The sequence below is a fragment of the Marichromatium gracile genome, from assembly GCF_004343155.1.
Lineage (GTDB): Bacteria > Pseudomonadota > Gammaproteobacteria > Chromatiales > Chromatiaceae > Marichromatium > Marichromatium gracile.
In genome coordinates, this window is sequence record NZ_SMDC01000005.1 from 1 (window position 1) to 112,629 (window position 112,629).

At 67.1% G+C, this 112,629-nt stretch carries 110 protein-coding genes, 2 pseudogenes and 1 CRISPR repeat array (1 of these 113 only partly in view); of the genes and pseudogenes, 73 read left to right on the plus strand and 39 right to left on the minus strand.

Features of this window, described 5'->3' with window-relative positions:
- The first annotated feature begins 150 nt into the window (after positions 1-150).
- The 12 genes and pseudogenes from flgB (at position 151) to flgL (ending at position 12,201) form a co-directional block, all read left to right on the plus strand.
- On the plus strand, positions 151-555 hold the full coding sequence (flgB, locus tag EDC29_RS08850) for a flagellar basal body rod protein FlgB (protein ID WP_123140783.1): 405 nt from the start codon (positions 151-153) through the stop codon (positions 553-555).
- Positions 556-558: 3 nt separating this feature from the next.
- Positions 559-978: a flagellar basal body rod protein FlgC gene (gene flgC / locus EDC29_RS08855; protein WP_123140782.1), complete on the plus strand. Its 420-nt coding sequence runs from the start codon at positions 559-561 to the stop codon at positions 976-978.
- Between the two features lie 10 nt (positions 979-988).
- Entirely contained in the window at positions 989-1,669 is a 681-nt protein-coding gene (locus EDC29_RS08860) for a flagellar hook assembly protein FlgD (protein ID WP_123140781.1), read from the plus strand.
- A 76-nt stretch (positions 1,670-1,745) separates the two neighbouring features.
- Positions 1,746-2,261: pseudogene (locus tag EDC29_RS17380) on the plus strand (flagellar hook-basal body complex protein); the annotation flags it as partial.
- A 579-nt stretch (positions 2,262-2,840) separates the two neighbouring features.
- Positions 2,841-3,605 (plus strand): annotated as a pseudogene (locus EDC29_RS17385) (flagellar hook protein FlgE); the annotation flags it as partial.
- Between the two features lie 23 nt (positions 3,606-3,628).
- On the plus strand, positions 3,629-4,369 hold the full coding sequence (locus tag EDC29_RS08870; protein WP_123140779.1) for a flagellar basal body rod protein FlgF: 741 nt from the start codon (positions 3,629-3,631) through the stop codon (positions 4,367-4,369).
- 30 nt (positions 4,370-4,399) lie between these two features.
- A complete protein-coding gene (flgG, locus tag EDC29_RS08875; protein WP_123140778.1) occupies positions 4,400-5,191 on the plus strand; it encodes a flagellar basal-body rod protein FlgG in 792 nt (263 codons plus the stop codon).
- A gap of 20 nt (positions 5,192-5,211) precedes the next feature.
- Complete coding sequence (gene flgH / locus EDC29_RS08880) at positions 5,212-5,904, plus strand: flagellar basal body L-ring protein FlgH (RefSeq protein WP_123141875.1); 693 nt, start codon at positions 5,212-5,214, stop codon at positions 5,902-5,904.
- Between the two features lie 22 nt (positions 5,905-5,926).
- On the plus strand, positions 5,927-7,069 hold the full coding sequence (locus EDC29_RS08885) for a flagellar basal body P-ring protein FlgI (protein WP_123140776.1): 1,143 nt from the start codon (positions 5,927-5,929) through the stop codon (positions 7,067-7,069).
- A gap of 2 nt (positions 7,070-7,071) precedes the next feature.
- The gene (gene flgJ / locus EDC29_RS08890; protein WP_123140775.1) at positions 7,072-8,127 is read left to right on the plus strand and encodes a flagellar assembly peptidoglycan hydrolase FlgJ; all 1,056 of its coding nucleotides are present in this window, start codon (positions 7,072-7,074) and stop codon (positions 8,125-8,127) included.
- A 98-nt stretch (positions 8,128-8,225) separates the two neighbouring features.
- Positions 8,226-10,928, plus strand: a complete 2,703-nt coding sequence (gene flgK, locus EDC29_RS08895; protein ID WP_132229505.1) for a flagellar hook-associated protein FlgK — start codon at positions 8,226-8,228, stop codon at positions 10,926-10,928.
- A gap of 22 nt (positions 10,929-10,950) precedes the next feature.
- Positions 10,951-12,201 carry a flagellar hook-associated protein FlgL gene (gene flgL / locus EDC29_RS08900; RefSeq protein WP_123140774.1) on the plus strand — a complete coding sequence of 417 codons (1,251 nt, stop codon included), beginning with the start codon at positions 10,951-10,953 and terminating at the stop codon, positions 12,199-12,201.
- On the opposite strand, the gene EDC29_RS08905 is transcribed toward flgL, so the two are convergent.
- On the minus strand, positions 12,198-12,593 hold the full coding sequence (locus EDC29_RS08905; protein ID WP_132229507.1) for a flagellar protein FliT: 396 nt from the start codon (positions 12,591-12,593) through the stop codon (positions 12,198-12,200). The genes flgL and EDC29_RS08905 overlap by 4 nt on opposite strands.
- 194 nt (positions 12,594-12,787) lie before the next feature.
- Here EDC29_RS08905 and EDC29_RS08910 point away from each other — a divergent pair, with 194 nt between their 5' ends.
- Complete coding sequence (locus tag EDC29_RS08910) at positions 12,788-13,987, plus strand: FkbM family methyltransferase (RefSeq protein WP_165913473.1); 1,200 nt, start codon at positions 12,788-12,790, stop codon at positions 13,985-13,987.
- Between the two features lie 22 nt (positions 13,988-14,009).
- Positions 14,010-14,699, plus strand: a complete 690-nt coding sequence (locus tag EDC29_RS08915; RefSeq protein ID WP_123140771.1) for a hypothetical protein — start codon at positions 14,010-14,012, stop codon at positions 14,697-14,699.
- Positions 14,700-14,702: 3 nt separating this feature from the next.
- Here EDC29_RS08915 and queG read toward each other — a convergent pair whose 3' ends face one another.
- Complete coding sequence (gene queG / locus EDC29_RS08920) at positions 14,703-15,788, minus strand: tRNA epoxyqueuosine(34) reductase QueG (protein WP_123140770.1); 1,086 nt, start codon at positions 15,786-15,788, stop codon at positions 14,703-14,705.
- 84 nt (positions 15,789-15,872) lie between these two features.
- Here queG and EDC29_RS08925 point away from each other — a divergent pair, with 84 nt between their 5' ends.
- From EDC29_RS08925 to EDC29_RS09065, 29 genes are all read left to right on the plus strand, one after another.
- On the plus strand, positions 15,873-17,378 hold the full coding sequence (locus EDC29_RS08925; RefSeq protein WP_132229511.1) for an NAD(P)H-hydrate dehydratase: 1,506 nt from the start codon (positions 15,873-15,875) through the stop codon (positions 17,376-17,378).
- The gene (gene tsaE, locus EDC29_RS08930) at positions 17,371-17,829 is read left to right on the plus strand and encodes a tRNA (adenosine(37)-N6)-threonylcarbamoyltransferase complex ATPase subunit type 1 TsaE (protein WP_123140768.1); all 459 of its coding nucleotides are present in this window, start codon (positions 17,371-17,373) and stop codon (positions 17,827-17,829) included. The genes EDC29_RS08925 and tsaE overlap by 8 nt, the downstream gene beginning before the upstream one ends.
- 224 nt (positions 17,830-18,053) lie before the next feature.
- Positions 18,054-19,376 (plus strand): N-acetylmuramoyl-L-alanine amidase, encoded by a 1,323-nt coding sequence (locus EDC29_RS08935; protein WP_123140767.1) that lies wholly within the window; start codon positions 18,054-18,056, stop codon positions 19,374-19,376.
- 393 nt (positions 19,377-19,769) lie between these two features.
- Positions 19,770-21,740, plus strand: coding sequence for a DNA mismatch repair endonuclease MutL (gene mutL, locus EDC29_RS08940; protein WP_132229513.1), 1,971 nt, complete (start codon positions 19,770-19,772; stop codon positions 21,738-21,740).
- A 28-nt stretch (positions 21,741-21,768) separates the two neighbouring features.
- The gene (miaA, locus tag EDC29_RS08945) at positions 21,769-22,737 is read left to right on the plus strand and encodes a tRNA (adenosine(37)-N6)-dimethylallyltransferase MiaA (protein ID WP_132229515.1); all 969 of its coding nucleotides are present in this window, start codon (positions 21,769-21,771) and stop codon (positions 22,735-22,737) included.
- Positions 22,738-22,996: 259 nt separating this feature from the next.
- Positions 22,997-23,257: an RNA chaperone Hfq gene (gene hfq, locus EDC29_RS08950; RefSeq protein ID WP_005223727.1), complete on the plus strand. Its 261-nt coding sequence runs from the start codon at positions 22,997-22,999 to the stop codon at positions 23,255-23,257.
- A 32-nt stretch (positions 23,258-23,289) separates the two neighbouring features.
- Positions 23,290-24,576, plus strand: a complete 1,287-nt coding sequence (gene hflX, locus EDC29_RS08955; RefSeq protein WP_123140763.1) for a ribosome rescue GTPase HflX — start codon at positions 23,290-23,292, stop codon at positions 24,574-24,576.
- 264 nt (positions 24,577-24,840) lie between these two features.
- The gene (gene hflK / locus EDC29_RS08960) at positions 24,841-26,004 is read left to right on the plus strand and encodes an FtsH protease activity modulator HflK (protein ID WP_123140762.1); all 1,164 of its coding nucleotides are present in this window, start codon (positions 24,841-24,843) and stop codon (positions 26,002-26,004) included.
- Positions 26,004-26,891 carry a protease modulator HflC gene (gene hflC / locus EDC29_RS08965; protein WP_123140761.1) on the plus strand — a complete coding sequence of 296 codons (888 nt, stop codon included), beginning with the start codon at positions 26,004-26,006 and terminating at the stop codon, positions 26,889-26,891. The genes hflK and hflC overlap by 1 nt, the downstream gene beginning before the upstream one ends.
- Before the next feature lie 297 nt (positions 26,892-27,188).
- On the plus strand, positions 27,189-27,371 hold the full coding sequence (locus EDC29_RS08970) for a DUF2065 domain-containing protein (RefSeq protein ID WP_062274437.1): 183 nt from the start codon (positions 27,189-27,191) through the stop codon (positions 27,369-27,371).
- 13 nt (positions 27,372-27,384) lie between these two features.
- Positions 27,385-28,578 carry an ATP phosphoribosyltransferase regulatory subunit gene (locus EDC29_RS08975; RefSeq protein WP_123140760.1) on the plus strand — a complete coding sequence of 398 codons (1,194 nt, stop codon included), beginning with the start codon at positions 27,385-27,387 and terminating at the stop codon, positions 28,576-28,578.
- A 12-nt stretch (positions 28,579-28,590) separates the two neighbouring features.
- Entirely contained in the window at positions 28,591-29,886 is a 1,296-nt protein-coding gene (locus EDC29_RS08980) for an adenylosuccinate synthase (protein WP_123140759.1), read from the plus strand.
- An 11-nt stretch (positions 29,887-29,897) separates the two neighbouring features.
- Entirely contained in the window at positions 29,898-30,161 is a 264-nt protein-coding gene (locus tag EDC29_RS08985) for an OadG family protein (RefSeq protein WP_207301260.1), read from the plus strand.
- 97 nt (positions 30,162-30,258) lie between these two features.
- The gene (oadA, locus tag EDC29_RS08990) at positions 30,259-32,064 is read left to right on the plus strand and encodes a sodium-extruding oxaloacetate decarboxylase subunit alpha (protein ID WP_123140758.1); all 1,806 of its coding nucleotides are present in this window, start codon (positions 30,259-30,261) and stop codon (positions 32,062-32,064) included.
- Between the two features lie 10 nt (positions 32,065-32,074).
- On the plus strand, positions 32,075-33,211 hold the full coding sequence (locus EDC29_RS08995; RefSeq protein WP_062274423.1) for a sodium ion-translocating decarboxylase subunit beta: 1,137 nt from the start codon (positions 32,075-32,077) through the stop codon (positions 33,209-33,211).
- Between the two features lie 49 nt (positions 33,212-33,260).
- On the plus strand, positions 33,261-33,830 hold the full coding sequence (locus EDC29_RS09000; protein ID WP_123140757.1) for a YceD family protein: 570 nt from the start codon (positions 33,261-33,263) through the stop codon (positions 33,828-33,830).
- 70 nt (positions 33,831-33,900) lie between these two features.
- The gene (gene rpmF / locus EDC29_RS09005; RefSeq protein ID WP_005223716.1) at positions 33,901-34,077 is read left to right on the plus strand and encodes a 50S ribosomal protein L32; all 177 of its coding nucleotides are present in this window, start codon (positions 33,901-33,903) and stop codon (positions 34,075-34,077) included.
- 50 nt (positions 34,078-34,127) lie between these two features.
- Positions 34,128-35,159 (plus strand): phosphate acyltransferase PlsX, encoded by a 1,032-nt coding sequence (plsX, locus tag EDC29_RS09010; RefSeq protein WP_123140756.1) that lies wholly within the window; start codon positions 34,128-34,130, stop codon positions 35,157-35,159.
- Entirely contained in the window at positions 35,159-36,115 is a 957-nt protein-coding gene (locus EDC29_RS09015) for a beta-ketoacyl-ACP synthase III (protein ID WP_123140755.1), read from the plus strand. Before plsX ends, EDC29_RS09015 begins: the two co-directional genes overlap by 1 nt.
- A 27-nt stretch (positions 36,116-36,142) precedes the next feature.
- Entirely contained in the window at positions 36,143-37,087 is a 945-nt protein-coding gene (gene fabD / locus EDC29_RS09020; protein WP_123140754.1) for an ACP S-malonyltransferase, read from the plus strand.
- Positions 37,080-37,820 (plus strand): 3-oxoacyl-ACP reductase FabG, encoded by a 741-nt coding sequence (fabG, locus tag EDC29_RS09025; RefSeq protein WP_123140753.1) that lies wholly within the window; start codon positions 37,080-37,082, stop codon positions 37,818-37,820. The genes fabD and fabG overlap by 8 nt, the downstream gene beginning before the upstream one ends.
- A 154-nt stretch (positions 37,821-37,974) precedes the next feature.
- On the plus strand, positions 37,975-38,211 hold the full coding sequence (gene acpP, locus EDC29_RS09030) for an acyl carrier protein (RefSeq protein WP_005223711.1): 237 nt from the start codon (positions 37,975-37,977) through the stop codon (positions 38,209-38,211).
- A 99-nt stretch (positions 38,212-38,310) separates the two neighbouring features.
- Positions 38,311-39,549, plus strand: a complete 1,239-nt coding sequence (gene fabF, locus EDC29_RS09035; RefSeq protein WP_123140752.1) for a beta-ketoacyl-ACP synthase II — start codon at positions 38,311-38,313, stop codon at positions 39,547-39,549.
- A 74-nt stretch (positions 39,550-39,623) separates the two neighbouring features.
- Positions 39,624-40,499: an aminodeoxychorismate lyase gene (gene pabC, locus EDC29_RS09040; RefSeq protein WP_369964107.1), complete on the plus strand. Its 876-nt coding sequence runs from the start codon at positions 39,624-39,626 to the stop codon at positions 40,497-40,499.
- Positions 40,500-40,510: 11 nt separating this feature from the next.
- The gene (mltG, locus tag EDC29_RS09045; protein ID WP_242465936.1) at positions 40,511-41,515 is read left to right on the plus strand and encodes an endolytic transglycosylase MltG; all 1,005 of its coding nucleotides are present in this window, start codon (positions 40,511-40,513) and stop codon (positions 41,513-41,515) included.
- Complete coding sequence (gene tmk, locus EDC29_RS09050) at positions 41,516-42,172, plus strand: dTMP kinase (RefSeq protein WP_132229519.1); 657 nt, start codon at positions 41,516-41,518, stop codon at positions 42,170-42,172.
- Positions 42,169-43,185, plus strand: coding sequence for a DNA polymerase III subunit delta' (gene holB / locus EDC29_RS09055; protein ID WP_123141857.1), 1,017 nt, complete (start codon positions 42,169-42,171; stop codon positions 43,183-43,185). Before tmk ends, holB begins: the two co-directional genes overlap by 4 nt.
- 44 nt (positions 43,186-43,229) lie before the next feature.
- A complete protein-coding gene (locus tag EDC29_RS09060; RefSeq protein WP_082806048.1) occupies positions 43,230-43,601 on the plus strand; it encodes a PilZ domain-containing protein in 372 nt (123 codons plus the stop codon).
- A 10-nt stretch (positions 43,602-43,611) separates the two neighbouring features.
- Entirely contained in the window at positions 43,612-44,388 is a 777-nt protein-coding gene (locus tag EDC29_RS09065) for a TatD family hydrolase (RefSeq protein ID WP_062274392.1), read from the plus strand.
- A gap of 4 nt (positions 44,389-44,392) precedes the next feature.
- On the opposite strand, the gene pap is transcribed toward EDC29_RS09065, so the two are convergent.
- Positions 44,393-45,973, minus strand: a complete 1,581-nt coding sequence (gene pap / locus EDC29_RS09070) for a polyphosphate:AMP phosphotransferase (RefSeq protein WP_123140747.1) — start codon at positions 45,971-45,973, stop codon at positions 44,393-44,395.
- 76 nt (positions 45,974-46,049) lie between these two features.
- Positions 46,050-46,532 (minus strand): acyl-CoA thioesterase, encoded by a 483-nt coding sequence (locus tag EDC29_RS09075; RefSeq protein ID WP_005223702.1) that lies wholly within the window; start codon positions 46,530-46,532, stop codon positions 46,050-46,052.
- A 143-nt stretch (positions 46,533-46,675) separates the two neighbouring features.
- Here EDC29_RS09075 and cas6 point away from each other — a divergent pair, with 143 nt between their 5' ends.
- From cas6 to cas2, 15 genes are all read left to right on the plus strand, one after another.
- The gene (gene cas6, locus EDC29_RS09080; RefSeq protein ID WP_165913474.1) at positions 46,676-47,650 is read left to right on the plus strand and encodes a CRISPR system precrRNA processing endoribonuclease RAMP protein Cas6; all 975 of its coding nucleotides are present in this window, start codon (positions 46,676-46,678) and stop codon (positions 47,648-47,650) included.
- 79 nt (positions 47,651-47,729) lie between these two features.
- Complete coding sequence (csm6, locus tag EDC29_RS09085; protein WP_062274384.1) at positions 47,730-48,830, plus strand: CRISPR-associated ring nuclease Csm6; 1,101 nt, start codon at positions 47,730-47,732, stop codon at positions 48,828-48,830.
- Positions 48,831-49,076: 246 nt separating this feature from the next.
- On the plus strand, positions 49,077-50,306 hold the full coding sequence (gene cmr1 / locus EDC29_RS09090; RefSeq protein ID WP_165913475.1) for a type III-B CRISPR module RAMP protein Cmr1: 1,230 nt from the start codon (positions 49,077-49,079) through the stop codon (positions 50,304-50,306).
- Positions 50,306-52,171, plus strand: coding sequence for a type III-B CRISPR-associated protein Cas10/Cmr2 (gene cas10, locus EDC29_RS09095; protein WP_132229678.1), 1,866 nt, complete (start codon positions 50,306-50,308; stop codon positions 52,169-52,171). The genes cmr1 and cas10 overlap by 1 nt, the downstream gene beginning before the upstream one ends.
- Positions 52,168-53,490: a type III-B CRISPR module-associated Cmr3 family protein gene (locus tag EDC29_RS09100; protein ID WP_132229525.1), complete on the plus strand. Its 1,323-nt coding sequence runs from the start codon at positions 52,168-52,170 to the stop codon at positions 53,488-53,490. Before cas10 ends, EDC29_RS09100 begins: the two co-directional genes overlap by 4 nt.
- Before the next feature lie 29 nt (positions 53,491-53,519).
- Complete coding sequence (gene cmr4, locus EDC29_RS09105; RefSeq protein ID WP_132229527.1) at positions 53,520-54,446, plus strand: type III-B CRISPR module RAMP protein Cmr4; 927 nt, start codon at positions 53,520-53,522, stop codon at positions 54,444-54,446.
- Complete coding sequence (gene cmr5, locus EDC29_RS09110; protein WP_242465938.1) at positions 54,443-54,871, plus strand: type III-B CRISPR module-associated protein Cmr5; 429 nt, start codon at positions 54,443-54,445, stop codon at positions 54,869-54,871. Before cmr4 ends, cmr5 begins: the two co-directional genes overlap by 4 nt.
- Positions 54,858-55,919, plus strand: coding sequence for a type III-B CRISPR module RAMP protein Cmr6 (gene cmr6 / locus EDC29_RS09115; protein WP_132229529.1), 1,062 nt, complete (start codon positions 54,858-54,860; stop codon positions 55,917-55,919). The genes cmr5 and cmr6 overlap by 14 nt, the downstream gene beginning before the upstream one ends.
- Entirely contained in the window at positions 55,916-56,224 is a 309-nt protein-coding gene (gene csx16, locus EDC29_RS09120; RefSeq protein WP_132229531.1) for a CRISPR-associated protein Csx16, read from the plus strand. The genes cmr6 and csx16 overlap by 4 nt, the downstream gene beginning before the upstream one ends.
- A 110-nt stretch (positions 56,225-56,334) precedes the next feature.
- Positions 56,335-57,120, plus strand: coding sequence for a hypothetical protein (locus tag EDC29_RS09125; RefSeq protein WP_132229533.1), 786 nt, complete (start codon positions 56,335-56,337; stop codon positions 57,118-57,120).
- A 20-nt stretch (positions 57,121-57,140) separates the two neighbouring features.
- Positions 57,141-58,298, plus strand: a complete 1,158-nt coding sequence (locus tag EDC29_RS09130; protein ID WP_132229535.1) for a Card1-like endonuclease domain-containing protein — start codon at positions 57,141-57,143, stop codon at positions 58,296-58,298.
- A 91-nt stretch (positions 58,299-58,389) separates the two neighbouring features.
- The gene (locus EDC29_RS09135) at positions 58,390-58,674 is read left to right on the plus strand and encodes a CRISPR-associated endonuclease Cas2 (RefSeq protein ID WP_132229537.1); all 285 of its coding nucleotides are present in this window, start codon (positions 58,390-58,392) and stop codon (positions 58,672-58,674) included.
- 6 nt (positions 58,675-58,680) lie between these two features.
- Complete coding sequence (gene cas1, locus EDC29_RS09140; RefSeq protein ID WP_132229539.1) at positions 58,681-59,682, plus strand: CRISPR-associated endonuclease Cas1; 1,002 nt, start codon at positions 58,681-58,683, stop codon at positions 59,680-59,682.
- Positions 59,672-60,511, plus strand: coding sequence for a CRISPR-associated endonuclease Cas1 (locus tag EDC29_RS09145; protein ID WP_165913476.1), 840 nt, complete (start codon positions 59,672-59,674; stop codon positions 60,509-60,511). Before cas1 ends, EDC29_RS09145 begins: the two co-directional genes overlap by 11 nt.
- A gap of 6 nt (positions 60,512-60,517) precedes the next feature.
- Complete coding sequence (cas2, locus tag EDC29_RS09150; RefSeq protein ID WP_062274344.1) at positions 60,518-60,850, plus strand: CRISPR-associated endonuclease Cas2; 333 nt, start codon at positions 60,518-60,520, stop codon at positions 60,848-60,850.
- Positions 60,851-60,981: 131 nt separating this feature from the next.
- Positions 60,982-61,450: a CRISPR direct-repeat array (repeat unit 37 nt; unit sequence GTCCGAATCAGAGACCCGATCTAAAGGGGATTAAGAC).
- A 183-nt stretch (positions 61,451-61,633) separates the two neighbouring features.
- Here cas2 and EDC29_RS09155 read toward each other — a convergent pair.
- The 4 genes from EDC29_RS09155 to putP form a co-directional block, all read right to left on the minus strand.
- A complete protein-coding gene (locus EDC29_RS09155; protein WP_132229543.1) occupies positions 61,634-61,933 on the minus strand; it encodes a hypothetical protein in 300 nt (99 codons plus the stop codon).
- A 577-nt stretch (positions 61,934-62,510) separates the two neighbouring features.
- Entirely contained in the window at positions 62,511-63,872 is a 1,362-nt protein-coding gene (phoR, locus tag EDC29_RS09160; RefSeq protein ID WP_132229545.1) for a phosphate regulon sensor histidine kinase PhoR, read from the minus strand.
- Between the two features lie 20 nt (positions 63,873-63,892).
- Entirely contained in the window at positions 63,893-64,579 is a 687-nt protein-coding gene (gene phoB / locus EDC29_RS09165; RefSeq protein WP_132229547.1) for a phosphate regulon transcriptional regulator PhoB, read from the minus strand.
- Positions 64,580-64,859: 280 nt separating this feature from the next.
- Positions 64,860-66,362 (minus strand): sodium/proline symporter PutP, encoded by a 1,503-nt coding sequence (putP, locus tag EDC29_RS09170; protein ID WP_123140744.1) that lies wholly within the window; start codon positions 66,360-66,362, stop codon positions 64,860-64,862.
- Between the two features lie 237 nt (positions 66,363-66,599).
- Here putP and EDC29_RS09175 point away from each other — a divergent pair, with 237 nt between their 5' ends.
- Complete coding sequence (locus tag EDC29_RS09175; protein WP_005223698.1) at positions 66,600-67,166, plus strand: NUDIX hydrolase; 567 nt, start codon at positions 66,600-66,602, stop codon at positions 67,164-67,166.
- Between the two features lie 22 nt (positions 67,167-67,188).
- Positions 67,189-67,899: a type 1 glutamine amidotransferase gene (locus EDC29_RS09180; protein ID WP_242465965.1), complete on the plus strand. Its 711-nt coding sequence runs from the start codon at positions 67,189-67,191 to the stop codon at positions 67,897-67,899.
- Between the two features lie 401 nt (positions 67,900-68,300).
- Here the strand turns inward: EDC29_RS09180 and EDC29_RS09185 are convergent, their stop codons facing one another.
- The 19 genes from EDC29_RS09185 to EDC29_RS09280 all read right to left on the minus strand — a co-directional run bounded on the left by EDC29_RS09185 (position 68,301) and on the right by EDC29_RS09280 (position 85,878).
- Positions 68,301-68,921 (minus strand): V-type ATP synthase subunit D, encoded by a 621-nt coding sequence (locus tag EDC29_RS09185; protein WP_123140742.1) that lies wholly within the window; start codon positions 68,919-68,921, stop codon positions 68,301-68,303.
- A gap of 20 nt (positions 68,922-68,941) precedes the next feature.
- On the minus strand, positions 68,942-69,229 hold the full coding sequence (locus tag EDC29_RS09190; protein ID WP_132229551.1) for a YkgJ family cysteine cluster protein: 288 nt from the start codon (positions 69,227-69,229) through the stop codon (positions 68,942-68,944).
- Positions 69,219-70,598 (minus strand): V-type ATP synthase subunit B, encoded by a 1,380-nt coding sequence (locus EDC29_RS09195; RefSeq protein ID WP_005223694.1) that lies wholly within the window; start codon positions 70,596-70,598, stop codon positions 69,219-69,221. Before EDC29_RS09195 ends, EDC29_RS09190 begins: the two co-directional genes overlap by 11 nt.
- Positions 70,567-70,872, minus strand: coding sequence for a hypothetical protein (locus EDC29_RS09200; RefSeq protein ID WP_132229553.1), 306 nt, complete (start codon positions 70,870-70,872; stop codon positions 70,567-70,569). Before EDC29_RS09200 ends, EDC29_RS09195 begins: the two co-directional genes overlap by 32 nt.
- Positions 70,873-70,917: 45 nt before the next feature.
- Positions 70,918-71,067, minus strand: coding sequence for a transposase (locus EDC29_RS09205; RefSeq protein WP_165913477.1), 150 nt, complete (start codon positions 71,065-71,067; stop codon positions 70,918-70,920).
- A gap of 203 nt (positions 71,068-71,270) precedes the next feature.
- Positions 71,271-72,149, minus strand: coding sequence for a DUF6414 family protein (locus EDC29_RS09215; protein WP_132229557.1), 879 nt, complete (start codon positions 72,147-72,149; stop codon positions 71,271-71,273).
- A 703-nt stretch (positions 72,150-72,852) separates the two neighbouring features.
- Complete coding sequence (locus EDC29_RS09220; RefSeq protein WP_207301302.1) at positions 72,853-74,670, minus strand: V-type ATP synthase subunit A; 1,818 nt, start codon at positions 74,668-74,670, stop codon at positions 72,853-72,855.
- On the minus strand, positions 74,663-75,304 hold the full coding sequence (locus tag EDC29_RS09225) for a V-type ATP synthase subunit E (RefSeq protein ID WP_132229559.1): 642 nt from the start codon (positions 75,302-75,304) through the stop codon (positions 74,663-74,665). The genes EDC29_RS09220 and EDC29_RS09225 overlap by 8 nt, the downstream gene beginning before the upstream one ends.
- Positions 75,288-75,665: a V-type ATP synthase subunit F gene (locus EDC29_RS09230; protein WP_082806062.1), complete on the minus strand. Its 378-nt coding sequence runs from the start codon at positions 75,663-75,665 to the stop codon at positions 75,288-75,290. Before EDC29_RS09230 ends, EDC29_RS09225 begins: the two co-directional genes overlap by 17 nt.
- 7 nt (positions 75,666-75,672) lie before the next feature.
- Positions 75,673-76,122: an ATP synthase subunit C gene (locus EDC29_RS09235; protein WP_005223689.1), complete on the minus strand. Its 450-nt coding sequence runs from the start codon at positions 76,120-76,122 to the stop codon at positions 75,673-75,675.
- A 33-nt stretch (positions 76,123-76,155) separates the two neighbouring features.
- Positions 76,156-78,042 carry a V-type ATP synthase subunit I gene (locus EDC29_RS09240; RefSeq protein WP_123141847.1) on the minus strand — a complete coding sequence of 629 codons (1,887 nt, stop codon included), beginning with the start codon at positions 78,040-78,042 and terminating at the stop codon, positions 76,156-76,158.
- Positions 78,042-79,115 carry a V0D/AC39 family V-type ATPase subunit gene (locus EDC29_RS09245; protein ID WP_123140184.1) on the minus strand — a complete coding sequence of 358 codons (1,074 nt, stop codon included), beginning with the start codon at positions 79,113-79,115 and terminating at the stop codon, positions 78,042-78,044. The genes EDC29_RS09240 and EDC29_RS09245 overlap by 1 nt, the downstream gene beginning before the upstream one ends.
- Positions 79,116-79,124: 9 nt before the next feature.
- A complete protein-coding gene (locus EDC29_RS09250) occupies positions 79,125-79,442 on the minus strand; it encodes an ATPase (protein WP_123140185.1) in 318 nt (105 codons plus the stop codon).
- A gap of 95 nt (positions 79,443-79,537) precedes the next feature.
- Positions 79,538-81,169, minus strand: a complete 1,632-nt coding sequence (locus EDC29_RS09255; RefSeq protein WP_132229561.1) for a methyl-accepting chemotaxis protein — start codon at positions 81,167-81,169, stop codon at positions 79,538-79,540.
- A gap of 10 nt (positions 81,170-81,179) precedes the next feature.
- A complete protein-coding gene (locus EDC29_RS09260; protein ID WP_123140187.1) occupies positions 81,180-82,760 on the minus strand; it encodes a methyl-accepting chemotaxis protein in 1,581 nt (526 codons plus the stop codon).
- 316 nt (positions 82,761-83,076) lie between these two features.
- On the minus strand, positions 83,077-84,081 hold the full coding sequence (locus tag EDC29_RS09265; protein WP_123140188.1) for a TIGR00341 family protein: 1,005 nt from the start codon (positions 84,079-84,081) through the stop codon (positions 83,077-83,079).
- Between the two features lie 17 nt (positions 84,082-84,098).
- Positions 84,099-84,512 carry a hypothetical protein gene (locus EDC29_RS09270; RefSeq protein ID WP_123141844.1) on the minus strand — a complete coding sequence of 138 codons (414 nt, stop codon included), beginning with the start codon at positions 84,510-84,512 and terminating at the stop codon, positions 84,099-84,101.
- A 7-nt stretch (positions 84,513-84,519) separates the two neighbouring features.
- Positions 84,520-84,714 carry a hypothetical protein gene (locus tag EDC29_RS09275; protein ID WP_123140190.1) on the minus strand — a complete coding sequence of 65 codons (195 nt, stop codon included), beginning with the start codon at positions 84,712-84,714 and terminating at the stop codon, positions 84,520-84,522.
- Between the two features lie 237 nt (positions 84,715-84,951).
- A complete protein-coding gene (locus EDC29_RS09280) occupies positions 84,952-85,878 on the minus strand; it encodes a LysR substrate-binding domain-containing protein (protein ID WP_123141843.1) in 927 nt (308 codons plus the stop codon).
- 144 nt (positions 85,879-86,022) lie between these two features.
- On the opposite strand from EDC29_RS09280, the gene clpB reads away from it, so the two are divergent.
- From clpB to EDC29_RS09300, 4 genes are all read left to right on the plus strand, one after another.
- Complete coding sequence (gene clpB / locus EDC29_RS09285) at positions 86,023-88,623, plus strand: ATP-dependent chaperone ClpB (protein WP_123141842.1); 2,601 nt, start codon at positions 86,023-86,025, stop codon at positions 88,621-88,623.
- A gap of 310 nt (positions 88,624-88,933) precedes the next feature.
- Complete coding sequence (locus EDC29_RS09290; protein WP_223805969.1) at positions 88,934-89,386, plus strand: hypothetical protein; 453 nt, start codon at positions 88,934-88,936, stop codon at positions 89,384-89,386.
- A gap of 25 nt (positions 89,387-89,411) precedes the next feature.
- Positions 89,412-90,548, plus strand: a complete 1,137-nt coding sequence (locus EDC29_RS09295; RefSeq protein ID WP_242465966.1) for a porin — start codon at positions 89,412-89,414, stop codon at positions 90,546-90,548.
- Between the two features lie 7 nt (positions 90,549-90,555).
- The gene (locus tag EDC29_RS09300) at positions 90,556-92,943 is read left to right on the plus strand and encodes a putative bifunctional diguanylate cyclase/phosphodiesterase (RefSeq protein ID WP_123140194.1); all 2,388 of its coding nucleotides are present in this window, start codon (positions 90,556-90,558) and stop codon (positions 92,941-92,943) included.
- A gap of 312 nt (positions 92,944-93,255) precedes the next feature.
- On the opposite strand, the gene EDC29_RS09305 is transcribed toward EDC29_RS09300, so the two are convergent.
- The 4 genes from EDC29_RS09305 to EDC29_RS09320 form a co-directional block, all read right to left on the minus strand.
- A complete protein-coding gene (locus tag EDC29_RS09305) occupies positions 93,256-94,506 on the minus strand; it encodes a NupC/NupG family nucleoside CNT transporter (protein ID WP_123140195.1) in 1,251 nt (416 codons plus the stop codon).
- Positions 94,507-94,519: 13 nt separating this feature from the next.
- Positions 94,520-95,392, minus strand: a complete 873-nt coding sequence (gene hslO, locus EDC29_RS09310) for an Hsp33 family molecular chaperone HslO (protein WP_123141839.1) — start codon at positions 95,390-95,392, stop codon at positions 94,520-94,522.
- A gap of 79 nt (positions 95,393-95,471) precedes the next feature.
- The gene (locus EDC29_RS09315; RefSeq protein ID WP_123141838.1) at positions 95,472-96,323 is read right to left on the minus strand and encodes a metallophosphoesterase family protein; all 852 of its coding nucleotides are present in this window, start codon (positions 96,321-96,323) and stop codon (positions 95,472-95,474) included.
- Between the two features lie 76 nt (positions 96,324-96,399).
- Positions 96,400-96,714, minus strand: a complete 315-nt coding sequence (locus tag EDC29_RS09320) for an MTH1187 family thiamine-binding protein (protein ID WP_123140198.1) — start codon at positions 96,712-96,714, stop codon at positions 96,400-96,402.
- A gap of 275 nt (positions 96,715-96,989) precedes the next feature.
- Between EDC29_RS09320 and EDC29_RS09325 the strand changes: the two genes are divergently transcribed.
- The 3 genes from EDC29_RS09325 (at position 96,990) to EDC29_RS09335 (ending at position 100,466) form a co-directional block, all read left to right on the plus strand.
- Positions 96,990-97,454 (plus strand): hypothetical protein, encoded by a 465-nt coding sequence (locus EDC29_RS09325; RefSeq protein ID WP_123140199.1) that lies wholly within the window; start codon positions 96,990-96,992, stop codon positions 97,452-97,454.
- Positions 97,455-97,513: 59 nt separating this feature from the next.
- Entirely contained in the window at positions 97,514-97,768 is a 255-nt protein-coding gene (locus EDC29_RS09330) for a DUF6489 family protein (protein ID WP_123140200.1), read from the plus strand.
- A 166-nt stretch (positions 97,769-97,934) separates the two neighbouring features.
- Positions 97,935-100,466 (plus strand): EAL domain-containing protein, encoded by a 2,532-nt coding sequence (locus EDC29_RS09335; protein WP_132229565.1) that lies wholly within the window; start codon positions 97,935-97,937, stop codon positions 100,464-100,466.
- A gap of 46 nt (positions 100,467-100,512) precedes the next feature.
- Here the strand turns inward: EDC29_RS09335 and purN are convergent, their stop codons facing one another.
- Positions 100,513-101,178, minus strand: a complete 666-nt coding sequence (gene purN, locus EDC29_RS09340) for a phosphoribosylglycinamide formyltransferase (RefSeq protein WP_123140202.1) — start codon at positions 101,176-101,178, stop codon at positions 100,513-100,515.
- The gene (gene purM / locus EDC29_RS09345; protein ID WP_123140203.1) at positions 101,171-102,244 is read right to left on the minus strand and encodes a phosphoribosylformylglycinamidine cyclo-ligase; all 1,074 of its coding nucleotides are present in this window, start codon (positions 102,242-102,244) and stop codon (positions 101,171-101,173) included. The genes purN and purM overlap by 8 nt, the downstream gene beginning before the upstream one ends.
- 238 nt (positions 102,245-102,482) lie before the next feature.
- Between purM and EDC29_RS09350 the strand changes: the two genes are divergently transcribed.
- On the plus strand, positions 102,483-103,040 hold the full coding sequence (locus EDC29_RS09350; RefSeq protein ID WP_123140204.1) for a CDP-alcohol phosphatidyltransferase family protein: 558 nt from the start codon (positions 102,483-102,485) through the stop codon (positions 103,038-103,040).
- Positions 103,041-103,047: 7 nt separating this feature from the next.
- On the opposite strand, the gene hda is transcribed toward EDC29_RS09350, so the two are convergent.
- The gene (hda, locus tag EDC29_RS09355) at positions 103,048-103,752 is read right to left on the minus strand and encodes a DnaA regulatory inactivator Hda (protein ID WP_132229567.1); all 705 of its coding nucleotides are present in this window, start codon (positions 103,750-103,752) and stop codon (positions 103,048-103,050) included.
- Positions 103,749-104,366: an NAD(P)H:quinone oxidoreductase gene (gene wrbA, locus EDC29_RS09360; protein WP_123140298.1), complete on the minus strand. Its 618-nt coding sequence runs from the start codon at positions 104,364-104,366 to the stop codon at positions 103,749-103,751. Before wrbA ends, hda begins: the two co-directional genes overlap by 4 nt.
- A 135-nt stretch (positions 104,367-104,501) precedes the next feature.
- Here wrbA and EDC29_RS09365 point away from each other — a divergent pair, with 135 nt between their 5' ends.
- Entirely contained in the window at positions 104,502-104,798 is a 297-nt protein-coding gene (locus EDC29_RS09365; protein ID WP_132229569.1) for an acylphosphatase, read from the plus strand.
- A gap of 2 nt (positions 104,799-104,800) precedes the next feature.
- Here EDC29_RS09365 and EDC29_RS09370 read toward each other — a convergent pair whose 3' ends face one another.
- On the minus strand, positions 104,801-105,610 hold the full coding sequence (locus tag EDC29_RS09370) for a metallophosphoesterase (RefSeq protein WP_123140207.1): 810 nt from the start codon (positions 105,608-105,610) through the stop codon (positions 104,801-104,803).
- Between the two features lie 351 nt (positions 105,611-105,961).
- Between EDC29_RS09370 and EDC29_RS09375 the strand changes: the two genes are divergently transcribed.
- Both EDC29_RS09375 and EDC29_RS09380 read left to right on the plus strand, forming a co-directional pair.
- The gene (locus EDC29_RS09375) at positions 105,962-106,381 is read left to right on the plus strand and encodes a rubrerythrin family protein (RefSeq protein WP_132229571.1); all 420 of its coding nucleotides are present in this window, start codon (positions 105,962-105,964) and stop codon (positions 106,379-106,381) included.
- Between the two features lie 91 nt (positions 106,382-106,472).
- Positions 106,473-106,754 (plus strand): BPTI/Kunitz domain-containing protein, encoded by a 282-nt coding sequence (locus EDC29_RS09380; RefSeq protein ID WP_123140209.1) that lies wholly within the window; start codon positions 106,473-106,475, stop codon positions 106,752-106,754.
- Positions 106,755-106,781: 27 nt separating this feature from the next.
- Here the strand turns inward: EDC29_RS09380 and EDC29_RS09385 are convergent, their stop codons facing one another.
- The 3 genes from EDC29_RS09385 to ftsH form a co-directional block, all read right to left on the minus strand.
- Positions 106,782-108,197 (minus strand): lytic transglycosylase domain-containing protein, encoded by a 1,416-nt coding sequence (locus EDC29_RS09385; RefSeq protein WP_132229573.1) that lies wholly within the window; start codon positions 108,195-108,197, stop codon positions 106,782-106,784.
- Between the two features lie 217 nt (positions 108,198-108,414).
- Positions 108,415-109,023: a Maf family protein gene (locus tag EDC29_RS09390; RefSeq protein WP_123140211.1), complete on the minus strand. Its 609-nt coding sequence runs from the start codon at positions 109,021-109,023 to the stop codon at positions 108,415-108,417.
- 128 nt (positions 109,024-109,151) lie between these two features.
- Positions 109,152-111,080, minus strand: coding sequence for an ATP-dependent zinc metalloprotease FtsH (ftsH, locus tag EDC29_RS09395; RefSeq protein WP_123140212.1), 1,929 nt, complete (start codon positions 111,078-111,080; stop codon positions 109,152-109,154).
- Between the two features lie 162 nt (positions 111,081-111,242).
- Between ftsH and EDC29_RS09400 the strand changes: the two genes are divergently transcribed.
- On the plus strand, positions 111,243-112,067 hold the full coding sequence (locus tag EDC29_RS09400; RefSeq protein WP_165913478.1) for an ABC transporter permease: 825 nt from the start codon (positions 111,243-111,245) through the stop codon (positions 112,065-112,067).
- Positions 112,068-112,401: 334 nt separating this feature from the next.
- Positions 112,402-112,629 carry the start of a beta-N-acetylhexosaminidase gene (nagZ, locus tag EDC29_RS09405; protein WP_123140214.1) on the plus strand. 852 nt of this gene lie beyond the right edge of the window, so 228 of the gene's 1,080 nt are visible here — the first part of the coding sequence; its start codon is at positions 112,402-112,404; its stop codon lies off the right edge, out of view.

Consider the following 112,629-nt stretch of genomic DNA (forward strand, 5'->3'; position numbering starts at 1 on the left):
CCAGCCTCCAGCCTCCAGCCTCCAGCCTCCAGCCTCCAGCCTCCAGCCTCCAGCCTCCAGCCTCCAGCCTCCAGCCTCCAGCCTCCAGCCTCCAGGTTGGCCTGATGTTTGCTTTGTCTTTGGCAAGTCAATGCCACAGGCGTGTTCCACATGAGTCTTTCACTCGACAAGGCACTGGGGATCCAGCCCGCGGCGGTACGGGTGCGGGCACAGCGTCTGGAGCTGCTGGCCTCGAACCTCGCCAACGCGGACACCCCGAACTACAAGGCACAGGACATCGATTTCAGGTCTGCGCTCGCCACCCAGGTCGAGCGTGACGATCTGTTGCCACTGGAGCAGACCCGGCAGGGCCATCTGCCGCTGCCGCGCGCGGATCTGGACTCGGCGATGGCGCCGCTCTATCGCATCCCGTCGCAGCCGTCGCTCGATGGCAACACCGTCGACCCGCAGTTCGAGCGCGCCGCCTTCGCCGAGAACGCCATGCAGTTCCAGAGCAGCCTCGAGTTCCTCAATCGTCGGGTTTCCGGCATCCGCTCCGCACTACGCAAGGAGTAAGGCATGAGCACCCTATTCAGTGTCTTCAATACCTCGGCCTCGGCGCTGACCGCGCAGTCGGTGCGACTGAATACCGTCGCTTCAAACCTGGCCAACGCCAATACCGCGGCGAGCTCGCCGGAGGAGACCTACAAGTCGAAGCAGGTGCTGTTCCAGACCCTGCTCGATCGCAGCGACCCCACGGGCGCGGCCCGCCCGGTGCGGGTGGCCGATATCGTCGACTCTACCGCCGAGCCGATCCCGACCTTCGAGCCCAACCACCCGCAGGCCAATGAGGAGGGCTATGTGTTCCGCCCGGCGATCAGCGTCGTCGAGGAGATGGCCAACATGATGTCGGCCTCGCGCAGCTACGAGGCCAACGTCGAGGTGATGAACACCTCGCGCCAGCTGTTGCAGCGCACCCTGCGCATCGGTCAGAGCTAGGAGCCTCGCCATGAGTGAAATCAATACCGACGTGCTCACTGGGCTGGGGCTCAGCAGTTACGAGGGCACCAAGAAGGAACCGATCGACAACTCGCTCGGCCAGGAGGACTTCCTCAAGCTGATGACCACCCAGCTGTCCAACCAGGACCCGCTCAACCCGATGGAGAACGGCGAGTTCATCGGCGAGCTGGCGCAGTTCTCCACCGTCACCGGCATCGAGGAGCTGACCGTCGCCTTCGAGTCGTTGGCGCAGTCGTTCAGCCAATGGCAGACCCTGCAGGGCGCGTCCCTGGTCGGTCGCGATGTACTGGTGCCGGTCGAGGACTTCGAGTTCCAGTCGGGGGAGACGGTGGCGGGAGCGATCAGTCTGCCGAGCTCCGGGACTGGCGTTACGGTCGACGTCTACAACGATGCGGGACAGGTGGTGCGCTCGATGGATCTCGGTACCCAGGCATCGGGCTTGCATGACTTCACCTGGGACGGCTTGACGAACGACGGAACGGAGGCGCCCAGCGGCACCTACGAGTTCAAGTCCAGGGCGCTGCTCGGCGAGAGCACCGAGGCGCTCTACACCCTGGTCAGTGGCGAGGTCAGCAGCGTCGCCCTGGGCGGGGAGGACAGTGGCCTGGTGCTCCAGGTGCAGGGGCTCGGCAACGTCGACTTCAACAGTGTGTTCCGCATCGGCAGTTGACGCGCGCATGGATGCGGCGCGCCGGTAGACCCTGGGACGTCATCGCAGATATCAGCTCTAGTTCAGGAGACGCATCATGCCTTTTCGCATCGGACTCAGTGGTCTGAACGCCGCCTCGGCCGACCTCGAGGTCACGGGTAACAACATCGCCAACGCCGGCACCGTCGGCTTCAAGGAGTCGCGCGCCGAGTTCGCCGACGTCTTCGCCAACTCCTACGGCGACATCACCAAGACCGCCATCGGCTCGGGCGTGCGTCTGGAGGCGGTGACCCAGCAGTTCAGCCAGGGCAACATCGATTTCACCGACAACGCGCTCGATCTCGCGATCAACGGTGAGGGATTCTTCGTGCTCAACGACAACGGCGAGCAGCTCTACACCCGCGCCGGGGCCTTCCAGGTCAACCGCGACGGCTTCGTCGTCAACAGCGCCGGCCAGCGTCTGCAGGTGTTCCCGCCGGTCGAGAAGAACAGCCCCGACCCCGGTTTCAGCACCGGTCAGTTGAGCGACCTCCAGCTCGACTTCGGTGACAATCCGCCGCGTCCGACCTCGGAGATCGACATGTCGATCAACCTCAGCTCGGAGGCCGAGCAGATCGTCGACGAGGAGGCGGGGGTGATCAATGTGACGGCCGATCCCGCCAACACCGGCGCGGTGACCGAGTCGCGGGTCTATGTGGTCGATTCGAGCAACCCGAACTATCTCAACCCGTTCACCCTCACCTACGACGCGACCAACGATGAGTACACCTATGATGACGGGACCGGTACCCAGGTCCCGGTCGCGGCGGAGAATGTCGTGGTCAGTGGCGACAAGACCACGATCACCGTCAATGGCTGGGCGATGGAGCTGTACGGCACACCCGCCGATGGCGATCAGTTCTCGACCGCGCCCGAGGCGACGGCCACCGTGGGGAGCGCCAACACCAGCGCGGTGACCGTGAGCGGTCTGGCGGTACTCGACTCCTCGGACCCCGATATCCTCGATCCGGCGACCCTGGTCTATCAGGGGGCGAACGCGGCTGGTGACGAGCAGTATCTGCTCAACGGCAAGCTGGTGCTGGCCACGGTGAGCGGTGGCCAGCACGTCATCTCCGAGAACGGCTGGGAGCTGACGCTGTCTGCCCAACCCGATGTCGGCGACGAGTTCAGCGTGGCCTTCGAGCCCGGGGCCCCGGTGAAGTTCGACCAGACCGATCCGGAGACCTATCAGTACTCCACCGCGCTGACCCTCTATGACTCGCTCGGCGCGCCGCGCACCGCGACCATGTACTTCGTCAAGACGGAGAACACCCTGGAGTGGGAGGCCTATGTCGATCTCTCCGGGTCGAACCTGTCGCCGCCGCAGCCGCAAGGCCCGGTGAAGCTCACCTTCGACTCCAACGGCGTGATGACCAGTCCGACCACGGCGACCGACTTCACCTTCGATCTCGCCAACTACGACCCGGTCAATGGCGGTCTGCTCGGTGAGATCGACCCGGTCACGGGCGAGGCCACCGGGGTGGTCTCGATCGACTTCTCCGACATCACCCAGTTCGGCCCCGACTACTCGGTCGACGATCTCAACCAGGACGGCTTCACCACCGGGCGTCTGGTCGGTTTCGACGTCGACCAATCGGGTGTGGTGTTCGCCCGCTACACCAATGGTCAGGCGGCGGCGCTGGGACAGGTGGCGCTGGCCAACTTCACCAACCCGCAGGGCCTGCTGCAGCTCGGTGACAACAACTGGGCGGAGTCCTATGCCGCCGGCGACGTGGTCTACGGCGAGGCCGGCACCAGCAGTCTGGGGCTGGTGCAGTCGGGCGGGCTCGAGGCCTCCAACGTCGATCTCGCCGAGGAGCTGGTCAACCTGATCATCGCGCAGCGCAACTATCAGGCCAACGCGCAGACCATCTCCACGGCCGACGCCATCACCCAGACCATCATCAACATCCGCTGAGTCGCGGATCACGGGGCTGAGTCATGGATCGTTTTCTGTACATCGCGATGTCCGGGGCCAAGGAGAATCTCTACGCCCAGAGCATCAACAACCACAACCTGGCCAACGCCGACACCCACGGCTTCCGCCAGGCGCTGGCAGACGCCTACACCGCGCCGGTACGCGGGCCGGTGTATCCGTCGCGCGACTATGTACAGGTCGGCAACGAGGCCATCGACTTCACCCCGGGGCCGCTGCAGAGCACCGGGCGCGATCTCGATGTCGCCGTCCGCGGCGAGGGCTTCATCGCCGTGCAGGCCGCCGACGGGGGCGAGGCCTATACCCGCGCCGGCAACCTGCACGTCGACAGCGTCGGTATCCTGCGTACCGAGCGCGGGTTGCCGGTGCTCGGTGACGGCGGGCCGATCGCGGTGCCACCCTTCGAGTCGATCCTGATCGGCACCGACGGCACCATCACCGTGCGCCCGCAGGGCGCCGCCCCGAACACCCTGGCCGCGGTCGAGCGCATCCGCCTGGTCAAGCCCGATACCGACAACCTGATGCGGACCGACGATGGCCTGATTCGTGCAAAGGATGGTCAACCGGTGCCGCCGGATGCCGGTGTCCAGGTGGTCACCGGGATGCTCGAGGGCAGCAACGTCAATACTGTGGCGGCCCTCACCCGGCTGATGGAGCTTTCCCGGCACTTCGAGATGCAGGTCAAGATGATGGATACCGCAGACAGTCTCGAACAGACCAGCAATCAGTTGCTGGGGATCAGTTAACCGCGTTCGCGCCAGTACAGGAGTCGCACCATGAATCGTGCCCTCTGGGTCGCCAAGACCGGACTCGACGCGCAGCAAACGCGTATGTCGGTCGTCTCCAACAATCTTGCCAACGTCAACACCACCGGCTTCAAGAAGGGGCGGGCGGTGTTCGAGGACCTGCTCTACCAGACCGTGCGCCAGCCCGGTGCCCAGGCCACCCAGGAGGCACAGCTGCCCTCGGGTCTGACCCTGGGGACCGGCGTGCGCACCGTGGCCACCGAGAAGCTGTTCAACCAGGGCAACCTGATCCAGACCGAGAACGCCCTCGACATGGCCATCGAGGGGCGGGGCTTCTTCCAGATCCTGCTGCCCAGCGGCGAGATCGGCTATACCCGCGACGGCTCCTTCCAGCTCAACGCCGACGGCGAGGTGGTGATGTCCAACGGCTATCCGCTGCAGCCGGGGCTGGTGGTCCCCGAGGACACCCAGTCGCTGACCATCGGCAAGGACGGCACCGTCACCGCCCAGTTGCCCAACCAGCCCGAAGGGGTCCAGCTGGGGATTGTCCAGTTGGCCGACTTCATCAACCCCGCCGGGCTGCAGCCGATGGGCGAGAACCTGTTTCTCGAGACCGGGGCCTCGGGTGCGGCGCAGCAGTCCAATCCCGGGCTCAACGGCATCGGCACCGTGATCCAGGGTTCGCTCGAGAGCAGCAATGTCAACATCGCCGAGGAACTGGTCAACATGATCGAGACCCAGCGCGCCTACGAGGTCAACTCCAAGGCCGTCTCCGCCGCCGATCAGATGCTGCAGTTCGTCAACAACAACCTGGCCCGCTGAGGGCCGGGACGAGGCACCGCATGAACACCCGCCCACTGATGACATTGGCACTGATCTCCTCCGCACTCTCCGGGTGTGCCAGCCTCGATCCGCCGCGCCCCGGCGACTCGCCCGAGTACCAGACGGTGGCCCCGACCACGGCCGCTGCCAGCGCATTCAACACCGGCTCGATCTTCCAGCAGGGGCGTGCCAAGACCCTGTTCGAGGACTACAAGGCGCGGCGGGTCGGCGATATCCTCACCGTCGAGCTCGCCGAGAGCACCAATGCCCAGAAGACCGCCGAGACCTCGACCTCCAAGGATTCCGGTTACTCGATGGATCTCGGCAGCGTCAGCATCGCCGGTCGTCCGGTGACCGCCGGCGGTGCCTCGCTGTTCGCCGCCGAGTCGAACGCCGGACGCACCTTCGACGGTGCCGGCGACTCCAAGCAGAGCAACCAGCTCACCGGCAGCATCACCGTGACCGTGGCCCAGGTGCTGCCCAACGGCAATCTGGTGGTGCAGGGCGAGAAGTGGCTGGGGATCAACCAGGGTCAGGAGTACGTCCGGCTGCGCGGCATCGTGCGCCCGGTCGATATCAGCGCCACCAATACGGTGCAGTCGACCCAGGTCGCCAATGCCCAGATCTACTACGGCGGCACCGGCGCGCTGGCCGACAGCAATGGCCCGGGATGGCTCACCCGGATCGCCAACAGCCCGCTGTTCCCCTTCTGATGGCGCGGGCAAGAGGTTCGACATGAACGATCGCAGTCTCGCCCTTGTGTTTTCGCTGCTGCTCGGTGTGTTCGCGCCGTTTGCACTGGCGGGCAACACCTATGCACCGGATGATGCCCGGGTGGCGCGGGTCAAGGATCTCGCCACCATCTCCGGGGTGCGCGACAACCAGCTGCTCGGCTATGGCCTGGTGGTCGGGCTCGACGGCACCGGCGACCAGACCACCCAGACCCCCTTCACCATCCAGACCATGAAGAACATGCTCGGCCAGCTCGGCATCACCGTGCCGGCCGACGTCAATCCCCAGCTCAAGAACGTCGCCGCGGTGATGGTGACCGCCGATCTTCAACCCTTCGCCAAGCCGGGGCAGCGCATCGACATCACCGTCTCGTCGATGGGTAATGCCAAGAGCCTGCGTGGTGGCACCTTGCTGATGACCCCGCTCAAGGGCGCCGATGGCGAGATCTATGCCATCGCTCAGGGCAACCTGATCGTCGGCGGTTTCGGCGTCGAGGGCGCCGACGGCAGCCGGGTCACCGTCAATGTCCCGAGCGTCGGACGTATCCCCCGGGGGGCGACGGTCGAGCGCGAGGTGCCGAGCGCCTTCGCCCAGGGCGGGCTGATGGTGATGAACCTGCACCGTCCCGACTTCACCACCGCCAGCCGCCTCGCCGAGGCGGTCAATCGCACCTTCGGCAACGACGTCGCCCAGCCGATGGACGCCTCTTCGGTACAGATCCATGCCCCGATCGACCCGGGTCGCCGGGTCGACTTCGTCGCCACCCTGGAGAACCTGGAGGTGGAGACCGGGGAGCCGGCCGCCCGGGTGGTGATCAACTCACGTACCGGCACCGTGGTCATCGGCTCCGGGGTACAGGTCTATCCGGCCGCCGTCTCGCACGGCAGCCTCACCGTGACCATCAGCGAGGACGCCCTGGTCTCGCAGCCGCAGCCGCTCGGCGGCGGTCAGACCGCGGTGGTGCCCGATACCGGCATCGACGTGACCGAGGAGAACAACCGCATGTTCCTGTTCGCCCCGGGGACCTCGCTCGACGAGATCGTGCGCGCGGTCAACAACGTCGGCGCCGCGCCCGGCGATCTGGTGTCGATCCTCGAGGCGCTGCGCGAGGCCGGCGCGCTGCGCGCCGAGCTGGTGGTGATCTAGTCATGCTGCCGCTCGACTCCACCTCCGCACTCACCGCCCGGGCGGGACTCGGCAACCGTCTGGCCGCCGATCCGGCGAGCCTGAAGTCGCTCGGTGCCGTGGTGCGGCGTAACGATGCCGCCGCGCTCGATACCGCCGCGCGCGCCTTCGAGTCGTTGCTGGTCGGGCAGATGCTCAAGCAGATGCGCACCGCCTCGCTCGGCGAGGGCATCCTCGACTCGCAGCACAGCCGCATGTACCAGGAGATGCACGATCAGCAGATCGCGGCGAACCTGAGCGATGGGCGGGGGTTGGGCATCCGTCAGGCGCTGCTGCGCCAGCTCTCGCCGTCCGGGCCGGCGGTGAGCGCCGAGAGCGGCGCCGAGCGCACCCTCGCCGTCCCCGAACGCACCCCCTGGTTGCGGCGGCTGCATCCGGCGGAGAGCTCGACGGACGCGGCACCGACCGCCCGGAGCGAGGAGGCCGCGTCGGGTGCGACCTCGACGGGCATCGCCCGCGCCGGGGAGGGGCGCTGGCCGCCGCGCAACCCGCAGGAGTTCCTCGACTATCTCGCCCCGCACGCCGAGCAGGCTGCCGCGCGACTGGGTGTCGATCCACATGTGCTGCTCGCACAGTCGGCGCTGGAGACCGGCTGGGGGAAGCACGTGCCGCGTCATGCCGATGGCAGCAGCAGCTTCAACCTCTTCGGCATCAAGGCCAATCGCGCCTGGCAGGGCGAGCGCGTCTCGGTCGGCACGCTCGAGTATCGTGACGGCGTGGCCCGGCGCGAGCAGGCGCGCTTTCGTGCCTACCCGAGTCCCGCCGGTTCATTCGAGGACTATGTCGATTTCCTCCAGCGCAATCCTCGTTATGGTGATGCGCTGGCCCATGCCGACTCGCCGCGCGATTTCGTGCGTGGGTTGCAGCGCGCCGGCTATGCCACCGATCCGCGCTATGCTGAGAAGATCCTCGGCATCCATGCCAAGCTGCGACGGATGAGCGCCGAACAGGCCACGGAAGCGCCTGCCGCGCCTCAAGTTTCCACGGCGCCGGCCGATAAGACTCGAGTGCGAGGGTAGATGATGCGGGGTGTTCAGCAACAGGGTCCAGTGGAGTGGTCGATCGTGGTTGACGGCGGCCAGGCATCCATCAACCGGCAGATCCACGGGAGACGGGTATGAGTATTCTGGGGACGGGGGTATCGGGGCTGCTGGCCTTCCAGCGCGCGCTCTCCACCACCGGGCACAACATCGCCAATGCCGCCACCGAGGGCTATACCCGCCAGCGCGTCGACTTCAGTACGCGTACGCCGCAGTTCACCGGTGGGTATTACGTCGGTCAGGGCGTCACCGCCGACGGTATCCGTCGCATCCAGGACGATCTGGTCGACGCCCGGCTGCGCACCAGTCTCTCGGACAACGGCTATGGCTCGGTGCGCGCCGAGTATGCCGAGCGGGTCGACAGCCTGCTCGCCGATGCCACCACCGGCATGGCGCCGGTGCTGGAGAACTATTTCGCCGCCGTCCAGGATGTCGCCGACGACCCGACCGCGATCGCCGCGCGCACCGCATTGATCGGCGAGGCAGAGTCGCTCTCCGCGCGCTTCTCCCGCGTCAACGGCGAGATCGAGGAGCAGCGCGGCCTGCTCAACGGCGAGATCCGTTCGAGCGTCGACGAGATCAACCAGCTCACCGCGGCGATCGCCGAGCTCAACACCCAGGTCGTCACCGGCGATTCGCGCGGCAGCCAGCCCAACGACCTGCTCGACCAGCGCGATCTGCTGCTCAACCAGCTCGCCGAGAAGATCGATCTCAACACCACGGTGCAGGACGACGGCTCGGTCAACGTCTTCGTCGGCAACGGTCAGGCGCTGGTCACCGGCGGGAACGCGGCCGAGCTGGTCGCGCGCTCCTTCTCCGGTGACGGCAACATCGATGTCGGACTCAAGACCTCCGGGGGCGATCAGCCGGTCGACATCTCGCGCTTTGTGACCGGCGGAGAGCTCGGCGCCATGCTCGAGACGCGTACCGGGATCCTCGACGAGGCGCAGAATACCCTGGGGTTCATCGCCCTCAACCTGGGCGCCGCCTTCAACCAGCAGCACACCCTCGGTGTCGACCGTGACGGCAACCTTGGCGGCGAACTCTTTGCCATCCCCGAGCCCGATGTCTATCCGACGCCCGGCAATGCCGCCAGTGGCCAGCTCGAGGTCACCCTCGAGGACGTCGGCGAGCTGACGCAGAACGACTACCGGCTGCGCTTCACCGGCAGCGCCTACCGTCTCGAGACCCTCCCCGATGGCACCGATGTGCCGCTGACGCCCGATCCCGACGACCCGGATGTCCTCACCGGTGGTGGATTACGTATCGATACCGGGGATCTCTCCGGCGCCGCCTCGCGCGATCAGTGGCTGATCCAGCCGACGCGGGGCGCGGCCGATTCGCTGGAGGTGCTGATCAGCGATCCGGAGAAGATCGCCGCCGCCGGCGCCATGGTCGCCGATGCCGGCGATCTCAATGCCAGCGCGGTGCAGATTGCCTCGGTCGTCGCCGTCGACGGCGACGACCCACGGCTGCTCAACAGCGCCGTGGTCGGCTACAACGGCTATGGTTATACCCTCGATGGTGTCGAGCTGCCGCCGAGCGCGGTCAACGTCGACGAGCAGGGCTTCACCACCATCAGCGCCAATGGCTGGGCGCTGACCCTCGATGGCACGCCCGAGGTCGGTGACGAGTTCTCCGTCGCCGGCAACGGCGGGGTGGATATTGTCCTCGGCCAGGATAACCTGCGCCCGGATGTCGTCAGCCGCAGTGTCATCGACACCACCGACCCCGATCTGCTCGACGAGGTGGTGATCGAGTTCGACGGCACCGACTACACCCTCGACGGCGTTGCCCTGACACCACCGGACCTCACCACGCTGCCCTCGGGCAACATCCAGATCACCGCCAACGGCTGGCAGCTCGAGCTGCAGAACGCCTGGATCGCCGGTGATCGCTTCACCGTCGGTGGCGGCGGCACCTTGGCGGTGACGCCGGACGCCGGTAACACCGGCACGGCGGCGGTGCTCGAGAGCCGTGTCACCGATCCCGAGGCCGATTTCTCGACCGCCTCGACCCTGGCCTTCAACGGTACCAACTACGTCCTCGACGGCACCGTGCTGCCGAATTCCGCGGTTGAGGTGGCGCCGGACGGCAACACCACCACGATCACCGCCAATGGCTGGGCGCTGACCCTCGACTCGCAGCCCGCCGCGGGTGACCAGTTTGACATCGGCGGGCTTGCCGAGATCGCCGTCTATCCCGATCCGGCCAATGGTGTCAGCGCCGCCGAGGTGCGGGTGACCGACAGCGAGCACCCGCGTTTTGCCGACACCGTCGAGCTGAGCTACGACGCCGCCACCTTCCAGTACAGTCTCGATGGCGTGCCGCTGCCGACCTCGGCGGTGAGCGGGAGCGCCGATGGCCGGGTGACCATCGCCGCCAATGGTTGGGAGGTCACGCTCGAGCGCGCGCCCAATGACGGCGAGGTCTTCGAGATCTCCGGCAATGTCCAGCGCGAGGGCGACAACCGCAACATGCTCGAGCTGACCCGGCTCCAGGACGCGCGCATCCTCGAGGGCGACGAGAGCATCCAGAACGGCTACAACAGCCTGATCTCCGAGGTCGGCACCCAGACCCGTCAGGCACAGATCGTGCGTGATGCCAGTGCCACCCAGCTCGAATCGGCCCAGGCCCAGCGTGAGTCGATCTCTGGGGTGAACCTCGACGAGGAAGCGGCCAATCTGTTGCGCTACCAGCAGGCCTATCAGGCCTCGGCGCAGGTGATCGCCACGACCAGCACCCTGTTCGACACCCTGATCAACGCGGTCAGGCGTTAAGCCCCGCGGAGGCGAGCCCAGCATGCGTATCTCCACCCAACAGGCCTTCCAGAGCGGCGTCACGGCGATGCAGCGGGCGCAGTCCGAGCTCAGCCACACCCAACTGCAGCTGTCCACCGGTCGGCGCATCCTCACCCCTGCCGACGACCCCGCGGGGGCGACCCAGGCCGGTCAGCTCAATGCCGCGATCCGCGCCAACGAGCAATATCAGCGTAACGCCGACTATGCCCAGCCGCGTCTTGAGCAGGAGGAGGCGAGCATCATCGCCATGGAGAACCTGCTGCAACGCGCCCGCGAGCTGGTGCTCGCCGGCAACAACGATACCCAGAACGACCAGACCCGTAGCTATCTCGCCAGCGAGATCCATCAGCTGCGCGATGATCTCATCGACATCGCCAACACCAGAGACGCCAACGACGAATACCTGTTCGCCGGGACCCGCTCGTTCGTCCAGCCCTTCAACAAGGAGGCCGACGGCTCGGTCGGTTATGTCGGCGCCCAGGGGGCTGGCGCGGTACGCGAGGTCGAACTCTCGTCGACCAGCACCATCACCGTCGGTGACAGTGGCGACGTCCTCTTCATGGATCTGCCCGAGCGCAGCGGCCTGGTACTCGAGGCGCAGCAGCCGCTTGGCAATACCGGCTCGCTGGTGGTCGAGGAGACGCGGATCAGGGATCGTGAGGACTTCGATGCCACCGCCGGTGAGCGCTTCGAGATCCGCTTCGCCGAGAATGCCGGGACCATGGAATATTCCGTGGTCGACGACCTCGGTAATGTCGTGCTCGACAAGAGCGGCACGCCGATCCAGGGCGTTGCCTACAACAGCGGCGATGCGATCGAGTTCGCCGGGCGCAGCGTGACCCTGACCGGCGCGCCGGCCGATGGCGATACCGTGGTCTCGCGCCCGGCCGAGCACCGTGACATCTTCGCCACCCTCGACGAGATCGCCACCGCGCTGGAGACCCCGGTGAGCGATCCCGAGGTCCGCGCCCGGCTCTCCGAGTCGGTCGAGATCGCACTCGGCAATATCGACTCGGGTCTCGATCGGCTCAGCGATGTCAGGAGCACGGTCGGCTCCCGGCTACAGACGCTCGACACCCAGACCGAACTCAATGCCGAGCGCGAACTCAATCTCGAGAGCACCCTCTCCGACATCCAGGACGTCGACTATGCCGAGGCGATCAGCCGCTTCAGACTGCAAGAAGTGGTCCTTCAGGCCGCGCAGCAGACCTATGTGCAGGTCAATCGGCTGTCGCTGTTCGACTTCCTCTAGGAGGTCTTGGATCCGCCTTGATCCTGTCCGGGATTGCCATAGGCCTTGCGCATCCGCTGCGCGGTATGCGCCGACCCCGGGTTGTCCTGCGGTTTGGTCTGGCGCTCGCCGTCCTCGGCCGCACGCAGTCGCTGCAGCTTGCGCAGCACCTTCGTCCGTTCGTTGATGGCACGCGTCTCGGCGTGGCCCTCTTGTTCGAGAATGTGCTGCAGGCGCTGGCGCTCGCTTGCGCTCCATGTCTCGGGTTTGAGGTCCGTGCCGAGTCGCTGGATCAGTGCCCGACGTCGCTTCTGCAGCGTCTCGACCAGCGTCCAGTCGGCGCCCGTCGCCGCCCCCACCAGCTGTTCGGTGGCCTGCTCGAGTTCGGTGATCAGATCGGTGTGCATGGTCATGGTCGAGGCCTCTCGTCGCTTGCTCTCGGGGTGCTCGATCCCTGTTCGGACTGTGCCACCCGGGGACGTCCCGGGCAAGCATCAGTGGCACTTTAGGCGGTTCGCCGATCGGTGCTAGGATGCTCATTCAATCACGGGGGCGCCGGGTCTTCGCCCGCACCCGATCCGCCAACGTCAATCTCGGAGCAACGATCGTGACAGACTCCCAACGACTGCTCGAGCAGGCCATCGAACATCAGCGCGGTGGACGGGCCGAGGCCGCCGAGTGGCTGTATCGTGCAGTGCTGGCGCTCGATGTGGATCATGCCGAGGCCAATCACAACCTCGGCATCATCGAGATCGAGCGCGGCGATCTCGATGCCGGGCTCGACCATGTGCGTCATGCACTCGATCAGGCCCCGGAGATCGGTGGTTACTGGTTGACCCTGGTTGAGGGTCTGCTGCTCGCCGGGCGTGCCGCCGAGGCCGCCGAGGTGATGGAGCGCGCGCGCGGAATCGGGCTCGACTCCCCCGAGGCGGATGCGCTCGCCCAGCGCATCGCCGAGGCGATGGCGGCGCCCCCGGCCTCGACTGCGGCGCCGCTGCCTTCGGAGCCGACCATGCCGGCGTCATCGGCTGGCAATGACTCACTGTTGCTGACCATGGATGACAGTGTGCGCATCCATGTCCCCAATGATATCGACGCGTTGCCCACCTATCTGCTGCTCGAGCGCGAGGACTGGCCGGAACCCGAGCTGGCGCTGGTGCGTCGTCTGGTGGAGCCCGACGATCTGGTGCTCGATCTGGGCGCGGGTCTCGGTGTCTATACCCTCGCCATGGCCCATGCCATGGGGCAGGGCAACGGTCGGGTGCTGGCGCTCGAGCCGGTTACCGAAGCCGCGGCGCTGCTGGCGCGCAGCCTTGCCGAGAATGCGCTGGAGACACGTGTCGTGCTTCAGCAACGGGCGATCGGAGACGGGGCCGGCGAGGTCGGTATCCGGGTGCGTCGGGCGGCGCGCCCGCACGACCTCGGCGATTCCTTCGAGACGCGTACGGTCGGGGCACTGACCCTGGACGAGCTCTTGGCCGATGCGGCCTGGCCCGCAGGCGCGAGTCCGTCGCTGGTGCGTCTTGATCTCGCCGCCGAGCATCTGCCCGGTGTGTTGCGGGCGGGGGAGCGGTTTTTTGCCGCACACGACCCGCTGCTGATGTTCCGGGTCGCTCCGGATTGCGACCTGGGTGCGTTGCGCCAGGCGGTCGAGACGCTCGGTTACGCGCTGTATCGCCAGGTCGATGCACTGAGCGCCCTGGCCCCCTGTGGTACGGCGGAGACGCTCGATGCGCGCCGTCGTAACCTCTTTGCCTGTGCGCCGGCGCGAGCCGAGCGGCTGCGGGCGCGCGGCCTGATGGTGTGAACCGGCTCAACTGGAGATCGCGATGACCGAGAGCGCATGGTATATCCGGCTGGGCGCCTATCCCTATGCCCAGCCCTTTCTGATCGACTGGCAGATCGCCGACCACGGTCGCGATCCCTTCTGGTCGCGCTTCGAGGAGGCGCTCGAGCGCTATCTCGACAGCCACGACTCGGCTCGGCCGGTGGCCGAGCGCTATCAGGCGCTGACCGAGGCGATGGCGCGTTTCGTCCAGCTCAGGGCCGAGGGGGATGGTCATCTCGCCACCCGCATGGTACTGATCCGTATCCTCTTCGATCTCGGTGAGCGTCAGCGTGCCGGCGGTGAGGTCGCAGGTCTGCTGCAGGGCATGACCTGGCTCACCGAGCCGATCCCGGACGACCTGCAGATCCATGTCAACCGCCCGCTGGTCGCACCGATGCCGAGCTTCGACCAGCGTCCGGTGAAGGGCGATCTGGGACTCTGGCTGCAGGCCGCGTTGATCGAGACGCTGGAGTGCACCAAGGCCGACTCGTCCTACTTCCACAACGATCTGCAGCTGTTCAAGCTGCTGCTGGCCAACCCCAACCACAGCCTGGAGATGGAGCGTCGACAGCGCCTGCTCGCCACCCGGCTGGGGATCGCGCTCGGTTCGCCCGAGGTGCCGGCGGCCGACCGCGACCTCCGGCCCGAGCGCAACAGCGAGGTGTGGTCGCTGCTGCGCGCCCCGACCTGAGCGTCACCATCCGTCACGCGCGCCGTGCTCGCGCTGGCGCGCCAGCGCCCAGTCGATATGCTCGCGAACCATGGGGTCTGGATGGTCCCGCCAGCGTATGAGTGCAGTGAGCGCCGCCGGCGACGGATCGGCATTGCCGAGTGCAACGGCGAGGTTGCGCAGCCAGCGACCATGACCGATGCGTCTGATCGCAGACCCCGAGGTCCGTTCGAGAAAGGTCGGCTCGTCCCAGCCGATCAGGGTGATCAGGGTGGCGCGATCGAGTCCCTGGCGAGGCAGGAAGTCGGTCTCGGCGGTGGCGCGGGCGAAACGATTCCAGGGGCAGACCTGCTGGCAGTCGTCACAGCCGTAGATGCGGTTGCCGAGTGCGGGGCGCAGCGCCAGCGGGATCGGACCTGGGTGCTCGATGGTGAGGTAGGAGATGCAGCGCCGGGCGTCGAGCCGATAGGGCGCGATGATCGCTGCGGTGGGACAGACCTCGAGACAGGCCGAGCAGTGACCGCAGTGTGAGCGCAGCGGTGTATCGAGCGGGAGCGGCAGGTCGGTGAACAGTTCGCCGAGAAAGAACCAGGAGCCGGCGCGCGGGTTGATCAGGTTGGTGTGCTTGCCGATCCAGCCCAGTCCGGCCTGCTCGGCGAGCGGCTTCTCCATCACCGGCGCCGAGTCGACGAAGGCGCGATAGCCGAAGGGGCCGATCGTCTCGGTGATCTGGTCGGCGAGGCGCTGCAGGCGACGACGGATCAGCTTGTGATAGTCGCGCCCGAGTGCATAGCGCGAGACGAAGGCGCGTGCCGGGTCGCTGAGCGTCGCCGGGTCCTCGTGTGGTTCGGGATGGTAGTCCATGCGCACCGAGACGATGCGCAGTGTCCCCGGCACCAGCTCGGCGGGACGGGCGCGCCGGCGACCATGGCGGGCCATGTAGTCCATCTTGCCGTGATGGCCGGCGTCGAGCCAGTCGAGCAGACGCTGCTCGGCGCGCTGCAGTCCGGTATCGGTGATGCCGACCTGCTGAAAGCCGAGCGCCATCCCCCAGCCCTTGATCCGGGTCGCCAGCTCGAGCGCCTCGTGCGGATCGAGCGCGCGCGTCATCGTCTGCTCCGGTACTCGCCTGTCTCGTCCATTCACCCTAGAATCGGGGTCGCCACGCCGATCCCAATCCATCTCCAGACCGTCATGAACCAGCCATCGCTGCCGCACGCACTCTACCGCGCCGATCAGGCCCGCGCGCTCGACCGCGCCGCCTGTCTCCAGCCCGACCTGAGCGGTCGTGAGCTGATGGAGCGTGCCGCACGCGCGGCGCAGCGACTGGTGGCCGCGCGCTGGCCGCAGGCGCGCCGGGTCTGCGTGCTCGTTGGCGGCGGCAACAACGGGGGTGACGGCTATGCGCTGGCGCGGCTGTTGCGCCGGGCCGGGCGCGAGGTTCGGGTGTTGAGCCTGGTCGCGCCGGAGCGGCTGCGGCATGAGGCCGCCGAGGCCTGCCGCGACTGGCGGGCGGCCGGCGGGGCGATTGAGCCCTGGCGCGGTGGCCTTCCCGAGGACGCCGAGCTGCTGGTCGATGCCCTGCTCGGCATCGGGCTCGAGCGTCCGTTGCGCGAGCACTGGGCCGAGGCGGTGCGTGCGCTCAATGCCCACCCGGCCCCGGTTCTCGCGCTCGATCTCCCCACCGGGTTGCATGCCGACCGGGGCGCCGTGCTCGGCGAGGTGGTGCGGGCCAGCGCGACCATCAGCTTCATCGTGCTCAAGCAGGGGCTGCTGACCGGGGCCGGCCCCGGCTGCTGTGGCCGGCTCCACTGGGACTCGCTCGGGGTGCCGGAGACCCTGCTGGTGGCCGAGCCGGCCAGTGCGCAGCGCATTGACTGGGCCAGCCAGCGCGCCTGTCTGGGCACGCGACGGCGCGATGCGCACAAGGGGCAGTGCGGTCATGTGCTGGTGATCGGTGGCGCCCCGGGGATGTCCGGCGCGGCACGTCTTGCCGGCGAGGCGGCGCTGCGTGCCGGTGCCGGGCTGGTGACGGTCGCCACCCATCCGGCACATGCCGCGCTGCTCAATCTCACCCGCCCGGAGCTGATGGTGCGTGGGGTCGAGCACGACGCCGATCTCGAGCCACTGCTCGCACGTGCCGATCTGGTGGCCATCGGTCCCGGGCTCGGGCGGGAGGCGTGGGGGCGCGGGCTGTGGCGGCGGGTGCGCGAGTGCCGGTTGCCGCTGGTGGTCGATGCCGACGCGCTCAACCTGCTCGCCGAGCAGCCGCTGCGGCGCGATGACTGGGTGCTGACGCCGCATCCGGGCGAGGCGGGGCGGTTGCTCGGCTGTGGGACCGCCGCGCTCGAGGCGGATCGTTTCGCCGCGCTCGCGGCCTTGCGTCAAAAGTATGGCGGTGCCCTGGTGCTCAAGGGTGCCGGCAGTCTGGTCGCCGACGCGGACGAGACACCGCCGGCGGTCTGCAGCGACGGTAATCCGGGGATGGCGACCGCCGGTGCCGGAGACGTGCTCACCGGGGTCATCGCTGCGCTGATCGGGCAGGGGATGGATGTCGGGGGCGCCGCGCGTGTCGGGGTCTGTCTGCATGCCGCCGCCGGTGACCGGGCAGCGCGCGCGGGTGAGCGGGGAATGATCGCCGGGGACATCATCGAGGCGGTGCGCGCCCTGGCCGACGGGAGAGAGAACCATCATGCATGAGATCCATATCGCCGGTGAGGCGGCCCAGCTGGCGCTCGGTGCACGGCTGGCCGAGCGGATGCGAGCGCCCTTCGTGCTCTATCTGCAGGGCGACCTCGGCTGCGGCAAGACCACCCTGACCCGGGGGCTGCTGCGTGCGCTCGGTCACCAGGGTGCGGTGCGCAGTCCGACCTATACCCTGATCGAGCCCTATGTACTCGCCACCACCCAGCTCTACCATCTCGACCTCTATCGCCTGGCCGATCCCGAGGAGCTGGAGTATCTCGGTCTGCGCGATCTGCTCGAGACCCCGGCGATCTGGGTGGTCGAGTGGCCGCAATGCGGTGCCGGCGCGTTGCCGCCGCCGGATCTGCAGCTCCAGCTCGAGCATCGCGCCGATGGGCGCAGCCTGCGCCCGGTGGCGACCACCGAGGCGGGTCTGACGCTGGCCCGAGCGCTCTATGAGCGCTGAGTCCCGGTCGCGCAAATCCTTGTTGTATAAGCGATACATTTCGTTCCGAAGAAATTCAGAAAGCGAGGCTAATCCCAGGTTTTTTCTTGGAATACTCCCGCTAAAGCTGCTATCTTAAAAACAACGAACCGTCAATCCCCTGGGGCGGGTCATCTCCACTGCATGGCCGTGCCGTCCCCGAGAACATCGGTCGTCGGCGACCCCGGCGACCCCGAGGCTGCGACGTGAAACGGGTTTTCACTCTCCTGCTCTGCTCCCTCCTGGCCCTGCCCGCACTTGCCGCGCAGGTCACGGTCGAGGGCGCGCGCGTCGGTGTCGAGGACGGTCGCACCCGGGTGGTACTCGATACCCGAGCTGCGCTCACCCACAAGATCTTTACCCTCGAGGGTCCGGACCGGGTCGTCGTCGACCTCAGCGACGCCCGGCTGTCCGGCACGCTGCCGCGGCCACGTGGCAATGATCCGGCGCTGGTCGGGCTGCGCAGCGGTATTCGCGACAAGACCGATCTGCGTATCGTCTTCGACCTCAAGTGTCCGGTACGGGTCAAGAGCTTCAGCCTGCCGCCGGATCGCCGTCACGACAAACACCGCCTGGTGATCGATCTGCTGCCGCGGACCGCCAGTGCCGCACCCCATGCCACGGTGGTGGCCAGTCGCACTCGATCGCCTTCACGTCCCGAGGTGCTGATCGCCATCGATGCCGGCCACGGCGGCGCCGATCCCGGTGCCATCGGCAAGCGCGGCACCTACGAGAAGGACGTCACCCTGGCGATCGCCCGCAAGCTCGCCGCGTTGGTCGAGCGCGAGCCGGGGATGCGCCCGCTGATGATCCGCGACGGGGACTACTACGTCCGATTGCGCCAGCGCATCGAGAAGGCGCGCAAGCACAAGGCCGATCTGTTCATCTCCATCCATGCCGACGCCTTCACCAACGATCGCGCCCACGGCTCCTCGGTCTATACCCTGTCGTTCAACGGCGCGAGCAGTGAAGCGGCGCGCTGGCTGGCCAACCGAGAGAACGCCGCCGACCTCATCGGCGGGGTCAACATCGCCGACAGCGACGATCTGCTCGCCAGCGTGCTCATCGACATGACCCAGAACGCGACCATCGAGCACAGCACCGAGGCCGCCGGCGCGGTGCTCTCGCATCTCGGCGAGATCGGGGATCTGCACAAGCGCCGGGTCCAGCGTGCCGGGTTTGCGGTACTCAAGTCGCCGGACATTCCCTCGATGCTGGTCGAGACCGCCTTCATCACCAATGCCGAGGAGGAGCGCCGGTTGCGCGACCCGGCCCATCAAGAGCGGCTGGCACGCGCCATCCTCGCCGGGATCAAGGCCTATTTTCGCAAGTACCCGCCACAGGGTGCGCTGCTGCAGGCGGCCAACGGGCGCTCGACCCCGCGCCGTCACGTCACCCACCAGGGCGATACCCTCTCCGAGATCGCCCAGCGCTATCGCGTCAGTCTCTCCTCGCTGCGTGCCGAGAACGGCCTGACCGACGACACCATCCGCGTCGGTCAGGTGCTTGCCATCCCCGAGGACTCGTGACCTCGCTTGCGACCAGGACGGATTGAGCCGCAAAGGGGAAAAGCCTCCAGCTTTCAGCTATCAGCCGCCAGCGAGGGGAGGGCTTGGCTCGTCGCGCGACCGTTGATTGCAGGCCGACACTTGAGGCTGTTGACTGAAAGCTGGCCGCTTTCTTCGCGTGTTTTCTTTGCGTTTTGGTCATTCGAGTCGGCTTCCAGCGGCCAGCTTCCAGTAGGGAACAGCGCCTGCGCTGGGGTCCTGAACACACAATCCCTTTGCGCCCTTTGTGTCTTTGCGGTTCAATCCCGCTGGCCGCTGGCCGCTGGCCGCTGGCCGCTGGCCGCTGGCCGCTGGCCGCTGGCCGCTGGCCGCTGGCCCTTGCCGTGCGCGCGCCGATCTGGTTCCATCTGCGCGATGGTTTCCCCGATCCGTACCCTCCCGCCCCATCTCGTCAATCAGATCGCCGCCGGCGAGGTCGTCGAACGCCCGGCCTCGATCGCCAAGGAGCTGATCGAGAACAGCCTCGACGCCGGTGCCGAGCGTATCGAGATCGAGGTCGAGCAGGGCGGGGTGAAGCGGTTGCGGGTGCGTGACGACGGTTGCGGCATCCCGCGCGACGAGTTGGGCCTGGCGCTCTCGGCGCATGCCACCAGCAAGATCGCCGCACTCGAGGATCTCGACGGCATCATCACCCTCGGTTTCCGTGGCGAGGCGCTGCCGAGTATTGCCTCGGTCAGCCGGCTGACGCTGACCTCGCGTCCCCGTGAGGCGCCCGGGGACACCCCGGCCTGGAGTATCGGGGTCGGTCCCGATGGTACGCTCGAGTCGCCACAGCCGGCCGCGCACCCGCCCGGGACCTCGGTCGAGGTGCGCGAGTTGTTCTTCAACACCCCGGCGCGGCGCAAGTTCCTGCGCACCGAGCGCACCGAGTTCGGCCACCTCGAGCAGGTGGTGCGACGTATCGCCCTGGCCTGTCCCGAGGTCGGTCTGGTGCTGCGCCACAATGGTCGTCAGGTGTTCGACCTGGCTCCGGCCGGTGGCGAGACGGCACGTGAGCGCGCCCGTCTCGCCCAGCTGCTCGGCCAGTCCTTTGCCGAGCAGGCGCTGACGGTGGAGGCCGAGGCCGTCGGGTTGCGCCTGCACGGTTGGGTGTTGCCACCGGCCTTCTCGCGCAGCCAGGCCGATCAGCAGTACTTCTACGTCAATGGCCGCATGGTGCGCGACAAGCTGGTGGCACACGCCGTGCGCCAGGCCTTCAGCGATGTGCTCCACCATGCCCGTCATCCGGCCTTCGTGCTGTTTCTCGAACTGCCGGCGCGTCAGGTCGACGTCAATGTCCATCCGGCCAAGCACGAGGTGCGCTTCCGCGAGAGTCGTCAGGTCCACGACTTCCTGTTCAGCAGTCTGCAGCGCCGGCTCGCCGACGGTGTGCTCGGCGAGCGGACGCCCGAGACCGGGACGATTGCGCCCGCGCCGGCGGTCGCCTCCACGCGTGCGTCGTCGGTCGCGCCGCTCACGCCGGCGCTTGCCACCTCGGGCGGGCAGGCCGGGCGCGTCGGCACAGGCGCGCGAGCCGCTGTCGCTCGTGAGCGGAGTTCCGTCGTCGCCCCGGCGGGCCGGGTCGCCGAGCGTCCGGCGCGCTATCAGGCCGATCTGGCCTTCCAGCACCCGAGGCCAGCGGCACGAGATGGCGGGGGAGAGGAGTCGTCCTCGACAGCGCCCGCCGCCCCGGCCAAGCCGTTGCCCGAGGTCGGCGGGGCGAGGCCCGTGCCTCGCCAGGAAGAGGTCGAGGCGGCCGATGCCCCGCCGCTCGGCTTCGCCCTGGGGCAGGTCAACGGGGTCTTCCTGCTCGCCCAGGCGCGCGACGGGCTGATCGTGGTCGATATCCACGCCGCCCACGAGCGCATCGGCTACGAGCGGCTCAAGCAGGCCTGGGCGCGCGGGCGCATCGTCTCCCAGCCGCTGCTGTTGCCGGTCACCCTCCAGGTCAGTCGCGCCGAGGTCGAGTTGCTGGAGACGCAGCGCGACACCCTTGCCCGGTTGGGGCTGGTGATCGAGCCGCTCGGCGCCGAGACCCTGGTGATCCGCGAGGTCCCGGCGCTGCTGCGTCAGGCCGAGATCGCGCCGCTGGTGCGCGACCTGCTCTCCGATCTCACCGAGCACGGGCGCAGTCGGCGGCTCGATGCGGCGATCGACGCGGTGCTCGCGACCATGGCCTGTCACGGCGCGGTGCGCGCCAACCGGCGGCTCACCATCGAAGAGATGAACGCGTTGCTGCGCGAGATGGAGCAGGTCGAGCGTATCGATCAGTGCAACCATGGCCGTCCCACCTGGGTGAAGATGACCCACGATCAGCTCGACCGACTGTTCGAGCGCGGCCGCTGAGCCGCATCCCCGAGAGGATCTCCCCGTCATGATCGATTCCGCCGACCCACGGCCGTGGGCCATCCTGTTGCTCGGCCCGACCGCTGCCGGCAAGACCGACCTCGCCGTCGAGCTGGTGCGTCGACTGCCGTGCGAGATCATCAGCGTCGACTCGGCGATGGTCTATCGCGGCATGGACATCGGTACCGCCAAGCCCGGTCCCGAGGTGCTCGCCGAGGCCCCGCATCGGCTCATCGACATCCTCGACCCGAGCGAGTCCTATTCGACCGCGCAGTTTCGCGCCGATGCCCTGGCGGCGATGGCCGAGATCAGCGCACGGGGGCGGATCCCCTTGCTGGTCGGTGGAACCATGCTCTATGTGCGCGGTCTGTTGCGCGGTCTGGCCGAGCTGCCGGGGGCTGATGCGGCGGTGCGTGCCGCGCTCGATGCGGAGGCGGCGCGTCTCGGTTGGCAGGCGATGCACGAGCGGCTCGCTGCGGTCGATCCGGTGAGCGCGGCGCAGATCCATCCCAACGACCCGCAGCGCATCCAGCGCGCGCTCGAGGTCCACGCCCTCGCCGGGCGCCCGATGAGCGCCTTGATCGCCGAGGCCCGCGCACGCGCCGAGCCGCCCTATCGCTGGATGAAGCTGGTGCGCGCGCCAGGCGAGCGCGCGCTGCTGCATCGGCGCATCGAGCAGCGCTTTTGCGACATGCTCGATCAGGGGCTGGTGGCCGAGGTCGAGCGGCTGTGGGCGCGCGGCGACCTGCACCCGGAGCTGCCCTCGATGCGCTGCGTGGGCTATCGCCAGGTGTTGAAATATCTTCACGGCGAGTACGACCGTGATGAGCTGGTGCAGCGCGGTATCTATGCCTCCAGACAGCTCGCCAAGCGTCAGCTCACCTGGCTGCGCGCCGAGCCCGACTGTCATTGGATCGATGATCACCCGGATCCCTGTGGTCAGGCGCTGGCGGCGCTCGCGGCGGCCGGTATCGGTGGCGCGGGCGGCGGCCGATGAGCCGTGGCCGGTGTTGCTGGTCCTTGCCGCGGTGTCGCCAGCGAGGCATGCTCAGTGCGGTCCCCCGCGTTGGGGGCTTGCTCCAAATCAGGTCGGTGTCCGTCACCAGTTCGCAACCCGCTGACGGACGACGCGGTCATGACGACCGTAGAGAGCGGCGGTGATCCGGGATGGGGGGAAGCGCTGCCCCGGAGCACCTGTCCGGCCACGGTCACATCCGGATGCCGACCGAACAAACGACAACAAGGAGACTCAACACATGGCAAAGGGCCATAGCCTGCAAGACCCCTTCCTGAACACCCTGCGCAAGGAGCGCGTGCCGGTCTCGGTGTTCCTGGTCAACGGTATCAAGCTGCAGGGGCAGATCGAGTCCTTCGATCAGTTCGTCGTGCTGCTCAAGAACAACGTCAGTCAGATGATCTACAAGCATGCGATCTCGACGGTGGTGCCGGCGCGCAACGTCAAGCTGCCGCCGAGCGATGAGTCGCCGAAGGGCGAGGACAAGTCCGACGATGCCTGAGTCGCACGCGCAACGATTGCTGGGGGCGCGGCGTGTTTGAGCGTCCCGATGTCGGTGAGCGGGCGGTGCTGGTACAGATCGATCTCGGCGGCGAGCGGGTCGATGCCGAGCAGCGCGAAGAATTCGCGCTGCTCGCCGAGGCCGCCGGCGCCGAGGTGCTGGCGACCCTGGGGGGGAGTCGTGCCGCGCCCGATCCGCGCTACTTCCTCGGCAGCGGCAAGGCCGAGGAGCTCAAGGATCTGGTCGCCGCCTGCACCGCCGACCTGGTGATCGTCGATCATCCGCTCTCGCCGGCTCAGGAGCGCAACCTCGAGCGCCTGGTACAGTGCCGGGTGCTCGATCGCTCCGGGTTGATCCTCGATATCTTTGCCCAGCGGGCGCGCTCCTTCGAGGGCAAGCTGCAGGTGGAGCTGGCGCAGCTGCGTCACCTCTCGACCCGGCTGGTACGCGGCTGGACCCATCTCGAGCGCCAGAAGGGCGGTATCGGGCTGCGCGGTCCGGGCGAGACCCAGCTCGAGACCGACCGCCGTCTGCTCGGCAAGCGCGTGGCGATGCTCGAGCGCCGCCTCGGCAAGATCGAGGGGCAGCGCGCCCAGGGGCGCAAGGCGCGGGCCAAGGCCGAACTCTCGGTGGTCTCGCTGGTCGGTTATACCAATGCCGGCAAGTCGACGCTGTTCAATCGTCTCACCGAGGCCGGGGTGTTCCAGGCCGATCAGCTGTTCGCCACCCTCGATCCGACGCTGCGTCGATTGGAGTTGCCGACCGGCGAGCGGGCCTTGCTGGCCGATACCGTGGGCTTCGTCAGTGATCTGCCGCATGAGCTGGTGGCGGCCTTTCGCTCGACGCTGGAGGAGGCGCGCAACGCCGCGTTGCTGCTGCACGTGATCGATGCCGCCGCCACGCAGCGCTCGCGACTGATCACCGATGTCGAGCAGGTGCTCGAAGAGATCGGTTGCAGCGAGATTCCGCGCCTGGAGGTGTTCAACAAGATCGATCGGCTCGAGGAGGCCGTGCCGCGTCTCGAGCGCGATGCCGAGGGGGTGCCGGTGCGGGTGTGGATCTCGGCGCGCGAGGGCGAGGGGATCGAGCTGTTGCTGCAGGCGATCGCCGAGCGTGTCGGTGGCCAGCGCGTCGAGCGCCGGGTCCGACTCGAGCCAGCCGATGGGCGGGTGCGGGCGCTGCTCTTCGCTCACGCCCAGATACTCGCCGACACCCCCCTCGAGAGCGGTGGATGGGAGATGAGCTTCAGTATCGCGCGGGCCGATCTCGCGCGGCTGCGGGCACGCGATGTGCGCCTGGCCGCCTGTGTCGAACCCTGAGTTTCATTGGGGGTGGGGCGTTTGCTCCACCCCGCAGCGCCATCTTAGAATGACACCTTCGATTTGGGGCCCGGGGATGCGTGTCCGCGTGACCTCATCATGCGATATCGCTTGATATCGGCCTCGTACGTCGGCATTGTTCTACGCGATATTCACCTGCCATCGGATTTGTCGTGACGCCCTGTTTGCAGTGGCTGGATCGTCAACCCCCGACAGGGCAATCCGGGACGACTCCCCCAACCAACCAGTACAGACGGAGAAGCTATGGCCTGGAACGAGCCAGGTGGCGGTAACAAAGATCCTTGGAGTGGTGGCGGCGACCAAGGACCGCCCGATCTCGACGAGGTGGTACGCAAGCTCCAGGAGCGCCTGGGTGGGCTCTTCGGCGGCAAGGGCGGCGGGCAGGGCGGCCCGAGCGGTGGTCCCGGGCGCGACCTCAGTCTGCGCCTGATCGGTGTGGCGGTGGCCGTGCTGGTGGTGATCTGGCTGGCCACCGGCATCTATATCGTCGGCCCTGCCGAGCGCGGCGTCGAGACCCGCTTCGGCAAGCTCACCGAGACCACCGGGCCGGGGCCGCATTGGCACATCCCCGCACCGATCGAGTCGGTGACCAAGGTCAATGTCGACGAGATCGCGACCTTCAGTCACAAGGCATCGATGCTCACCCAGGACGAGAACATCGTCGATGTCGAGCTGACGGTGCAGTCGCGTATCCAGGATGCGGCGAACTATCTCTTCCAGGACCAGAATCCCGAGAAGACCCTGCGTGACGCCACGGTGACCGTGGTGCGCGTGACCATCGGTGGCAGCAAGCTCGACTATGTGATGACCGAGGGTCGTAGCGCGGTGGCGGTGACCATCAAGGAGCGCATCCAGGCGCTGATGGATCAGTACAAGACCGGCCTCGAGGTGACCACGATCAACATGCAGCCGGCCAAGCCGCCGGAGCAGGTCAAGGCCGCCTTCGACGATGCCATCAAGGCCCGCGAGGACAAGGAGCGCATCGAGAACCAGGCCGAGGCCTATGCCAACGAGGTGTTGCCGCGCGCCCGTGGTGAGGCTGCGCGCATCATCGCCGATGCCCGCGCCTATCGCGACAAGGTGATCGCCGAGTCCGAGGGTGAGGCGGCGCGCTTCAGTGCCATCCTCGCCGAGTATCAGAAGGCCCCCGAGGTGACGCGCGAGCGTCTCTATCTCGAGACCATGGAGCAGGTGCTCGGCGGGAACGCCAAGGTGCTGCTCGACGTCAAGGACGGCGGCAACAGCCTGATGTACCTGCCCATCGATCAGATGCTCAAGCAATCAGCAACGCCGGCCCAGAGTGGCCCGGCAGCGTCGGCGCCGGTCGCGGCGACGCCGGCGAGCGCCACCGGGGCGAGTGATTCCACGCCCCAGCGCATCGTGGACCGTGAGCGGAGGACGCGTTGATGAATCAGTACAGGACCCTGCTGCCGATCGGCGTCGCGGTGCTCGCGCTCCTCGTCTACAGCTGTACCTTCGTGGTCAAGCAGTACGAGGTGGCGATCAAGCTGCGACTCGGTGAGATCGTCTCCGACCAGTACGGCCCCGGGCTGCATTTCAAGCTGCCCTTGATCAACTCCATCGAGATCTTCGATCGTCGTATCCAGACGCTCGACTCGCGTCCGGAGCGTTTTCTCACCATCGAGAAGAAGGACGTGATCGTCGATTCCTACGCCAAGTGGCGGATCTCCAACGCGGCGCAGTTCTTCCGCTCCACCGGTGGCAGCAGTGCGCGGACCAGCCGGCTGCTCTCGGAGCGGATCAACACCAGCCTGCGTGACGAGTTCGGTAAGCGCACCATCCAGGAGGTGGTCTCCGATGATCGTCTGGAGCTGATGCAGATCCTCACCAAGGAGGTCAATGCCAACACCGAGGATCTCGGTGTCGAGATCGTCGACGTGCGGGTGAAGAAGATCGACCTGCCGCCCGAGGTCAGTGAGTCGGTCTATCAGCGCATGCGCGCCGAGCGTGAGCGGGTGGCGCGTGACCTGCGGGCCAAGGGTTCTGAGGCCGCCGAACGGATTCGCGCCGATGCCGATCGTCAGCGCACCGTGATCACCGCCGACGCCTATCGTCAGTCCGAGGAGATCCGCGGTGAGGGCGATGCGCGCTCGGCCGAGATCTATGCCGGCGCTTATAGCGTCGACCCCGAGTTCTACGCCTTCTACCGGAGTCTCGGTTCCTATCGCCACGCCTTCGGCAATGGTGGCGACGTGATGGTGCTCGAACCCGATTCGGAGTTCTTCCGTTTCTTCCGTCAGCAGCAGGCCCCGGTCGAGGCCATCGGCCGCTGATCCTCCCTCCGCTGCAGGATGCGGCCCCGTTTCGGGGCCGCATTTCCCCACCCAAGACGTCTTGCAGACGTTTCGTCCACGTTTCAGCGACCCTTCGCACCCTGGTTAAATGCATGCATTTTGTTGTCAAAATGCTGCTTTTGCGCTGAAATCACGTTTTTCTGTCTGTCTGCGGGGTGTTTTTCGATGTCCCGGCGATGGACAAATGCCCTTGCGTCTGGAAAGATGGGCGCCTTTTGAAAGGGTACCAGCCCGGTTGCGTTCGCGTGATCGAGCCCCGGTCGAGGACGTCTGGTTGTGAACGAGCTGCTGATCGCACTGGCGCTGATGCTGGTGGTCGAGGGGATCTGGCCGTTTCTCTCGCCGCGAAGCTTCAGACGCGCCTTGTTGCTGATGGTGGCCGAGCGGGATCGGGCGCTGCGTTTGGCCGGGTTGACGAGCATGATCGTCGGGCTCGGGCTGCTCTATCTGGTGAACTGAGTTTTAGTGCGCAATGAATGAGGAACGGTGGCTGCTGCCAGCCGGAATCGAAGAGGTGCTCCCGCCCCAGGCCCAGGTCATCGAGGGGCTGCGTCGCGAGTTGCTGGATCTCTATGCCGGCTGGGGATACGACTTGGTCATCCCGCCGTTCATCGATTATCTCGACTCGCTGCTGACCGGGACCGGTCAGGACCTCGACCTGCAGACCTTCAAGCTCACCGACCAGGTCTCCGGGCGGTTGCTCGGGGTGCGGTCCGACATGACCCCGCAGGTCGCGCGTATGGATGCCCATCATCTGCGTCGTGATGTGCCGCAGCGTCTGTGCTATCTCGGCACCGTGCTGCGCACTCGCGACGACGGCTTCGGTGGGACGCGCAGCCCGCTCCAGCTCGGTGCCGAGATCTATGGTCATGGCGGCGTCGAGAGCGATATCGAGATCCTGCGCCTGATCATGCTCACGCTGCGCGCGGCGGGGATCGAGGAGAGCTATCTCGATCTCGGTCATGTCGGTATCTTCCGCGGGCTGGCCCGTCAGGCCGGGCTCGATGCGGCACAGGAGCACGCGCTGTTCGATGCGCTCCAGCGCAAGGCGGTGCCCGAGGTCGAGCAGCTGATCGGCGGCTTCGGCGTCCACGGTGCTGCGGCCGACATGCTGGTCGCGCTCGCCGAACTCAACGGCGCCGATGCGCTGGTGCGTGCCGAGCAGGTGCTGAGTCGCGCCGACCAGCCGGTACAGGCCGCGCTCGATGACCTGCGGCGCATCGCCGAGGGGCTGCAGCGCTGGCTGCCCGAGGTCGGGGTCCACTATGACCTCGCCGAGTTGCGCGGTTATCGCTACAAGACCGGCGCGGTGTTTGCGGCCTTCGTCCCCGGCTGGGGGCTCGAGGTCGCGCGTGGCGGGCGCTATGACGACATCGGTCGGGTGTTCGGCCGGGCGCGCCCGGCGGTCGGCTTCAGTGCCGACCTCAAGGAGCTGTTGCGTCACGGACGCGGGCTCGAGCAACGCTATCGCGTTGACGCGCCGGTGCTCGCGCCGGCCGATCCCGATCCGGCGCTGCGCGCCGAGATCGAGCGGCTGCGCGCCGCTGGGCGACGGGTGGTCGAGGTACTGCCCGGGGTCGAACAGGATCCACGTCAACTCGGCTGCAGCCAGACCCTGGCGCGGTGCGAGGGGCGCTGGGAATTACAAGCTATCGATGCGGAGTAGGAAAGAGTCTAGATGGGCAACAACGTCGTTGTAATAGGCACCCAGTGGGGCGATGAGGGCAAGGGCAAGGTCGTCGACCTGCTGACCGATCGCGCTGGCGCCGTGGTGCGTTTCCAGGGTGGACACAACGCCGGTCACACGCTGGTGATCGACGGGGCCAAGACCGTCCTGCACCTGATCCCCTCGGGCGTGTTGCGCGAAGGCGTGCGCTGCCTGATCGGCAACGGCGTGGTGCTCTCGCCGCAGGCGCTGCTCGACGAGATGGCGATGCTCGAGCAGGCCGGCGTGCCGGTGCGCGAGCGTCTCGGCATCAGTGCCGCCTGTCCGCTGATCCTGCCCTATCACGTCGCGCTCGATCAGGCGCGCGAGCGTGCCCGCGGCAGCAACGCCATCGGCACAACCGGGCGCGGCATCGGTCCGGCCTACGAGGACAAGACCGCGCGGCGCGGCATCCGTCTCGGCGAGCTGCTCGATGCGACCCATTTCGAGGCGCGTCTCGGCGAGGTCCTCGACTATCACAACTTCGTCCTCGAGCACTACTACAAGCTCGCGCCGCTCGAGCTCGCGCCGATCCGTGACGAGGCCCTGGCCCATGCCGAGGAGCTGCGTCCGCTGATCGTCGACGTCCCCGGCCTGCTGCACCAGATGCGCGCGCGTGGCGAGGACGTGCTCTTCGAGGGCGCGCAGGGCGCGCTGCTCGACATCGATCACGGCACCTATCCCTTCGTCACCTCCTCGACCACCACCGCCGGCGGTGCCGCCAGCGGCAGTGGGGTAGGGCCGCGCGACCTCGACTATGTGCTGGGGATCGTCAAGGCCTACACCACCCGTGTCGGGGCCGGCCCCTTCCCCTCGGAGCTGTTCGACGACGAAGGCAATCATCTCGGGGTGAAGGGGGCGGAGTTCGGCGCCACCACCGGGCGCAAGCGTCGCTGCGGCTGGCTCGACATGGTCGCGCTCAAGCGCTCCTTCGCCATCAACAGCGTCACCGGCATCTGCATCACCAAGCTCGATGTGCTCGACGGCATGGAGCGGGTGCGGATCTGCACCGGCTACGAGCTCGACGGCGAGCTGCTCGAGACGCCGCCGGTAGGCAGCGAGGCGATGGCCCGCTGCACCCCGCGCTATCTTGATCTGCCCGGCTGGAGCGAGTCGAGCGTGGGCGCCGAGAGCTACGAGGCGCTGCCCGAGAATGCGCGACGCTATATCGAAACCATTGAACAGCTCAGCGGACTGCCGGTCGATCTGGTCTCGACGGGTCCCGATCGTGTGCAGACCCTGATCCGACGTCATCCGTTCGACGTCTGAGGGCTATCGTCATGACCGAAATCTCCTTTTCAAAACTCTTCCTCGAAGGCTTGCAGCTGATGGGGGTCGGGATGACCATCGTGGTCGCCTTCCTGATCCTGCTCATCGGCGTGCTTCACCTGGTGGCCGCCGCCGTGCGCCGCTGGGCCCCAGAGGAGACCGCGCCCGAGGCGCGGCCCGCCTTCCCGCAAGGTGCCGGGGCCGTCACCGATCGTCGCCTGACCGCGGCGATCACGGCCGCCGTCGTCCAATACCGGAAGCGACGCCGGACCTGACACCCAGGGGTCCGTCTGTAACCGGGGCGTCGTCGGGGGGTGTACCCGCCTGACCGGCGGCGCCCCTGATCGCGAACTTCGAAATCGAACCTTCACCATGAACGATCCCAAGCCGCTCGGTATCACCGAGGTCGTCCTGCGCGACGCCCATCAGTCCCTGCTCGCTACTCGGCTGCGTCTTGAAGACATGCTGCCGATCGCGCCCAAGCTCGATCAGGTGGGCTACTGGTCCATGGAAAGCTGGGGCGGGGCGACCTTCGACGCCTGCATCCGTTATCTGGGCGAGGATCCGTGGGACCGTCTGCGCCAGCTCAAGGCGGCGATGCCGAACACCCCGCAGCAGATGCTGCTGCGCGGCCAGAACCTGCTGGGTTATCGGCACTATGCCGACGATGTGGTCGAGTCCTTCGTCGAGCGTGCCGCGACCAACGGTATCGATGTCTTCCGCGTGTTCGACGCGATGAACGACCTGCGCAACCTCGAGGCTGCGATCAAGGCCGTCCTCGCCACCGACAAGCACGCTCAGGGCACCATGTCCTATACCGTGAGCCCGGTGCACGACCTCGACTACTGGGTCGACATGGGTCGTCGTCTCGAGGACATGGGGTGTCACTCGATCTGCATCAAGGACATGGCCGGCCTGCTCAAGCCCTATGTCGCCGAGCAGCTGGTCACTCGCCTCAAGGAAAGCTGTTCGATCCCGATCGCGATGCAGAGCCATGCCACGACCGGCATGAGCACCAGCACCATCGTCAAGGCGGTCGAGGCCGGTATCGACATGGTCGACTCGGCCGTCTCCTCGATGAGCATGACCTACGGGCACTCGCCGACCGAGTCCGTGGTCGCCATCTTCGAGGACACCGATCGCGCCACCGGGCTGGATCTCAACCTGCTCGAGGAGATCGCCGCCTACTTCCGTGACGTTCGCAAGAAGTACTCCAAGTTCGAGGGTGCGCTCAAGGGTGTCGACTCGCGCATCCTGGTCGCCCAGGTGCCGGGCGGCATGCTCACCAACATGGAGAACCAGCTGCGCGAGCAGGGTGCGAGCGATCGTCTCGACGAGGTGCTGGTCGAGATCCCCAAGGTGCGCGAGGACCTCGGTTTCATCCCGCTGGTCACCCCGACCTCGCAGATCGTCGGCAGCCAGGCGGTGCTCAACGTGCTCATGGGTGAGCGCTACAAGAGCATCACCGCCGAGACCGCCGGCGTGTTGCGCGGTGAGTACGGTGCCACCCCCGCGCCGGTCGACGCCGCGCTGCAGCAGCGCGTGCTCGAAGAGGGTCAGACCCCGATCACCTGCCGCCCGGCCGACAACCTCTCCCCGGAGATGGAGTCGCTGACCGCGCAGCTCCAGGAGATCGCCGAGGAGCGTTCGCTGAGCCTGGCCGACGAGGTGGTCGACGATGTGCTCACCTACGCGCTCTTCCCCCAGGTCGGGCTGAAGTTCATCGAGAACCGCGACAACCCCTCGGCCTTCGAGCCGGCGCCCTGGACCGAGGCACCGGTCGCCGCTGCCGACAAGGCCGCACCTGCCGCTGCCGCGAGCGGCGCGGCGATGGCCGAGGCCTATCGTGTCGAGGTCGACGGTCACGCCTACAACGTCCGTGTCTCGCCCGAGGGTGCGGTCGAGATGATCGCCCCGGCTGCGGGTGCCGCCCCGGCCGCCGCCCCGGCGCCTGCTGCGGGTGCTGCGAGCGAGGTGCCCGCGCCGCTGGCCGGTACCGTGTTCAAGGTGCTGGTCAAGCCCGGTGATCAGGTCGCCTCCGGCGACGTGGTGATGATCCTCGAGGCGATGAAGATGGAGACCGAGGTGCGCTCGCCCGAGGGTGGAACCGTAGCTGCGGTCTGCGCCTCCGAGGGGGACGCGGTGCAGGTCGGTCAGGCCCTGCTGACCCTGAGCTGAGCGCGGACCCATGGAAAAGTTGTTGCTACTGTGGCAGTCCACCGGACTGGCCAATTTCACCTGGGGTCAGGCGCTGATGATCGGCGTCGGCGGTCTGCTGATCTATCTGGCGATCGCCAAGAAGTTCGAGCCGCTGCTGCTGCTGCCGATCGGCTTCGGCGCCATCCTCTGTAACACGCCGGTGGCCGGGATCGGTGGTCCCGACGGCATGGTGGGCATGATCTACCATGTCGGCATCGAGACCGGGATCTTCCCGCTGCTGATCTTCATGGGGGTCGGCGCGCTGACCGATTTCGGCGCCCTGATCGCGCGCCCCTCGACCCTGTTGTTGGGTGCCGCGGCGCAGTTCGGCATCTTCGCCACCCTGCTCGGGGCGCTGGCGCTGAACCTGATCCCCGGGTTCGACTTCAGCATGGCCGATGCTGCCTCGATCGCGATCATCGGTGGCGCCGACGGCCCGACGGCGATCTTCCTCGCCTCGCGCCTCTCGCCCGATCTGCTCGGCGCCATTGCCGTGGCCGCTTACTCCTACATGGCCCTGGTGCCGCTGATCCAGCCGCCGATCATGCGCGCGCTGACCAGCGAGTCCGAGCGTCAGGTCAAGATGGAGCAGCTGCGCCACGTCTCCAAGCTCGAGCGCATCCTCTTCCCGTTCGCGGTGCTGGTGCTGTGCGTGACCCTGCTGCCCTCGGCCGCACCGCTGATGGGCATGCTGATGTTCGGTAACCTGCTGCGTGAATCGGGTGTGGTCGATCGCCTCAGCCGCGCCGCGCAGAACGAGATCATCAACGTGGTCACCATCATGTTGGGTCTGGCCGTCGGCTCCAAGCTCTCGGCCGAGATGTTCCTCAACGTGCAGACGCTCGGCATCCTGTTGCTCGGCGCGCTGGCCTTCTGCATCGGTACCGCCACCGGTGTGATCATGGGCAAGATCATGTGCAAGGTCACCGGTGGCAAGGTCAATCCGCTGATCGGCGCCGCCGGCGTCTCGGCGGTGCCGATGGCCGCGCGCGTGGTCAACAAGGTCGGTCTCGAGTCGGATCATCACAACTTCCTGTTGATGCATGCGATGGGGCCGAACGTGGCCGGTGTCATCGGTTCGGCAGTGGCCGCCGGTATCCTGCTCGCGCTGGTGGGCGGTGGTTGATTCGTGGAAGTTGACGAAATCGCCAAAACTGGGTTAATTTGATTAGCTTATGTCAGCGTCGTTACCTGAGCGACTGGACCCATGGCGTGCCGCGCAGGCCGCGCGTGTCTTCACCGGCACGATCGAGCTTGCGCGGCTGCCGAGGCTTGCCGAGGCCGTCCTCGGTCTCGCCCCGCTTGCGCAGGGCAAGGCCGAGGTCTGTTACCGTCTCGCCTTCGAGCGTGATCCCCGGGGGCGCGTGCGTGTCTTCGGGGACGTCGATGCGGTGTTGCGGCTGCCCTGTCAGCGCTGTCTCGGCGAGGTCGCCGTTGCGGTGAGCGCGCCCTTGAGGCTGGCGCTGGTGCGCAGCGAGCAGCAGGCCGAGCAGCTCGACGAGACACTCGACCCGGTGCTGGTCGAAGACGACGAGCCGGTGCAGCCGCTTGACTGGATCGAGGACGAGCTGCTGCTCGCGATCCCGGCGGTGCCGCGTCATGCGCCCGGTGAGTGTGAGGCGCCGGTTTCTACCGATGCCTCGCCGCCCGAGTCCGAGCCGTTGTTGGAGACGACGCCGGAGCGGGACAACCCGTTCGCGATTCTGGCGAGTCTGAAGTCGCGCGGGCGCGACGACGAGGGCTGATGGTTTCGCAATTTCGATCAACGCGACGTCTCGTGCCAACGAGGCGTCAGATCCGTACCTGGAGATAACAATGGCAGTTCAGCAGAATCGCAAGACCCCTTCCAAGCGCGGCATGCGTCGCTCCCACGACGCCCTGAGCAAGCCGACGCTCTCGGTCGAGCCCTCGAGCGGCGAGACCCACCGTCGTCATCACGTCTCGGCCGACGGTTTCTATCGCGGCCGCAAGGTTGTGGACAAGTCTGAGTGATCCGGTCGGTCCGTTTCGGGTCACGGTCGCGACACGCGAGTCGAGCATCGATGGCACAACCCTGCACCATTGCACTGGACGCCATGGGCGGCGATCACGGCCCGAGTGTCGTGGTCCCGGCAGCGCTCAAGTATCTCGCGGACAACCCGCACGCCAATCTGATCCTGGTCGGCGACGAGCAGCGTCTTGAGGGCTATGTCGGCGGGGTGAGTCGCGAGCGCCTGCGGATCCATCACGCCTCCCAGGAGGTGGCGATGGATGAACTGCCATCGCGGGCGCTGCGCAGCAAGAAAGACTCGTCGATGCGCGTGGCCATCGACCTGGTGCGTGCCGGCGAGGCCGGTGCCTGTGTCAGCGCCGGTAATACCGGGGCGCTGATGGCGACCGCGCGGTTCGTCCTCAAGACCCTGCCGAGCATCGATCGACCGGCGATCAGCACCACGGTGCCCTCGCTGCACGGTCATACGCATATGCTCGATCTCGGCGCCAACGTCGATTGCTCCGGGGCCCATCTGTTCCAGTTCGCCGTCATGGGCAGCGAACTGGCCGCCGTCGTCGATGGCATCGAGCAGCCCAAGGTCGCGCTGCTCAACATCGGCCAGGAAGAGATCAAGGGCAACGAGCAGGTCAAGCAGGCCCACGAGTTGCTGCTCAACAGCAGCCTCAACTATGTCGGCTATGTCGAGGGTGATGGCATCTACCTCGATGACGTCGACGTGGTCGTCTGCGATGGCTTCATCGGCAACGTCGCGCTCAAGTCGAGCGAAGGCGTGGCCAAGTTCGTGCGTCATTCGCTGCGCAAGCAGTTCAAGCGCAACTGGTTCAGCCAGCTTGCCGGACTGGCCGCGATGCCCATCCTCAAGCGTTTCAGCCGCGACATCGATCCGCGTCGCTACAATGGTGCCAGCCTGCTCGGACTGCGCGGTATCGTGATCAAGAGTCACGGCGGCGCCGATGAGATCGCGTTCGAAAACGCAATCTATATTGCCGAGAAGGAGATCCGCGAGGACATCCCCAAGCGGATCGGTGAACAGGTCGGGCGTCAGCTCGAGGGCAGCGGACAGTACAGGGAAACCGCCTGATGAAGTATTCCCGCATTCTCGGGACCGGGAGCTATCTGCCGGCCCGCGTCATGACCAACGCAGATCTCGAGGCTGTCGTCGATACCTCAGACTCCTGGATCCGGGAACGCACGGGAATCGAGAAACGTCACCTGGTCAGCGACGGGGAGAGCTGCTGCGATCTGGCCGAGCAGGCTGCGCGCAGGGCGCTGGAGGCGGCGGGCATCACCGCCTCCGACCTCGACCTGATCCTGGTGGCGACGACCACGCCCGACCAGTTCTTCCCGAGCACCGCAACCCTGCTGCAGCAGCGTCTCGATGTGCATGGCTGCCCGGCCTTCGACCTGCAGGCCGTGTGCGCCGGCTTCGTCTATGCAATGGACGTGGCCGACAAGTTCATCCGCACCGGCGCGGCCAAGCGCGCGCTGGTGGTCGGCGCCGAGACCTTCTCGCGCATCCTCGACTGGAACGACCGCACCACCTGCGTGCTGTTCGGCGACGGCGCGGGTGCGGTGGTGCTCGAGGCCGCCGACGAGCCTGGCATCCTCTCCACCCATCTTCACGCCGATGGCGCCTACAAGGACCTGTTGCAGGTCCCCGGTGGGCTCGGCAACGGTCACCCCGACGCCCGCTTCGTTCAGATGAAGGGCAACGAGGTGTTCCGCATCGCCGTCACCACCCTCGGGCGCATCGTCGAGGAGACCCTCGAGGCCGCAGGCCTCACCAAGTCGGACATCGACTGGCTGATCCCCCATCAGGCCAATATCCGTATCATCCAGGCGACCGCGCGCAAGCTCGATCTGCCGATGGAACGGGTGGTGGTGACCGTTGCCGAGCACGGCAACACCTCCTCGGCCTCCATCCCGCTGGCGCTCGATCAGGCGGTACGCGACGGGCGTATCCGTCGTGGCGAGACGCTGTTGATGGAGGCCTTCGGAGGCGGTTTCACCTGGGGCTCGGTCCTGGTCCGTTACTGATTTCCCTCTTGATCTTCCTGTATTGCGATGCCACAACAACTCGCCGTTTTCTTTCCCGGTCAGGGGTCGCAGGCGCTCGGCATGCTCGATGCCCTCGCCGCGACCTATCCCAGCGTTCGCCAGACCTTCGAGGAGGCCTCTGACGCCCTCGGTCAGGATCTCTGGCAACTGGTGAGCAGCGGTCCAGAGGACGCGCTCAACCGCACCGAGAACACCCAGCCCGCCATGCTCGCCGCCGGCATCGCCGTGTGGCGGGTGTGGCGTCAGGCCGGTGGTGCTCCCGCCACGGTCATGGCCGGGCACTCGCTGGGCGAATACAGCGCCCTGGTCGCCGCCGAGGCCCTGGGCTTCGCCGATGGCGTCCGTCTGGCCGCCGAGCGTGGCCGGCTGATGCAGGCGGCGGTGCCGCCGGGCGAAGGCTCGATGGCCGCGCTGCTCGGACTCGACGACGACACCGTGATCGCACTCTGCGCCGAGCAGGCCGGCGGCGAGGTGCTCGAGGCGGTCAACTTCAACTCCCCCGGACAGGTGGTCATCGCCGGCGCCAGCGCCGCGGTTGCGCGCGCGGTGGAGGCGGCCAAGGCCGCCGGCGCCAAGCGCGCGGTACAGCTGCCGGTGAGCGTGCCCTCGCACTGTGCGCTGATGCGTCCGGCCGCCGAGCAGCTCGCCGAGCGTCTCGCCGAACTCGATCTCTCGCTGCCCCAGGTGCCGGTGCTGCACAACGTCAACGTTGCCCCGGCCGCGGATGTCGCCGAGTTGCGCGATCTCCTGGTGCAGCAGCTCTATCGCCCGGTACGCTGGGTCGAGACGGTACGCAAGGTCGCCGGCGACGGGGTGCCGGCCGCCATCGAGTCGGGCCCGGGCAAGGTGCTGGCCGGACTCTGCAAGCGTATCGACAGGAACATGACGACGCTGCCGGTCTTCGACCCGAAGACCCTCGATGCGGCACTGGAGGCGACTGCCAATGCTTAAGGGTGAAATCGCGCTCGTTACGGGCGCCTCGCGTGGAATCGGTCGTGCCATCGCCATGGCGCTGGCCGAGCAGGGTGCGGCAGTGGCCGGCACCGCGACCAGCGAAGCCGGCGCCGCGGCGATCGAGCAGGCGTTCAAGGACGCCGGCCATCAGGGTATCGGTCTGGTGCTCAACGTCTCCGATGCGGAGTCGATCAGCAGCGCCCTGGCGACGCTCAACGAGCGTCTCGGTGCGCCCAGCATCCTGGTCAACAATGCCGGGATCACTCGCGACAACCTGCTGATGCGGATGAAGGACGAGGAGTGGGATTCGGTCATCGAGACCAACCTCACCTCGATCTATCGTCTGGTCAAGGCCTGCCTGCGTCCGATGACCAAGGCGCGCAAGGGGCGCATCATCAACATCGCTTCGGTGGTGGGGGCCAGCGGCAACGCCGGTCAGACCAACTATGCGGCGGCCAAGGCCGGGATGATGGGCTTCACCAAATCGCTCGCCCGCGAGGTCGGCGCCCGTGGCATCACTGTCAACTGCGTCGCCCCAGGCTTCATCGACACCGACATGACCCGGGTGCTGCCCGATGCCCAGCGCGATGCGCTGCTCGGCTCCATCCCGCTCGGTCGACTCGGTGCCCCTGAGGAGATCGCCGCGGCCGTGACCTTCCTCGCCTCTCCCGGCGGGGCCTATGTCACTGGCGAGACGCTGCATGTCAACGGCGGCATGCACATGGCGTGAAAATCTTTTCCTTGATTGATATAAATGACTTATATCAATCGGTTAGGGTTTTCACCTAAGGCTATTTATTGGCTTTCATCGACCCTCGTTTGTCACTAGAATACGGGCTGGCTCAGCGAGGGCCACTTTATTCATTCCGGAGGAATCTTTCATTATGAGCAGCGTTGAAGATCGAGTTCGCAAAATCGTCGTCGAGCAACTGGGTGTCAAAGAGGAAGAAGTGACCGCCGAGGCGTCCTTCGTCGACGATCTGGGCGCGGACTCCCTCGACACCGTGGAACTGGTCATGGCCCTCGAGGAGGAGTTCGAGACCGAGATTCCTGACGAAGACGCTGAGAAGATCACCACGGTCCAGCAGGCCATCAACTACATCAACGAGCACCAGGCCTGAGGCAGGGTTGCTGTCCGCGCGCAGTCGTCCGTCGGAGACGGACGCCGCACGCGGCTCGACCCGCCAAATCGTGGTGTACTGAACGAGAAGGGGTAAGCAATGGCAGGCAGAAGGGTAGTTGTCACTGGGTTGGGTCTGGTGGCGCCAGTTGGTCTGAACGTCAAGTCCGCTTGGGACAGCATCCTTGCCGGCAGGAGTGGGATCCAGCCGATCACGCACTTCGACATCGAACCGTTCAGCACCCGCTTCGGTGGGCCGATCTATGGCTTCGATCCCAGCGAGTACATCGCCGAGAAAGACGCCAAGAAGATGGACAAGTTCATCCACTACGGTGTCGCCGCGGGCTCTCAGGCCATTGCCGACTCCGGACTGGAGATCGATGAGTCGAACTGCCGCCGCATCGGCGTCGCCGTCGGCTCCGGCATCGGTGGCATCACCGGTATCGAGAACAACTACGAGGCCTATCGCTCCAAGGGGCCGCGTCGGATTTCTCCCTTCTTCGTTCCCGCCAACATCGTCAACATGGTGGCGGGCAATCTCTCGATCAAATTCGGCCTCAGGGGGCCGAACTACTCGATCGTCTCGGCCTGTGCGACCGGCACCCACAACATCGGTGAGGCCGCGCTGATGATCCGTCACGGCTATGTCGACGTGATGCTCGCCGGCGGCGCCGAGATGGCGACCTCGCCGGTCGGCCTCGGCGGCTTCGCCGCGGCGCGCGCACTCTCCACCCGCAACGACGATCCGGTCGGCGCCAGCCGTCCGTTCGACAAGGAGCGCGACGGCTTCGTGCTCAGCGACGGCGCCGGCGTGGTGGTGCTCGAGGAGTACGAGAGCGCCAAGGCCCGTGGCGCGCACATCTATGCCGAGCTGGTCGGTGTCGGCATGAACTCCGACGCCTACCACATGACCGCGCCCTTGACCGATGGCTCGGGTGCGGCCGACTGCATGCTGATGGCGCTCAACGATGCCGGCATCAGCCCGGATCAGGTCGACTACATCAACGCCCACGGCACCTCGACCGTGGCAGGCGACCGAGGCGAGACCCTCGCGGTCAAGCGTGCGCTCGGCGACCATGCCTACAAGACCATGGTCAGCTCCACCAAGTCGATGACCGGTCACATGCTGGGCGCCGCCGGTGGCGCCGAGGCGGTGTTCTCGGTGCTCGCGCTGCGCGATCAGGTCGCGCCGCCGACCATCAACTACAGCACCCCGGATCCGGAGTGCGACCTCGACTACGTGCCCAACACCGCACGCGAGTCGAAGCTCGACGTGGTGATGTCGAACTCCTTCGGTTTCGGCGGCACCAACGGCACCCTGGTGTTCCGTCGGGTCTGACCCCGCGTACCCATCGGGGACGGCGCCTCTCGCGCCGTGCCCCGGTGGGCGCTTCCCGCCGCTCCAGGAGTCGTGTGTTGAGCGATTCCAGCGTCTCCCCACAACCCACTCATGACACGCCGGGCGCCCCGCTGCGGGTGCTGCTCAACGGCTGTCCGCTGTCTGATCTGACGATCACCGATCGCGCCTTGCACTATGGTGACGGTCTGTTCGAGACCCTGCTGGTACGTGCCGGCCGGCCCTGTCAGTGGTCACGTCATCTCGCCCGACTTGCGCATGGCTGCGCGCGCCTGGGGCTCCCGCTCCCGCCTGCCGCCCAGCTCGAATCCGAGCTCGCGACGCTGCTCGATGGCGTCGAGGAGGGGGTGCTCAAGCTGATGCTCACGCGCGGCAGCGGTGGACGTGGCTACCGGCCGCCGATGCGGCCCGAGCCCCGGCGGATCCTGCTGCTCTATCCGCGCCCGCCGGGGCCGGACTGGCGACGGGGCGTGGCGGTGCGCTACTGTCGTACGCCGGTCTCGGTGAATCCGGCGCTGGCCGGGCTCAAGCACCTCAACCGGCTCGATGCGGTGCTGGCACGGCGCGAGTGGGACGATGGCGCCATCGCCGAGGGCTTGATGCAGACCCCGGATGGCGCCATCTGCGGGGGCACCATGAGCAACCTGTTCCTGTGGGACGGTGCGCGGCTCTACACCCCGGCGCTCGATCAGGCCGGTATCACCGGCACGGTGCGCGAACTGGTGCGAGAGCTGGCTGCCGAGGCCGGCATCGGTTGTGAGGTGCGCCGCCTGAACGGCGATGACCTCGAGCGCGCCCGCGCGCTCTTTCTCACCAATGCGGTGATCGCTGTCTGGCCGGTGGCCAGGCTCGAAGCGCGGCGCTTCGACCTCGACGATCAGCCCTGGGACCTCTTGCACGCGGTGCGGGCCGCCTCGCACACGCCTGGATGACGACTCACCGAATGACCCTGCTGCGAATCCTCCTGATCCTGCTCATTGCCCTGGGTGTGCTCGGCGCCGGGTTGTGGGTCGACTACCAGCGTTTCGAGACGACGCCGATCGCGCTCGATCGTGAATCCATCGTCTTCGACATCCCGACCGGCAGTTCGCTCGGCCAGATCGCCGAGCGGCTCACCGAGCGCGGCATCATCCCGCATCCTTACTACTTCATCGCGCTGGCCTACCGGCGTGGCGACCAGACGCGCATCAAGGCCGGCGAGTACACCCTCACCGCCGCGATGACACCGGTCGAGGTGCTCGATCACGTGGTGCGTGGCAAGGTGGTGCAGTATCCGATCACCCTGGTCAATGGCTGGACCTTCCGTCGCGCGGTCGAGGCGATCGACGCCCATCCGCACTTCGGCGGCGAGGGGCTGGCCGCGCTCAGCGATGCCGAGCTGATGGCCCGGCTCGGCCATCCCGGCGAGCACCCGGAGGGGCGCTTCTTCCCCGATACCTATGCCTTCCCGCGCGGCACCAGCGGGATCGACGTCTTGCGTCGTGCGATGCAGCGGATGAAGCTGGTGCTCGCCGAGGAGTGGGCCGGTCGCGCCGAGAACCTGCCCGTCGAGACCCCCTACGAGGCGCTGATCCTCGCCTCCATCGTCGAGAAGGAGACCGCCGCGACCCATGAGCGGGCCAAGATCGCCGGGGTCTTCGTGCGACGGCTGCGCATGGGGATGCGGCTGCAGACCGATCCGACCGTCATCTACGGCATGGGTGAGCGCTACGAGGGCGATATCCGCCGCTCCGACCTGCGCGAGGCGACCGCCTACAACACCTATGTGATCGACGGTCTGCCGCCGACGCCGATCTCGCTGCCCGGTCGCGGCACCATCCATGCGGTGTTGCACCCGGCCGACGGCGACGCCCTGTTCTTCGTCTCCAAGGGCGACGGCACCCACCAGTTCTCGGCCACCTATGCCGAGCACAAGCGCGCGGTGCGTCGCTATATCCTGGGAAAATAGATGTCTGCATCAACCGAAGCTGGTCGTTTCATCACCCTCGAGGGGATCGAGGGCGCGGGCAAGAGTACCCAGGTCGAGCGTCTCGCCGGGGCGCTGCGAGCCCAGGGGCGGCGCGTCATCACCACCCGTGAGCCGGGTGGGGCGCCGATCGCCGAGCACATCCGCGAACTGTTGCTCGATCCCGAGCACGGCGCCATGTGCGAGACCGCCGAGCTGCTGCTGATGTTCGCCGCCCGCGCCGAACATCTCGACAAGACCATCCGCCCGGCGCTCGAGACCGGGGTGTGGGTGATCTGCGATCGCTTCACCGACGCCACCTACGCCTATCAGGGAGGGGGGCGCGGGCTCGACGTCGCTCCCATCGCCACCCTCGAGCGGCTGGTGCAGGGGGCGCTGCGCCCGGATCTGACCCTGGTGTTCGATCTGCCGCCGGCGCAGGGGCTGGCGCGTGCCCGCGCCCGTGCCGGTGCGACCGATCGCTTCGAGCGCGAGACCCTGCGTTTCTTCGAGGCCGTGCGCTCGGTCTATCTGACGCGGGCGGCGACCATGCCGGAGCGCTATCGGGTGATCGATGCCGCCGCACCGCTGGAGTCGGTCAGCGCCGAGATCGAGCGTCTCGCCGTGGAGCTGCACGAGACGCTCGGGGCCGGACGATGAGCCAGGGGCGCGATCGACTGCCGTCCTGGCTCGCCGCGCCCTGGGCGCGGCTGCAACAGGCGCGCGCCGCCGATCGGCTGCCGCACGCGCTGTTGCTGAGCGGACCGGCCGGGGTCGGCAAGCGTGCTCTGCTCGAACGCTTTTCCCGTGCGCTGCTCTGCGCCGCACCCGACACCGAGGGGCAGGCCTGCGGGCGCTGTGCGGAGTGTGTGCTGCTCGCCGCCGGCAATCATCCTGACCTGGTGCGTGTCGGTCCCGACCCCGAGAGCAAGTCCGGTGACATCCCGATCGCCGCGATCCGTACCCTCTGCGCCGGTGAGGCGCTGACCCCGAGCCGGGTCGCGCGGCGGGTGGTGCTGATCGATCCCGCCGATCATCTCAACGCAGCGGCGGCCAACGCGCTCCTCAAGACCCTGGAGGAGCCGGTCGGGCGCACCCTGCTGTGTCTGGTTGCCGAGCACCCGGAGCGGCTGCCGGCGACCATCCGCAGCCGTTGTCAGCAGCTGCGTATCGCGTTGCCTGCGGAGGCCGAGGCGCTCGCCTGGCTGCGTGGTCGTCTGCCCGATGAGCAGGCCGCGCTGGCGTTGCGTCTGGCCCACGGCGCGCCGCTGGCCGCGCTCGACCGGCTCGACCCCGAGCGCCTGGAGGCGCGTGCGCAGCGTCTCCAGGGGTTCATCGCCCTGGCCCGGGGGGAGCGCGCGCCGCTCGCAGAGGCGGCGGCTTGGAACAAGCTCGGCGCCGCGTTACTCTTGGAGTGGATGGCTGGCTGGCTCTGCGATCTGCTGCGCCTGGGCGCGAGCGCGACGCCGCCCCGGCTCGACAACCCCGATCAGCGCGAGGCGCTCGCCGCGCTCGCCTCACGGCTCGATCCGGTGGCCGCGCATCGTTTCTTCAGGCGGGTGCTCGAGGCCCGCACCCAGTGCGAGGGCAGCGTCAACGCCCAACTGTTGCTGGAGTCGCTGGCCATCGAATGGCGCGAGCTGGCCGTGTCCGGCCGAGCCGCGTCGGCGTGATCTCGCGTGACGTCCGCACGCATCCACCCCGAGGGTCCCGATCGATGAGTTCACCGACCAACTCGCTGGGCGCGCTGGGCGGCCAGCAGCGCATCCTCAACTTCGCCATCCGCGACAAGAGCGCGCTCTACGCCTCCTACATGCCCTACATCAAGAACGGCGGGTTGTTCATCCCCACCACCAAGCGTTATCAGCTCGACGACGAGATCTTTCTGTTGCTGCAGCTGATGGAGGAGACCGACCGCATCCCGGTGGCCGGTCGGGTGGTGTGGATCACCCCGCCCGGCGCCGAGGGCAACCGCTCGGTCGGCGTCGGGGTGCAGTTCAGCGATCAGGACAAGGGCGCGGCGCGGCGCAAGATCGAAGAATATCTGGCGGGCATGCTCAACTCCGAGCGTCCCACCCACACCATGTAGGCTGTTTTTGATGCTGGTTGATTCACACTGCCACCTCGACCGGGTGGACCTCACCCCTCATGGCGGCGACTTCGCCGCGCTGATCGCGGCGACCCGCGCCGCGGGCGTCACCCATCTGATGAGCATCGGCATCGACCTGGAGCACTATCCGGCGATGCGCGCGCTGATCGAGCCCTATCCCGAGGTCTTCTGTTCGGTCGGCGTCCATCCCAACGAGAACGAGGGCGAGGACCCCGACGTGGCGCGCCTGCTCGCGCTCGCCGACGACCCCCGGGTGCGCGCCATCGGCGAGACCGGGCTCGACTACTACCGTGGCGCCGAGGACGCCGAGCGCCAGCAGCGCCGTTTCCGCACCCATATCGCCGCCGCGCGCGCCTGCGCCAAGCCGCTGGTGATCCACACCCGTCAGGCCCGCGCCGATACCCTGCAAATCCTGGAGGAGGCGGGCGCGGGCGAGGTCGGCGGCGTGGTGCACTGCTTCACCGAGGACTGGGAGACGGCGCGCCGTGCCCTCGAACTCGGCTTCCACATCGGCTTCTCCGGGATCGTCACCTTCAAGAACGCCGCCGAGCTGCGCGAGGTCGCCCGCCAGGTCCCGGACGAGCGCCTGCTGATCGAGACCGACGCCCCCTATCTCGCCCCGGTGCCGCATCGCGGCAAGTCCAACCAGCCGGCCTGGGTCGCCCACGTGGCCGAGTGCCTGGCCGAGGTGCGCGGCTCGACCCCGGAGGCGATCGCCGCGCTCACCCGCGACAACGCGCTGCGTCTGTTCGACCTGCCCGGCTGAATCCTCACTTGTCCTTCTTGCCCGCGGTCGCCGTCTCGGCTGGCTGCGGGCGACGCTCGCCGCAGGGCAGATAACCCGCCGGCGGTGGCTGCTCGCCCTCGAGCGCCTCGGTCAGTGCCGCGCAGATAGTGCGCAGCACCTTGATCCGCGCATAGGGCTTGTCGTTGCCCTCGACCAGGGTCCAGGCGGCGTGGCGGGTGCTGGTGCGCACCACCATCTCGTTGATCGCCTCCTTGTACTGCGGCCACTTCTCGCGGTTGCGCCAGTCCTCGTCGGTGATCTTGTAGCGCTTGTAGGGCACGTTCTCGCGGTCCTTGAAACGCTTGAGCTGCTCGTCCTGGCTGATGTGCAGCCAGAACTTCAGCAGGATCACCCCGCTGTCGACCAGCTGCTCCTCGAAGCGGTTGATCTCGGAGTAGGCGCGGCGCCACTCGGCGTCGGTGGCGAAACCCTCGACGCGCTCGACCAGCACCCGCCCGTACCAGGAGCGGTCGTAGAGGGTGATATAGCCGGCGCGCGGGATCTGGCGCCAGAAGCGCCACAGATAGTGGTGCGCCTTCTCCTCGTCGCTCGGCGCCGCCACCGGGATGGCGCGATAGAGCCGGGCGTCGATGGCGTTGGTGATGCGACGGATGGCGCCGCCCTTGCCGCCGGCGTCCACCCCCTCGAACACCAGCACCGTCGAGCGCTTCTGGGTGTAGGCGCGCCAGGCCAGCTCATTGATCTCGTTCTGCAGCCGCTTGAGCTCGGCCTTGTAGGGGTCGCGCTCGAGCGCGAGCGAGAGATCGAGCTGATCGAGCAGGGTGATCTGCGCCTGCTCGCCGGCCGGCAGCTCCGGGCTGCCGATGCCCGAGACCGGCTCGTCGGTGGGGCCGGCGGCGGCCAGGCGCGCGCGCATCGCATGGAGCAGGGTCTTGCCGACGGTGAGGTCGCGATAGCGGCGGTTGCCGGCCTCGATCAGATACCAGGGCGAGACGCCGCGATCGGTGTGCATGATCACCCGCTCGGCGACCTCCTCGAAGGCGGCGTACTGCTCGGAGAACTTGCTCTTGTCCGGGAGCATCTTCCAGCGGCTCTTGTCGTCGCGCGAGAGCTCCTTGAGTCGCGCCTTCTGGTCGGACTCCGACATGTGAAACCAGAACTTGACGATCAGCGTCCCGTCCTGGATCAGCATCCGCTCGAAGTCGACGATGCGGTTGAGCTCGGCGTCGAGCTCGGCATCGCCGCAGTGATCGCGGAAGCGGTGCTCGATCGGCGTCTGATACCAGCCGCCGAACAGGATCGCCATCTCGCCGCGCCCCGGCAGCGCCCGCCAGAACCGCCAGTAGCGCGGGCGCTCGCGCTCCTCGTCGGACTCGTCCCAGAAGGCGAAGGTCTGCACCCCGCGGGTGTCGAGCCACTCGTTGAGCCGATTGACCACCTCGCCCTTGCCCGCCGCCTCGATCCCCGAGATCAGCACCACCACCGGCACCTGCGCGGCCTTCAGCTCGCGCTGCGCGGCCAGCAGGTCGGTGCGCAGCTGTGTCTGCTGCTCCTTGAAGTCCTGCTTGCTCACCGAGCGGCCGACCTTGGTTGCTTCGAACATGGTGCGAATCCTCGTGTTGCGGGGTGGGGCGACAAGATGTCGCGGCAGGGTGGTCGGGCGTGCGCCCGGGACGGCGCTAGTCGCTCAGCGCCGGCGGTGGCGTGATCCGGCGCGGTCGGCCATCGTCGTCCACCGCGACATAGGTGATCGCCGCGGCGGCGACCTGGTGGCGACTGGCCGGGTCGGGCTCGCGCTGTGCCCAGATCTGCACCTCGACCGTCACCGAGCTGTTGCCGAGACGCTGCATCCGCGCGAACAGATCGACCAGATCACCGACCAGCACCGGGGCGAGGAAGCGGAACTCCTTGACCGCCACCGTCGCCACCCGACCCTGCGCCACCTGGATCGCCACCGTGCTCCCGGCCAGATCCGCCTGCGCCATCAGCCAGCCGCCGAAGATGTCGCCATAGGCGTTGGTGTCGCTCGGCATCGCCACCACGCGGGTGCCGAGGTGCCAGAGACGCGGGTCGCTCACCGGCGCCGCGGTCGGATCGCTCGGCACCACGCAGGCGTCGGAAGAGGTGGGGGTGGGTTGGCTGGATTCGAGAGTCGAAGACATGGATTGCTTGAATGGTTGGTCAAAAAGGTTGTCGCCGATCTTCGCACAATCGGACGGGGTCTGATACCGCAAGGCGTGGATTGTGGCGATTGGGATATGGTGTCGAAATCGTTTACATTAGGGACACTGAGTGTGTCGTAGAAATGGATATCCTGTCCCCGATGTCGAGTCTGGCCTTTCCCGCGCTGATGCGGTTGCGTTTCTGCTTGCGCGCACTCGACACCATCCAGTTGCCGGCCTATGCCGGATCCACCTGGCGCGGGCTGCTCGGTCACGGTCTGCGAGGCAGCGTTTGCGTGACGGGTGCGCCGAGTTGCGATGGCTGTCTGCTGTCGGGGACCTGTGTCTATTCTACGCTCTTCGAGATTCCCGCCGGCGCTCCGGCGAATACTCCACATCCCTTCCTCCTCGAACTCGATCCCGAGGCACCGAGCCGTTTGGTTCCCGGGGAGGAATATGCGCTCGGGATCACCCTGATCGGATCGGCGATCACCCAGGCGCCCTATCTGATCCATGCGCTGATCCAGGCCGGTGAGCAGGGGGCCGGGGCGAGCCGCGGACGCTTCTCGCTGGTTCGGGTCGAGGCCGAGTCCCGACTCGGCAGTGACGTCTGGACGACCCTCCATGTCCCCGGGCGGATACCCTATCAAGCACCGTCGGTTGGCGAGCCCGACCCACCCCCTGCACCGTTGGGGACGGATGTCCTTCGTCTGCACCTACTCACGCCGCTGCGCATCAAGCGAGCCGGTCGTCTCGTCGGTGCCCGCGAGTTCGTGGTCGATGATCTGCTCAAGGCCCTGCAGCGACGGCTCCACGCACTGGCCATCACCCATGGTATGGATCTCGGACGCCACATTGCCCGTTACCCGCAGCCAGGACCGGCAACAGTGCGACTAAGCGCGTCACGGTTGCGCTGGTTCGACTGGACGCGCTACTCCTCGCGTCAGCATCGTCAGATGCAATTCGGTGGACTGCTCGGTGAGCTGGAGCTCGAGGGGGAGGGACTCGAGACCTTGTGGCCTTCTCTCTGGTTGGGGCAGTGGACCCATCTCGGCAAGGCCAGCGCCTTTGGTCTCGGGGCCTACGGGGTCATGACGGGTGTCGTCAAAAGCTTTTGACGCGAGACAAACAGGGCGAATCTGCGGATTATGAATGGCGGCTAGATCGCCGAGTTATATACAGCAAGGATTGGATTTGATGGAGCCCTGCAAGTTTCCCCGCCGGATCATGATCGCAGTCACCGGGTTGTCGCCCCAGGTCGTGACCGAGACCCTGTTCGGACTGGCGGTTCGCGAACCCGACCCCTGGATCCCGACCGAGGTCCACATCATCACCACCCTGGAAGGCGCGGAGCGGGCGCGGATGAGTCTGCTGTCGCCCGATGGTGGCTGGTTCCAGCGGTTACGTCACGATTACGACCTGCCCGAGATCTGCTTCGACGAGAATTTCATCCATGTGTTGAAGGATGCCGATGGCGAGGCGCTGTCGGATATCCGTACCGAGGCTGACAGCCTTGCCGCCGCAGACCAGATCTGCGCCATGATCCGCGGCTTTTGCGCCGACGATGACAGTGCGGTGCATGTCTCGATCGCTGGTGGTCGCAAGACCATGGGGTACTACATCGGGTACGCTCTCGGGTTGTTCGGACGCCCCCAGGACAAACTGTCTCATGTGCTGGTGTCTGAACCCTTCGAGTCGACTTGGGACTTCTTCTACCCGACCCCGACGAGCCGGATGCTGGTGACGCGTGACAACAAGATGGTCGATGCCTGCGATGCCCGGGTGACCTTGGCCGAGATCCCCTTCCTGCGTGTGCGAGACACCTTGCCGAAGCGGCTGGTGCATGGCGTGACGAGCTTCGGTGAATATGTCGAGGCAGCGCAGCGATCGGTCGAACCGCCCAACCTGCGAATCCATGTTCGGGACCGTCTCGTCTATGCCGCAGGAGAAGTCGTGCCGATGCCTCCGGCGCAGTTCGCCTTCTATCTGATGATGGTCGAGCGGCGGATGGCCGGGCTGAACAGTGTGCGCTGGAGCGATCGTGACGTCTCTGACCACTTCCTCTCGATCTATCGACGTATTGCCGATGAGGGCGGTGTCGAGCGGGTCGAGGCCGCACTCAAGCAGGGTATGACCAAGGAGTATTTCGATCAGCGCAAGACCCTGACCAATGCCATGTTGTTCGAGGTGCTCGGGCCGCAGCTCTGCAAACCCTACTCCATTCATCGTGAGGGCACCCGACCGCGCTCGCGGTTCGGTTTGACGATCGACCCTGAGGCCATTTATCTCGGGCCCTGATGGTCGCCGTCGTCGTGCCCGGGATCGAGTACTCCAGGGCGCTCCATACCCCCGGTCGCATGAGTCTGACGTGTCGCCGGGAGTATGAAGAGCGACGACTCACTGGACTCATAGGTCGTCTTTCGACGAACCGATCAAGGAGATCACATGAGAACCCCACCCCCAGCGCTCGACCCCGGTGCCCTGTGCGCCGAGTGGCGGACGCGTACCCCCCAGTCCCCGGACCTGACTCTTGCCTGCAAGTTGGTGACGCCGCTCTACGGCGGTGGCGTCGAGGCCGGCGAGATCGATGAGGCGTTGCCGATTCGCGCCTCGTCGATCCGTGGGCAACTTCGCTTCTGGTGGCGGATCGCCTGTGGCGGTGCCGATCGTGATGATCCCGAGCGGTTGTTCGAGCGCGAGCGGGCGATCTGGGGAGGGATCGGAGCTGAGGGGCCGGTCGCGAGTCGGGTGCGGGTCGTGGTGCGCACCAAGGGGAGGGCAGAGGTGGAGCCCGTCTTCGAGTACCACCCTGACCGCCGTGCCACTGGCCGATTGAATTCTACTCCACGCCTGAAGAACTGGATTGGCGATCCTCTTGCTTATGCACTGTTTCCGGCGCAGGGCAAGTTGACTGCGGATGGTACCGACGTCGAGAAGAAGCCGCATGCGTTGATGCATGCTGGGCTTCGCTTCGAGCTGCAACTGTCCATGGATGAACGCCTCGATCCACAACAAAGACACGAGGTCGAAGTTGCGTTGCGCTGGTGGGCGAGCTTCGGTGGGATTGGGGCGCGTACCCGGAGAGGGTTGGGTGCGGTCGAGGCCGACTCCTTGACGCCGGTGGACGCCAGCGAGGTCGAGGCTGCTGGTGGTTGGCTGTGCGAAGGGCGTCAGGGCCCAGATGCGCGTAGTGCGCATGAGCGAGCAATCGGGCTGTTGAAGCGTTTCCGTCAGGGTGAGGGGATGGGGCGAAACCACGGTTCTGTACCGAAACGCCCTGGCCGCAGCTGCTGGCCCGAACCCGATGCCATTCGCAAGCTGAGTGGTTGCAGCTCGTCGGACCATGCCAAGCCTTTCGTCGACTGTGGGCCGGTGTTCCCGCGCGCGGCCTTCGGCCTGCCGATCGTGTTCCACTTCAAGGATGCCCCAAGTGGGACGCGTCCACGTCGGGATCAGGAACCCATCGATCATGTGCTCGAACCCGCCGATCTCGCTGGCGAGACACGCGAGCGCATGGCCAGCCCACTGATCCTGCGGCCTTATCGCGATGCGGAAAGGCGTTGGCGTCCGGCGGCGCTGCTGCTGCCGGGCTGGGAGCAGGCATTGACGATATCGCTCAAGTTTTCTCAACCCGCAGGCGCATCAACGCCGCGACCTTGGCCCGCTGACCCACAGGAGCGCACTCGTCTGGCAGAGCAGGTCAAGCCGTTGAAGGAGAATGGGCAGACCGATGCGTTGCGCGCCTTCATGGCGTTCTTCGAGCAGGAGGCATGATGAAGGATTATCTGATCACCCTGTCGATCGGTCCGGTACAGGGGCTGATCGCCTCGGCGCGCCGTACGCGTGATCTCTGGTGTGGCTCCTGGCTGCTCTCGGAGGTCTCCAAGGCCGCGGCCTTGACGCTGCACTGCACTCATCCGGGTTGTCTGGTGTTCCCGTGTCCGAACGAACCGGAGACCGAGCTCGCGCCCGATGACAACCCCGGCGATACCGCCAACGTCGCCAACATCCTGCGCGCCGAACTCGTCCTCGCCGACGATGCCGCGGCGCGTGCGCTGTGTGCCGAGGCGGCCGAGGCCGCCCGCGCCCGGCTGCGCGAGATCGGCGAGCAGGTGCGTCAGGACAAGGGCATGGCGCGCTGGCTGCGCGACGAGCCGCTGTGGTCGAGTCAGTTCGACGACCTGCTCGAGATCTTCTCCGCCTGGGTCGAGATCGACCCGGAACAGGGGGCCAAGGCCGCCAGCGAACGGCTGGGCGGCGTCCTGGCCGCACGCAAGGCGACGCGCGACTTCGCGCCGCTCACCCCCCCCGAGGGCGCGGGTCTGCCCAAGTCCTCGCTCGACGGTGTGTTGGAGACCGTGCTCCAGAGGGGCGTGCATGGTGATGTCCGCGCGGCGCGTCGTCTCGGGCTGGCGTCTGCCAACGAGCAGCTCGACGCCCTCGGCGTGATCAAGCGCCTGGCGGGTGATCCGGAGCAGTTCACCCCTTACTCGCGGATTGCTGCCGATCCCTGGCTGCGTGATGTCAGTAAGAAAACCAAAAGCGCCTTCGAAGACCTCAAGAAAGCCTACGAACCGCTGATCAAGGCGCAAATCGCCACCCGCGCCAGGGGCAATCGTGGCACCTATGGCGATTTCCCCTATGACGCCCAACTGCTCTTCGACTTCCGGCTCGACAACCAGATCGAGCAGTTGCGTGACGAGGCCCGGCGTCAGCGGAGCGACGAGCAGCTGCGAGCGGATCAAGGCGCGCTCGGCGAGTTGCGTCGCACGCTGGAGTCCGTGACCAGACGCCACGGCACCCCGGTCCCCTATGCCGCCATCCTCAAGGCCGACGGCGATCGCATGGGCAAGCTGCTCGACGCGGCACGCTCGACCGAGGACTCGCGGATGATCTCGCGTGCCCTGCACGGCTTTGCCAGCGGCGTGGCCAGGATCGTACGCGACTATCAGGGTCACGCGATCTATGCCGGCGGCGATGACGTGCTGGCGCTGGTGCCGCTCGACCGGGCCGTGGACTGCGCCAAGGCCCTGGCCGAGGCGTTCGAGCAGACCATGGCGCCTTGTGCCCGAGCGCTGGCCTCGGACGATGCGACGCGTCGCGCCGAGATCAGCCCCACGCTCTCGGTCGGGATCGGCATCGGTCACCTGATGGAACCGCTCGGTGCCCTGCGTCAGCGTGCCGACGCCGCCGAGAAGCTGGCCAAGGACGGCATGCCCGGCTCCAGCGAGGAACGCAATGCCCTGGCCATCCAGCTCGGTATCCGCTCCGGCGGCGAGCTGCGCTGGCGCGTGCGTTGGGACGAGCCGGACAAGCTGGGCGCACTCGATGAGCTGGTGACGCACTATCGCAGCGGCGCGCTGACCACCCGGGTCGCCTACGACCTGCGCGACGGCGCGCGGCGCCTGAACTGGCTCGACGATCAGCCAGATGCCGCCCTGCACGAAGGCATGCGGCGCGCCGAGCTGTTGCGCGTGCTCGATCGCACCCGCACCGAGCAGGGTCAACTCGCGCCCGAGGTCTCCAGGGCATTGGAGACGCATGCCCGTGCGCTCGCCTGGAACCTCGATCTGCTCGCCGACACCCTGATCATCGCTCGCTGGCTCTCGGCGCGCACCGCAGCGGAGGTGAATCCATGACCAAGAAGAAGAAATCGCAAGCACAGGGGAAACGGGTTCGCTACGACAAGCAGCGTCCGCGGAGCGCGGTCGATCGTTCGACCGCGCGGGCCACGTCAAGGAGTTCGCGTGCCCGGGCCGTCTCCGTGCCGGTGTGTCGCGCCGATCCTCCACCACCGAGCACGCTGGTCACCCTCGATCCGCTGGCACCGGTGATCGTCCGCTCCGGTCGGCCCTTCGACGCCAGCAACGGGTTGGACGAGGCGCGCTTCCCGCCGCCCTCGACGCTCGCCGGCTGTCTGCGCACGGCCTGGGCGAGACAGACGGGGACCGACTTCGGCCCCGCGCTGCTCGATGCGGTGAGCGTGCGCGGTCCGCTGCTGTGGCGTGAGGGCGAGGGGGTCGAGCCCGATGTCGCTCCCGCGCTGCTGGTGCCCAAGCCCGCCGACGCCCTCTATCTGGCGCGGGAGGGGGAACGCGAGCCGTGCTGCATTCGTGCCGAACCCCGTGCGTTCGATGAGGGTTGCGGCAGCGACCTGCCGCAAGGGCTGATCCCGGTGCAGTTGACCGATCCGGTCAAGGGCAAGCCCAAGCCCGGTCCTCGCTGGTGGACGCTCGCGCAGCTACTCGACTTCCGGCGCGGCGCGACCCCGACGTTCGAGGCGCTGCTCGAACAGGGCTGGACCCCGGCCACCGAGCGCCGCACCCATGTCGCCATCGATCGCAAGAGCCATGCGGCCAAGACCTCGCAGTTGTTCCAGACCAATGGGTTGGACTTCATGCCGGATCAGCCTCTCGATCCGGCGGGACAGCCGCCCGCCGCCACCCGACGGCTGCGGCTGCTGGCGCGCTGCGATCAGCCGCTGCGCGCCGGTCTGGTCCATCTCGGTGGCGAGCGGCGCCTTGCGGCGCTGGAGCCCAGACCCGAGTCGCAGTGGCCCGCGGTGCCGGAGGGCTGGTTCGATCAGATCGTGAAGGTCGGCGGACTGAGCCTGACCCTGCTCACCCCGGCTGCCTTCGCGGACGGTTTTCGCCCCGGCTGGATCGACCCCGACACCCTGGAGGGTGAACCCCCCGAGGCCCCCGGCGTGCACCTCAAGCTCCGGGCGGTCGCCTGTGAGCGCTGGCAGGCCAACTCGGGTTGGGATCTGCACAAGGGCGAGCCACGCCCGACCCGGCGGCTCGTCGCCGCGGGTAGCGTCTACTGGTTCGAACTGGTGGGCGCTCACGACCCGGCGGCATTCGCGCCGCTGTGGTTGAACAACATCAGCGACACGGCGCAAGACCGCCGCGACGGCTTCGGGCTGGCGCTGCCGGCCCCCTGGACGCCGTGTGCCTGATCGATGGATCACTGAAAGGACGACACCCAATGGATACGCGCATCTTCCACCTCCATGCACTCTCGCCGCTGCACTGCGGCACCGGGCAGTCGACCGGCGTGGTCGACCTGCCGATCGCGCGCGCCCGCGCCACTCGCCTGCCGATCGTGCCCGGCTCGTCGCTGCGCGGGGTGCTGCGCGAGCATCTGAGCGTGAGCCCGGACAACACGACACGCGTCGAGCGGCTCTTCGGTCCGGCGCAGATCCGCAGCAACGATCAGGCCTTTGCCGGCGCGCTTGCGATCAACGATGCCCATCTGCTGGCGCTGCCGGTGCGGGCGCTGACCGGCATCGTCTGCTATGCGACCTCGCCCTTCGTGCTCCGGCGTTATGCCGAGGATCTGCGTCGCGCCGGCGAGTCGCTGCCGGATCTGCCCGCTGCGCCCGCCGCTGGCGCGGTGCGCTTGCAGCAGCACTCGCCCAACCGGGGCGAGAGCGTCGAGTCGCGCACGACCCTGGTGCTGGAGGATCTCGATCTGCGGATCGAGTCCGATTCCGGTGGTCTGCTCGCGGCCTGGGCACAGCAAATCGTCGAGCGCGTCTTCCCCGGTGATGCTGACTCGCAGGCTCAGATCGGTCCTCGGATCGCGCTGTTGCCGGACGATGTCTTCGCCTTCCTTGCCGAGACCGCGACCGATGTCCGGGCACGGATCGCGATCGATCAGGACAGTGGCACGGTGAAGCAGGGTGCGCTCTGGTACGAGGAAAATCTGCCCGCCGACAGCCTGCTGTGGGGCGTCTACGCGGTTGCCGCGTCCCGCCATCCCGAGGATCGGGAAGAGGGAGCCGGCCCGGAGACGGCGGATGCCTTGGCGGCTTGTCTGCCTGACGGGGGCGCGCTGTTGCAGATCGGCGGCAAGGCCGGGGTCGGGCGTGGGCTGGTGCGCTTCCTGCGCACTCAGGGGGTGGGCGCATGACGATGCAGATGCGTGCACAGCGCCTTGCGATGGCGGCCTACAGCTGTGTCGACCTCATCGGCGGGGGAATTGATGGGGTCGATCCGAAGCGTTACGGCGCGATCGTCCATCGGTTGCCGGGCATGATCCTGCAGCATGGTCTCGCCCAGAGCAGTGGTTTCCTGTTGGCCAAGGGGACGGCGGAACACCTCCGGGTGCTCGACGATCTCTGCCGGGTGCTGCGCGAGGCCGGTGTCACCAAGGCCGACAATGGTGTTGCGCTGCATCATGGGTTCATCACCGCCGATCTCACCGACACCATGGCGCTGACCCGGCACGCATTGGATGCAGCCGCCTGGCTCAAGCGCTATGTGCAGGGGGTGTTGCGCATCACCGCGACCGGCGACACTGCGAGCGAGGAGAGGCGCAACCATGAGTCAGACTGAATCGATCGTCTTGCAGCGCGAGGCGGTCAGGAAACCCTATGGTGAGGTCGGCAAGGAGGGCTCGGCCCATCCCGGTCTGCTGATCCAGCGCGGTCTGGCGGTGCACGGTCAGGACGACAAGGAGGCGAAGACCAAGCACATTCGCGCCATCTGCGGGCTCCAGCCTGGCACCTTCTACCGTGCCGCCTTCGAACGTTGGCGTAACGCGACCGCCGATCCGCTGCGTTTCACGCAGCTCACGCTCGCGCTCGAAACGCGATTGTTCATCGGCCTGAGCGGCGGTGGCGCCCTGGAGACGGGCTGTGCCGTCGGTCACAGTCACGGCGCGCCCTATCTCCCCGGATCGAGCGTCAAGGGTGTGGTGCGCGCGTACGTCGAACGGAGCGAGTTCGCGACACAGCATCCAGAGGCGATTGCCGAGTTGTTCGGGGTCGGGCCACAGGAAGAGGAAGAGCACCCCGAGGGACTGGCGGGGCTCGTGACCTTCCACGATGCCTGGTGGAAGCCCGACGCCGAGGGGCATTCGCCCTTCGTGCAGGAGGTCGTCACCACTCACCATCTCAAGTACTACGGCTCCGAGGGCAAGACGCCCGCCACGGATCTCGACAGCCCGATCCCCAATGCACAGATCGCCGTGCGTGGCAGTTTTCTGTTCGTCCTCGAAGGGCCGCCGGGGTGGCGTGATCTCGCTGCCGAGATGCTGCGCTCGGCGCTGGGTGAGCGGGGTATCGGCGCCAAGACCCGCAGTGGTTATGGAGTGTTCGACACCGAGCCGCAGACCAACGCCGCCCCCGTCGAGCGCTGTGCCTGGGTCGATGAGCGGGTCGCGGCCATCGCCCAGGCCAACCGCAGCTCGGAGCAGGAGGCGTTGATGGGTAAAGGCCTGGCCGGGGAGTGGGCCGCGCTGGAGGATGCCACGCTCAAGGCCCGGGCGCTCGTCGACATTCGTTCACGCTGGCCGCAGGAGCAATGGGAGGCGCCCTCCGGCAAGAGCGCCAAGAAGGCCCGTGCCATCTATGCCGAGGGGGAAGAGGCTGCGTCCACATGACCACTTACTTCGTCACCCGCCACGCCGGCGCGCTCGACTGGGCGAGTGCCGAGGGGCTGACGGTGGATCAGCGGCTCGAACATCTCGACGTTGAGCGCATCGCGCCAGGCGACGTGGTGATCGGGTCGCTGCCGGTCAGTCTCGCAGCCGAGGTGTGTGCCCGCGGGGCGCGCTATCTGCACCTGACGATGACCGTACCCTCCGAGCTGCGCGGGATCGAGCTGAGTGCCGCGCAGATGCGTCTCTGCGGTGCCCGGCTCGAACCCTACAGGGTCGAGCGGCTCGACGCGGGGGGCATGAGGTGAGCGGCCCGTCGCGAGGCGCGGCGCCGGGGCTGAAGAAGGAGCGGGCGCGACGGGTGCTGGAGCACCTGTTGATGGGATCGCGTCTGGAGTCGATGCTGATGGTACTGGCGGTGCTGGTCGGTCTCGGCTGGTTCACCGATAGCCTGTTCGAATGGCTCACCGATATCGGGACATGGCTCGAGGGCGGTACCGTCGAGCACTGGATTCCGCTGCACCGGGTGCTGGCGGTGGGCTTTTTCGCTGCGCTGCTGATCCGGCTGCGCGCCCTGGCCGAAGCCACGCGCGAGCGCTTTCGTCCGAGGATCGAGACCATGGTCGCGCCGCCCCGGGCGCGGGCACTGATCCTGTATCTCAGCGCATTGTATGAGGAACAGTTCGATGAGCTGGCGGGCGCGATCGATTCGCTCGATGGTCTCGATGCGTTCCGCGCGCGCCATGGTGGTCTCAACTGGCGCATGCCGATCGAGGCGATCGCTCACCATCGCGCGCATCTCTCCCGGATCGTACTGGTCTGCTCGGGTGACGAGCCCCGGAGACCGGGTAGTGCCTCCCAGCGCTTGCTGTTCGAGCAGCTGGTCAAGCGCTGCTTCCCCGATTGCGAGTTCACCATCGAGGTCGCCGAAGACGACCACCGAGGGGCTGATCGAGGGATCGACTTCAACGATATCGACGCCGTCGTCCGCTTGACCGACACGGCCTTCGAGCGTCTGGTCGAAAAGGCGCGGATCGCGCCGGCCGACATTCTCATCGACATCACCGGCGGCAGCAAGCTGTGCAGCGTGGCCGGATCCGTGGTCGCGCTGGCCGAGGGGCGGCGGATGCAGTACGTCACCGGTCAGTACCAGGTCAGGGTCCAGGATGTCAGCTACGTGCTGCTCGATGATGGCGATCACTGATCTCGCCGAGGAGAATACCCATGGATATCGACACCCATCTCTACCTGGTCTCCGCCCAGGTCGTCCCCAATCTCACCCCGGCGCTCGATCCGGAGGTCGCGCCGCGGACGGTGATCCTGCTCTGCCATGCCGGCATGCACGCCCAGACCGAGGCGCTGACCGCGGTACTGAAAGGTCGTGGGATCAGCGTCGAGCACTGGCCGATCGACGACCCCTGGGATCTGGAGCATCTCCAGGAACGCGTGCTCGAACTGCTCGCACGCTTCAGTGAGCAACCGGGGCGTATCGCACTCAATGCCACCGGCGGCACCAAGCCGATGAGCATCGCCGCCTACGAGGTCTTCCGTGCCGCCGGGGCGCCGATCTTCTACGTCCACCCGGAACTCGATCGGCTGATCTGGATGTCGCCCGCCGACCGGCCCAACGTGGAACTCGACAACCGGCTGCGGCTCGACGTCTTCCTCCAGGCGCACGGCGCCTCGGTCGAGTCAGCGATCGGTGAGGCGGTTCCTGCTGCACGGCGCGAGCTGACCGCCTGGCTGGCGGCGAACACCGGACGCTTGGGGGGAGCGCTCAAGACGCTCAACTGGCTGGCCTTCAAGTCCGAGGGCGTGCTGCGCTCGCCCAGGCTGGATGAGCACAGCGCGCGGGATATCGAGCTACGTACGCTGATCGAGCGCCTGGAGAGCGCCGAGGTGCTGCGGTTCGAGGGTGGACGTCTGCACTTCCCGGATGAGGAGGCGCGCTTCTATGCCAATGGCGGCTGGCTCGAGGAGCACGTCTATGACTTGGTGCGCGCGCTGCGTCGCGAGCATCAGTGCGGCATCCAGGATCTCGCGCGGAGCCTGCAGATCGTCCGTCGCAACCAGCGTGATCAACCGGTGCGCAACGAACTCGATGTCGCCTTCCTCGCCGAGAATCGGCTGTACCTGATCGAGTGCAAGACCCGGCAGTGGCGCAATGACCGCGATCAGACCGGCCCCGGCAGCGAGGCGCTGTTCCGGCTCGATGTGCTCGCGGACCTGCTCGGTGGCCTGCAGGCGCGCGCCATGCTGGTCAGTTATCACCCGCTCGACAAGCGGGTGAAGCGGCGTGCCGCCGACCTGCGCATCCAGGTGTGCGACGGCGCCAAGCTCGCAGAGCTCGGTGGTGTGCTGGCGCGTTGGGCTGGTTGCTGACGTCGTTCGGTACGGCCGCCAGCCCAGTGTTTACGGGCACCACAACCTTGTGGCGCCCCCTTGCAGAGATCTTGGCGCTACCCTGTTGGCCATGAGCCAGCGTCAACTCTTCATCGCCGCCTACGACATCTCCAGTGACGAGCGTCTGCGCGAGGCCCTGCTGGTGCTGAAGGGCTATGCCAGCGGTTGTCAGGAGTCGGTGTTCGAATGCTTCCTCACCCACGCCGAGCGGCGCGATCTGCTCGTCGCCGTGGACGGGATCCTCGAACCCGAGGAGGATCGCTTCGTGCTGATCCGCCTCGACCCCCGTGGCAAGGTGCGCGCGCGTGGTCGTGCGGTGGTGCCCCGTGATCCCCCCTGGTTCTACGTGGGGTGAGACACCATGACCACGCTCTATCTCGATCGTCGCGACACTCGGCTGGATCTCGAAGGGCGGGCGCTGGTGTTGCGGGTCGCAGGCCGACGCGAGGGGAGCGTGCCGCTGCATCTGCTCGAACGCGTGGTGATGCGCACCAATGTCGAGTGCGGCAGCGCGCTGCTGGCGCGGCTGGCCGCTGCCGGGGTGGCCATCACCCTGTTCGGTGGACGTGGCGGTCGGCTCCAGGCGACGCTGGTCGGTGCCGCGCACAATGACGCCGCTCGCCGGATCGGACAGATGCGCCGTTACGACGATGCCGATTTCCGCCGTCGCTGGTCCCGACGCATCGTCACCGGCAAGGTCCGCGGGCAGCGGCGCCTGTTGGTCGATGCCCTGGTCCGACGCCCTGACCTCCGCCAATCCCTGGTCAAGGCCATCGCGGCCCAGGAGCAGGCCCTGGGGCGGCTGCGTCTCGACCCTCCTGTCGACCTCGCGACCCTGCGCGGTATCGAGGGTGCCGCCGCAGCTGGCTTCTTTCGCGGCTATGGCGCGCTGTTCGCGCCCGATCTGGGTTTTCGTGGGCGTCGTCGTCGTCCACCGCCGGACCCGGTCAATGCCGCGCTGTCGCTGGGTTATACCTTGCTCCACGCCGAGGCCGTGCAGCAGGCCCATGGCGCCGGACTCGACCCACTGATCGGCTTCTTCCACGAACTCGACTTCGGCCGCGCCTCCCTGGCCTGCGATCTGGTCGAGCCACTGCGCCCCCAGGTCGAGCGGTGGGTGTGGGAGCTGTTCGGGCGAGAACGGCTGCGCCCGGCGCACTTCCAGCGCGACGGCGATGCCTGCCTGCTCGGCAAGGAGGGCCGGGCGCGCTTCTTCGCCGCCTACGAGGTCTTCGCGCGGCCTCGTCGGCGCTTGCTCAGGCGCTGGACTCAGCGCATCGCGCGCGGCTTGGCGAGCGCGGCGCCGAGCGCCGTCTCGGGAGCGGACCCCATGCCGGAGACCGGAGGGAGTGATGGAACATGACGCGACGACTGACTTCCTGCTGTCCGGGGCACGGGCCGCGCAACCCCTGTATCTCGCCCCGGATGACGAGACCTGGGTCGGGCTCGACGGTCCCGCCCTGCGGGTGGCCCGACGCTCCAGCGCCCCGTTGCTCTTCCCGTTGCAGCGTATCGGTCGTATCCACAGCAACCTGAGGGTCGATTGGGAGATGGCGGCGTTGCTCGCCTGCGCCGAGCACGGTATCCCGGTGGTCTTCATCGACGATGATGGCGCTGTCCAGGCGCGGTTGCTCGGTCGACCCGGGGGGCGCGATGAGTTGAGCGCGCGCTTGCTGGAGTTCCTGCTGCGCCCCGAGGCCTCCGGCATGCTCCAGCACTGGTGTGGTCAGCATCGCGCGCGTGCCGCTCGCTGGGCCGCTCTCAAGCTGGGGCTGAGCGCGCGAGCTCGGTTGCGTGCCCGTGATGTGCGTGAGCGGATCAACCGCAACGCCGAGGAATATGGCGGCGCTCGGGCCGCGCTGCGCACCCGGCAATGGCTGCGCGCGCTCGCCTATGGCTGGATGGAGTCGCACCTCAGAGACCTCGGCTTCGGTCGCGCCACCGAGCTGGCGCAGGCCGGCCAGCCTGCGCTGGCCTCGGAGCTGACCGAGATCCTGTTCTGGTATCTGGAGCCGGCACGGCTCGGGTGGCTCAAGCGTCGTCACCTGGCTGCGCGACACAAGGGAGAGGCGTTGCGCGAGCCGACCCAGCGCGAGGTGGTCAGGTTGTTCGAAGGACGTTCTGCGCGGGCGGCTACGCGCGGGCGTGAGATCACCTCGGCGCTGCACCGCTGGCTCATCCACGAGACCTGACCGACGATGGCTCGCAAGCAACTCTTCCTGCTCGCCTATGACATCGCCGATGACGGTCGGCGCAACCGAGTGCACCGCGAGGCCACCGACCTGGGCATCGCGCTGCAATATTCGGTCTTCCTGATCCCGGCGACGGTCGCCGAGATCGATCGGTTCGTTGTACTGATAGGAGGGATCATCGATCAGCGTGCAGACGATATCCGGGTTTACCCCCTGCCTTCCCGACTCGAGGTCTGGCGTCGAGGGCGTCAGTCGCTTCCCGCCGGCATGGCGTTGGAGATGGACGGTCCCTTGGGCGATGCCGTGAGCAGACTTGTCGGGAACCGTGAACTCGATTAAGTTAGAAGACGTTCGAGCCGCCTGTGGAGCCTTCGTCCCTTGCCCTTCTGCACGTCAACTTTTTCTGTCACGAAAAAATTGCGAACCACCCTTGTAGGTGGTTGTTCGGAAAGGCTTTCTGGCAACTGGCAGTCCGAATCAGAGACCCGATCTAAAGGGGATTAAGACCACTCATAGCGGGCGACCCCCATACTTGAAGATATGTCCGAATCAGAGACCCGATCTAAAGGGGATTAAGACTGTGCAGCGGATCACCAAGCGGAAGATTCCCATGGGTCCGAATCAGAGACCCGATCTAAAGGGGATTAAGACCGTGGTGATTCGGTCATCCCCGGTGTCTTTCATGATGTCCGAATCAGAGACCCGATCTAAAGGGGATTAAGACCCTAGCGCCGTGCCTCGGCGATCAGTTCCTCGGTGGTCCGAATCAGAGACCCGATCTAAAGGGGATTAAGACGTACTTTCTCACCAAAGCCCGGAACTTGGGGTCGTGTCCGAATCAGAGACCCGATCTAAAGGGGATTAAGACTTGGTGCTGTAGAGGATCGCCGCGTTGTTGGTGAGTCCGAATCAGAGACCCGATCTGAAGGGAATTAAGACCATTAGACCAGCGTCCAGAGTTACTCGCTGATCTTGTCCGAATCAGAAATCCGATCCAAAGGGAGAGTGAACATCGGCGCAGTGATTGGTGGCACTCTTGCTCGGCTCAGCAACAATAAGAAGCCATAAAAAAACCCGCATCACGCGGGTTTTTTTATGGCTGTTCGGTTAATGATTTCAGATTTAATTTCTGGCTTCCTTTATCATCTCAAAAAATAAATTCATTATTGGCCGGTCGCGGCGGAATTCGAAGATGTCGCGGACATGGATATCAACGGGGGTGCCGTCATCATGATCGATACGAATGACGACCCCGTAGGGGGTTTCCTCCATGCTGATTCTCTCGTTGAAGAACGATTTTTTCAATTTTACGTGTGGAATGGATTTTGTCTTGCTGACTGGAATGTTGCCGTCCGAGAAAAGGAAGAATGAGCTGTTGTAATATTTATTTTCCTGATGATTGTTTGAGTGATCTTTTTTCATTTCGAATCCTTTTTTCTGCTCGTCGTTTTCGATGATTTGGTAATGATTCGATGTCCAAGCTTTTGACTTTGAAAACTTTTGTCTGAGTTTTTGGTTTTTCCTCGCTATCCGTGACGGTTGTTTTCCTCAGGTTCTATCTCTTTCAGATAATAGTTTAGTGATCGATAGGATATCTCCTCTGTCAAGTGAGGTCATCAAAAAAAGATTTTCAGAATCTTCTGTTTATTGGTTTTCTCTGATGGTTGGTTTCACCGGTCGATCGATGGGTCTGGATGTTCTTCCTGTCCTCTCGGCTCGTTCAATCAGGTTCTTGGGGTGAGTTTCCTGGCGCCAGTCGTTCATCATCGAGACGGCGTGGAGAAGGAGGCTGTCAGTGACGTGCCTGTCGCAAGGATTGCGAAGTTCAGCATCGGTTTCTAACGGTTCAGCGTGTTCCCCGATGCGATGCTGTTCATCCGAGAGGCTGGTGAGCTGATTCGGTGTGTGGGGAGATGGCTCGCAGGGGGTCGGGTCTGGCGAGGCCGAATGGCCTTGTTCCGAGCCGATGGCTGGCGGGGGTGGGGGAGGACGGTGCGCCTCAACCCTCGCCGTTGGCCGAGCGGCTTGGAGTGGGTGGGGTGGTGTCGACGTGGGGGACGGAGGCGTCGCGGCGCAGGGTGCGGGTGGTGGGGAAGTGGCAGGCGAAGGTGGTGCCCTGGCCGAGTTCGCTGGAGATGTTGAGGCTGGCGTCGTGACGGTTGAGCACGTGTTTGACGATCGCCAGTCCCAGCCCGGTGCCGCCGGACTGGCGCGAGCGCGCGGCGTCGATGCGGTAGAAGCGTTCGGTGAGCCGGGGCAGGTGCTCGGGGGCGATGCCGGGGCCGTCGTCCTCGACGACGAAGGTTGCGCCGTCCTTGTCCTGGCACCAGCGGATGCGGATGCGGGTGCCGGCGGGGGTGTGCTTGATGGCGTTGAAGACGAGGTTGGAGAAGGCGCTGCGCAGCTCGGGTTGGTTGCCGAGCAGCAGCAGTCCGGTGTCGATCAGGGGGTCGAGTCGGTGACCGGCATCGCCGATGGCCTGCGCCTCCTGGAGGATCAGTCGCAGCTCCTCGGGGACGTCGACGCTGTGCTGGTCGGCGGGGCTGTCGTGCATCTCCAGACGCGAGAGGGTGAGCAGATCCTCGATGATCGAGCGCATCCGCTCGGCCTGGTTGTGCATCAGGGTCAGCGGGCGGCGGTGGGGCTCGGGGGTGTTGGGGGCGTCGAGCAGGTTCTCGACGAAGCCGCCGATCACCGTCAGCGGGGTGCGCAGCTCGTGTGAGGCGTTGGCGACGAAGTCGCGCCGGATCATGTTGAGGTGATAGACCTTGGTGATGTCGCGTCCCACCACCAGACGCTGGCGCTTGCGCTCGCCGAAGGGGGCGATGCGCAGCGAGATCATCAGCGCGCGGTTGTGACTGGGGGCGATGTCGAGCGGACGCAGGTATTCGCCGTCGTGGAGGAAGTCGCCGAGTTCGGGGTGGCAGAAGACGTCGAGGAAGTGCTGCCCGTCCTGCTCCGGCCAGTGGATGTCGAGCAGTTGTGCGGCGGCGGGGTTGGCCCAGTCGATGCGGTGGTGCTTGTCGAGGATCACCAGGGCGTCGGGGACGGCGTTGGCCGCCTCGCGAAAGCGACGGGTGAAGCGGATCTGGCGCTTGCGCCCCTTGCGCCCGCGCTGCTGGTAGCGGGCGATGTTGCGATAGACCTCGCCCCAGAGTCCGCGCGGGAAGGGCGGGGCGAGCCGGTGCTGGCGGCGGATCAGGGTACTGAGGTCGATCAGTCGGAAGATATGGCGCCCGAGCGCGGGGACGCTCGCCAGCGGGACGCTCCAGGCCGGCGCCAGACCGCCGAGCCACAGCATCAGGGCGCCGCCCGAGGGGACGGCGAAGAGCGCGAGCTCGAAGAGCAGGGCGCGGCGCATCGGGGCTGGGGCCTGCCGGCTCAGGTCTTGTCCGAGAAGCGGTAACCGACGCCGCGCACGGTCTGCAACAGGCCGTCGTGACGGGTCGGCTCCAGCGCCTTGCGCAGCCGCCGGATATGGACGTCGACGGTGCGCTCCTCGACATAGACCTGATCGCCCCACACCTGATCGAGCAGCTGTGAGCGGCTGAAGGCGCGGTCGGCGTGGGTCATGAAGAAGTGCAGCAGACGATACTCGGTGGGGGCGACCTCCACCGGGCGGCCATTGGCGCTGACGCGGTGGCCGATGTTGTCGATGCGCAGTCCGCCGATCTCGATCTCGTCGGCCGGTTCGCTCGGCTTGGCGCGGCGCAGCACCGCCTTGGTGCGGGCGATCATCTCGCGCGGCGAGAAAGGCTTGGCGATGTAGTCGTCGGCGCCGGTGTCGAGCCCCTTGACGCGATCCTCCTCCTCGCCCCGGGCGCTGATCATGATGATCGGCAGACTGCGGGTCTTGGGGTTCTGCTTGAGTTGCTGGGCCAGCTCCAGGCCGGAGCGACCGGGCAGCATCCAGTCGAGCAGGATGAGGTCGGGTTGGTCGCTGGCGAGCAGCTTGCGGGCCTCGTCGGCATGACCGGCCTCGAGCACGCGGAATTCCGCGCTCTCGAGCGCAAAGCGCATCACTTCGCGGATATCCGGTTCGTCGTCGATGACAAGAATGGTGGGCATCTTCGGGGGTCCTGGGTGCAATGGGCGCGGCGTCGGCGCGGCGTCGCCAAAGAGCTCGGATCGGAGCGACTGGCGCGGCCCTCGTGCCGCTGGGGCACGGGCGCCTGGGGTCGGGGTCTGTTGGGTTTCATTCTATGTACGATCGGTTACGGGGAGATGAACACCCCGGTGAGCATGCAGCCCTGCTGGCGGTGTCGTGCCGATCGTTGACGATGGGCGCCGCCCCGGTCCCGCCGGGGCGGCGCCGCCGAGACGCCTTGCACGTCTCGTGGGGCGGGGATCAGCCGCGCATCTCGACACGCAACTGCTCGCGCACCTCGTCGAAGCGCTCGCCGAGGTGCTCCTGACCCTGACGATCGAACAGACTGACGATCACCACCGCGAGGGCCGAGAACAGCATGCCGGGGACGATCTCGTAGAGCGCGAACAGACCGCCGTCGAGTTGCTTCCACACCACCACGGTGAGACCGCCGACGATGATGCCGGCGAGCGCGCCCAGGCGCGTCATCCGCCGCCAGTAGAGCGAGAGCACCAGCGGCGCGCCGAAGGCGGCGCCGAACCCGGCCCAGGCATAGGCGACCAGATCGAGCACCATGGCATCCGGGTCCATCGCCAGGGCGAAGGCGAACAGCGCGATGCTGACCACCGCCGCGCGCCCGACCATCACCAGCTCACGCTCGCTGGCCTCGCGGCGCATCAGCGTGCGGTAGACGTCCTCGGTGAAAGCCGAGGAGCTGACCAGCAGCTGCGAGTCGGCGGTGCTCATGATCGCGGCGAGGATGGCCGCGAGCAGGATGCCGGCGATCACCGGGTGGAACAGCAGGTTGACCAGCTCGATGAACACCGTCTCGCGGGCGTCGTCGAGCAGCGGCGCATCGAGCGTGATGATGCCGGCCAGCCCGGTGAGGGTGGCGCCGATCAGGGTGAGCGCCACCCAGGTGACGGCGATGCGGCGTGCTGTGGCCACCTTGCGCGGCGAGGCGATCGCCTGGAAGCGCGCGAGCACGTGCGGCTGGCCGAAGTAGCCGAGGCCCCAGGCGGCGAGCGAGACGATGCCGATCCAGCCGATGGCGGTGCCGTCGATCTTGGTCATGGGGTCGAGCAGCTCGGGATTGAGGGTGTTGAGCTGATCGATCGCGTTGTCGCTGCCGCCGGCCAAGGCGATGGCGAGCATCGGCACGGCGATCAGCGCCACGGCCATCAGCAGGCCTTGCATCACGTCGGTCCAGGAGACGGCGAGGAAGCCGCCGATGGCGGTGTAGACGATGATCGAGAGCACCGCGATGCCGACGGCCCAGACATAGGGCAGGCCGAAGACCGACTCGAACAGCTTGCCGCCGGCGACCAGGCCGGAGGCGGTGTAGATCAGGAAGAACAGCAGGATGAACACCGCCGCGATGCCGCGCAGCAGACCGCTGGCGTCGGCGAAGCGATTGGCGAAGTATTCGGGCAGCGTCAGTGCGTTGCCGTAGGCGAAGCTGAACACGCGCAGTCGGGCGGCGACCACGAGCCAGTTGAGCCAGGTGCCGAACAGCAGGCCGCCGGCGAGCCAGATCGACTCGAGCCCGGAGGCATAGGCGAAGCCGGGCAGGCCGAGCAGCAGCCAGCCGCTCATGTCCGAGGCGCTGGCGCTGAGCGCCGCGACCCCGCTGCCGAGTCGGCGGCCACCGAGGATGAAGTCGGAGAGATCGCGGGTGCGCTGATAGGCGTACCAGCCGATCAGCAGCACGATGACGAAATAGATGCTGAAGGTGATGGAGATGATGATTGGGTCTTGGGTCAAGCCGTCGCTCCTCGCAGGTATTGCTCCGATCCGGCTTGTCGAATCGGGTGGACAGGGTGCGGTAGTTTAGAACCTGGCGCGAGTGCCCACCAAATCGACGCGCCGGGGCGACAGTGCCGCCGGGTTACGGTTATGCTCCGTGCGTCAGCGGGGGAGGTCCGGAGCAGACGGCCCGGAGGCGCGCTCGGCCCTTGCGTGCGACGCCCCGCAACGCATTGATAGCGAAACGAGGTTGCCATGTCCGAAGCCCGAATCATCAACTGCGAGACCCTGTACGCCGGCAAGGTGATCGACGTCAACCGCGAGCAGGTAGAGCTGCCGGACGGCGCCGAGGTGGCGCTCGAGATCGTCCGCCATCCCGGTGGTGCGGCTACGGTCGCGCTCGACGACCAGGACCGGGTCTGTCTGCTGCGCCAGTTCCGCCACGCTGCCGGAGGCTGGCTGTGGGAGCTGCCCGCCGGGCGCATCGATCCCGACGAGACGCCGCAGCGCACCGCCGTGCGCGAGCTGGCCGAGGAGGCCGGGCTGGTGGCTGAGGAGTGGAACGATCTCGGGCCGATGCACGCCTCGCCCGGGGTGTTCACCGAGGTCATCCATCTGTGGCTGGCGCGCGGGCTCACCAGCCAGCCGGTCGCGCACGAACCCGGCGAGCTGATCGAGGTCCACTGGCTGCCCTTCAGTCAGGCGCTCGACTGGTGTCATGACGCCACCATCACCGATGCCAAGACGCTGATCGGACTCTATCGCGCCAAGGCGATGATCCAGAACGATCTCGACCTGCTCTCCGAGGGTTCGGGTTGCTGAGGTCGTGATGATGAATGATCCGATGCGCGTTTGTGTCCTGCAACATGTCCCCTTCGAAGGGCCGGGGGCGATCGGCGACTGGGTGCGTGCCCGCGGCCATGCCCTCCAGGTGGTGCGGCTCGATCTCGGCGAGCCGCTGCCCGCGCTCGCCGAGATCGACTGGCTGGTGGTGATGGGCGGTCCCATGGGGGTCGATCAGGAGCAGCGCCATCCCTGGCTCGCCACCGAACGCGCGTTCATCTCGCGCGCCATCGGCGCCGACAAGAACCTGATCGGCATCTGTCTCGGCGCCCAGCAGATCGCCGCCGCGCTGGGCGCGCGGGTGTGTCGCAACCCCGAGCGCGAGATCGGCTGGTTCCCGCTCGAACTCAGCGCCGAGGGTCGCGCCTCGGGGCTGTTCGCGGCGCTGCCCGAGGGGTTCGAGGTCTTCCACTGGCACGGCGACACCTTCGCCCTGCCCGAGGGCGCGCAACCGCTCGCCGCGAGCGCCGCCTGCGCCAACCAGGGCTTTCTCTTCGAGGGCCGGGTGCTGGGGCTGCAGTGCCATCTGGAGGCGACCACCGAGGGCGTCGAGCGGCTGCTCGTCAACTGCGCCGACGAACTCACCGAGACCGGCCCCTTCGTGCAATCGCCCGAGCATATTCGCGCCCAGCCCCCCGAGCACTACGCCCGACTCCACCAGGCCCTGTTCGCGCTGCTCGACCGGATGGTGGAACTGGGTCGGGAGCTTTGAGCGGCGAACAGGAGCGTCCAGGCACCAGCCTTCAGCCTCCAGTGGGGAGGGCTGGCGCGCCTTGCCCGACCGGTCATCGATCGTTCGGGATGGGGGGCGTGACCGGATGGCCTCGGCGCTGATCCTCAACGTCTTCGCGCGGTCACGCATCCCACCCTACGAGCCGACGAATGCGCTACCAACGAGAAACCTTCAGTCTCCAGTCTGAGCCCCATGACTGGTGACTGGTGACTGGTGACTGGTGACTGGTGACTGGTGACTGGTGACTGGTGACTGGTGGCTGGTGGCTGGGAGCCAATCCGCAAGGCACGCTGCGCTTTGCCCGGCCTACACGTCTGAACGCCTTTCTCTTCTATCGTCTTCGCGCCCTTCGGGTCTTTGCGGTTCAATTCTCCCGGCCGCTACCTCTGTCTCTCGCGCAGCAGCTTCACCTGGAACAGGGCGTTGCGTTCTTCCTCTTCCAGCGCCGAGCGGATGAAGCGGATGGTGCGCTGGTAGCGGGGGATGATGTTGTACTTGAGCGCGTTGACGCGTTTCTGCGCCTTGCGCTGCTCCTCCATCAGTCGGTGCAGCGCGGTCTCGACCTCGCCGAGACGGGCGAGCAGCACCGCGGCCTCGGCGAGATTGGCGCGGGTGGCGTCGAAGCTCGCATCGGTGCCGAGCAGGCCGACGGGCTTGAGCGGCAGGCGCTCGCTGGCCACCGCCGGGTACTCGACGCCGAGCGCGCGGTGCGGCAGGACGTTGACGCGCAGCGCCGGCTCGGCGCCGAGCGCGGCCTGACGGATACCGCGACTGCCCATGCGCAGGTGGGTGAGGCTGAGGCAGTGATAGGCCGCGCCGAGCGCGGTCTCGGCCTCGCGCCGCAGCGCGCGGTACTCGTCGATGCGTTCGTAGACCAGCCGGGTGAGCAGCTCGCGCTTGCGTTCGAGCAGATCGTGTCCGGCGATCAGGAACTGCGCCTGCTGCTGTAGCCGCAGCAGGCTGCTCTTGGTCGGCGGTATCTTGATCAGCGATTCGGTCATGATGCCTGTGGTTCCGGTGCTCAGCCCGAGGGGGCAGGGTTGGCGTCCTGGCGCGCGTCGATGCAGTCGGGGCCGCCCATCTCGAACAGTCGACAGACCAGCGGGCGCTGCGCGTAGATGCGACAGCGCAGGGTGTTGCGATCGAGCGCGGCGCACCAGCCGTCGTCGAGCCGGAGCATGCAGGTCCGGCCCCAGGCGTCCTCGGTGAGAAAGCGCGCCGGCACCCCGGTGTCGGTCAGGCATACCGCCTCGAGCCGACAGCAGCAGGCACGGCAGTCGGCGCAGTCGATGGTGTCGTCAGTCGTCATGGGGCAGGTGTCGCGCGAGGTCGGTTTCGTGGAGTCGGGTGAGCTGCTCGCGCGGGAAACGCGCCATCAGCCGCCAGGCCAGATCCAGGGTGTCGATGATCGAGCGCTCTTCGTGCTCGCCCTGGGTGACGAACTGGGCATCGAAGGCATCGGCGAATTCGAGGAAACGCTGGTCGCGTTCGGACAGCTCGTCGGCGCCGATGATCGAGGCGAGATTGCGGGTCTCCTGGGCGCGGGCGTAGAGGCTGTAGAGCTGGGCGGCGACCCGCGGGTGGTCCTCGCGGGTGTCGTCCTTGCCGATGCCGTCCTTCATCAGCCGCGACAGGCTCGGCGAGATGTGCACCGGGGGGTAGATGCCGCGATTGTGCAGCTCGCGCGAGAGCACGATCTGCCCCTCGGTGATATAGCCGGTGAGGTCGGGGATGGGGTGGGTGATGTCGTCCGAGGGCATGGAGACGACCGGCATCATGGTGATCGACCCGCGTCGGTCGTGGATACGGCCGCAACGCTCGTAGAGTTCGGCCAGATCGGAGTAGAGATAGCCCGGATAGCCCTTGCGCGCGGGCACGTCGCCCTTGGCGGTGGCGACCTCGCGCAGCGCCTCGGCGTAGTTGGTCATGTCGGTGAGCACCACCAGCACGTGGTGGTCGAGATCATAGGCCAGATACTCGGCGGCGGTGAGCGCGGCGCGGGGCAGGGTGAGCCGCTCCACCGGCGGGTCGTCGGCGAGGTTGACGAACATCACCACGTTGCGCAGCACGCCCGAGTTGGCGAACTCGTCGCGGAAGAACTTGGCATCGGCGTAGGAGACGCCCATGGCCGCGAACACGATCGAGAAGCTGGAGTTCTCGTCGACCAGCCTGGCCTGACGCACTATCTGGGCCGCGAGCCGGTTGTGCGGCAGGCCCGAGCCCGAGAAGATCGGCAGCTTCTGCCCCCGCACCAGGCTGTTGAGCCCGTCGATGGTCGAGACGCCGGTCTGGATGAACTCGCGCGGATAGGTGCGGGCGGCCGGATTGATGGCCGAGCCGCCCACCGGACGCCGCAGCCCCGAGAGCACCGGCGGGCGCCCGTCACGCGGCTCGCCGAGGCCGTTGAGCTCGCGCCCCAGGATCTCGGGCGAGAGCGCGATCTCCACCGGCTCGTCGAGGAAGCGGACCCAGGTGTTCTCCAGGTCCAGGTCGTCCGTGCCCTCGAAGACCAGAATCAGCACCTCCTCGTCCGCCGCGCGGATGACCTGACCGTTGCGGATCTGGCCCGCATGGTTCTCGATCCGCACCCGGTCGCCGAAGGCCACGCCCGGCGTGTCCCTGACCACCAGGAGGCCGCCCCTGGCTTCAATGGCGGTGCGGTATTCCTTGATGCTCATGATGCAATGATCCTCGTTCGGCTCGATCGAGCCGTACATGCTTGGGGCCTTGGTTGGCCTGGGAATTCACACGCTTGTGGTTCCTGGTGGGATGTCCGGCGCGGCGCAGCCGCACATAGCGCTTGCGGGACCCGGCGTATGGATGGCGCTCGGCCAGCGCGCTCAGCGCCTTGATCAGCGGCCCGTCGTCACGTGGGCGGGCGTGATCGTCGAGCACCGAGCGGCTCAGCCCGAGCAGTCGACAGACGCGCCGCTTGCTCACACCCTCGGCCATGGACTCACCCGCCAGGGCGCGCCGCCTCCAGCGCGCGCAGCCGCTTCAGGTCCGAAGCCTCCATTTCGAGCGCCATTGATAGAAGGTCGCCGCGCTGACACCCAGCTCCCGGCACACGTCCTTGACGGCTACTCCAGACTCAGCGCGACGCAGTGCGTCAACGATCTGCTGCTCGCTGTACTTGCTCTTGCGCATGTGGGCTCTCCTCTGCTCGGCCACCATTATTCGCTGGACCTATTTCGGGGGAGGGGACAGGGTACACTCCCATTCAAGCGCTCAAGGAATGGGCGCAGAAATGGTCGGAGTTATTCAGTAAACAAGTATACAATCTCAGGGGATCCGGCACTCGCCGGAAAATCAAGAGTGCAGCGAGTAATTTTTACTTGTGTGGTAAATTTTTATGCATAAATCGCGATGGGGAGGATTTGAATGGCCGGCCCTTTAATTTCCAATTTTAAGTCTGGAATATCAAACCCTTGTTCGCTTCCTAGCGAACTTAAATGTCCAAGTGCTTCAAGCATCAGATGTGATGGCATTTTGCTAAGCGCAGTTTTTCTGAGTAAGTTTATGGAATCTGAATGTTCATTAACGCTTTTAATGACTTTTCCAATTATTTTGAACTGACCGTCAACCAAGTCTGACATCAATGGATCGTTAAGGAAGCTGGTCTCGACTGTTACGACAGCGGTGTAACCGGATTTCAAGCTTGCCGAACTTAAGTCAATAGTGCTGCCAGCTTTTAATGCATCTGAAAATCGCCCCATTTGTTGCTTAATTTTCTGAATTTCAGAGACCTGATTGCGACCTCCTTTTTTCGGTTGCGGTTTGTCTTCAAATGCCTCTACCATATCCATCATTTCAGCAAGGCTATCGATTGTTTCTACGATGGGGTTTCTTTTTAGATAGCCCTCAAACTCTACAAAATCCCCAGCCTTAGGTAGTTCATTCCCCGTATTTTCTGTTAAATATCCTTTTTCTATTAAACTATTTCTTAGTTGAAAAAGCAATGATGCAGGGGTGTGAACTCTTTCCTGAGATGAAGTGCTTTTTTCTTCATTTCCAGAAGAATTGTCTCGTGATCCAGAAAGGTCAATTTTAAGGAGTGTTGAAAAAGCCTCACTTAACCCAAAGCCAGCGGATACTTTTTCTCCTTCAGAATGATTGCTCTTTGAAGTCTCTGTTACAGAGGTAATCGTGCTTATCCCTCCCTGAAGCATCGCTAGTAAATCAAATACAAATTTTTGATTAAGATATACAGGGATTATTAATCTTTCCACAGTTTCTCCTTGTGTATGGCACCGACAGCAGGGCGCGACTTTAAGTGGCGCCCCTTACCTGTATTTTTTAGGTGGATTACAGTACATATTGACCCATTTTCGCTGAAAGCCAAAAAATAATCATTGCCGCTTATTTTTTTTCGTCTCAGCTTTCTTGGTGTCAATACAACGATCACCTTTTGGTATCTCTATTTTTACTGTGATCTTTTTCGGCAACCCTAAAGAAGTATCGGTAGCGCCCTGGTCGATAAGTTTCGATAAGATCAGAGTCTCTTATTTTAAAGGTGAAGAAGATGTATTTGACATGCCCGCAGTGTCACTTTAACTGCGTGACAAAAAATGGATTCAACTGGCTGCATAATCAGTTGTGCAAGTGTCAAGATGGCGGCCGCCATTTCGTTTTTCATGCTTCCATAGTTAGCCGTTTCTCAGGAAGTCAGAGAACTGATCGACTGATGCTGGGAAAAATCTCCCTGGCACGGAGTTGCTCGTGCGATGAAGGCATCTAAGGCTTTGCTGCAGAACTACGTAACGAGAAATACAAGAAGGTTTTTCGTCAGGTTGCGCTAAAAAAATACCAGGCTCTACGGAACGATCTTAGACGTAAATCATACATTATGATGCTAGTATGATCTCTAAAAATTAAGAATTAGGCGTAAACTCAAAGCCCCCGATGATCTGCGAATTTGCGACGGCAATAAATCTATTCCACGCCGGCTCCTCTATCCAGCTTCGCATACTCACCCCGAACCCCCTCCATCGCCTCCTCCACCTCATCCCGAAACCCCTGTATCCGATCCAGTTCCTCACTCGAATACAGCGACTTGATCCGGCGCATCTTGGCCAATAGCGGCAGGTTCTGCAGTTCCGAGACCGGCACGCCGAGTCGAATCAGCGATTCGCCGCTGCGGTAGATCTCGATGGCCAGATCCAGCAGGGCGAACTGCTTGGCCGGGGAGCAGAAGGTGTCGATGTCGTCGAGCGCGCTCTGCTGCAGCACGCCTTCCTTGATGAGCGCGGCGCCTTCCAGCTCCCAGCGCTGGGGGTCGGAGAGGGCCTCGGGGCCGACCAGGTTGACGATGCGCGAGAGTTCGGCGTCGCGGGCGAGGAGGGCGAGGGCGGCGGTGCGGCGTTGCTCCCAGTTCGGGTCGATCTCCTGGTGCCACCACTCGGCGGCGGTGTGGACATGCCCGGAGAAGCTGCCGACCCAGTCGATCGAGGGGTAGTGACGGGCGTCGGCCAGCTCCTTGGAGAGCGCCCAGAAGGTCTCGACGATGTCCTTGGTGTGGCTGGTGACGGGCTCGGAGAAGTCGCCGCCCGGCGGCGAGACCGCGCCGATCAGGGTGACCGAGCCGGAGGCCCCGGCGAAGGTCTCGACCCGTCCGGCGCGCTCGTAGAGCGCGGCCAGACGTGAGGCGAGATAGGCGGGGTAGCCTTCCTCGACCGGCATCTGTCCGAGCCGTCCGGAGACTTCGCGCAACGCCTCGGCCCAACGGCTGGTGGAGTCGGCCAGCATCACCACGTCGTAGCCCATGTCGCGGTAGTACTCGGCCATGGTCAGGCCGACATAGACCGAGGCCTCGCGTGCCACCACCGGCATGTTGGAGGTGTTGGCCACCAGCAGGGTGCGCTCCATCAGCTTGCGCCCGGTGTAGGGGTCGTCGAGCTGGGGGAAGGTCTCGAGCACGTCGACCAGTTCGTTGCCGCGCTCGCCGCAGCCGACATAGATGACGATGTCGGCGTTCGACCAGCGCGCGATCTGCTGCTGCACCACGGTCTTGCCCGCGCCGAAGGGGCCGGGGACCGCGCCCTTGCCGCCCTTGAGCTGGGGGAAGAAGGTGTCGATCACCCGCTGTCCGGTGATCAGCGGCGCGACGCCGTCGTCGCGGCGCCGGTAGGGGCGCGGCTGGCGCACCGGCCAGCGGTGATAGAGCCCGAGCCTGCGGCTGGCGCCGTGGGCGTCGCGCACCCGGGCGATGGTCGCCTCGAGGTCGTAGTCGCCGGCCGGGGCGATCTCCTCCAGCTCGCCCTCGATACCGGGCGGCACCAGTACGCGATGCTCGATGGTGGCCGTCTCCGGGACGGTGCCGAGCAGGGTGCCGCCGCCGATCCGGGCGCCGGGTTCGAGCGCCGGGTTGGGGGTGAAGCGCCACTCGCGGGCGCGGTCGAGGGCGTTGAGGTCGATGCCGCGGCGGATGTGATCGCCCGAGGCCAGGGCGATCGCCTCGAGCGGTCGCTGCACGCCGTCGAAGATGCCGCCGAGCAGCCCGGGGCCGAGTTCGACCGAGAGCGGTCGGCCGAGTCCGCGCACCGGCTCGCCGGGACGCAGCCCGTCGGTCGATTCGTAGGTCTGGACGATGGCATCGCCGCCACGCAGCGAGATCACCTCGCCGAGCAGCCCGAGTTCGCCGAGCTTGACCTGCTCGCCGCTGCGTGCGCCGGGCAGTTCGATGGTGACGATGGGGCCGTTGATGTCACGCACCCGGCCGGTTCTGTTGGCGTCTTTCACGGCATCATCCATTGAACAGGTTGGCGGTATCGAGCCCGTTGGGGAGCAGGCGTTCGAGGATCACGCGCTGGATCTCGGGGCGCAGCCGTTCGAGCCGACCGGCATGGGTGTCGTCGATGCGCACCCGCCCCTCGGCGTCGCTGACCCGCACCCCGCCGAGGGCGGTGATCGGCTCCTCGACCAGCTCGGCCTCGCGCCCCTCGGGCAGCGCCTCAAGGATCGCCGCCCAGCGCTCGCGCAGCAGCACCAGATCGTGGGCGTTGGCCTCGACGCGCAGCCGCGGCTGCTCGATCAGCCCGGCATCGCGCACGATCAGCGTCGCGAGCCAGTCGCCATAGGTGTCGCGTTCGGCGACGAAGGCGCGCATCCGCTCCTCGAGGCCGCGCTCGACGGCCTGCATCAGGTTCCAGCGCACCCGGTCGAGATGGGTCTGGAGCTTCAGCTCGCTGGCCTGGACCTGCTGGCGGAAGCTGCGTTCGGCCAGGGCACGGGCGACCTGCTCCTCGTGTTGCTCGCGCGCGCGCAGCCGCTCGGCGGCCTCGCGCAGGATGGTGTCGCGACGGCTGGCGGCGCGCGCCCGATACTCGGCGGCGAGGCGCTCGGCGCGCGCGAGGATCGCCTGTTCGAGTTCATCGACCTGGGTCATGTCGTTCCTCCGTCTCGTCGTCCGGCGCGGCGCCGAACAGCGCATCGAGCCGATCGGCCACCGCGCTGGACAGACGCGGCGGCTCGGCGCCGAGCGCGGGCACCGCGACCACCACGATGCGTCCGCCCTCGCGGCGGATGCGTTGCAGGCTGGGGATGTCCGCGGCCATCAGCGCGTCGTCGACCACCACCAGCGCCTTGGCCCGCGCGCGCAGCAGCCCGCGCAGCAGGCGCTCGACGGTCTCCGGGGCGGGGTTCTCGTGGGCCTCGAAGCCGATCAACCGGAAGCCGTCGGCGAGCCGCTCGTCACCGATGAACACGAGCCGCGCCGGGGTGGCGGTCTCGGTGCTGGGGGTGTCCATGCCGCGCTCAGATCTTGTTGATGAGCAGGATCGAGACCACCAGCCCGTAGATGGCGATGCCCTCGGCCAGACCGAGATAGATCAGGGTGCGCCCGAGGTTCTCCGGCTTCTCGGTGATCGCCGCCAGCGAGGCCGCGCCGATCGGGCCGACGGCGATGCCGGCGCCGATGGTCGAGATCGCGGTGGGGATACCGGCGCCGATGATCGCCAGCCCCATGCCGAGGCTGATCTCGGGCGCGGCGGTCTCGGCGAGGGTCTCGGTGGCGGCCAGGGCGTCGTTGAGCCCGAGCACGAGCAGCCCGAGCTGGGCGCCGACGAAGACCACCAGCTGGGTGCCGAGCGCCGGGCGGAACCAGTCACGGAGCCGGGCGCTGGCGCGGGGGCGCAGCTCCAGCACCAGTCCGGTGAGGATCAGGCCGAGGATGGCCAGGGTCATGAGGGCGACGAGCCAATACATGTGACGCTCCTGATGTGGTGGATGGTGCCGGGGTCAGTCACGCGGCAGGCGCAGTGGCGCGAAGGCGTGTCCGTCCCCGGAGAAATAACGCGAGAACCCCTCGTAGTACTGCAGTCGCATCACCTGGATCATCACGATCCCGCCCTCGAGCACGATGATGAAGAGGTTGCCGAGGACCAGGGTGATGAGGTGGCCGACCTCGCCGAGCATCCCGGCGAGGGTGTAGACGGCGATGGCGAGCGCGACATGGTTGAGCCCGAAGGCGGCGACGCGGAGGAAGGAGAGGGTGTTGGAGACATAGCCGATCACCGTCTCCAGGGTGGCGATGAAGACCACCAGCGCGCGCTCGATCAGCGGGCCCTGTTGCTCGCGCCAGCTCGCCCAGGCCAGGGTGGCGAGGGCGAGCCCGGCGATGGTCGCCGGCCAGGGGGCGAGGGCGCCGTCCTCGGCGAGTCCGACCCCGGCGCCGACCAGCGCGAGATAGAACACCAGATTGACCGCACCGTGATGCCCGAGCACGGCGTCGCGCCAGCGCCCGACGGCCACCCGGTTGTAGATCGCCAGCGTACAGGCGAGGGTGATGAACCCCACCCCCCAGAGGAGCGCCAGGGTGAGCATCCGCAGCGGATCGGTGAGCGGGCTCATCCACAGCGCCGGGATCAGGTGCTCGTTGCCGAAGACGCTGCCGAAGACCAGTCCGAAGGCCATCGACGACAACCCGGCGAGCAGTCCGAAGGGCCAGAAGCGCCCGAGCCGTCGGCGCAGCAGCCAGGCGGCGAGCGCGATCACCGCGCCCTGACCGAGGTCGCCGAACATGCTGCCGAACATCAGCAGGAAGGTGACGGCGAACAGCGGCGTGGGGTCGACCTCGCCGTACTCGGGGATGCCGTACTGACCGACCAGGGTGGCGAAGGGCGCGAGCAGGCGATTGCGGGTGATCACCGTCGGCACCAACCTTCGCTCGTCGGCGCGCGGGTCGCGGGCACTCAGGGCGAAGGGATGCGGGAGGGTCTCGCGCAAGCGTTGTTCGAGCGCCTCGACCGCACTCGCCGGCACCCAGCCGGCGAGATGGGCGAGCGGTCCGCTGGCGCGCAGCGCCGGGTCGAGCGCGACCAGCGGGGCGGCGAGCAGCAGGGTCTGCTGCGCGGCAAGCAGCTGTGCGCGATGGTCGGCACCCCACTCGGCAAGCTCGCGTTCGAGCGCGGCGCGGCGTCGGGCGATGTCGGCGCTGCGCGTCTCGAGCTGCTGGCGTACCCGCGCCGGTTCGCGGTCGAGTTCGACCGGGATCGGCAGCGCCTGGAAGCCGGCGGCGGCGAGCACCTGGGGCAGTGACTCGGGAGCGGCGTCGCTGGGACCGACGATCACCACATGGGTCTGGTCGCCACGCTGCATGTAGACGTGGACCAGATAGTGGGCGAGCCCGAGCGCGCCGCCGAGCCGGGCGAGGTTCTCGCGCGGCACCATGCCGACATGGATATCGAGGAAACGGGTGTTGTTGCGCAGCACCGCCAGATCGATGTCGAGCGCGGCGAAGTTGGCGAGCGCGGCCTGGTGCTCGGCGACCAGGCGCGCCTCGTCGTCGAGCTGGCGCAGGCCCTCGGCATGGGCCGAGGCGGTCTGCCACAGCTCGCCGAGCCAGTGATCGAGCGCGGCGAGGGACTCGGGCTCGATCACCCGAGGCTGGTCGATGTGCTGCGGCAACGCGAGGTCGAGCAGCTCGGCGAGCTTGTCGAGCCGCTGTCGGGCACGCTCGTGATGACGGCGATAGTCGCGTGCCGGGGCGGTGTCGAGCCGCGCCTCGTCCGGGGCGCGCGCGTCGGGGTGGAAGAGACCGGTCTCGGCGAGCGCGAGCGAGGCGGTGGGCAGGTCCTCGGCGAGGACCAGCAGGCGGACGTGTTTCATCGCCGTGGGCGAGAGCATCAGGTCTCCTCTCGCCGGGTACAGGCCGCGGCGCGCCAGGTACAGCCCGAGGGGGCGCGCTCGAGCGCCGCGTCGATGGTGTGCTGGGCGAGACCGAGCAGACGCCCCTGGATGATGGCGAACAGCCTCAGCAGGTCGGCCTCGCGCAGCATCAGATAGGCCAGCGCGCGCGCTGGCGCCGAGTCGCCGTGGGCGAGCAGGGCGCGGGCGATGGTGGCGCTGTGGATGTTGACGCGTCGCTGCACCTCGGCGATGTCCTCGCTGCCGGCGAGCTGACCGGCGAGCGGCGCGGGCAGGGCCTCGATGACCGGTTCGAGCCCGTCGAGCGCGACCAGACGCAGCAGTCGCTCGCGTCCGAGCAGTCCGGTCGAGGGCACCAGCCAGTAGAAGGTCTCGGAGGGAGAGAGTCCGTAGCAGAGCCGGAAGCGCAGCAGCCACAGCAGGTCGACGCGGTCGAGCGCGGCGCCGATCAGGCGTCTGAGCGCGGTGCCGTGCGGTGCGCCGAAGGTGCGGACGTGGCGCGCCAGCCCGAGGTAGTAGTGCTGGTCGATCGCCGCCTCGAGGGCGAAGGGTTCGCGGCGCCGGGCATAGACCTCGCGTGCCTGGCGGGCGATCTGGCGGTAGGGACCGGTCTCGAGCTGGCGCAGCAGCTCCTCGACGCTCTCGGCGCGGAACAGGGTATGGATCGGCAGCCGGATCGGGGCGGGCAGGTCGAACAGTTGCTCGGCGATGGTCTCGGCCTCGAGCGCATGGAGCTTGCCGCGCAGCAGGGTCTTGAGGTTGTAGAGCGCATACTTGCGCCCCCAGGCGAGCATCAGCTCGCGCTCGTCGCCCTGCAGCGGTCGGATCAGCACCTGCAGCTCGGCGAGCAGCTGGTGGACCAGCGCCTGCTCGATGGCGCGGCTACGCGCGCGCGGTGATGGTGCGGCGTCGAGCAGGGCGTCGAGCCCGAGCTGGTCGACCAGGGCGCTCAGCGGCAGGGTGGCGAGTCGATCGATGGTGTCCGGGTCGTGCAGCCCCGTGGCCATCATCGAGACCCGGGCGTCGAGATAGGCGTGGTCGGCATCGGCCATGGCGCAGGGTCAGCGGCTGGTGTCGATCAGGACCTGGAAGGCGGCCTCGAGTGCCTCGGCCTCGCGCTGTTCGGCCTGATCGCGCAGGTGGACGTGGCGCTCGTCATAGCGGCGTCGCAGCTGGGCGATGCTCTGTTCGGCGCGCTCTCCGGCCTTGGCGACGAAGCCCTGGCGCAGCTCCGGGATCCTGGCGGTGAAACGCGCCTGCTCGGCGTGGACCTCGGCCATCGCCTGATCGACGATCCGGCCCTGTTCGGTCTCGGCCTGCTGGGCGAGCCGCTCGGCCCGCATCTCGACATCGAGCAGTCGCTTGAGGGTGTCATCCATCGGTCGCGCTCTCGTCTGATCTGGGCATTCGCGACCCTAGCTTACGCGAAAGACGCCGACGATGGCGCAGAGCATCGTCGGCGTCTTGCGCCAGGTCAGCCGCGTTGCCCGCCCGCCGAGCCGCTCAGGCGAACCGCATCGGTCATGCAGACCCGGTGGCTCCAGAACTGATCGGCGAGCACCCGCAGCTCCTCGGCGAGGGTGGCCAGTGTCTCGGCGGTGCGCTCGATCTCGCCGGTGGTCGTGGCGTTGCCGTCGGCCGACTGGCGGATATTGGTGACGCTGCGGTTGATCTCCTCGCTGACCGCGCTCTGCTCCTCGACGGCGGTGGCGATCTGGGTGGTCATGTCGGTGATCTGCTGCACGCTGGCGGCGATCGCCTCGAGCGCGCCGCCGGCCTCGCGCGCCTGGGCGACGCTCCGCTCGGCCTGGGCGCGGCTGCCGTGCATCACCTCGACCGAGGCGCGCGCGCCGTCCTGCAGCTTCTCGATCATCGCCTGGATCTCGGTGGTCGACTGCTGGGTGCGATTGGCGAGGTTGCGCACCTCGTCGGCGACCACCGCGAAGCCGCGTCCCTGCTCGCCGGCGCGCGCCGCCTCGATCGCGGCGTTGAGCGCGAGCAGGTTGGTCTGCTCGGCGATGCCGCGGATGACGTCGAGCACGGCGCTGATCTCGTCGCTGTGCTGCTCGAGGGTGTGGATCACCGCGGCGGCGTTCTCGACCTCATCGGAGAGTCGTGCGATGGCCTCGCGGGTATCGATGGTGACACGCTTGCCATCGCGCGCTGCGGTGTCTGCGGTGTCGGCGCTGTCGGCGGTGTGCTGGGCATTGCGCGCGACCTCGCGCACGCTGGCGCTCATCTCCTCGATGGCGGTGGCCACCAGATCGGTCTGCGACTGCTGGTTGAGGATGGCCGCGCGCAGCTCGGTGATGGTCTCGACCGCGGCCTCGGCCTGACGCGAGAGCTTGGCCGCGGTATCGGAGATGCGCACCGCCGACGAGCGGCTCTCGGTGCGCAGCATGCGCATCGCCAGGGTGATGGCGCCGTACTCGGTGTTGCTGCCGGTATAGAGATACTGTGCGGTGGGGTCGTCGATGACCTGACGTGCCCGTGCGTTGAGTCGCGCCAGCGCACGGGTCTGAATCCATGCGACCAGGGTGCCGGCCGCCAGCAGCAGCGCGATGAGGGCGAGCCCCGGGGTCGGCGGCAGGTCGGTCAGCGGCAGGGTGGCGAGGGCGAGCAGCGCGGCGAGCACCAGCCAGCCGGTCAGTCGCCAGAACGCCGAGAGCCGTGGCAGGCGCAACGCCAGCGGCAGGCGTCCGGCACGGATCCCGGCATAGAGCCGCTCGGCCTTGTCGACCAGATCGCGTGCCGGGCGCAGGCGCACCGACTGGTACTCGAATACCTTGCCGTCGCGCATGATCGGGTTGACGAAGGCGTCGACCCAGTAGTGATCGCCGTTCTTGCAGCGATTCTTGACCAGGCCCATCCAGGGGCGACCCGACTTGATGGTCTGCCACAGCTGGGCGAAGGCCGCCGGTGGCATGTCGGGATGACGCACCACGTTGTGGTTGACGCCGACCAGTTCGTCGCGATCGAAGCCGCTGATCTCGACGAAGGTCTCGTTGACATCGGTGACGATGCCCTTGAGATCGGTGGTCGACATGATGTTGTCGGTCTCGGCGAAGGAGCGCTCCTGGCCGGTGACGGGGAGATTGGTCTTCATCTTTGAGTCCTCAGCGCCGATGTTCCCAGAATTGCCGTGCCAGGGTGCGTAGCTCGCTGGAGAGCTCGACGACCTGGCTGGAGGCCTGTCCGATGGCATGGCTGCCGGCGGCGGTCTGGTCGGCGCCTTGACGGATATCGGCGATGCTGCGGCTGATCTCTTCGCTGACCGCGCTCTGCTCCTCGACGGCGGTGGCGATCTGGGTGCTCATGTCGGTGATCGACTGGATACCGCTGGCGATGCGCTGGAGTGCCTCGCCGGCCTCGCGTGCCTGGGCGACGCTCTGCTCGGCCTGGGTGCGGCTGTTGCCCATGACCTCGACCGAGGAGCGGGTGCCGGCCTGCAGCTTCTCGATCATCGTCTGGATCTCGGTGGTCGACTGCTGGGTGCGGTTGGCGAGGTTGCGCACCTCGTCGGCGACCACCGCAAAGCCGCGCCCGGCCTCACCGGCGCGCGCCGCCTCGATCGCGGCGTTGAGCGCGAGCAGGTTGGTCTGCTCGGCGATGCCGCGGATGACGTCGAGCACGGCGCTGATCTCGCCGCTGTGTTGCTCGAGGGTGTGGATCACCGCGGCGGCCTGCTCGATCTCCTCGGCGAGCCGGCCGATCGAATCGCCGGTGGCGCCCACCACCTCGCCGCCGTTGGTGGCATTGGCATCGGCCTCGTGGGCGGTGTCGGCGGTCTGTTGGGCGCTTTGCGCGACCTCGCGCACGCTGGCGCTCATCTCCTCGATGGCGGTGGCCACCTGATCGGTCTCCGACTGCTGCTGGAGGATGGTGCCGCGCGCCGACTCCACCGCCTCGACCATGTGCTCGGCCTGTCGCAGCAGTCGTGTCGCCGAATCGTCGACTCGACCCACCGCCGCGCCGCTCTCGGCCTCGAGCATGCGCAGGGCGAACTCGACCGCGCCGAACTCGTCGCGACGCTGGGTATAGGCGTACTGGCTGATGGGGTTGTCGGCGACCATGCGCGCCTGGGCGGCGATGGTGGCGAGCGGGCGGGTCTCGAGCCAGGCCAGGGCGATCGCCGTCAGGGTGAACACCAGCACCGGCGGTGCGGCCTGGAGCGTGCCGAGTCCGAGCAACGGGGCGGCGGCGAGTGCGCCGGCACCGAGCAGCGCGATGGTGCCGAGCAGGCGCCAGCGCGCCCGGGTCATGCCCAGGCGCCAGCGCCAGGGGCGCCGGTCGCGCATCAGCTCGGCGTAGAAACGCTCGGCCTGCTCGACCCTGGCGCGGCTCGGCTTGGTGCGCACCGATTGGTATTCGGTGACGGTGCCGTCGTGGGTGATCGGGGTGACATAGGCGCTCACCCAGTAATGGTCGCCGTTCTTGCAACGGTTCTTGATCAGGCCCATCCAGGGACGCCCGGACTTCAGCGTCTTCCACAGGTCGGCAAAGGCCGCCGGCGGCATGTCGGGATGGCGCACCATGTTGTGGTTACGCCCGATCAGCTCGTCCTCGGTGAAGCCGGAGATGTCGACGAAGCGGTCGTTGACGTAGGTGATGGCGCCCTTCAGGTCGGTGGTCGACAGGATGTTGGTGTCGTCCGGGAAGGACACCTCCTGTTGCGTCACTGGATAGTTCTTTTTCATGCGGGGAAATCCCTTGGGGTACAGCCCTCGGTTAGCGTAGGGTCGGGACCGCTGATGCCTTGGCCAGTCGCAGTACCGAGTCGATCTCGGTACACATTGTGTTTCTGGTGGGCGATCTCGACCTGACAGGCGGGGCGGTTTGCCCCCTACCTGCTGGTTTGCGATCACGTTCACATCGATCCCGTGCTGTGGCGCCGTCCTGGCCCCCGGGCATGAGGGACGCGCGTGCCCGAATCGGCATCGTCCAATGATGACACGACTCGTCGAGCGATGCGCGCTCGGCTCGGCTCGCTCATCGGGGCGCTGTCTGAGCGGCTCAGGCGAACTGGGGCAGGCCGCCCGAGCGAGTCAGGATGACGGTGATCAGAGCAGCGAGCAGCAGCGCCCAGAGCGCCAGATAGAGCCGCATCGACTGACGTGCGCGGTTGCGCTCGGTCCAGGTGCGCGGGCGCACGCCCTTGAACAGGAAGACCAGCTTGGCGGCGAGCAGGACGCAGACGATGTTGACGGCGAGCAGCAGCAGGGCGCCGAGCGCGAGGTCCCAGCGGGCGCTGCCGAGGGCGAGCCCGATGGTCGCCGTCGGGGGCAGCAGGGCGACGGCGACCATCACCCCGACCAGGGTCGAGGACAGCCCGGAGGTGAGCGAGAGCACCGCCGCGGCGCCCGAGGCGAGCGCCAGCACGACCCCGGCGAGTCCGACGTCGGTGCGCGCGGCCAGCTCGTTGAGCGAGAAGTCGATCTCCCAGATCAGGCCGATGGCGACGGCGAGCAGCAGCGACAGGCCCAGTCCGGCGGCATTGGTGCGCAGTGCCTGCCACACCAGGGCGCGATCGCCGAGCGAGGTGGCGAAGGCCAGGGCGATGTTGGGGCCGAGCAGCGGGGCGATGACCATCGCGCCGATCACCACCGCGACATTGTTCTCGAGGAGACCGATGGCGGCGACCAGGGTCGAGAGCGTGGTCAGCACCAGGTGGTTGGTGTCGAGCCGCGCGCCCTTGACGATCTCGCTGTAGAGCTCCTCGCGCGTGGCGGCGATCGCCCGCGCCCGGCGCAGCTCCTCGTCCTGGCGGCGCGGGGTATCGCGGGTGAGCACGGTGTCGACCGGCTGGATGACGATGCGGGCGTCGGCATCGGCCTTGAAGAGGTCCTGCAGCGAGTCGGTCAGCGCCTGGCGCGACTGGTCGTCGACCAGCATGCGCACGGCGCGTCGGCCATCCTCGCCGGCCTCGCCGCACCAGGCGTCCTCGGCGCCATAGAAACCGGCCATGCCGAGCAGCGTCTTGGTGTGTCTGGCGTCGGCGATGACCTCGACGATGCGCATGGCGGTGTTCTCTCCTCTCAGGGCCCGAGCAGGATGCCGAGCGCCAGCAACAGCAACAGGGCGAAGACGCCGATGGCATTGAACACCAGGTCGACCCGGCGGGTGTGGGTGCGGTAGCGGGCGATCAGCGGCGCCAGTCCGGGGTCAGACTCCACGGCGGGATCGAACATGATCCGGCGGTGGGGCAGGGCGATGGCCTCGATCGCGGCGCAGGCGGTGACCGGATCGACACGATAGAGTCCGGCGTCGATGTCGACCAGACGGCGTCGCAGCCGCTGGTGTGCGTGCATGCGAGCGGTGTCGACGTCCTCGAAGCGGATTGCGCAGCGCAGCTGCGGGGTGACCGGCGGCGGTTGATCGCACGCCTGCAGGCGCACCAGTCCGGGGTGGTCCGGATGGGTCTCGACGGTCAGGTGTCCGCTGTGCATCATGAAGTGGTCAGGCTTGGACGCTGACCCTGTCGATCTCCCAGTTGCACTGTTCGATCAGGGTCTCGAGCGAGCGCGGGATGTGCAGCGCCCCATCGGGCTCGTAGCGCCGGCCCTCGCTCCAGTGGCGGGCGGCCGACTCGGCGATGTCCGGTAGTCCCTGGCGCTGTAGCTCCCACAATGCCTGTGTCTGTTTGGTGTGCATGGGCTCCCCTGGGTGGATCGCAAGATCCGTGCTTGAATGTGGCTTTTTAGAGACGTGGTATCCGTTGGCCGGATCTTACCCTTTTTTCTTCGAGTTTAGTCGAAGATTCGGGGCTAGAAGCCCGGCCAACAAGGCTTGGAACGCATTGTTGCGGTTTTTTCCCAGTGCAGTCAAAAAGATGCTGGGTCTTGTGCCGACGGGTGTGGCGGTGACGACGCGTCTGGTCGTGGGGTGGAGTCAGGCGGCGGCCCCGAGGCTGTGGACGCTATCGGGGAGCTGGTCGCGCACGACCTCGGCGAAGCGTTCGAGGACCTGACGGCGCGGGAAGCTGCGCCGGTAGACCAGCGAGATGCGCCGATAGGCATCGGGCAGGTGCAGCTGGCGCGAGACGATACCGTGGTCGCGCATCCAGGTCTCGCGCACCGCCAGGGCCGGGACCAGGGTACAGCCGAAGCCGGCGCTGACCAGTTGCAGCAGGGTCTCGAGGCTGGAGGCGCGCAGATCGGCCATCTCGCCCTGGCTGGGGCGCTGCGACAGCCGGCAGACCTCCATCACCTGATGGGCCAGGCAGTGACCGTCGGCGAGCAGCAGCAGCTCGCACGACTCCAGGTCCGCGGCGCTGATCTCGGCGCGTTGCTGCAGCGGGTGGCCCGTGGGGTGGGCGAGCCAGAAGGGTTCGTCGAACAACTCGATGGCGGCGAGGTCGGAGTCCTCAACCGGGGTGGCGAGCAGCGCGGCGTCGATCTCGTGGTGGCTGAGACGCGTGAGCAGGGTATCGGTGATCTCCTCGGAGAGCACCAGCTGCAGCTTGGGACAGCGCGCGCGCAGCGGGCGCAGCAGCAAGGGCACCAGATAGGGGCTGACGGTGGGGATGGCGCCGATGCGCAGCGGTCCGGCCAGCGGGTCCTGATGGGCGTGCGCGACCTGCTCGATGGCGGCGGTCTGCTCCAGCGCCAGTCGGGCGTGATGGAGGATCTCCTCGCCGACCGGGGTGATCTCGACCGAGCGGTTGGTGCGCTCGAAGATGACCACGTCGAGCTCGTCCTCGAGCTTCTTGATCTGGCCGCTGAGCGTCGGCTGACTGACGAAGCAACGCTCGGCGGCGCGCCCGAAGTGGCGCGTCTCGGCGACGGCGAGGATATATTTCAGGTCACGTAGATTCACCCGCCCATGATAGCGGAAATCGCGCTCGATTCGGACCCATGATGTGCGCCGCGCGGCGATTCCTGGGGCGGTGGGGGCGGCTTGATTCGATTCGGCGCCTACCCAATCTTCGACAATAACTTACAAAAAACCGGAGAATTCACCGTGAGAATGGACAAGTTGACGGCAAAGTTCCAACTCGCGCTGGCCGATGCCCAGAGCCTGGCGGTCGGTCGCGATCATCAGTTCATCGAGCCGGTCCACCTGCTGATCGCGCTGCTCGATCAGGAGGGGGGCACGGTACGCCACCTGCTCACCCGCGCCGATGTCAACGTCAATCAGCTGCGCTCGGCGCTCGGCGAGCTGCTCGACCGGCTGCCGGTGGTCGAGGGCGCCGGTGGCGAGGTGCACGTCGGCAACGACCTGGGGCGGCTGCTCAACCAGACCGACAAGCTCGCCCAGCAGCGCCAGGACCAGTACGTCTCCTCCGAGCTGTTCGTGCTCGCCGCGCTCGACGACCGCGGCGAGCTGGGCCGGGTGTTGCGCGAGGCCGGTGCTTCGAAGGGGGCACTGGAGCGTGCGATCGAGTCGGTTCGAGGGGGGCAGAAGGTCGACGACCCCAACGCCGAGGAACAGCGTCAGGCGCTCGAGAAGTACACCATCGATCTGACCGAGCGTGCCGAACAGGGCAAGCTCGATCCGGTGATCGGGCGCGACGACGAGATCCGCCGCACCGTGCAGGTGCTGCAGCGGCGCACCAAGAACAACCCGGTGCTGATCGGCGAGCCCGGCGTCGGCAAGACCGCCATCGTCGAGGGGCTGGCGCAGCGCATCGTCAACGGCGAGGTGCCCGAGGGGCTGAAGTCCAGACGGCTGCTCTCGCTCGACATGGCCGCGCTGATCGCCGGGGCGAAGTTCCGCGGCGAGTTCGAGGAGCGGCTCAAGGCGGTGCTCAACGACATCGCCCGTCAGGAGGGCAATGTCATCCTCTTCATCGACGAGCTGCACACCATGGTCGGCGCGGGCAAGGCCGAGGGCTCGATGGACGCGGGCAACATGCTCAAGCCGGCGCTGGCGCGCGGCGAGCTGCACTGTGTCGGCGCCACCACCCTCGACGAGTACCGCAAGTACGTCGAGAAGGATGCGGCGCTCGAACGGCGCTTCCAAAAGGTGCTGGTCGACGAGCCCAACGTCGAGGACACCATCGCCATCCTGCGCGGGCTCAAGGAGCGCTACGAGGTCCATCACGCCGTCGAGATCACCGACCCGGCGATCGTCGCCGCGGCGACCCTGTCGCACCGCTATATCTCCGATCGTCAGCTCCCCGACAAGGCGATCGACCTGATCGACGAGGCCGCCTCGCACATCCGCATGGAGATCGACTCCATGCCCGAGGAGATGGACCGGCTCGATCGTCGGCTGATCCAGCTCAAGATCGAGCGCGAGGCGCTCAAGAAGGAGTCCGACGAGGCCTCGCGCAAGCGCCTCGCCGACCTCGAGGGCGAGGTGGCGCGGCTCGAGCGCGAGTTCGCCGATCTCGACGAGGTCTGGAAGTCGGAGAAGGCGGCGGTTGCCGGCACCGCGCACATCAAGGAGGCGCTCGACCGTGCCCGGGTGGAGATGGAGACGGCGCGCCGTGCCGGCGACCTGGGACGGATGTCGGAGCTGCAGTACGGGCGCATCCCCGAGCTCGAGAAGCAACTGGCCTCGGCCGCCGCCGGGGCCGAGCAGGGCGACAACCGGCTGCTGCGCAACAAGGTCAGCGACGAGGAGATCGCCGAGATCGTCTCGCGCTGGACCGGTATCCCGGTGTCGCGGATGCTCGAGGGCGAGCGCGACAAGCTGCTGCGCATGGAGCAGGAGATCGGCCGGCGGGTGGTCGGTCAGGACGAGGCGGTCGGCGCGGTCAGCGACGCCATCCGCCGCTCGCGCGCCGGGCTCTCCGACCCGGCCCGCCCGATCGGCTCCTTCCTCTTCCTCGGACCCACCGGCGTCGGCAAGACCGAGCTGTGCAAGACGCTGGCGAGCTTCCTCTTCGATACCGAGGAGGCGATGGTGCGCATCGACATGTCCGAGTTCATGGAGAAGCACTCGGTGGCGCGGCTGATCGGGGCGCCGCCCGGCTATGTCGGCTATGACGAGGGCGGCTATCTCACCGAGGCGGTGCGCCGCCGCCCCTACAGCCTGATCCTGCTCGACGAGGTGGAGAAGGCCCACCCCGACGTCTTCAACGTGCTGTTGCAGGTGCTCGACGACGGTCGGCTCACCGATGGTCAGGGGCGCACCGTGGACTTCCGCAACACGGTGATCGTGATGACCTCCAACCTCGGCTCCGACGTCATCCAGCAGCACGCCGGCGAGGCGGCCTATGCCGAGATGAAGTCGGCGGTGATGGCGGTGGTGCGCCAGGCCTTCCGTCCCGAGTTCATCAACCGGCTCGACGAGATCGTCGTCTTCCACCCGCTGCAGCAGGCGCAGATCCGCGCCATCGCGCGCATCCAGCTCGACTATCTGCAGCGGCGCCTGGCCGATCGCGAGATGCGTCTCGAGGTCAGCGACGCGGCGCTCGATCTGCTCGGCGAGGCCGGTTTCGATCCGGTCTACGGTGCCCGCCCGCTCAAGCGCGCGATCCGCGCTCAGCTCGAGAATCCGCTGGCCCAGGAGATCCTCGCCGGCAAGTTCGCGCCCGGAGATCTGATCGAGGTCGGGGTGGCAGACGGCGCCCTGCGCTTCGAGCGGGTGCTCGCCGGCGAACTGGTCGACTGACCGACCCCGCCTGCTGGCGCCACCGCCCCGTCCAGGTCGGACGGCGGCGGTGGCGTGCGGCTGGTTTCGCCATTCCCGTTGTTTCCCTGAGACAATAGCCTCGGGGTCTCGGTATGCTGTATGGTCGCGCATCACCGCGCCGCATCCGGCGGCGCGGTGATGGCACCGAGCAGTGCGCGAGGCCCGCGGGGGCATTTGCCCCGGCCGATGGTGTGCGCGTTGCATGACCCGCCCGGTGGCGATCGCCGCGCGCAATGGAACGGAACTGATGGTCAGGATATGCGACCGGGCCTAACCTTGGACATCCGCCTTGACACCTCTCGCATCCCGTCGCGCCCCTCGCCTGCGTCCCAGCGCCAAGTCCCTGATCTGTTCGCTGCTGTTGATCTGGATGGCCTCGGTCGATGCCCAGGTGTTGATCGCGCACGCGGCGGTGGAGGTGGATCACCTGACCCAGAACGAGGCGCGGCGCTATCTGATGATGCGCGTACCGCGCTGGCCGGACGGGCACGCGGTACGGGTGTTCGTGCTACCCGACGAGCATGTCCTGCACCGTCGCTTCGTCACCGGCGTGCTCGGGCTCTATCCCTACCAGTTGCGACGGGTCTGGGATCGTTTGCTGTTCTCGGGCACCGGTCAGGTGCCGATCACCGTGACCTCGCCACATGAGCTGGTCCGCAGCGTTGCTTCCACTCCGGGGGCGCTCGGCTATGCCGACGCTCCGCCTCCGGGCTTCGAGGTACGTATCATCGAGGTGCGCTAGGGTGCGGGCGGCATGGATGAGTGGCATGGTGTTGGCGCTGTACTGGCTGCCGAGCCTCGCCTGGGCGACCGAACCGGCGCTGCAACTGCACGGGTTCGCCAGCCAAGCCCTGGTCTGGACCTCCGATAATCGCTTCTTCGGCGATAGCCCCGACGGCTCGCTCGATTTCACCGAACTCGGTCTCAACGGCTCCTGGCGCGCCGACCCGCGCCTGCTGCTCGCCACCCAGGTGTTGGTGCGGCGCGCCGGGGAGATGAGCGACGCCACGCCCTGGCTCGATTACGCCCTGGCCGACGCCACCCTGGTGAGCGCCCCGACACACCGCATCGGGCTGCGCATGGGGCGGATCAAGAACCCGATCGGTCTCTACAACGAGACCCGTGACGTTCCCTTCACCCGTCCCGGGATCTTCCTGCCCCAGGTGGTCTATTTCGATCGGGTGCGCAACATGATGCTCGCCTCCGACGGGCTGATGTTCTACGGCGAGCGCTATACCGATCTCGGCACCTTCTCGGCCACCCTGGGGGCTGGACTGCCGCTGCTTGACGCCAACGTCGAGTGGAACTATCTGCTCGACGACCATGATGGCGAGCTCGAACCCGAGCATCCGGTGCCACTGCTCAGCCTGTGGTATGCCGATCCCGCCGAGCGGTTGCGCCTGGGACTCAGTGGCGCGGCCATGCACAGTCGCTTCGATCCCGGCTCCGAGGCTGCGATCGGCGCCGGCAACCTGGATATCCGCTACTGGCTGGTATCGGCACAGTACAATGCGGCGAACTGGACCCTGGCGGGCGAATACGCCCATATCCTGATCGATTGGCGTCATTTTCGGCCCGAGGCCGATCGTCATCACGCCATCCAGACCGGATGGTACCTGCAGGCGGCCTATCGGCTCTCGCCGGCGATCGAGCTGATGCTGCGCTATGAGGAGGGGGATGCAGATCGTCGTCTGGGGGACCTGCACCTTCACTGTCCCGCCTCGGATCACTCCCGGATCTGGGTCCTCGGGACGCGCTGGGATCTGGGTAGGCGGTTGATGCTGCGTCTGGAGTATCAGCGTCATCACGGCGGTTTCACCCTCTCGTACCGTGAGAACCCCCCAGGCGACGGGGTGGTCGAGGACTGGGACCTGTTTGCCGCCCAGATCTCACTGAGGTTCTGAGGTGTCCATGAACACCGCCCCCGTTACGCCCACCTCGCCGCCGATCCTCAGCCTGCGCTGGAAGGCGCTGGTCGCGCTCAGCCTGTTGCTGCTGGTGGTCAACCTCTCGCTGGTGCTGCTCGCCAATGCGCGGGCCCAGGCGCAGTTCGCCCTGCACCAGTCGCAGTTGCGCGAGCAGCAGGTGCGCCAGCTCCATGCGATCCTCAAGACGCGCGAGCACGAGCTCTCCAAGCTCGCCACCCTGGTGCCGGGGTTCGGCGTCGATGTCAGCGGCGCGGGGCGCGCGGCCCAGCTCGCCGCCGCGCTCGCCAGCAACGGGGTGTTGCTGGAGATCGAGTGGGGCATCGGCTCGGCGTACTGGATCGATGCCGAGGGGCGTCTGTCGGTGAGCTGGCCGGAGGGCGTCGAGCCACCGCCACCGGTGCTGCTCCATGCACTGGCGGATGACCCGGAGCGCTCGCTCTGCAAGCTCGTCTGTCGCGGCCGCGACGGGTGTGCGCACTATCTCGCCACGCCGCTGCTGTGGCAGGGTCGGTATGCCGGCAGCCTGGTGCTGGGACGCTCGCTCGCCGATGTACTGCTCGACTTCAATGCCCTCACCGGGGCGGAGGTCGCCGTCGCCAGTGCCGCCGGCGAGGCCGCCTTCCCGGTGCTCACGCACCCCGAGTACTCGCGTCCACTGCTCCGGGCGGCGGGCCCCGCACTGTTCGCACTTGCCCCCGACGAGACCCTGGAGCTGCGTCACGAGGGCCGCGAGTTCGTGCTCTATCGGGTGGCGGCGCTGGCCCCCGGGGTCGATGCCTATGTGATCAACGAGGTCACCGAGCAACGCGCCGGCATCCGCGCGAGCACCCGCGATGGCCTGTTGCTCGGGCTGCTCGGGCTGCTGCTCTCCGAGGGCTTGTTGCTGCTGATCATGAAGCCTCCGCTGCGTCGGCTGCGGGCGTTGGCGCTGGCCTTGCCTCTGCTCGCCGAGCAGCGTTACGCGGCGTTGCGCGAACGGCTCGCGCGTCCGCCTCGGGGCTGGTTGCAGCGTGATGAGATCAGCCTGATGTTCGAGACCGTGTGGCAACTCAGCGAACGGATGGAGCGGTTGCAGCGCGCCCGTGATCAGGCCGAGGCGCAGCTGATCTGGCTCGCCGAGCACGACCCGCTGACCCAGCTCGCCAACCGTCGTCGCTTCAGCGAGTCGTTCGCCCAGGTGGTCGACCAGGCCTGTCGCTTCGGACACGGCGGCGCGCTGCTGTTTCTCGACCTCGACGACTTCAAGGAGGTCAACGACCTCAGTGGTCACCAGGTCGGCGATCAGTTGCTGCAGGGGGTGGCCGATCGGCTGCGCGGGCTGGCCGAGCGCGGTGACCTGCTGGCGCGTCTCGGCGGCGACGAGTTCGCCTTGGTGTTGCCCGAGTCCGAACCCGAGCAGGCGCGCCGGTGCGCCGAGCGTCTGCAGCAGGCGATCGCACAGGTCTGTATCGAGTCGCGCGGCCGGTTGCACCGGGTCTCGGCGAGCATCGGTATCGTGCTCTTTCCCGCTCAGGGCGAGTCCACCGAAGAGCTGCTCGCGAGCGCCGATCTCGCCATGTACCGGGCCAAGCGGCAGGGACCCGGACGCTGTCATCTGTTCTCGCTCGAGGATGCCGAGCGCGAGCAGCTCGATGCCCGGATCCTGTGGCGCGAGCGTATCGCCGGCGCGCTGCGCGAGGATCGCTTCGAGCTCCATGTCCAGCCGGTGGTCGAGGTCGCCAGCGGCGAGACCTGTCACGTCGAGGGGCTGCTGCGGATGCGTGATCACGACGGCTCGCTGATCTATCCCGATCGCTTCATCCCGGTCGCCGAGCACAATGGACAGATCCAGCTGATCGACCACTGGGTGGTCGAGCATGCGCTGTGCTTGCTGGTCGCGCATCCGGGCTTGCGCCTGGCGGTCAATCTATCGGCCAATGCGATGGTCGATACCGGGTTGCTGGATCTGCTCGAGCGACGACTCGCGACGCTCGAACTCGATCCCGGGCGGTTGATCTTCGAGGTCACCGAGACGGCGGCGATCGAGTGCCTGTCGAGCGCGACCCGGCTGATGCACCGTATCCAGGCACTCGGTTGTCGCTTCGCCCTCGACGACTTCGGCACCGGCTATGCGTCCTACGCCTATCTGCGCCAGCTCCCGGTCGACGAGGTCAAGATCGACGGCGCCTTCGTGCGTGAACTGAAGAGCAGCCGCGAGGACCGGATCTTCGTCGCCGCCATCACCGACATGGCGCACGCCATGGGCAAGCGGGTGGTGGCCGAGTTCGTCGAGGACGCCGAGACGCTCGCGCTGCTGCGCGAGATCGGCGTCGACCGCGCCCAGGGCTATTACTTCGCCCGCCCCGCGCCGCTGCGGCTCGATGGGGAGTGAGCGACCAGCGACCAGCGGCCAGCGGCCAGCGGCCAGCGGGATTGAACCGCGAAGCCGCGAAGGGCGCAAAGGGGCTTGAGTTGCAAGCGACCAGCCTCCAGCCGCCAGTGGGTGTGTGCCCTCGACGACAGCACGGCTTGCCCGCATCCGTGGCGCACGTTCTTGGCGCCAGTGTTTGTGGGTAGCCAGCCACTGGCGGCTGGAGGCTGATCGCTGGAGGCTCTTCTTCCCTTTGCGGCTTTGCGGTTCAATCCCCCGCCGGCTGCCGGCTGCCGGCTGCCGGCTGCCGGCTGCCGGCTGGCGGCTGGCGGCTCAGATCACCAATGCCACCACCGCCCCGGTCATCAGCGTTGCCAGGGTGCCGGAGACGATGGTGCGCGGGCCGAGGGCGACGATCTCGGCGCGTCGTTCCGGGGCCAGGGTGCCGAGCGCGCCGATCATGATGCCGAGGCTGCCGAGGTTGGCGAAGCCGCACAGCGCATAGGTCATGATCAGCCGGCTGCGTGGGCTGAGCGTCTCGGGCGGCAGCGCCGCCAGATCGAGATAGGCCACCAGCTCGTTGAGGACCGTCTTGACCCCGAGCAGGGCGCCGGCGGCGGGGGCCTCGGACCAGGGGATGCCGATCAGCCAGGCCGCCGGGGCCATCAGCCAGCCGAGCACGCGCTGGGCGCTCAGCGGCGCGCCGGCGATCTCGGGCAACAGCCCGAGGGCCTGGTTGACCAGGCTCACCAGGGCGACCATCACCACCAGCATGGCGATGATATTGAGCCACAGCGGGATCGCCTGCAGGGTGCCGCGGGTGATGGCGTCCATCGCCCCGTGCGCCTCGCTGAGCAACGGGGCACGGGTCTCGGCGGTCTCGCGCGCCGTCTCCGGGATCATCACCCCGGCGATCACCAGCGCCGCCGGGGCGCTGATCAGCGAGGCGGTGAGGATGTGACCCATGGCCTCGGGGATCGCCGTGGCGAGGAAGCTCGCGTAGAGCACCATCACCGTGCCGGCGATGGTGGCCATGCCGCAGGTCATCAGCGCGAACAGCGCCGATCGCGACATCTCGCGCAGATAGGGGCGGATCAGCAGCGGCGCCTCGGTCATGCCGACGAAGACGTTGGCCGCCGCGCCGAGCCCCAGCGCGCCGCCGCTGCCGAGGGTGCGCTCGAGCACCCAGGCGAAGCCGCGTACCAGCAACGGCAGCACCCGCCAGTGGAAGAGCAGCGCCGAGAGCGCGCTGATCACCAGGATCAGCGGCAGGGCGCGGAAGGCGAGGACGAAGCCGTTCTCCGGGTACTGGGTGGCGAAGGGTGCGGCGCCACCGCCGAGATAGCCGAACACCAGCGCGGTGCCGGCCTCGGTGGCGCGCTCGAGCGCGAGCACCAGATCGTTGAGGGCGAGAAAGCCCTGCTGGACCGGGGCGAGCTTGAGGAGCGCCAGGGCGAGCAGCAGCTGCAGGCCCAGCCCCACGAGCACCAGGCGCGGGCGGACTGCGCGACGCGACTCGCTGACCGACCAGGCCAGCGCGAGGATGACGACGAGCCCGAGCAGCGGCTGGAGACTGGTCAGCATGGCAGGTCCCGGCTCAGTGCTGGGTCGGCGGCGAGCTGTGGTGGCTGTCCTCGGCGAGCAGCTGGCGGGCGTCGACCGGATCGAAGCGATAGGTGCGGTTGCAGAACTCGCAGGTCACCTCGAGCCCGTCGCGCTCGGCGAGGATCGACTCGATCTCCTCGGCGCCGAGCAGCTTGACGGTCTGCTCGATGCGCGCGCGCGAGCAGCCGCAGCGAAAAGCGATCGGGTCGGGCTCGAAGAGTCGCACCGGCTCCTCGTTGAACAGCCGGTAGAGGAGTTGCTCGGCGGGCAGCGCGAGCAGCTCCTCGCGGGTCAGGGTGTCGGCGAGCATGCCCACCCGCGACCAGTCCTCGGCAGCGCGGTCTGCGCCGGGCAGGCGCTGCAGCAGCATGCCTGCGGCGCGCTCGCCGTCGGCATCGAGCCAGAGTCGGGTCGGCAGCTGCTCGGAGCCGCTGAAGAAGTGCTCCATGGCATCGGCCAGGCGCTCGCCCTGGAGCGCGACGATGCCTTGATAGGGCTCGCCGGTGCGCGGTTCGATGGTGAGCACCAGGCGGGCGGTGCCGAACAGCTCGGCGAGCGGGGCCTCGGGGTCGAGCTCGCCATCCCAGCGCGCCAGCCCGCGCACCGTGCGTGCGCTGGTGGCCTGGGCGACCAGGGTGCGCAGCGGGCCGTCGCCCTGGGCCTGGAGGATCAGCGCGCCGTCGAACTTGAGGGTGGCGGCGAGCAGCGAGACCGCCGCCAGCGCCTCGCCGAGCAGGCCGCGTACCGGCTCGGGGTAGTCGTGGGCATCGAGTACCGCGCGCCAGCTGGCGTCGAGATGCACCAGATTGCCGCGGATGTCGGTCTGTTCGAAGAGAAAACGGTGGAGGCTGTCGGTATCACTCATCGATAGGTCCTGGTCGCCGGGCGGATTCGCCCGGCGCTGGTCGTGGGGTGGGTCCCGGCTGGCACCGGGCACCCGGGATTCAATCCGGTGGTGTGTCGAGCTCGGCGAGGAAACTGTCCACGGCGGTCTCGAGCGCGAGTGTCCCGGCGAGCACCTCGGTCTCGAAACGCTCGCGCCATTGCGGCATCAGCAGCTGGGCGCGGTGCCACTCCTCGTAGAGGATGTGCGCGAGCGGTCCGCCCTGTTCGATGAAGCCGGAGTCGAGAAAGGTCCGACGGGCGCGCTCGCGATCGTAGTCGAAGCGCACGATCTCCCACTGCCAGCGCCCCTGATGGAATTCGAGCAGGGCGTAGCTGCCGCGCGGGTCGCCGTCGAAGGGCGAGCCGACCGAGCCGACGTTGAGGATCGGCAACCCGTCGAGCACCCGGGTGAGCGGGCGGTGGGTGTGGGCGGTGACGAACAGCGCCACGCCCTCGGGCAGGGCGCCGTCGCGTAGCGTCTCGTCGGGGAGCGCGGCGGTGACGCCGTGGCGGTTGCCGCGCATGGTGCCGTGGGTGACGTGCACCCAGCTCGTCTCGCTGCCGGCATGGAAGCACAGATGGTCCGGCCACTGGTTGAGCGTCTCCAGCGCCGGGGCGATCTGGTGCAGCGTCCAGTCGGCGAACGCGCGCATGCGCGCGTCGAGCGCGTCGCGCGGGGCCTCGCGCTGGCAGCGCAGCATCCAGGTCTCGTGGTTGCCGCGCACCGGCAGCCAGCCGTGCTCACGGCGCAGACGCTCGAACAGTTGCAGGCATTCGAGGCTGCTGGGGCCGCGATTGACCAGGTCGCCATCCATGATCACCAGGTCCGGCGACCAGTCGAGGATGCGGGCGACGGCGACCTCCATGGCCGGGAGGTTGGCCTGGACGTCGGAAAAGATCGCGACCTTCATCGGGCTGTCGAGTGCGGCTGTCGTGCGGTGCGCCAACCATACCGGTAAGCGCCGCGCTCGGCCAGTGCCAAGCCGCTCACTCGGGGGCGCCGAGCCGATGCTCGACCGAGGCGATCTTGCCCGCGAGCCGGCCCTCGGCGCGCTTGCGCATATCGAACTTGGCCACCGCATAGACGCGCTCGCAGCCCATCGCGTCGAGGATCGCCTGGGCGCGCTCGATCAGCGCCAGCGCCTCGGGCAGGGTCTCGGTCTCGACCACGGTCCCCATGGGGCCGAGTTGGTGGGGGTAGCCGCTGTCGCGGACCATCGCGACCACGGGGGCGACGAAGCGGCTGACCCCGCTGCCTCCCTGATCGAGCGGGAAGATGGTCAGTTCGAGAAGCACGGACATCGGGGTCTCCAGTGTGGTCTTGGGAATGATCGGGCATGCACGCGATTTGCCGCCCGCGCGCGCGGCGACTTAGACTAGACATCTCCGCCACTGGTCGGGTCGTGACGCGCTGTCGGCATCAGCCTTGCCACCGCTTGCGCGTCGATCTCGATCCGGCGCTCCGCTGCCACTCGGCGTGCCTCGCACGACCATCGGGCCCCGGAGTCCGCAGTGCGCTCCGAACACCCTGTGGGGTCGCCGTCGCTGGCATGGTGGCCCGTTGCTCCGAGAAACGCATGCCCTTAGAAGATACCGTCGGGGATCCCGATCTGGATACCCCCTTGTCGCTCACCCTCTCGCCCGCCATGCTCTTCCATGCCCTGATGGGCTCGGCCAGCGCCGTCCATACCGGCTGGCAGAGTTGTATCGACAATGCCCTGGTGGTCTCCGAGCTGATCGCCACCGATGACCGCGTCGGCAACTATTGTCGTCTGGTCGAGCAGGAGTTCGTCGAGGACGAGCAGCCCGATACCGTTTGGCATGACTGGACGCTCGAGATCCGTATCGATCCGGTGCTGATCACCGGTCACTGGCAGCTCCCGGCCACCGCCCACCCCTCTGAGTGGGAGTGGAACGCCCGCGAGGCCCGCCGCGCCTTCGAGCGCGCCTGTGTCTTGTTCGGGCGCCGTACCCGGCCGGGTGTGGTGATCGATGAACCGGCGCCGGCGGCACCCTCGGTGCCGCGTGCAAGCCGTCACTGACGCCGATCGCGACGTACGGCGTCGCGATCCAAGCCACCGCCGCGAGGAGGTCCGCCGAGATGAAGATCAAGGTCGATGTCGAGATGACCCCGGAGGAGATGCGCAAGCTGTTCGGCCTGCCCGATGTGGAGGCCTTCCAGCGCCAGCTGCTCGACGAGATCGGCGCGCGCATCAGCGAGGGCGCCGAGGGCTACGAGCCGCTCAAGCTGTTCCAGCCCTACATGAACAGTACGCTCGCCTCCTGGGAGATGTTCCACCGCATGATGGGGGGGGTGGCGAGCGCCGAGCGGCGCTCGTCCGAGGCCGACGACTAAGGCGCGCTGATGTCGGAAGAGGGCGTTGATCCTATAATGGCTGGCATGTCGATTGCCCAACCTCCGTCCTGTTACGAGCGGGACCAGCAACGCCCTTGATCGCCCGATGCATCATTGCCGCCGACTCGCCCGCTATCGGGCCCATCCTGTCGTGGGAGTCTGAGGCGTGAACCCTCGCCGCGACCCTCGAGAAGCCATCGCACTGGACCAGGACTTCGCCATCGCGCTGGTCAACCAGCTGGTGGTGCCGGCCTTCGTGCTCGATGCCGATTGCCGGGTGGTGATCTGGAATGCGGCCTGCGAGCGGCTCACCGGGATGCGCGCCGCCGAGGTGATCGGCACTGCCGAGCACTGGCGCGCCTTCTACCGTGCCCCCAAGCCCTGTCTCGCCGACCTGTTGATACAGGGGCGACTCGATGAGCTCAGGGATCGCTACGACCTGGCCGTCGGCGAGGGGCTCGACGCGTCCGGTGCGGCCCATGTCGAGGGCTGGTGCGACATGCCGTTGCTGCACACCGAGCGCTATCTCGGACTCGATGCCGGTCCCATTCGCGACGCCGAGGGGCGGCTGGTCGCGGTGGTCGAGACGCTGCGCGACCTCACCGAGCGCCAGCGTGCGCAGACGGCGTTGCAGCTCAATGCCAGCGTGTTCGAGAACTCGCAGGAAGGGATCGTCATCACCGATACCAGCTCGCGCATCCTCGACGTCAACGCCGCCTTCACCCGCGTGACCGGTTATCCCCGCGAGGAGGTGCTCGGCCGCACCCCGGCGCTGCTCAAGTCGGGGCTGCAGGACGACCAGTTCTATCAGGAGATGTGGCATCGGCTGCGTGAGTTCGGTCAGTGGAGCGGCGAGATCTGGAATCGACGCCGATCGGGCGAGGTCTATCCCGAGATGCTGCGGGTCAACGCGGTGAAGGACGCCGAGGGCACCCTGACCCACTATGTCGGCATGTTCTCCGACATCACCGATCTCAAGGATGCCCAGCGCCGGCTCGAGAGCCTGGCCAACTACGACGCCCTCACCAGCCTGCCCAACCGGGTGCTGCTCAGCGATCGGTTGCATCAGGCGCTGGCCAACGCCAAGCGGCGCGACCGGCTGGTGGCCATCTGTTTCCTCGATCTCGACGACTTCAAGCTGGTCAACGATCATCACGGGCACGACGCCGGGGATCGCTTTCTCGTCGAGATCGCCAAGCGACTGGTGCGCACGGTGCGCGGTGGCGATACCGTCGCCCGACTCGGGGGGGACGAGTTCGTGCTCCTGATCACCGAGCTGCGCAACACCGATGAGCTGGATCTGGTGCTCGAGCGCACCCTCGAGACCATCGATGCGCCCTTCGAGATCGACGGTATCCCGCTCGACGTCTCGGCGAGCATCGGGGTCACCCTCTATCCCTTCGACGACGCCGATCCCGACACCCTGCTGCGCCATGCCGACCAGGCCATGTACCAGGCCAAGCAGCTCGGTCGCAACCGCTACCAGCTCTTCGACATGGAGGCGGCGGCCAACGTCCAGCATCATCATCAGGAACTCGAGCGGATGCGCCGCGCCTTGCAGCACGGCGAGCTGCGCCTGTTCTATCAGCCCAAGGTCAACATGCGCACCGGCAAGGTGATCGGGGTCGAGGCGCTGATCCGCTGGCAGCACCCGGAACGCGGCATCCTCGCCCCGGCCGAGTTCCTGCCGCTGGTCGAGCAGAGTTCGCTGATCGTCGACATCGGCGAGTGGGTGCTGCACGAGGCGCTGGCGCAACTCGCCGAGTGGTCGCAGAAGGGTCACGAGCTCAACGTCAGTGTCAACATCGCCACCCGCCATTTCCAGCACATCGACTTCGTGGCGCGGTTGCAGGCGATCCTGGCCGAATACCCCGGGGTGGCGCCCGAACGGCTCGAGCTCGAGATCCTCGAGAGCGTCGCGCTCGAGGACGTCGAGGCGATGCGCGCGGTGATCGCCGCCTGTCAGGCGATGGGGGTGCGTTTCGCGCTCGATGATTTCGGGACCGGTTATTCCTCGCTCAACTATCTCAAGCAGCTCCCGGCCGAGACCCTCAAGGTCGACCGCTCATTCGTGCGCGACATGCTCGACGACCAGGAGGATCTGGCGATCATCGAGGGGGTGATCGGGCTGGCCAGCGTGTTCGGCAAGGAGGTCATCGCCGAGGGCGTCGAGACCCCGGAACACGGCGTGATGCTGATGCGCATCGGCTGCGATCATGCCCAAGGGTACGCCATCGCCCGACCGATGCCGGCCGACTCGATGCTCGACTGGCTCAAGGGGTTCGAGCCGGATCCGCGCTGGCTGCTGGGGCGCGGCGGACAGGGCGAGCGCTTCGACCTGCCGCTGTTGCTGGCGCAGTACGATCACGTCAAGTGGGTCCGTCAGGTGATCGGTGCGCTCGATGCCGATGTCTCGGCGCTGCCGCTCGAGGATCAGGCCGAGCAGTGTCGTCGACGTTTCGGCGTCTGGCTGGCCGGCGTCGGCCGTGACCGCTATGGCGAGCTACCCGAGTATGCCGAGATCGAGCGTATCCATGCGCGCATGCACGAGGTCTCCACCGAGATCCTGCGGTTGCGTGTCAATGGTCAGTGGGAGGCGGCGCGGCTGCAGTGCATGGAGCTGATCGGGATGAAGCGCCAGATCCTCGCCAAGCTCGATTGCTTCCAGCGCGCCCTGGTCGACGGCAAGCGCGCCTGAGGGGGACGTCCCGGCGCCCCTGGTCGGGAGCGCCGGGGCGAGAGGTTCAGCCGGCGGCGTCGATGATGCGCGGCCCGGACAGCGGCACGTCGTCGAGCCGGGCCTGGTCCTGATCATCGAGCCTGAGCCGTCCCTGCGCGAACCAGCGCACCACCGTCGGATAGATGATGTGCTCCTGCTTCAGCACCCGTGCCGCGAGGCGCTCGGCATCGTCGTCCGCCTCGACGGCGACGCGCGCCTGCAGCACCACCGGGCCGCCGTCGAGTTCGGCGGTGACGAAGTGGACGCTGGCGCCGTGCTCGCGCTCACCGGCGTCGAGCGCGCGCTGGTGGGTGTGCAGCCCACGATACTTCGGCAGCAGTGAGGGGTGGATGTTGAGCAGCCGCCCGCGGTGTGCGGCGACGAACGCCGGGGTGAGGATGCGCATGAAGCCGGCGAGCACCACCAGTCCGGGATCGTAATCCGCGATCAACCCGGTGAGCGCGGCATCGTAGTCGGCGCGCTCGGCATAGTCGCGATGATCGAGCACTGCGGTGGCGATGCCATGGCGCCGGGCGCGTTCGAGTCCGCCCGCATCGGCGCGGTTGCTGATCACCGCGACGATGCGGATCGGCAGCTCACCGCGCGCCTGGCCGTCGATCAGCGCCTGCAGATTGCTCCCGCCACCGGAGATCAGCACCACCACCGGGAGTGCTTGCTGCGCCTCACCCATCGGTCCGCGTGCCCTCGTAGTGCACCTCCGGCGCGCCTTCGGCCTGCTCGATGCGACCGATGGTCCAGGCCTGTTCGCCGGCGTTGGCGAGCAGCGCCATGGTCTCGTCGTGGTCCTCGGCGGCGACGCAGACGATCATGCCGATGCCGCAGTTGAAGGTGCGCAGCATCTCCTGCTCACTGATCCCGCCGGCCTGCTGCAGCCAGTCGAACACCGCCGGACGCTGCCAGGCGTCGAGATCGATCACCGCGCGGGTGTCCTCGGGCAGCACCCGCGGCAGGTTCTCGGTGAGACCGCCGCCGGTGATGTGCGAGAGCGCGTGCACCCGCAGGGTACGGATCAGCGGCAGGATCGCGGGGATGTAGATGCGCGTCGGCGCCATCAGTCGCTCGGCGAGCGTCGCCTCGTCGAACGGCGCCTGGAGATCGACGCCGCTGACCTCGATGACCTTGCGGATCAGCGAGTAGCCGTTGGAGTGCGGCCCGGAGGAGGCGAGGCCGATGAGCACGTCGCCGGGACGCACCCGCTCGGGGAGGATCAGCTCGGATTTCTCGGCGATGCCGACGCAGAAGCCGGCGAGATCGTAGTCGCCGGCGCCGTACATGCCGGGCATCTCCGCCGTCTCGCCGCCGGTGAGGGCGCAGCCGGCCAGCTCGCAGCCGCGGGCGATGCCGCCGACCACGGTGCTGGCAACCTCGACGTCGAGCTTGGCGGTGGCGTAGTAGTCGAGGAAGAACAGCGGCTCGGCGCCGCTGACCAGGATGTCGTTGGCGCACATCGCCACCAGGTCGATGCCGATGCCGTCATGACGATCGAGCTCGATGGCCAGGCGCAGCTTGGTGCCGACACCGTCGGTACCCGAGACCAGGACCGGCTCGCGGTACTGACCGAGCGGCAGCTCGAAGAGTGCGCCGAAACCGCCGAGACCGGTGACCACGCCGGGACGGCTGGTGCGCGCGGCGAGCGGCTTGATGCGCTCGACGAGTTCGGCCCCGGCGTCGATGTCGACACCGGCGTCACGGTAATTGAGCGAAGGGGAGGGGTTTTGAGTGGGATCCTGCGTCACGCTGGGGCTCCGTTGAGTGTGCCAGGGCGCGATTGTATACCGTCAGCGCCCGGTATAACTTGGAGAGTCTCCGGGGCTCGGGTAGGATGCGAGCCGCCCGGGCGGGGCGGTGTCCTCCGCGGTGTCCCGGAGCGTGGCATGGGGCGCGTTGGGCTGTTCGTGAAAGCCCTTCAAAATCAGTGGTCTGGCGCGACCTTTCGGTGTTTCAGTTGGTTGCGATCAGGGTCAGGACAGACAGGTGAAGCTCAGAGATCTTCCCAATATCATCAGTGTGATGCGGCTGGTGGCGGTGGCGCCGGTCGTCTATCTGCTGCTCATCGGCGAGTTCGGCTGGGCGCTGGCGCTGTTCGCCTTCGCCGGGATCTCCGACGGGCTCGACGGTTTCCTGGCCAAGCATTACGGCTGGCAGACCCGGCTCGGCGGCATCCTCGACCCGCTCGCCGATAAGGCGCTGCTGGTGTGCTGCTTCCTGGTGCTGGGGTCGCTCGGCGCCATTCCGGTGTGGCTGGTGGTCGCGGTGGTGTTCCGCGATCTGCTGATCGTGGTCGGCGCGGTGCTCTACAACTATCGCGTCGAGACCGTAGAGGCGGCGCCCTTGCCGGCGAGCAAGCTCAACACCCTGCTGCAGATCCTGCTGGTGGTGCTGGTGATCATGGATGCCGGTCCCTTCCCGCTGCCCGAGCTGTTGATCCAGTCGTTGGTCTGGGGCTGTCTGGCCACGGTGCTGGTCAGTGGCGCCCAGTATGTCTGGGTGTGGGGGCGCAAGGCTGCGGTGCGTGGCGCGCATCACGACTGACCCGGGCTCAGGGCGCATCGTGCAGGAGCCGTCGCACCATCGGGATGGTCGGCTGGCGCTGTTCGCGCAGGCTGGCCGCGTCGATTCGTTCGATCAGCGCGAGCAGTGACTCGGGGTCGCGGGCGTGATAGTGCATGATGTAGCGCACCAGCGCCGGCCCGAGCCGCAGACCGCGCTGCGCGGCCGAGGTGCTGAGCAGTTGCTCGCAGTCGCGATCGGTCAGTGCGAGCAGTCGATAGCAGGGTCCCCATTGCAGACGTGAGCGCAGATCGGCGCGGTCGAGTGTCAGCCGCTCCGGTGGTTGGCGCGCGGCGACGAGCAGTTGCCGGCCACGCTCGCGCAGACGGTTGTAGAGATCGAACAGCGCCTGCTCCCAGTCGCCATCCCTGGTGACGGCATCGATGTCGTCGATGGCGATCAGGTCGAGTTGCTCGAGGTCGTCGAGCAGCGACGGCGTCAGCCCCGGGGTCTTGAGCGGGAGATAGTGCGCCTGGAGGCGATGCGCGCTCGCTTCGAGACAGGCCGCCTGGAGCAGGTGCGTCTTGCCGGTGCCGCTGGCGCCGTGAAGAAACACCAGAGGCTCGCCCGTCGTGCCGCTCAGCGCGGCGATGGCGGCCACCGCCTCGGCGTTGGGGCCGGGCAGGTATTCGGTCAGTGTCGGCTCGCGTGTCAGCGCGACCGGCAGGTGCAGTTGCGGACTCGGCTGGGTCAAGACGAGATCGGTCCCTGGTTGCCGCTCGGTTCGAGGCTGCGCGCGGTCTGCGCCAGCCGCTGTCCGAGTGCCTGACAGAGCCGCTGCTCTTCCTCGCTCACCGCCAGGTCGCTGTCCGGGCCGGCGAGATGCGAGGGGCCGTAGGGGGTTCCGCCGCTGCGGGTGTGGAGCAGGTCCTCGGCGCTGTAGGGGAGCCCGAGCAGCAGCATGCCGTGGTGCAGCAGTGGCAGCATCATGCTCAGCAGGGTGCTCTCCTGGCCGCCATGCAGGCTGGAGGTGGAGGTGAAGACCCCGGCGGGCTTGCCGGCGAGCGCCCCCGAGAGCCACAGCCCGCTGGTGCCGTCGAGAAAATACTTGAGTGCCGCGGCCATGTTGCCGAAACGCGTGGGTGAGCCGAGCGCGAGTCCGGCACACCCGCGCAGGTCGTCATGGGTGACATAGGGCGGTCCCGAGTCGGGGATCGGTGGTGCGCTCGCCTCGCAGTCGCTGGAGACCGCCGGAACGGTTCGCAGTCGCGCCTCCAGGCCGGCCTGCTCGACCCCGCGCGCGATCTGTCGCGCCATCTCCGCGGTGGCCCCGTGACGGCTGTAGTACAACACCAGGATGAAGGACATCTGTTCGCACTCCTTGTCGTTGTCGGCGATACGGGCGCGCCGCCCGGCGCGCTGCACTTGCTGGAGAATGGTCCCGTGCGGCTGTGTTCGCAACCCGCACGGCATGTCGTCGTATTGGCAGAACGGGGGAGCGAGATGAACGGGATGCGGGTGTCTGGCGGGGCGCGGCGGTGTTGTCGCTGTCTGGTTGCGGGGCGGGTGCAGGGGGTGTGGTTTCGTGGTGCGACCCGCGAGCAGGCTGATCGCCTGGGGGTGAGCGGCTATGCGCGCAATCTGCCCGATGGTCGGGTCGAAGTGGTGTGCTGTGGTGAGGCGGGCGCGGTGGAGCGGTTGCGTGACTGGCTGCACCAGGGGCCGCCTGCGGCACGTGTCGAGACGGTCGTTTGCGAGCCGCTCGAGGAAGGCAGCTATCACGGCTTCGTGATCGGCTGAGGTCAGTAGCCGCTGGCCTCGAGATCGGGGTGTTCGGGGTAATCGTTGAGCCTGATCACGCGGGTCTCGATGTGACCGTTGCCATGCAGCAGGAGCTCGCGGTAGCCCGGCGGTCGTGTGTCGAGGGCAAATCCGCGACTCTGCTTGAGGAACTGGACGCTGGTGGCCGGGGCGGCGAGCAGTTCGAGCCGTCCGATGTGCTGGGCAAAGGCCTGATGGACGTGCCCGAAGAGGATCGCGCGCACCTGGGGGTGGTCGGCGCAGAGTGTGACCAGGGCCTCGCCGTTGTCGACCCCGAGGCTGTCGATCCAGGCGCTGCCGACGGCGACCGGGTGATGATGAAGGCAGACCAGGGTCGGCGCTTGGTTGGTCTCCAGCCAGGCGCCGAGCGCGCTGAGCTGGGCCGGTTCGACGTGTCCGCGGACCTCACCGGGCAGGCTCGAGTCGAGCAGCGCCAGACGCCAGTTGCCGAGCGCGACGATGCTGCCCGAGGGTGGTGCGAAATGGCCGAGGATCTCGTGCGCCAGTGGCCAGTGATCGTGGTTGCCGGCGACGCAGTAACAGGGCAATCGGGTCTGCTCGAGCCGGTCTCGCAACAGTCGATAGCCGCCGGCGGCCTCGTCGTGCGCCAGGTCGCCGGTGATCAGCAGGGCGTCGGCCGGCGCGCTGGCCAGCGCGCGCTCGAGCACCGCCTCGAAGCTGTGGCGGGTGCGCATGCCGAGCAGTCTGCCCTCTGCCTGATCATAGAGGTGAGGGTCTGAGAGGTGCAGGAGCCGAAGCGGCTGTGCGGGGACCTGGGGCGATGGCTGCATGAGCGGGTGTCCGGTACGGCGAGGGGCCAAGATAGGAGGTGGCTGGGGGCGGCGCGCCAGCGGGTCGGGAGCAGGTGGGGCAGTGTGGCTCGCCGGCTGGTGGTGTGTCGCTGGATGTCGCGGGACGCTGGCCGATCCTTCGTGTGTCCGAGTATGGCAGTCTTAGCAGTGTGCTCACTGGCTCGCAAGCATGAGGCTGAAGAGCTGCGAGCTGGCGCTCAGCATCGGGATCGGGTGATTTATCATTTTTGCCGATCTTTTTTATCGAAATAATCGATTTTAACTTTCCATTGCCCATCCTCCAATCTGAGTTGCACCGCAGCAGAATCGCTACAGCGTCGTGGAGATCAGATGCAACTCAAGGGCAGCAAGACCGAGCAGAGCCTGATCCAGGCCTTCATCGCCGAGTCCCAGGCCAATCGTCGCTATCTGTACTTTGCCGCCAAGGCCGATATCGAGGGCTATGGCGAGATCGCCATGCTGTTTCGCTCGGCCGCGGAAGGCGAAACCGGTCATGCGCTCGGCCATCTGGAGTATCTCGAGCCGGTCGGTGATCCGGTCACCGGATTACCGATCGGGACGACCGTCGACAACCTCCGCGCCTCCATCGCCGGGGAACAGGTCGAGTCCACCGAGATGTATCCACGGCTGGCGCGGCTGGCGCGTGACGAGGGCTTTGACGAGATCGCCGACTGGTTCGAGACCCTGGCCCAGGCCGAGCGTACCCACATCAACCGCTTTCGTCAGGTGCTCGCCCACCTCGAGCCCTGAGCGGGTGCCGGGTTCGGCAGTGGGTCGTCTCTGTGGTTACAATCCTTCCGGCATCGCAGGCAATCGAGCGGTGCGTGAAGGAGTCTCAACGATGCACCCACACCATTCCACGGGGCGCCGCCGATCTGCGTTGTCGTTGCTGCTGATGGCAGCGCTGCTTGCCGGTTGCGCCAGTCAGCCGAGTATCGACACCAACAAGGAACTCCCCGTTGGCTGTCTCGCCAAGCCCGATCCCGGTCCCTGTCGCGCGGCCCAGACGCGCTTCTTCTACGACTATCGCGACAATCGCTGCAAGCCCTTCCGCTATGGTGGCTGCGACGGTCGGGTCCCGTTCGAGACCCTGGCCGAGTGTCGCTCCTTCTGTGAACCCTGATGCCGCGCGTGCGACCTGGGCTCGCCGCTAGATCCCGCCGATGCGCAGTCGTTGTCCGGGATGGATCTCGTTGTCGTCCGGCGCGAGCTGGTTGAGTGCACGGAGCTGGGAGACGGTGAGACCGTTTTCCAGTGCTACGCGGTAGAGGGTCTCGTTCGGCTGCACGACGTGATAGCGCGTCTGGGGTTTCGACTCGGCGCGCTGCGTGCTGGCCACCCGGGGGGGCGTCGGCGGGGTGCGCGAGACCACCACCGGGATCGCCGGCGGGTGGCTGGCGATGCGCTTCAGGCTGCCCGCGGGCAGCCACACGGTGGTGCCGGCCGGGATCGGGCGGCTGCCCGAGACCAGTCGCTTGCGCCAGTGCAGGTTGAGTGAGGCGAGCTGGCTCGGTGAGACCGTGTAATGGCTGGCCAGGCGGGTCAGCGGCAGGCTGTGACGCAGCACCAGGCGGTCGTGACGCCAGGGCTGTTCGTAGGCCAGGCCCTCGGGGAAGTAGCGCCTGGCATGCATGGCGACCTCGCGCGCGGCGACGAACTCGGCGTAGAAGTTACGCGAGGCAAAGCCGAAGTAGCGACCGTCGTACTCCTCGACGATCCGACCGATGTCATCGCCATATCTGGCCTTGGCCTTGGCCATGCCGCCCTGGCCGTGGTTGTAGGAGGTGATCGCCAGCGGCCAACTGCCGAGCTTGCGCTGGGCCTGGGCGAGATAGCGTGCGGCGCCGTCGGCGGCGAGGATGGGGTCGAAGCGCTCGTCGACGTGACGGTCGACGGTCATGAACAAGCGTCCGGTGGCGGGCATGAACTGCCACACCCCGCCGGCGCCGACGCTCGAGCGGGCGTGGGTCTGAAAGGAGGACTCGACGTGCGGCAGATAGGCCAGGTCCTCGGGCACGCCGTGGGCCTGCATGATCTCGCGGAAGATCTGGTCGTAGCGCCCGCTGATCTCGACCCCGCGCTTGAAGCGCTCGCGCAGTCCGCGCTGCGAGCGTACCCGCTCATCGGCCCCGAACACCGCCTCGCGACCAGCGGCCTCCTCGAACTGCGCGAGCAGCTGGCGATCGGCGCGTGCCAGCGAGCGCTGCTCGCGCAGCGCCGCCTCGAGCGCGCGCACTCGATCGGCATGATGACGCTTGCGCGCGGCGATCCAGTCGCGCTGGGCCTGGGTGTAGGACTCGGCGCTGGCGCCGGGCAGGGTGGCGACCTCGTAGATCACCCCCAGGTGCCGGTCGTCGTGGAACACCACCTGGTCGCGTCGCCAGATCCCATAGACATGACGCCAGAAGTCGACGTTGTCGGCGATCTCCTCGGGGACCGGAAAGGTCTCCGAGCCATAGTGACCGTGCTGCCCGGTGGTGGCGCAGCCGGAGAGCGCGAGCAGGGCGAGGATGAGTGCGCCCAGCGTCCAGCGCGGGCGGCAACGGCGAGCGGCATCGGGTCGCATGGTCGGCGGCTCCTGTGGTCATCGAAGGCCCGCGGACGGGCCCGTCGTCGGGGAGGGGAGAGACGGCGTCCAGTACCCTGGAGCGCATGGTGCAAGCCTAAAGTCTCGCCCGGGAGTCGCATCAGGTGCAATCGGCAAAACCCCCTAATTTCGAAGGTGCCGGACAGGTCGGTGGTGCGTGCGCCTCGGCCCGCGGGAGAGGAGCGCGCTCGGCGGTTCAGTCGAGCGGTTGTGTGCCCTGGGTCAGTGGATCGATGCCATGGTCCTGCAGCAGGGTCACCAGCCGGATCAGCGGCAGTCCGATCAGCGCGTTGGGGTCCTCGCCCTCGAGCCGCTCGAACAGGGCGATGCCAAGCCCCTCTGACTTGAAGCTGCCGGCGCTGGAGAAGGGACGCTCGCGCGCGACATAGCCGGCGATCTGCGCCTCGGTGAGCGCGCGCATATGGACCCGGAAGGGTTCGACCAGGGTCTGGGCGCGGCCGCTGGCGGCATCGAGCAGACAGAGACCGGTCTGGAAGGTGACGGCGCGCCCGGCGCAGAGGCTGAGCTGTGCGATCGCCGCCTCGTGGCCGCCGGGCTTGCCGAGGATCTGGCCGTCGATGCTCGCGACCTGATCCGAGCCGATGATCAGCGCCTCGGGGTGAGCGGCGGCGACGGCGCGGGCCTTGGCCTCGGCCAGACGCATCACCAGGGCCTGGGCGGGCTCGTCGGGGAGGGGGCGTTCGTCGACCTCGGGGGCGGCGGTGGCGAAGGCGAGTCCGAGACGCTCCAGCAGGGCGCGGCGGAAGGGTGAGGTGGAGGCGAGGATGAGCTTGGGTTGGGACATGATGGATGCGTGCTCCGGCAGAGGATTGGGTGCAGGAGCGCGATGCTATCACCCGGTCACCGGGCGCCGCGATCGTCTCGCGGCGCCCGGTTCGGGTCGACACGCCCGGTGGGGCGTGCCGGGTCGGATCAGACCTCGCCGACCGGGCCGCCGACGATCGACGGCGGGGTGTTGCCCTTGGGGGCCGGGGCAGGGCCGTCGCCGCCGGCCGTCGGGGTGCCGCCGACATCGTCGTCGGGTTCGCGCATGGTGCGTCCCGACATGATGTCGTCGATCTGCGCCTTGTCGATGGTCTCGAACTTCAGCAGTGCCTCGGCCATCGCGTGCAGCTTGTCGAGGTTGTCATCGAGGAGCTGGCGCGAGCGCTGGTAGTTGCGGTCGATGATCTGACGCACCGCCTGGTCGATCGCCTGCGCCGTCTCCGGGGAGACGTTGCGCTGCTGGGTGACCGAGCGACCGAGGAAGACCTCGCTCTCGTCCTCGGCGTAGGCCAGCGGTCCCATGGCATCCGACAGGCCGAAGCGGGTGACCATGTTGCGGGCGATGTCGGTGGCGCGTTCGATGTCGTTGGAGGCGCCGGTGGTGACGTGCTCGGGGCCGAAGATCATCTCCTCGGCGATGCGTCCGCCGAACAGGCTCGAGATCTGGCTCTCGAGCTGGCGCTTGCTCATGCTGTAGCGGTCGCGCTCGGGCAGGAACAGGGTGACGCCGAGGGCGCGTCCACGCGGGATGATGCTGACCTTGTGGACGGGGTCGTGCTCGGGTACCAGCCGACCGACGATGGCATGTCCGGCCTCGTGGTAGGCGGTGAGCTTCTTCTCCGACTCGGACATCACCATCGAGCGACGTTCGGCGCCCATCATGATCTTGTCCTTGGCCTGCTCCATGTCCTCCATGTCGACACGCGCCTTGTTGCGGCGCGCGGCGAACAACGCCGCCTCGTTGACCAGATTGGCGAGGTCGGCGCCGGAGAAGCCGGGGGTGCCGCGGGCGATGGTGCGCGCGTCGATGTCGTCGGCCACCGGTACCTTGCGCAGGTGCACCTCGAGGATGGCGGCGCGACCGGAGAGGTCGGGCAGGCCGACCACGACCTGGCGGTCGAAGCGTCCCGGGCGCAGCAGCGCCGGATCGAGGACGTCGGCGCGGTTGGTTGCGGCGATGACGATGACGCCCTCGGTGCCGGCGAAGCCGTCCATCTCGACGAGCAGCTGGTTGAGGGTCTGCTCGCGCTCGTCGTGTCCACCGCCGAGCCCGGCGCCACGCTTGCGTCCGACGGCGTCGATCTCGTCGATGAAGATGATGCAGGGGGCACTCTTCTTGGCCTGCTCGAAGAGGTCACGCACCCGCGAGGCGCCGACGCCGACGAACATCTCGACGAAGTCCGAGCCGGAGATGCTGAAGAAGGGCACCCGCGCCTCGCCGGCGATGGCGCGTGCGAGCAACGTCTTGCCGGTGCCGGGGGGGCCGACCATGAGCACGCCGCGCGGGATGCGACCGCCGAGGTTGGAGAACTTCTGCGGGCTCTTGAGGAAGTCGACCAGCTCGCCGACCTCTTCCTTGGCCTCCTCGACGCCGGCGACATCGCGCAGCGTCACCTTGACCTCGCCCTCGGCGTGCTGGCGCGCGCGGCTCTTGCCGAAGTTGAAGATCCCGCCGCCGCCACCGACGCCACCACCGCTGTTGCGTCGCATGAACCAGAACCAGATGCCGATCAGCAACATGAAGGGCAGCCAGGCGGCAATCACCTGCATCAGCACGCTCGGTTGCTCGGGCGGCTCGGCGCGGATGGCCACACCCTGATTGAGCAGGTCGCCGATCAGGCCGGGGTCGTTGGGGTCATAGGTCTCGAAGCGTGAGCCATCGGTTCGCGTGCCCTGGATGGTCTGATCCTGGATGGTCACCTCGCGCACCGCGCCCTCGTTCAGTTCGCTCAGGAACTCGCTGTAACTCAGGTTGCGGGTCTCGATGCCTTCCGGCGAGGTCATGCCGTTGAGCATCATCACCAGCCACAGGGTGACCGCGATCCAGAGCAGGATGTGGAAGTTTCTTGGGTTCATGCGAGCCTTCGTCCTCGTTGACCAAATACAGCGTGCGCGATGCCCGATGCCGGGCCGTTGTCCGGTTAGATCGGGGCATGGAGCCGAAATCCAACGCGCCTCGGGCGCTCGGCCCGTACCGTGGTCAGAGCCTACCATAGGCGTCGGGGTTCCCGGACGGGGATGAGGGATGAGGAGGGGGATGGGGTGCGTCTGGCGGTCGTGGTGTTGCTGGTCTGGTGCGGTGCGGCGCTGTTCGCGCCCTGGCTGGTCGAGGCGCCGAATCGGGTCGAGCTCAGGGCGATGCTCGCCGGGCCGATGCCGGGGGCGCCGCTCGGGACCGATGATCTGGGGCGCCCGGTCCACGAGCGACTGCTGGTCGGTGCGCGGGTCTCGCTGCTGGTCGGGGTCGGGGTGGTGGCCTTCGCCGCGAGTCTCGGCACCCTGGTCGGGCTCGTCGCCGGGCTGCTCGGCGGCTGGGTGGACCGGTTGGTGGTCAGGCTGATCGATCTGTTCCTCGCCTTTCCGGGGATCCTGCTGGCGATTGCCTTGGCCGGTCTGCTCGGCCCCGGGCTCGACAACCTGGTGATCGCGCTGACCGTGGTCGGCTGGGTCGGCTATGCGCGGCTGGCGCGTGCCCAGGCGCTGACCCTGGCCGGGCGCGAGCACGTCCTCGCCGCGCGCGCCCTCGGCTGCGGTACCTGGCGCATCCTCTGGCGCCATCTGTTGCCGCTGGCGCTCGCGCCGCTGCTGGTCGAGGCCACCTTCGGCATCGCCGCGGCGATCGTCGCCGAGGCCGGGCTCTCCTTCCTCGGGCTCGGCATCCAGCCGCCCGATGCCTCCTGGGGCAGCATGTTGCGCGATGGCGTCTCCTATCTGCTGGTCGCCCCGCATCTGGTGATCGCCCCCGGCGTGGCGCTGTTCGCCGTGACCCTCGCCGTCAACCTGGTCGGTGACTGGCTGCGTGATCGGCTCGATGTGCGGACACGCGCTCGGGATGTCATGTGAAGGATTGAACCGTACGTGACGGATTGAATCGCATGTAACGGATTGAACCGCAAAGCCGCGAAGAACGCGAAGGAAGAAGAAGGCTTGGCCTCCAGTGGCCAGCCATCAGCCTCCAGTGGAGAGCGCGTCGTGAGGTCTGATCATTAAACCCCTTGGCGCCCTTCGCGACTTGGCGGTTCAATCTTCCGGTCGCTGGTCGCTGGTCGCTGGTCGCTGGTCGCTGGTCGCTGGTCGCTGGTAGCTCCCCCACCGGCGCTGTGTTAAAAAGACGGCCATTCAGACCGGTCCGGTCAGCGCCGGACCCCGACCGCAGCCGCAGCAGGATGACCGCCCCATGTCGCTAGGCCCGATCATGCTCGACATCGCGGGCACCAGGCTCACCGCCGAGGACCGCGAGCTGTTGCGCCACCCGGCCGTCGGTGGCGTGATCCTGTTCGCCCGCAACTATGCCGACCCCGCGCAGCTCGCCGCACTCACTGCCGAGATCCATGCCCTGCGCGAGCCACGTCTGCTGATCGGCGTCGATCAGGAAGGGGGGCGCGTGCAGCGCTTTCGCGACGGC

Bases quoted from the DNA above. Each gene is read 5' to 3' on its own strand.
- EDC29_RS09135 (WP_132229537.1), top strand. From the start codon at position 58,390: ATGAGCCAGCGTCAACTCTTCATCGCCGCCTACGACATCTCCAGTGAC.
- EDC29_RS09190 (WP_132229551.1), bottom strand. From the start codon at position 69,229: ATGACGACTGACGACACCATCGACTGCGCCGACTGCCGTGCCTGCTGC.
- EDC29_RS09330 (WP_123140200.1), top strand. From the start codon at position 97,514: ATGAAGATCAAGGTCGATGTCGAGATGACCCCGGAGGAGATGCGCAAG.
- hslO (WP_123141839.1), bottom strand. From the start codon at position 95,392: ATGAGTGATACCGACAGCCTCCACCGTTTTCTCTTCGAACAGACCGAC.
- tmk (WP_132229519.1), top strand. From the start codon at position 41,516: ATGTCTGCATCAACCGAAGCTGGTCGTTTCATCACCCTCGAGGGGATC.
- EDC29_RS09180 (WP_242465965.1), top strand. From the start codon at position 67,189: ATGCGCGTTTGTGTCCTGCAACATGTCCCCTTCGAAGGGCCGGGGGCG.
- EDC29_RS09315 (WP_123141838.1), bottom strand. From the start codon at position 96,323: ATGAAGGTCGCGATCTTTTCCGACGTCCAGGCCAACCTCCCGGCCATG.
- EDC29_RS08925 (WP_132229511.1), top strand. From the start codon at position 15,873: ATGAACCAGCCATCGCTGCCGCACGCACTCTACCGCGCCGATCAGGCC.
- hfq (WP_005223727.1), top strand. From the start codon at position 22,997: ATGGCAAAGGGCCATAGCCTGCAAGACCCCTTCCTGAACACCCTGCGC.
- ftsH (WP_123140212.1), bottom strand. From the start codon at position 111,080: ATGAACCCAAGAAACTTCCACATCCTGCTCTGGATCGCGGTCACCCTG.
- EDC29_RS08995 (WP_062274423.1), top strand. From the start codon at position 32,075: ATGGAAAAGTTGTTGCTACTGTGGCAGTCCACCGGACTGGCCAATTTC.
- EDC29_RS09390 (WP_123140211.1), bottom strand. From the start codon at position 109,023: ATGTCCCAACCCAAGCTCATCCTCGCCTCCACCTCACCCTTCCGCCGC.
- pap (WP_123140747.1), bottom strand. From the start codon at position 45,973: ATGTTCGAAGCAACCAAGGTCGGCCGCTCGGTGAGCAAGCAGGACTTC.
- cmr5 (WP_242465938.1), top strand. From the start codon at position 54,443: ATGACGATGCAGATGCGTGCACAGCGCCTTGCGATGGCGGCCTACAGC.
- tsaE (WP_123140768.1), top strand. From the start codon at position 17,371: ATGCATGAGATCCATATCGCCGGTGAGGCGGCCCAGCTGGCGCTCGGT.
- EDC29_RS09175 (WP_005223698.1), top strand. From the start codon at position 66,600: ATGTCCGAAGCCCGAATCATCAACTGCGAGACCCTGTACGCCGGCAAG.
- purN (WP_123140202.1), bottom strand. From the start codon at position 101,178: ATGGGTGAGGCGCAGCAAGCACTCCCGGTGGTGGTGCTGATCTCCGGT.
- EDC29_RS09295 (WP_242465966.1), top strand. From the start codon at position 89,412: ATGGTGTTGGCGCTGTACTGGCTGCCGAGCCTCGCCTGGGCGACCGAA.
- flgK (WP_132229505.1), top strand. From the start codon at position 8,226: ATGAGTATTCTGGGGACGGGGGTATCGGGGCTGCTGGCCTTCCAGCGC.
- EDC29_RS09255 (WP_132229561.1), bottom strand. From the start codon at position 81,169: ATGAAGACCAATCTCCCCGTCACCGGCCAGGAGCGCTCCTTCGCCGAG.
- csm6 (WP_062274384.1), top strand. From the start codon at position 47,730: ATGGAGCCCTGCAAGTTTCCCCGCCGGATCATGATCGCAGTCACCGGG.
- EDC29_RS09065 (WP_062274392.1), top strand. From the start codon at position 43,612: ATGCTGGTTGATTCACACTGCCACCTCGACCGGGTGGACCTCACCCCT.
- flgL (WP_123140774.1), top strand. From the start codon at position 10,951: ATGCGTATCTCCACCCAACAGGCCTTCCAGAGCGGCGTCACGGCGATG.
- EDC29_RS09250 (WP_123140185.1), bottom strand. From the start codon at position 79,442: ATGGATGACACCCTCAAGCGACTGCTCGATGTCGAGATGCGGGCCGAG.
- EDC29_RS09235 (WP_005223689.1), bottom strand. From the start codon at position 76,122: ATGTATTGGCTCGTCGCCCTCATGACCCTGGCCATCCTCGGCCTGATC.
- EDC29_RS09385 (WP_132229573.1), bottom strand. From the start codon at position 108,197: ATGCGACCCGATGCCGCTCGCCGTTGCCGCCCGCGCTGGACGCTGGGC.
- EDC29_RS08905 (WP_132229507.1), bottom strand. From the start codon at position 12,593: ATGACCATGCACACCGATCTGATCACCGAACTCGAGCAGGCCACCGAA.
- EDC29_RS09320 (WP_123140198.1), bottom strand. From the start codon at position 96,714: ATGTCCGTGCTTCTCGAACTGACCATCTTCCCGCTCGATCAGGGAGGC.
- EDC29_RS09305 (WP_123140195.1), bottom strand. From the start codon at position 94,506: ATGCTGACCAGTCTCCAGCCGCTGCTCGGGCTCGTCGTCATCCTCGCG.
- EDC29_RS09075 (WP_005223702.1), bottom strand. From the start codon at position 46,532: ATGTCTTCGACTCTCGAATCCAGCCAACCCACCCCCACCTCTTCCGAC.
- EDC29_RS09130 (WP_132229535.1), top strand. From the start codon at position 57,141: ATGGATATCGACACCCATCTCTACCTGGTCTCCGCCCAGGTCGTCCCC.
- EDC29_RS09245 (WP_123140184.1), bottom strand. From the start codon at position 79,115: ATGGCCGATGCCGACCACGCCTATCTCGACGCCCGGGTCTCGATGATG.
- phoB (WP_132229547.1), bottom strand. From the start codon at position 64,579: ATGCCCACCATTCTTGTCATCGACGACGAACCGGATATCCGCGAAGTG.
- EDC29_RS09060 (WP_082806048.1), top strand. From the start codon at position 43,230: ATGAGTTCACCGACCAACTCGCTGGGCGCGCTGGGCGGCCAGCAGCGC.
- EDC29_RS09205 (WP_165913477.1), bottom strand. From the start codon at position 71,067: ATGCGCAAGAGCAAGTACAGCGAGCAGCAGATCGTTGACGCACTGCGT.
- holB (WP_123141857.1), top strand. From the start codon at position 42,169: ATGAGCCAGGGGCGCGATCGACTGCCGTCCTGGCTCGCCGCGCCCTGG.
- mltG (WP_242465936.1), top strand. From the start codon at position 40,511: ATGACCCTGCTGCGAATCCTCCTGATCCTGCTCATTGCCCTGGGTGTG.
- EDC29_RS09155 (WP_132229543.1), bottom strand. From the start codon at position 61,933: ATGAAAAAAGATCACTCAAACAATCATCAGGAAAATAAATATTACAAC.
- fabD (WP_123140754.1), top strand. From the start codon at position 36,143: ATGCCACAACAACTCGCCGTTTTCTTTCCCGGTCAGGGGTCGCAGGCG.
- EDC29_RS09275 (WP_123140190.1), bottom strand. From the start codon at position 84,714: ATGCACACCAAACAGACACAGGCATTGTGGGAGCTACAGCGCCAGGGA.
- EDC29_RS09225 (WP_132229559.1), bottom strand. From the start codon at position 75,304: ATGACCCAGGTCGATGAACTCGAACAGGCGATCCTCGCGCGCGCCGAG.
- flgB (WP_123140783.1), top strand. From the start codon at position 151: ATGAGTCTTTCACTCGACAAGGCACTGGGGATCCAGCCCGCGGCGGTA.
- fabG (WP_123140753.1), top strand. From the start codon at position 37,080: ATGCTTAAGGGTGAAATCGCGCTCGTTACGGGCGCCTCGCGTGGAATC.
- EDC29_RS09375 (WP_132229571.1), top strand. From the start codon at position 105,962: ATGCAACTCAAGGGCAGCAAGACCGAGCAGAGCCTGATCCAGGCCTTC.
- cas2 (WP_062274344.1), top strand. From the start codon at position 60,518: ATGGCTCGCAAGCAACTCTTCCTGCTCGCCTATGACATCGCCGATGAC.
- mutL (WP_132229513.1), top strand. From the start codon at position 19,770: ATGGTTTCCCCGATCCGTACCCTCCCGCCCCATCTCGTCAATCAGATC.
- EDC29_RS09195 (WP_005223694.1), bottom strand. From the start codon at position 70,598: ATGAGCATCAAGGAATACCGCACCGCCATTGAAGCCAGGGGCGGCCTC.
- EDC29_RS09220 (WP_207301302.1), bottom strand. From the start codon at position 74,670: ATGGATGATGCCGTGAAAGACGCCAACAGAACCGGCCGGGTGCGTGAC.
- flgC (WP_123140782.1), top strand. From the start codon at position 559: ATGAGCACCCTATTCAGTGTCTTCAATACCTCGGCCTCGGCGCTGACC.
- EDC29_RS09270 (WP_123141844.1), bottom strand. From the start codon at position 84,512: ATGATGCACAGCGGACACCTGACCGTCGAGACCCATCCGGACCACCCC.
- EDC29_RS09100 (WP_132229525.1), top strand. From the start codon at position 52,168: ATGACCAAGAAGAAGAAATCGCAAGCACAGGGGAAACGGGTTCGCTAC.
- EDC29_RS08915 (WP_123140771.1), top strand. From the start codon at position 14,010: ATGACCGAGAGCGCATGGTATATCCGGCTGGGCGCCTATCCCTATGCC.
- EDC29_RS09015 (WP_123140755.1), top strand. From the start codon at position 35,159: ATGAAGTATTCCCGCATTCTCGGGACCGGGAGCTATCTGCCGGCCCGC.
- cas1 (WP_132229539.1), top strand. From the start codon at position 58,681: ATGACCACGCTCTATCTCGATCGTCGCGACACTCGGCTGGATCTCGAA.
- cas6 (WP_165913474.1), top strand. From the start codon at position 46,676: ATGGATATCCTGTCCCCGATGTCGAGTCTGGCCTTTCCCGCGCTGATG.
- EDC29_RS09240 (WP_123141847.1), bottom strand. From the start codon at position 78,042: ATGCTCTCGCCCACGGCGATGAAACACGTCCGCCTGCTGGTCCTCGCC.
- oadA (WP_123140758.1), top strand. From the start codon at position 30,259: ATGAACGATCCCAAGCCGCTCGGTATCACCGAGGTCGTCCTGCGCGAC.
- flgH (WP_123141875.1), top strand. From the start codon at position 5,212: ATGAACACCCGCCCACTGATGACATTGGCACTGATCTCCTCCGCACTC.
- fabF (WP_123140752.1), top strand. From the start codon at position 38,311: ATGGCAGGCAGAAGGGTAGTTGTCACTGGGTTGGGTCTGGTGGCGCCA.
- cmr6 (WP_132229529.1), top strand. From the start codon at position 54,858: ATGAGTCAGACTGAATCGATCGTCTTGCAGCGCGAGGCGGTCAGGAAA.
- EDC29_RS09380 (WP_123140209.1), top strand. From the start codon at position 106,473: ATGCACCCACACCATTCCACGGGGCGCCGCCGATCTGCGTTGTCGTTG.
- EDC29_RS08860 (WP_123140781.1), top strand. From the start codon at position 989: ATGAGTGAAATCAATACCGACGTGCTCACTGGGCTGGGGCTCAGCAGT.
- EDC29_RS09265 (WP_123140188.1), bottom strand. From the start codon at position 84,081: ATGCGCATCGTCGAGGTCATCGCCGACGCCAGACACACCAAGACGCTG.
- EDC29_RS08885 (WP_123140776.1), top strand. From the start codon at position 5,927: ATGAACGATCGCAGTCTCGCCCTTGTGTTTTCGCTGCTGCTCGGTGTG.
- EDC29_RS09370 (WP_123140207.1), bottom strand. From the start codon at position 105,610: ATGCAGCCATCGCCCCAGGTCCCCGCACAGCCGCTTCGGCTCCTGCAC.
- EDC29_RS09325 (WP_123140199.1), top strand. From the start codon at position 96,990: ATGCCCTTAGAAGATACCGTCGGGGATCCCGATCTGGATACCCCCTTG.
- hflC (WP_123140761.1), top strand. From the start codon at position 26,004: ATGAATCAGTACAGGACCCTGCTGCCGATCGGCGTCGCGGTGCTCGCG.
- EDC29_RS08985 (WP_207301260.1), top strand. From the start codon at position 29,898: ATGACCGAAATCTCCTTTTCAAAACTCTTCCTCGAAGGCTTGCAGCTG.
- wrbA (WP_123140298.1), bottom strand. From the start codon at position 104,366: ATGTCCTTCATCCTGGTGTTGTACTACAGCCGTCACGGGGCCACCGCG.
- EDC29_RS09400 (WP_165913478.1), top strand. From the start codon at position 111,243: ATGAGGGATGAGGAGGGGGATGGGGTGCGTCTGGCGGTCGTGGTGTTG.
- cmr4 (WP_132229527.1), top strand. From the start codon at position 53,520: ATGGATACGCGCATCTTCCACCTCCATGCACTCTCGCCGCTGCACTGC.
- rpmF (WP_005223716.1), top strand. From the start codon at position 33,901: ATGGCAGTTCAGCAGAATCGCAAGACCCCTTCCAAGCGCGGCATGCGT.
- cas10 (WP_132229678.1), top strand. From the start codon at position 50,306: ATGAAGGATTATCTGATCACCCTGTCGATCGGTCCGGTACAGGGGCTG.
- EDC29_RS08980 (WP_123140759.1), top strand. From the start codon at position 28,591: ATGGGCAACAACGTCGTTGTAATAGGCACCCAGTGGGGCGATGAGGGC.
- EDC29_RS09000 (WP_123140757.1), top strand. From the start codon at position 33,261: ATGTCAGCGTCGTTACCTGAGCGACTGGACCCATGGCGTGCCGCGCAG.
- EDC29_RS09145 (WP_165913476.1), top strand. From the start codon at position 59,672: ATGGAACATGACGCGACGACTGACTTCCTGCTGTCCGGGGCACGGGCC.
- EDC29_RS09200 (WP_132229553.1), bottom strand. From the start codon at position 70,872: ATGGCCGAGGGTGTGAGCAAGCGGCGCGTCTGTCGACTGCTCGGGCTG.
- EDC29_RS08975 (WP_123140760.1), top strand. From the start codon at position 27,385: ATGAATGAGGAACGGTGGCTGCTGCCAGCCGGAATCGAAGAGGTGCTC.
- queG (WP_123140770.1), bottom strand. From the start codon at position 15,788: ATGACGCGCGCGCTCGATCCGCACGAGGCGCTCGAGCTGGCGACCCGG.
- EDC29_RS09365 (WP_132229569.1), top strand. From the start codon at position 104,502: ATGAACGGGATGCGGGTGTCTGGCGGGGCGCGGCGGTGTTGTCGCTGT.
- csx16 (WP_132229531.1), top strand. From the start codon at position 55,916: ATGACCACTTACTTCGTCACCCGCCACGCCGGCGCGCTCGACTGGGCG.
- hflK (WP_123140762.1), top strand. From the start codon at position 24,841: ATGGCCTGGAACGAGCCAGGTGGCGGTAACAAAGATCCTTGGAGTGGT.
- miaA (WP_132229515.1), top strand. From the start codon at position 21,769: ATGATCGATTCCGCCGACCCACGGCCGTGGGCCATCCTGTTGCTCGGC.
- flgG (WP_123140778.1), top strand. From the start codon at position 4,400: ATGAATCGTGCCCTCTGGGTCGCCAAGACCGGACTCGACGCGCAGCAA.
- EDC29_RS09300 (WP_123140194.1), top strand. From the start codon at position 90,556: ATGAACACCGCCCCCGTTACGCCCACCTCGCCGCCGATCCTCAGCCTG.
- acpP (WP_005223711.1), top strand. From the start codon at position 37,975: ATGAGCAGCGTTGAAGATCGAGTTCGCAAAATCGTCGTCGAGCAACTG.
- EDC29_RS09230 (WP_082806062.1), bottom strand. From the start codon at position 75,665: ATGGACACCCCCAGCACCGAGACCGCCACCCCGGCGCGGCTCGTGTTC.
- flgJ (WP_123140775.1), top strand. From the start codon at position 7,072: ATGCTGCCGCTCGACTCCACCTCCGCACTCACCGCCCGGGCGGGACTC.
- EDC29_RS09185 (WP_123140742.1), bottom strand. From the start codon at position 68,921: ATGACCGAATCGCTGATCAAGATACCGCCGACCAAGAGCAGCCTGCTG.
- plsX (WP_123140756.1), top strand. From the start codon at position 34,128: ATGGCACAACCCTGCACCATTGCACTGGACGCCATGGGCGGCGATCAC.
- EDC29_RS08870 (WP_123140779.1), top strand. From the start codon at position 3,629: ATGGATCGTTTTCTGTACATCGCGATGTCCGGGGCCAAGGAGAATCTC.
- EDC29_RS09260 (WP_123140187.1), bottom strand. From the start codon at position 82,760: ATGAAAAAGAACTATCCAGTGACGCAACAGGAGGTGTCCTTCCCGGAC.
- phoR (WP_132229545.1), bottom strand. From the start codon at position 63,872: ATGCGCCGCGCCCTGCTCTTCGAGCTCGCGCTCTTCGCCGTCCCCTCG.